Annotated in this window: 78 protein-coding genes, 1 tRNA gene and 2 pseudogenes; 33 read left to right on the top strand and 48 right to left on the bottom strand. The window is 57.6% G+C overall.

What is annotated here, in order from left to right; genetic code table 11:
- A pseudogene (locus ICA16_RS27460) lies at window positions 1-573 on the top strand (type IV secretion protein Rhs); the annotation flags it as partial.
- Window positions 570-989, top strand: a complete 420-nt coding sequence (locus ICA16_RS27455; protein ID WP_210702107.1) for a hypothetical protein — start codon at window positions 570-572, stop codon at window positions 987-989. The pseudogene ICA16_RS27460 and the gene ICA16_RS27455, both read left to right, overlap by 4 nt.
- A 122-nt stretch (window positions 990-1,111) precedes the next feature.
- Here the strand turns inward: ICA16_RS27455 and ICA16_RS27450 are convergent, their stop codons facing one another.
- Together ICA16_RS27450 and ICA16_RS27445 are read right to left on the bottom strand one after the other, a co-directional pair.
- Window positions 1,112-2,908, bottom strand: coding sequence for a bifunctional diguanylate cyclase/phosphodiesterase (locus ICA16_RS27450; RefSeq protein WP_210702106.1), 1,797 nt, complete (start codon window positions 2,906-2,908; stop codon window positions 1,112-1,114).
- A 134-nt stretch (window positions 2,909-3,042) separates the two neighbouring features.
- Window positions 3,043-5,127, bottom strand: coding sequence for a carboxy terminal-processing peptidase (locus tag ICA16_RS27445; RefSeq protein ID WP_191627742.1), 2,085 nt, complete (start codon window positions 5,125-5,127; stop codon window positions 3,043-3,045).
- 138 nt (window positions 5,128-5,265) lie between these two features.
- On the opposite strand from ICA16_RS27445, the gene ICA16_RS27440 reads away from it, so the two are divergent.
- Window positions 5,266-6,228 carry a zinc-binding dehydrogenase gene (locus ICA16_RS27440; protein ID WP_210702105.1) on the top strand — a complete coding sequence of 321 codons (963 nt, stop codon included), beginning with the start codon at window positions 5,266-5,268 and terminating at the stop codon, window positions 6,226-6,228.
- A 97-nt stretch (window positions 6,229-6,325) separates the two neighbouring features.
- Here ICA16_RS27440 and ICA16_RS27435 read toward each other — a convergent pair whose 3' ends face one another.
- The 6 genes from ICA16_RS27435 to ICA16_RS27410 all read right to left on the bottom strand — a co-directional run bounded on the left by ICA16_RS27435 (window position 6,326) and on the right by ICA16_RS27410 (window position 11,636).
- Window positions 6,326-6,979, bottom strand: coding sequence for an HAD family hydrolase (locus ICA16_RS27435; RefSeq protein ID WP_150618533.1), 654 nt, complete (start codon window positions 6,977-6,979; stop codon window positions 6,326-6,328).
- Window positions 6,980-7,013: 34 nt separating this feature from the next.
- Window positions 7,014-8,003: an ABC transporter ATP-binding protein gene (locus ICA16_RS27430; RefSeq protein WP_150601267.1), complete on the bottom strand. Its 990-nt coding sequence runs from the start codon at window positions 8,001-8,003 to the stop codon at window positions 7,014-7,016.
- On the bottom strand, window positions 8,000-8,800 hold the full coding sequence (locus ICA16_RS27425; protein WP_210702104.1) for an ABC transporter permease: 801 nt from the start codon (window positions 8,798-8,800) through the stop codon (window positions 8,000-8,002). Before ICA16_RS27425 ends, ICA16_RS27430 begins: the two co-directional genes overlap by 4 nt.
- A complete protein-coding gene (locus ICA16_RS27420; RefSeq protein ID WP_191627744.1) occupies window positions 8,787-9,623 on the bottom strand; it encodes an ABC transporter permease in 837 nt (278 codons plus the stop codon). Before ICA16_RS27420 ends, ICA16_RS27425 begins: the two co-directional genes overlap by 14 nt.
- Window positions 9,624-9,628: 5 nt before the next feature.
- The gene (locus ICA16_RS27415; RefSeq protein WP_210553645.1) at window positions 9,629-10,435 is read right to left on the bottom strand and encodes an alkaline phosphatase family protein; all 807 of its coding nucleotides are present in this window, start codon (window positions 10,433-10,435) and stop codon (window positions 9,629-9,631) included.
- A 133-nt stretch (window positions 10,436-10,568) separates the two neighbouring features.
- On the bottom strand, window positions 10,569-11,636 hold the full coding sequence (locus tag ICA16_RS27410; RefSeq protein ID WP_150601271.1) for an ABC transporter substrate-binding protein: 1,068 nt from the start codon (window positions 11,634-11,636) through the stop codon (window positions 10,569-10,571).
- Window positions 11,637-11,986: 350 nt separating this feature from the next.
- Here ICA16_RS27410 and ICA16_RS27405 point away from each other — a divergent pair, with 350 nt between their 5' ends.
- On the top strand, window positions 11,987-12,700 hold the full coding sequence (locus tag ICA16_RS27405; protein WP_047300343.1) for a UTRA domain-containing protein: 714 nt from the start codon (window positions 11,987-11,989) through the stop codon (window positions 12,698-12,700).
- Between the two features lie 567 nt (window positions 12,701-13,267).
- On the opposite strand, the gene ICA16_RS27400 is transcribed toward ICA16_RS27405, so the two are convergent.
- The 8 genes from ICA16_RS27400 to minC all read right to left on the bottom strand — a co-directional run bounded on the left by ICA16_RS27400 (window position 13,268) and on the right by minC (window position 21,492).
- The gene (locus ICA16_RS27400; protein WP_150601272.1) at window positions 13,268-14,602 is read right to left on the bottom strand and encodes an amidohydrolase; all 1,335 of its coding nucleotides are present in this window, start codon (window positions 14,600-14,602) and stop codon (window positions 13,268-13,270) included.
- Between the two features lie 66 nt (window positions 14,603-14,668).
- Window positions 14,669-16,822: a mechanosensitive ion channel domain-containing protein gene (locus ICA16_RS27395; RefSeq protein WP_210702103.1), complete on the bottom strand. Its 2,154-nt coding sequence runs from the start codon at window positions 16,820-16,822 to the stop codon at window positions 14,669-14,671.
- Window positions 16,823-16,899: 77 nt separating this feature from the next.
- On the bottom strand, window positions 16,900-17,076 hold the full coding sequence (locus ICA16_RS27390) for a hypothetical protein (RefSeq protein WP_191627743.1): 177 nt from the start codon (window positions 17,074-17,076) through the stop codon (window positions 16,900-16,902).
- A gap of 167 nt (window positions 17,077-17,243) precedes the next feature.
- The gene (locus ICA16_RS27385; RefSeq protein WP_150601274.1) at window positions 17,244-18,533 is read right to left on the bottom strand and encodes a M18 family aminopeptidase; all 1,290 of its coding nucleotides are present in this window, start codon (window positions 18,531-18,533) and stop codon (window positions 17,244-17,246) included.
- A gap of 171 nt (window positions 18,534-18,704) precedes the next feature.
- Window positions 18,705-19,340 (bottom strand): RluA family pseudouridine synthase, encoded by a 636-nt coding sequence (locus ICA16_RS27380; protein WP_016982865.1) that lies wholly within the window; start codon window positions 19,338-19,340, stop codon window positions 18,705-18,707.
- A 178-nt stretch (window positions 19,341-19,518) separates the two neighbouring features.
- Entirely contained in the window at window positions 19,519-19,773 is a 255-nt protein-coding gene (gene minE / locus ICA16_RS27375) for a cell division topological specificity factor MinE (RefSeq protein WP_003223146.1), read from the bottom strand.
- Complete coding sequence (gene minD / locus ICA16_RS27370; RefSeq protein ID WP_042558418.1) at window positions 19,773-20,585, bottom strand: septum site-determining protein MinD; 813 nt, start codon at window positions 20,583-20,585, stop codon at window positions 19,773-19,775. Before minD ends, minE begins: the two co-directional genes overlap by 1 nt.
- Window positions 20,586-20,754: 169 nt before the next feature.
- Complete coding sequence (gene minC / locus ICA16_RS27365; RefSeq protein ID WP_210702102.1) at window positions 20,755-21,492, bottom strand: septum site-determining protein MinC; 738 nt, start codon at window positions 21,490-21,492, stop codon at window positions 20,755-20,757.
- Window positions 21,493-21,609: 117 nt separating this feature from the next.
- Here minC and ICA16_RS27360 point away from each other — a divergent pair, with 117 nt between their 5' ends.
- Together ICA16_RS27360 and ICA16_RS27355 are read left to right on the top strand one after the other, a co-directional pair.
- Window positions 21,610-22,542, top strand: coding sequence for a lipid A biosynthesis lauroyl acyltransferase (locus tag ICA16_RS27360; protein ID WP_042558420.1), 933 nt, complete (start codon window positions 21,610-21,612; stop codon window positions 22,540-22,542).
- 35 nt (window positions 22,543-22,577) lie between these two features.
- Complete coding sequence (locus ICA16_RS27355; RefSeq protein ID WP_210702101.1) at window positions 22,578-23,750, top strand: patatin-like phospholipase family protein; 1,173 nt, start codon at window positions 22,578-22,580, stop codon at window positions 23,748-23,750.
- A 201-nt stretch (window positions 23,751-23,951) separates the two neighbouring features.
- On the opposite strand, the gene ICA16_RS27350 is transcribed toward ICA16_RS27355, so the two are convergent.
- From ICA16_RS27350 to puuE, 8 genes are all read right to left on the bottom strand, one after another.
- Window positions 23,952-24,737: an outer membrane protein OmpK gene (locus tag ICA16_RS27350; protein ID WP_150601278.1), complete on the bottom strand. Its 786-nt coding sequence runs from the start codon at window positions 24,735-24,737 to the stop codon at window positions 23,952-23,954.
- A 373-nt stretch (window positions 24,738-25,110) separates the two neighbouring features.
- On the bottom strand, window positions 25,111-25,896 hold the full coding sequence (locus ICA16_RS27345; RefSeq protein WP_150618539.1) for an outer membrane protein OmpK: 786 nt from the start codon (window positions 25,894-25,896) through the stop codon (window positions 25,111-25,113).
- A 160-nt stretch (window positions 25,897-26,056) separates the two neighbouring features.
- Window positions 26,057-27,415: a nucleobase:cation symporter-2 family protein gene (locus ICA16_RS27340; RefSeq protein ID WP_150618541.1), complete on the bottom strand. Its 1,359-nt coding sequence runs from the start codon at window positions 27,413-27,415 to the stop codon at window positions 26,057-26,059.
- 299 nt (window positions 27,416-27,714) lie between these two features.
- A complete protein-coding gene (locus ICA16_RS27335) occupies window positions 27,715-29,025 on the bottom strand; it encodes a urate hydroxylase PuuD (protein ID WP_210553640.1) in 1,311 nt (436 codons plus the stop codon).
- A gap of 50 nt (window positions 29,026-29,075) precedes the next feature.
- Complete coding sequence (locus ICA16_RS27330) at window positions 29,076-29,579, bottom strand: ureidoglycolate lyase (protein ID WP_034151759.1); 504 nt, start codon at window positions 29,577-29,579, stop codon at window positions 29,076-29,078.
- Window positions 29,580-29,726: 147 nt separating this feature from the next.
- Window positions 29,727-30,722 (bottom strand): allantoicase, encoded by a 996-nt coding sequence (gene alc, locus ICA16_RS27325; protein ID WP_042558426.1) that lies wholly within the window; start codon window positions 30,720-30,722, stop codon window positions 29,727-29,729.
- 89 nt (window positions 30,723-30,811) lie between these two features.
- Window positions 30,812-31,327 carry a 2-oxo-4-hydroxy-4-carboxy-5-ureidoimidazoline decarboxylase gene (gene uraD, locus ICA16_RS27320; RefSeq protein ID WP_150618543.1) on the bottom strand — a complete coding sequence of 172 codons (516 nt, stop codon included), beginning with the start codon at window positions 31,325-31,327 and terminating at the stop codon, window positions 30,812-30,814.
- Window positions 31,324-32,250 (bottom strand): allantoinase PuuE, encoded by a 927-nt coding sequence (gene puuE, locus ICA16_RS27315; RefSeq protein ID WP_150601281.1) that lies wholly within the window; start codon window positions 32,248-32,250, stop codon window positions 31,324-31,326. Before puuE ends, uraD begins: the two co-directional genes overlap by 4 nt.
- A gap of 442 nt (window positions 32,251-32,692) precedes the next feature.
- Here puuE and uraH point away from each other — a divergent pair, with 442 nt between their 5' ends.
- A complete protein-coding gene (gene uraH, locus ICA16_RS27310; RefSeq protein ID WP_008031462.1) occupies window positions 32,693-33,046 on the top strand; it encodes a hydroxyisourate hydrolase in 354 nt (117 codons plus the stop codon).
- A gap of 142 nt (window positions 33,047-33,188) precedes the next feature.
- On the opposite strand, the gene ICA16_RS27305 is transcribed toward uraH, so the two are convergent.
- From ICA16_RS27305 to ICA16_RS27265, 9 genes are all read right to left on the bottom strand, one after another.
- Window positions 33,189-36,716: a calcium-binding protein gene (locus ICA16_RS27305; RefSeq protein ID WP_210702100.1), complete on the bottom strand. Its 3,528-nt coding sequence runs from the start codon at window positions 36,714-36,716 to the stop codon at window positions 33,189-33,191.
- Between the two features lie 318 nt (window positions 36,717-37,034).
- The gene (locus ICA16_RS27300; protein ID WP_210702099.1) at window positions 37,035-38,897 is read right to left on the bottom strand and encodes a hypothetical protein; all 1,863 of its coding nucleotides are present in this window, start codon (window positions 38,895-38,897) and stop codon (window positions 37,035-37,037) included.
- Window positions 38,898-38,949: 52 nt separating this feature from the next.
- Window positions 38,950-40,644: a hypothetical protein gene (locus ICA16_RS27295; protein ID WP_210702098.1), complete on the bottom strand. Its 1,695-nt coding sequence runs from the start codon at window positions 40,642-40,644 to the stop codon at window positions 38,950-38,952.
- Between the two features lie 287 nt (window positions 40,645-40,931).
- Window positions 40,932-42,365 carry a hypothetical protein gene (locus tag ICA16_RS27290; protein ID WP_210702097.1) on the bottom strand — a complete coding sequence of 478 codons (1,434 nt, stop codon included), beginning with the start codon at window positions 42,363-42,365 and terminating at the stop codon, window positions 40,932-40,934.
- 570 nt (window positions 42,366-42,935) lie between these two features.
- Complete coding sequence (locus ICA16_RS27285; protein WP_210702096.1) at window positions 42,936-44,486, bottom strand: hypothetical protein; 1,551 nt, start codon at window positions 44,484-44,486, stop codon at window positions 42,936-42,938.
- A 241-nt stretch (window positions 44,487-44,727) separates the two neighbouring features.
- Complete coding sequence (locus ICA16_RS27280) at window positions 44,728-46,647, bottom strand: hypothetical protein (RefSeq protein ID WP_210702095.1); 1,920 nt, start codon at window positions 46,645-46,647, stop codon at window positions 44,728-44,730.
- Between the two features lie 497 nt (window positions 46,648-47,144).
- Entirely contained in the window at window positions 47,145-47,777 is a 633-nt protein-coding gene (locus ICA16_RS27275; protein ID WP_150618550.1) for a LysE family translocator, read from the bottom strand.
- An 89-nt stretch (window positions 47,778-47,866) separates the two neighbouring features.
- Complete coding sequence (locus ICA16_RS27270; RefSeq protein WP_042558436.1) at window positions 47,867-49,216, bottom strand: NCS2 family permease; 1,350 nt, start codon at window positions 49,214-49,216, stop codon at window positions 47,867-47,869.
- 317 nt (window positions 49,217-49,533) lie between these two features.
- The gene (locus tag ICA16_RS27265) at window positions 49,534-49,980 is read right to left on the bottom strand and encodes a MarR family winged helix-turn-helix transcriptional regulator (RefSeq protein ID WP_210702094.1); all 447 of its coding nucleotides are present in this window, start codon (window positions 49,978-49,980) and stop codon (window positions 49,534-49,536) included.
- A gap of 82 nt (window positions 49,981-50,062) precedes the next feature.
- Here ICA16_RS27265 and ICA16_RS27260 point away from each other — a divergent pair, with 82 nt between their 5' ends.
- Window positions 50,063-51,229 carry an aminotransferase-like domain-containing protein gene (locus tag ICA16_RS27260; protein WP_210702093.1) on the top strand — a complete coding sequence of 389 codons (1,167 nt, stop codon included), beginning with the start codon at window positions 50,063-50,065 and terminating at the stop codon, window positions 51,227-51,229.
- A 166-nt stretch (window positions 51,230-51,395) separates the two neighbouring features.
- Here the strand turns inward: ICA16_RS27260 and ICA16_RS27255 are convergent, their stop codons facing one another.
- The 5 genes from ICA16_RS27255 to ICA16_RS27235 form a co-directional block, all read right to left on the bottom strand.
- Window positions 51,396-51,767 (bottom strand): glutathione S-transferase N-terminal domain-containing protein, encoded by a 372-nt coding sequence (locus ICA16_RS27255; RefSeq protein ID WP_115148227.1) that lies wholly within the window; start codon window positions 51,765-51,767, stop codon window positions 51,396-51,398.
- 103 nt (window positions 51,768-51,870) lie between these two features.
- Complete coding sequence (folE, locus tag ICA16_RS27250; protein ID WP_003204506.1) at window positions 51,871-52,416, bottom strand: GTP cyclohydrolase I FolE; 546 nt, start codon at window positions 52,414-52,416, stop codon at window positions 51,871-51,873.
- 77 nt (window positions 52,417-52,493) lie between these two features.
- On the bottom strand, window positions 52,494-53,051 hold the full coding sequence (locus ICA16_RS27245) for a Smr/MutS family protein (protein WP_210702092.1): 558 nt from the start codon (window positions 53,049-53,051) through the stop codon (window positions 52,494-52,496).
- A gap of 73 nt (window positions 53,052-53,124) precedes the next feature.
- Complete coding sequence (locus ICA16_RS27240) at window positions 53,125-53,445, bottom strand: hypothetical protein (RefSeq protein ID WP_042558444.1); 321 nt, start codon at window positions 53,443-53,445, stop codon at window positions 53,125-53,127.
- A 130-nt stretch (window positions 53,446-53,575) separates the two neighbouring features.
- Window positions 53,576-54,166: a cysteine hydrolase family protein gene (locus ICA16_RS27235; protein ID WP_053118675.1), complete on the bottom strand. Its 591-nt coding sequence runs from the start codon at window positions 54,164-54,166 to the stop codon at window positions 53,576-53,578.
- Between the two features lie 239 nt (window positions 54,167-54,405).
- On the opposite strand from ICA16_RS27235, the gene prmB reads away from it, so the two are divergent.
- Window positions 54,406-55,314 (top strand): 50S ribosomal protein L3 N(5)-glutamine methyltransferase, encoded by a 909-nt coding sequence (gene prmB, locus ICA16_RS27230; RefSeq protein ID WP_150618555.1) that lies wholly within the window; start codon window positions 54,406-54,408, stop codon window positions 55,312-55,314.
- A gap of 83 nt (window positions 55,315-55,397) precedes the next feature.
- Here prmB and ICA16_RS27225 read toward each other — a convergent pair whose 3' ends face one another.
- Together ICA16_RS27225 and ICA16_RS27220 are read right to left on the bottom strand one after the other, a co-directional pair.
- Window positions 55,398-56,189, bottom strand: coding sequence for a hypothetical protein (locus ICA16_RS27225; RefSeq protein WP_150618556.1), 792 nt, complete (start codon window positions 56,187-56,189; stop codon window positions 55,398-55,400).
- A gap of 131 nt (window positions 56,190-56,320) precedes the next feature.
- Complete coding sequence (locus ICA16_RS27220) at window positions 56,321-57,274, bottom strand: alpha/beta hydrolase (RefSeq protein ID WP_210702091.1); 954 nt, start codon at window positions 57,272-57,274, stop codon at window positions 56,321-56,323.
- A 130-nt stretch (window positions 57,275-57,404) separates the two neighbouring features.
- On the opposite strand from ICA16_RS27220, the gene aroC reads away from it, so the two are divergent.
- The 5 genes and pseudogenes from aroC (at window position 57,405) to mtnC (ending at window position 61,626) form a co-directional block, all read left to right on the top strand.
- Complete coding sequence (aroC, locus tag ICA16_RS27215; protein WP_210553627.1) at window positions 57,405-58,496, top strand: chorismate synthase; 1,092 nt, start codon at window positions 57,405-57,407, stop codon at window positions 58,494-58,496.
- Window positions 58,497-58,530: 34 nt separating this feature from the next.
- Window positions 58,531-59,675, top strand: a pseudogene (locus ICA16_RS27210) (MFS transporter).
- Window positions 59,672-60,298: a methylthioribulose 1-phosphate dehydratase gene (locus tag ICA16_RS27205; RefSeq protein WP_150649604.1), complete on the top strand. Its 627-nt coding sequence runs from the start codon at window positions 59,672-59,674 to the stop codon at window positions 60,296-60,298. Before ICA16_RS27210 ends, ICA16_RS27205 begins: the two are co-directional and overlap by 4 nt.
- Window positions 60,299-60,392: 94 nt before the next feature.
- Window positions 60,393-60,938, top strand: a complete 546-nt coding sequence (locus tag ICA16_RS27200; protein WP_210553625.1) for a 1,2-dihydroxy-3-keto-5-methylthiopentene dioxygenase — start codon at window positions 60,393-60,395, stop codon at window positions 60,936-60,938.
- A 4-nt stretch (window positions 60,939-60,942) separates the two neighbouring features.
- Window positions 60,943-61,626, top strand: a complete 684-nt coding sequence (gene mtnC, locus ICA16_RS27195) for an acireductone synthase (RefSeq protein ID WP_150601300.1) — start codon at window positions 60,943-60,945, stop codon at window positions 61,624-61,626.
- A gap of 166 nt (window positions 61,627-61,792) precedes the next feature.
- Here mtnC and ICA16_RS27190 read toward each other — a convergent pair whose 3' ends face one another.
- Complete coding sequence (locus ICA16_RS27190; RefSeq protein ID WP_150601301.1) at window positions 61,793-62,071, bottom strand: DUF3509 domain-containing protein; 279 nt, start codon at window positions 62,069-62,071, stop codon at window positions 61,793-61,795.
- A 383-nt stretch (window positions 62,072-62,454) separates the two neighbouring features.
- On the opposite strand from ICA16_RS27190, the gene ICA16_RS27185 reads away from it, so the two are divergent.
- The 10 genes from ICA16_RS27185 (at window position 62,455) to ICA16_RS27140 (ending at window position 71,650) form a co-directional block, all read left to right on the top strand.
- A complete protein-coding gene (locus tag ICA16_RS27185) occupies window positions 62,455-64,293 on the top strand; it encodes a long-chain-acyl-CoA synthetase (protein ID WP_210702090.1) in 1,839 nt (612 codons plus the stop codon).
- Window positions 64,294-64,389: 96 nt separating this feature from the next.
- Window positions 64,390-64,908, top strand: coding sequence for an ankyrin repeat domain-containing protein (locus ICA16_RS27180; RefSeq protein WP_150618585.1), 519 nt, complete (start codon window positions 64,390-64,392; stop codon window positions 64,906-64,908).
- Between the two features lie 152 nt (window positions 64,909-65,060).
- On the top strand, window positions 65,061-65,591 hold the full coding sequence (locus ICA16_RS27175) for a hypothetical protein (RefSeq protein WP_150618584.1): 531 nt from the start codon (window positions 65,061-65,063) through the stop codon (window positions 65,589-65,591).
- 71 nt (window positions 65,592-65,662) lie between these two features.
- On the top strand, window positions 65,663-65,854 hold the full coding sequence (locus ICA16_RS27170; protein ID WP_150601305.1) for a PLDc N-terminal domain-containing protein: 192 nt from the start codon (window positions 65,663-65,665) through the stop codon (window positions 65,852-65,854).
- 218 nt (window positions 65,855-66,072) lie between these two features.
- On the top strand, window positions 66,073-66,948 hold the full coding sequence (gene speE, locus ICA16_RS27165; RefSeq protein ID WP_150601306.1) for a polyamine aminopropyltransferase: 876 nt from the start codon (window positions 66,073-66,075) through the stop codon (window positions 66,946-66,948).
- Window positions 66,949-67,152: 204 nt separating this feature from the next.
- Window positions 67,153-67,386 (top strand): hypothetical protein, encoded by a 234-nt coding sequence (locus tag ICA16_RS27160; protein WP_150601307.1) that lies wholly within the window; start codon window positions 67,153-67,155, stop codon window positions 67,384-67,386.
- 210 nt (window positions 67,387-67,596) lie between these two features.
- Entirely contained in the window at window positions 67,597-67,944 is a 348-nt protein-coding gene (locus tag ICA16_RS27155; protein ID WP_042558460.1) for a ribonuclease E inhibitor RraB, read from the top strand.
- Window positions 67,945-68,477: 533 nt separating this feature from the next.
- On the top strand, window positions 68,478-69,887 hold the full coding sequence (locus ICA16_RS27150; RefSeq protein WP_150601308.1) for a circularly permuted type 2 ATP-grasp protein: 1,410 nt from the start codon (window positions 68,478-68,480) through the stop codon (window positions 69,885-69,887).
- 12 nt (window positions 69,888-69,899) lie between these two features.
- Window positions 69,900-70,850, top strand: coding sequence for an alpha-E domain-containing protein (locus ICA16_RS27145; protein ID WP_007914063.1), 951 nt, complete (start codon window positions 69,900-69,902; stop codon window positions 70,848-70,850).
- Window positions 70,847-71,650, top strand: coding sequence for a transglutaminase family protein (locus ICA16_RS27140; RefSeq protein WP_210702089.1), 804 nt, complete (start codon window positions 70,847-70,849; stop codon window positions 71,648-71,650). Before ICA16_RS27145 ends, ICA16_RS27140 begins: the two co-directional genes overlap by 4 nt.
- 117 nt (window positions 71,651-71,767) lie before the next feature.
- Here the strand turns inward: ICA16_RS27140 and ICA16_RS27135 are convergent, their stop codons facing one another.
- Window positions 71,768-72,589: a c-type cytochrome gene (locus tag ICA16_RS27135; protein WP_210702088.1), complete on the bottom strand. Its 822-nt coding sequence runs from the start codon at window positions 72,587-72,589 to the stop codon at window positions 71,768-71,770.
- 585 nt (window positions 72,590-73,174) lie between these two features.
- On the opposite strand from ICA16_RS27135, the gene ICA16_RS27130 reads away from it, so the two are divergent.
- The 3 genes from ICA16_RS27130 to ICA16_RS27120 all read left to right on the top strand — a co-directional run bounded on the left by ICA16_RS27130 (window position 73,175) and on the right by ICA16_RS27120 (window position 77,364).
- Window positions 73,175-74,380 carry an acetyl-CoA C-acetyltransferase gene (locus ICA16_RS27130; protein ID WP_210553619.1) on the top strand — a complete coding sequence of 402 codons (1,206 nt, stop codon included), beginning with the start codon at window positions 73,175-73,177 and terminating at the stop codon, window positions 74,378-74,380.
- A 24-nt stretch (window positions 74,381-74,404) separates the two neighbouring features.
- Window positions 74,405-76,549 carry a 3-hydroxyacyl-CoA dehydrogenase NAD-binding domain-containing protein gene (locus tag ICA16_RS27125; RefSeq protein ID WP_210702087.1) on the top strand — a complete coding sequence of 715 codons (2,145 nt, stop codon included), beginning with the start codon at window positions 74,405-74,407 and terminating at the stop codon, window positions 76,547-76,549.
- 92 nt (window positions 76,550-76,641) lie between these two features.
- Entirely contained in the window at window positions 76,642-77,364 is a 723-nt protein-coding gene (locus tag ICA16_RS27120) for an amidotransferase (protein WP_150618577.1), read from the top strand.
- 105 nt (window positions 77,365-77,469) lie between these two features.
- Here the strand turns inward: ICA16_RS27120 and ICA16_RS27115 are convergent, their stop codons facing one another.
- The 3 genes from ICA16_RS27115 to ICA16_RS27105 form a co-directional block, all read right to left on the bottom strand.
- Window positions 77,470-78,441 carry a magnesium and cobalt transport protein CorA gene (locus tag ICA16_RS27115; protein WP_150601314.1) on the bottom strand — a complete coding sequence of 324 codons (972 nt, stop codon included), beginning with the start codon at window positions 78,439-78,441 and terminating at the stop codon, window positions 77,470-77,472.
- 133 nt (window positions 78,442-78,574) lie between these two features.
- A complete protein-coding gene (locus ICA16_RS27110; protein ID WP_150601315.1) occupies window positions 78,575-79,297 on the bottom strand; it encodes a 1-acylglycerol-3-phosphate O-acyltransferase in 723 nt (240 codons plus the stop codon).
- Window positions 79,298-79,512: 215 nt separating this feature from the next.
- Complete coding sequence (locus ICA16_RS27105; RefSeq protein ID WP_210702086.1) at window positions 79,513-80,202, bottom strand: crotonase/enoyl-CoA hydratase family protein; 690 nt, start codon at window positions 80,200-80,202, stop codon at window positions 79,513-79,515.
- A gap of 295 nt (window positions 80,203-80,497) precedes the next feature.
- Here ICA16_RS27105 and ICA16_RS27100 point away from each other — a divergent pair.
- The 6 genes from ICA16_RS27100 (at window position 80,498) to ICA16_RS27075 (ending at window position 82,964) form a co-directional block, all read left to right on the top strand.
- Window positions 80,498-80,587: transfer RNA gene (locus tag ICA16_RS27100), tRNA-Ser, on the top strand.
- A gap of 151 nt (window positions 80,588-80,738) precedes the next feature.
- Window positions 80,739-81,059 (top strand): YbjQ family protein, encoded by a 321-nt coding sequence (locus ICA16_RS27095; RefSeq protein ID WP_047300625.1) that lies wholly within the window; start codon window positions 80,739-80,741, stop codon window positions 81,057-81,059.
- A 163-nt stretch (window positions 81,060-81,222) separates the two neighbouring features.
- Complete coding sequence (locus tag ICA16_RS27090) at window positions 81,223-81,408, top strand: hypothetical protein (RefSeq protein WP_150601316.1); 186 nt, start codon at window positions 81,223-81,225, stop codon at window positions 81,406-81,408.
- 327 nt (window positions 81,409-81,735) lie between these two features.
- The gene (locus tag ICA16_RS27085; RefSeq protein WP_100847883.1) at window positions 81,736-82,107 is read left to right on the top strand and encodes a glycine zipper domain-containing protein; all 372 of its coding nucleotides are present in this window, start codon (window positions 81,736-81,738) and stop codon (window positions 82,105-82,107) included.
- 137 nt (window positions 82,108-82,244) lie between these two features.
- Window positions 82,245-82,670, top strand: a complete 426-nt coding sequence (locus ICA16_RS27080) for a YMGG-like glycine zipper-containing protein (protein ID WP_150601317.1) — start codon at window positions 82,245-82,247, stop codon at window positions 82,668-82,670.
- A gap of 123 nt (window positions 82,671-82,793) precedes the next feature.
- Entirely contained in the window at window positions 82,794-82,964 is a 171-nt protein-coding gene (locus ICA16_RS27075) for a hypothetical protein (RefSeq protein ID WP_210702085.1), read from the top strand.
- Between the two features lie 242 nt (window positions 82,965-83,206).
- Here the strand turns inward: ICA16_RS27075 and ICA16_RS27070 are convergent, their stop codons facing one another.
- From ICA16_RS27070 to ICA16_RS27060, 3 genes are all read right to left on the bottom strand, one after another.
- A complete protein-coding gene (locus ICA16_RS27070; RefSeq protein WP_210702084.1) occupies window positions 83,207-83,581 on the bottom strand; it encodes a hypothetical protein in 375 nt (124 codons plus the stop codon).
- 304 nt (window positions 83,582-83,885) lie between these two features.
- Window positions 83,886-84,194, bottom strand: coding sequence for a contact-dependent growth inhibition system immunity protein (locus tag ICA16_RS27065; protein ID WP_210702083.1), 309 nt, complete (start codon window positions 84,192-84,194; stop codon window positions 83,886-83,888).
- Window positions 84,191-84,625, bottom strand: a 435-nt coding sequence (locus tag ICA16_RS27060; RefSeq protein ID WP_338049967.1) for an RNase A-like domain-containing protein, incomplete at its 5' end; no start/stop codon positions are given. The genes ICA16_RS27060 and ICA16_RS27065, both read right to left, overlap by 4 nt.

The raw sequence follows: 84,625 nt of genomic DNA, 5'->3' as shown, positions 1-84,625 counted from the left end.
AGCTCCAACTGTCCGCCGTCAGCACCGCGTCGTCCGATGCGGTACGAGGCTGGTCGCGTGGTCGTCGAAGAAGGAGCGCCCCCGCTGCCAAAGATGACAGCGCAGGAGCGAAGGGCGAGGCTTGATGAGGTGGCTGAAGAGAATGCGAAGCGTCGGGTACGTGAATATGAAGAACTCTATGATATGCACACTGTAAAAAAGCACAGTTCCGAAATTCCCGATCGAGCCCTAAAACAACGAGCAATCAATGGCGCTGATCCTCACACTGGCGTCGTTCCAATACCACCTAGAGGAAACCCAAGCTCACAATTCCATAATTGGCGAATGCATTTAGGTGCATTAAACAAGGCGATGACCAGGGATAAAAATGGCTTAATTATGCATACGGGGCAGGATCAGAATGACACTCCGATAGTCAGGTTCGAATTGCCTGGTGCAGGGCGAGGCTACAAATCGAACAGGAACGATCCGCAAAATCCGATTCTGAATGAGAATATGAACTGGTTTGAGGTTAAATTTGATAAGACAAACATGCAAGAACCGTTTACAGGTTTTCCTTCGGAGAAGAAATGATGTTGAAAGATCCGTACTTAAATAAGCCTTTCAATCCAAGATTTAGCTGGCTTGTTGGAGTTTTTGATGTCTATGATCGAGAGGAGACTCGAGGTGTCGAACTCAGTGTATATAATCCGAATATTTCGGATGATAGAGAGAAGCTTATAAAGAAGTATTGTCTAAATCTGCCGTATCTATCATATAGACATAAGCTGGTTTTGTTTGAGGCTTTAGAGTCGGCGTTAGAAGATCCAAACTATAATTTTAGTAGTTTTTTTGATATTGATGAGTGCGAAACATCCAGCTGGCCTAGGGGGGAATGGTATTCGTTAAACAGCCCTCGTTGTTTTTTTGAAGAGATCTACCGCTTGGCGAAAGAGGTTTGGGGGGAAGATCTTGAGAAGGCTGCTGGTGAGGACAGATCTACATGGTGAGGACGATATTTCAATAAAAATGGGCACTGTTGATTTTGCTTGTGGAACTAGTACCAAGGTAAGCAATTAGCTGCGCCAACTTGCCCCTCGTGGGTAGCCTTGCTCCCATAGAGATCTGGTCGCTATTTAATCACGTGTCCGATTAGTTGCGGTGGATTGATGTCGGTCGCAGTGAGACTATCAATCACATGCACGCTATACCCGGGAACATTCTTCGCATGATGCTTCGCCTGCGAAGCCATCTCCGCAAGCTGACTGGCATCAAGGTGCGCGCAGGCGTCGGGTTGTAGATGCACAACACCGATGGACAGTGACAGCAACGGAAACTCCTGCCGCACTCCTTGGCGATTCGGCGCGATGAAGCAGCCAGCCTCCAGATGCTCAGGCCGATAGAAACGGCGGCATTGGCTTTGAAAGTCGTCGAGCAATTGATTGAGCCTTTTGCGCCAGTCTTCGGGGCCGAGGACTAGGAGGAAGTCGTCGCCGCCGATGTGGCCGACGAAGTCGCGGGACGGGTCGACGCGTTCGTTGAGGCATTGCGCCAGGCACAGCAGGACTTCGTCGCCGCGGCCGTAGCCGTAGATGTCGTTGAAGGGTTTGAAGCTGTCGATGTCGACGTAGCAGATGACCGACTCGCGGCCTTGCTGCAGAAGGCGGGTCAGGCATTGCTGGATCGGTACGTTGCCGGGCAGCAGGGTCAGCGGGTTGGCGTAGCGCGCCTGCTGGATCTTCAATTCGGTGATCAGTTTCAGCACGTCGATCACCCGGCCAAGGCCGAGGTAGCCGCCGTTGAAGGTGATGATGAAATCTTCTTCGATGCGTTGACGGGCGCGGCTGGTGATCAGGCGGCTGACCTGCTGCAGCGACTGGCTCATTTCTACGGCGAGGAAGTCGTCGTTCATCAATCGGCTGATCGGTTTGCGTGCGAACAGATCGGTGGCAAACGGCTTGAGCAGGGCATCCGACAGGGAGTGGCGGTGGACGATGCCGCACGGCTGGCCTTGTTCGTCGAGCACTGCCAGCGAATTGAGATTGGCTTGGCGGCGGAAGGCTTCCAGCACGGTGGCGGTGGGCGTATCGCGCCCCACGGCCGGTTGCTCGTTGAGCAGAGCGCTGAGGTCGCTGCCTTCGTCGTTCAGCGCGACGGCGCTGCTGTCGTGTTTGGGCATCAAGGCCCGGGCATCGCGGGGTGGGTGCTCTTGTGGGCGGCCGAGCAGATAACCCTGCACCAGATCGACACCCATTTCAGTTAGCACCGCCAATTCTTCCGGCAGTTCTATACCTTCGGCAATGACCTGCGCCCGTGAGGCTTTGGCGATTTGCAGGATCGACCCGACGAACTCACGCTTCAAGGCATCCTGATGAATTCCGTCGATAAAGTGCCGGTCGATTTTCACGTAATCCGGGCGCAGTTCCGACCACAGGCGCAGGCTCGAATAGCCGGCACCGAGGTCATCCAGTGCAATCGAAAACCCCATCGCCCGATAGTGATGCAGCGCAGTTTGCAGCAACTGGAAATCGTCGATCGGCGTCTGCTCGGTGAGTTCGATTACCACTTGGCTCGGCGGAATGCCGAAGTCCTGCAGCAATTGCAACGTGCGCCCCGGCTGGTGCGCGGCTTCGAGCAAGGATTCCGGCGAGACGTTAAGAAACAGCTTGCCCGGCAGTTGCTGCTCGTTGAAACGGCGGCAAGCGCTTTGGCGGCAGGCGATCTCCAGTTCGCTCAGGCGCCCGGCCTGACGCGCAACGGCGAACAAAGCGATAGGCGAATGCAGCGGGCTGTTGGACGGGCCACGGGTGAGGGCTTCGTAGCCGAGAATGCGGCGCTCGGAGAGACAGATGATCGGCTGAAACAGGCTGTGTAATCCGCTTTGAGTCAGGATCGAGCTCAAGGCACTCAGCTGTTCGGTCGTGGTCATGGCAATCTCTGGCGATAAAAAAAGGACTGGGAGCGCTCTCGATGAAGAGAGTGGCTCCCAGTCCTTTATTGCACGACAGAATGATGACTGTTTGATGACGATCCGGGGATCGTCAGCATTAAATCGCCATCACCTTACTTCTTCGCGACCTGGTTGCTCAGCTTCAGGTAGTCCAGCAGCACGCGCCCGGTTTCGCTCAGGTAAGCGTCGTCTTCTGGTTTGACCTTGTCCGGCTCGGCTGCGGCGAGAGCATCCTCGTCTTCTTTCTTCAGCTCTTTGAGCGGCTCTTCGCCCTTGGCCTTGCGACGGATGTTCTCCATCACCAGTTGCTTGGCATCGATGTCGGCATGCTGGGCACGGCGGTCGGCTTCGTTGAGGCTGACGGTTTTTTCCAGCATCAGTTTCTGCGCCAGGGCCAGCTTGTCACGGATGAACACGAACTCGGCATCCTTGGCGGTGCGCGTGTCATGTTCGGACTTGAGCTGTGCCAGGTACGGTTTGAACGGATCGGCTGCCGGTTTGATCGCCGCGCGGATGGTATCCCACGGCATGGCTTCCGGCAGGGCGCTCTCGCCGATTTCCTTGGTGTCGATCAGCGACGGGTAGTCGATGTCCGGCAGGACGCCCTGATGCTGGGTGCTCTGACCGGAAACCCGGTAGAACTTGGCTAGGGTCAGTTTCAGTTCGCCATGGTTCAGCGGCTGAATGGTCTGCACGGTGCCTTTACCGAAGGTCTGGCCGCCGATGATCAGTGCACGGTGGTAGTCCTGCATGGCGCCGGCGAAGATCTCCGAAGCCGAGGCGGACAGGCGGTTGACCAACAGTGCCATCGGACCTTTGTAGAACGCGCCCGGGTTTTCATCTTCCAGCACGTCGACACGGCCATCAGCATTACGCACCAGCACGGTCGGGCCCTTGTCGATGAACAGGCTGGTCAGCTCGGTGGCTTCCTGCAGGGAACCGCCGCCGTTGTTGCGAAGGTCGATCACCACGCCGTCGACTTTGTCTTTCTGCAGTTCGGTCAGCAGTTTCTTGACGTCACGGGTGGTGCTCTTGTAATCCGGATCACCGGCACGGAACGCCTTGAAGTCGAGGTAGAAGGCTGGAATCTCGATCACGCCGAGTTTGTAATCCTTGCCGTCCTGTTTCAGGTTCAGCACGGATTTTTTCACGGCCTGGTCTTCGAGCTTCACCGCTTCACGGGTAATCGGCACGATCTTGGTGGTCTGGTCGTTCGGTGCATTGCTGGCCGGAATCACTTCCAGGCGCACCACGGTGCCTTTCGGACCGCGGATCAGCTTGACCACTTCGTCCAGACGCCAGCCGACCACGTCGACCATCTCTTTGTTGCCTTGGGCAACACCGATGATCTTGTCGGCCGGAGCCACCATTTTGGTCTTGTCGGCCGGGCCTGCTGGCACCAGACGCACGACTTTCACCTGATCGTTGTCGCTCTGCAACACGGCGCCGATGCCCTCGAGGGACAGGCTCATGTTGATGTCGAAGTTTTCCGCGTTATCCGGCGACAGATAGTTGGTGTGCGGATCGTAGGACATGGCGAAGGTGTTGATGTACGCCTGGAAGATGTCTTCCGGACGGGTCTGATCCAGACGCGACAATTGATTCTTGTAGCGCTTGGTCAGGGTTTCCTGGATCTGCTTGGGCTCTTTGCCGGCGATCTTCATCCGCAGGACTTCGTCCTTGACGCGTTTGCGCCACAGGTCGTCGAGTTCGGCGGTGGATTTGAGCCAAGGTGCGTCCTTGCGATCAATCAGCAAGGTTTCCTTGGTGTTGAAGTCCATCTTGTCGACGCCTTTGTTCAGCTCGGCAAGGGCGAAGTCCAGACGCGATTTGACGCGATCCAGATAGCGCTTGTAGATGGTGAACCCGGCGTTGAGGTCGCCGCTTTTGAGGAAGTCGTCGAACTGGGTCTTCCACTTGTCGAATTCGGCGATGTCGCTGGCCATGAAGTAGCTGCGCGACGGATCCAGCAGCTTGAGGTAGCTGTCGTAGATGATTACCGAGCGCGCATCGTCGAGCGGCGGCTTGCTGTAGTGGTGACGCTTGAGCAACTCGACGACGTTCAGGCTGGCGATCACTTCGTCGCGATCAGGCTGTAACTTGTCCCAGCTGTTGGCTGCGAATGTATTGCCCGACACCGGCAACAGGCCGATACCGATGAAAAGTGCTAGGGCGGTGCTGGGGAGCAAATGCTTCATGCTGATTCGACGCGGGGACAATTGATAACGCATATTAGGCCGTCTTTGAAGTCGCCGGTTCTACAAGAGCCGGTCGCATAATGCAAAAAGCCCGGCGCTACAGCTTCGGGCTCAGTCCAGACTCACTATGGAGGCACTGTGAAGGCATTGCAAGGCGTGGAAGGTCAAGTGGCATGGGTTGAAGAGCCGAGTCCTACATGTGATGTAGGACAAGTTCGCATTCGCGTGGCGGCAGCGGGCCTCAATCGAGCCGATTTATTACAGAAGGCAGGGCTTTATCCTCCTCCGCCAGGTGCCAGCCAAGTACTCGGTCTTGAGTGCTCGGGGGTGATCAGCGAGGTCGGCGCAGGTTCGTCCTGGCAGGTAGGCGACAGGGTTTGCGCCTTGCTGGCCGGGGGCGGGATGGCCGAAGAGGTGGTGGTCGACGGGCGGCATGTGCTGCCGGTTCCGGAAGGTGTTTCGCTGATCGAAGCGGCGGCATTGCCTGAGGTTTACGCAACAGTCTGGCTGAATGTGTTTCAACTTGCGGCGCTCAAACCGGGTGAGAAAGTTCTCTTGCACGCCGGAGCGAGTGGAATCGGTTCAGCCGCCATTCAGCTGTGCAAGGCGTTCGGCAATCCGTGCTGGGTCAGCGTCGGTTCGGCCGAGCGATTGGCCTACTGTGAAAGTCTGGGGGCGCAGGGCGGGGTAGTGCGCACGGATGATCTGGAAAGCTTGCGCGACTTTGGCCCGTTCGACGTCATTCTCGATCCGGTCGGTGGCAATTATTCGGCGCTGAATCTCAAGCTGATGGCGCTGGATGGACGCTGGGTGTTGATCGGTCTGATGGGCGGCCGCGAGGCGAAGCTGGATCTGGCGCAAGTGTTGGCCAAGCGCGTGCAACTGCTCGGCTCGACATTGCGCAGTCGTAACGATCAGTTCAAGGCGGATCTGTTCAGTGACCTGAGCCAGCATGTGTGGCCGCTGTTTGCCGAAGGGCGGTTGAAACCGCAATTGGCAAAGGCTTTCCCGGTGAAAGATGCGGAGGCGGCGTTTGCGGAGCTGGCGAGCAATACCGTTTCGGGGAAACTGGTTTTGGTGATTGACGACAGCCTTAGCTGAAGAACGGCAAGATCAAAAGATCGCAGCCTTCGGCAGCTCCTACATTGGCAAAGTGAACGCCCTGTAGGAGCTGCCGAAGGCTGCGATCTTTTGTTTTTTACTTCCAGATGTGGATTGGCCAGCCGGCCTTTTCGGCATGCTCAAGCAACACTGGATCCGGGTTGACCACGTGCGGGAAATCCACCTTCAGTAACAACGGCAGGTCATTGCGTGAGTCGGAATAGAAACTCGCGCCCTCCAGATTTTCTTCTTCGGCATCCAGCCATTCCAGCAAACGGGTGATCTTGCCTTCGCGGTAGGTCAGGGTCCCGACGGTGTGACCGCTGTACACGCCGTGCGCGACTTCCAGTTCGATGCCGAGAATTTCGTCGATGCCCAATCGATCGGCAATCGGCCTGACCAGGTGCGTGCCCGACGCCGAGATCACCAGAATCCGGTCGCCGGCCTTGCGGTGGGCGGCGATGGTTTTGGTCGCGTCGCTGAAGATGATCGGCTCGATGAAGTCTTCCACCCACGGGCCGACCAGGTGCTCGACCTCTTCCGGCGTGCGGCCGATCAACGGCTCGAGGCTGAACTCCATGTAATCTTCCATGCGCAATTTGCCATGGCTGTAGGCATCCATCAGCTCGTTGTTCTTGCGCATGAACGACTCGGGGTCGACCCACCCCAAGCGTCCCATCTGCTCGCTCCAGAGGGTGGCGCAGTCGCCGTGAATCAGGGTTTCGTCCAGATCAAAAATTGCCAGGGCCATCAGTGCGATTCTCTCTTCAACGTCAGCAAAGTCATCAGGCTACCTCACACAGGGCCGTCGGATCGATGGAAAGCGCCAGACGCTGACCGTCGGGATGCAGATCGGCGGCCGAGCGATTGAGCACATCCACTACCAGTTCCACGCCGCGCGCTTCAACGCGATAACGGATGACGTTGCCAAGCAGGCTGTGGCTGCGTATCTGCGCGTCGAGCTCGCCGTTGAGGCTCAACTCGATGGCTTCCGGGCGAATGGCGATGCGGTGATTGATCGGGCGCTGCAACAGCTTCGATGCTTCATCGGCGTCGAGCAGGTTGTAGTTACCGATGAAGCCAGCAGCGAACACATCAACCGGCGCCGTATACAGGGTTTCAGCATCGCCACTTTGTACGATTTTTCCCTGATTCATGAGGAAAATCCGGTCAGACATAGTCAGCGCTTCTTCCTGATCGTGTGTGACGAAGATTGTGGTCAGGCCAAGTTCGCGCTGGATCTGACGAATCTGCTCGCGCAGGTGTTTGCGAATTCGCGCATCAAGCGCCGACAGTGGTTCATCCAGCAACAACAGTCGCGGGCGAGTCACCAGCGAGCGGGCCAGGGCAACGCGCTGACATTGGCCACCGGACAGTTGATGTGGATAACGGCCGGCGAAGTCGTTCAGTTCAACAAGTTTCAACACCTCGGCAACCCGTTTGTGGCTGTCGTCGGCGTTGACCTTTTGCATGCGCAGGCCGAACGCGACGTTCTGCTCCACGGTCATGTTGGGGAACAGCGCATAGCTCTGGAACACCATGCCGATGCCACGCTTCTGCGGACTGAGCGGCACGATATCGACGCCATCGAGCAGTATCTTGCCGCCATCTACCGATGTCAGGCCGGCGATACAACGCAACAGCGTGGATTTGCCGCACCCGGAAGGGCCGAGCAGGGTGACGAATTCGCCCTTGTTGATTTCGCAGTCGATATCGCTGAATACGGTAGTGCCCGCATAACTTTTCTGCAGATGTTGGACGCTGACATAGCTCATTCGCTTTTGTCCTTGTTCAAGATGTTGGCGATCCAGGTCAGGACCAGCACGAATAAGAAGTAGGAGATAACCAGCGCACTGGTGAAGTGGCCGCTGCTGTTACGCATGTTGTTCAGATAGACCTGCAGGGTTTCGTAGCGGGTGCCGACGAGGATGTTGGCAAACACGAACTCGCCGAACAGGAACGAGAACGACAGCAGCAACGCCACCATCAGACCTTTGCGCAGGTTCGGCAGTACCACCAGAACTGCCGCCTGGAAGGTGCTGGCACCGAGCAGTTGCGCGGCGTCCATCAGGTCTCGCAGGTTGATCGCTTGCAGGTTGTTGGTAATCGCCCGATACATGAACGGCAGCGCCACGGTGAAGTAGCAACCGATCAGAATCCACGGCGTGCCCACCATCGCCATCGGCCCGGAACCGTAGAGTTGCAACAGGCCCACGGACGACACCACTGGCGGTACCGCAAACGGCAGCAGGATGAGGATGTTCATCAGCGCATCGAGTTTCGGAAAGTGGTAATGCACCACGAACAATAGCGGCAGGATCAGCACCACTGACAGCACCAGCGCGCCGACACACACCAGTAGCGACTGGCCGAAGGCGTGGAGGAAGCGCGGGTCGCTCCACAACTGGAGGTACCACTTGAAGGTAAAACCGCTGGGCAGAATGGTCGCTGACCAACTGCTGGCAATCGAGTAGATCAGCGTGCCCACCAGCGGCAGCAAGAGGATGGCGAACAGCAGGTAGACCACGACGCGGTGGTAGACGCCGACCGGGCCGGATTCAACGCGAGACATGGTAGCTCCTCTTCAACAGCAGTTGATGCACGACGGTGACGATGGTCATCAGCGCGACCAGCACCACGGCCAGCGCACTGGCCAGATTCGGATCGAGCGAAATATCGCCGGACACCATCGCGGCAATGCGGATCGGCAGCACGTTGAAGTTACCTGTCGTCAGCGCATACACCGTGGCATAAGCGCCGAGGGCGTTGGCCAGCAGGATCACGAAAGTACCGAGCAGTGCCGGGGTCAGCACCGGCAGGCCGATGTGTCGCCAGAACTGCCAGCCGTTGGCGCCGAGCAGCGCTGCGGACTCGCGCCAGTCTTCGCGCAAGGCGTCGAAGGCCGGGTAGAGCAGCAGCACGCCGAGGGGAATCTGGAAGTAGGTATAGAGGATGATCAGCCCGGTTTTCGAGTACAGGTTGAAGTCCTCGATGATCCCGGCCTGTTTGAGCATGATCGTGATGCTGCCGTTGAAACCGAGCAGGATGATGAAAGCGAAAGCCAGCGGCACACCCGCAAAGTTGCTGGTCATGTTGGCGAAGGCATTCACAAAGTTGCGCAGTTTCGAGTCAACCCGGCGCAGGGAATACGCACCCAGTACGGCGATGATGATGCCGAATACGCTCGACCAGAAACTGATCTCGAGGCTGTACTGGATCGCTTGCAAATAGAATTTCGAACTGAAGATTTTCGTGAAGTTTTCAACGCCCCAACCGAACTCCTCCGATTGCAGGCTGTTGACCATTACCCAGATCAGCGGGGCAATTTCGAACACGATAAAGAATAAAGCGAAGGGCACCAGGCACAGGGCTGCCAGCCATTTGCCGCGAGTCATGGAGTTCACTTGAGCAGCTCCCGGCACACAGGTTTGTCATGGGGCACGCCGAGCAGTTCGCAGACCGTGCCGCAGATTTCGGTCTGCTTGGGGGCGGCGTCTGCGTTGAGGCTGAAGGCGTCACCGAGGACGAACAGCGGCACTTGGCGTTCTTCCGGCAGCAGGCCGTTGTGCGAGCGGTCGTTGTTCATGCCGTGGTCGGCGGTCACCAGCACCTGATAACCCGCGTCGAGCCAGCCCTGCAAATAGTCGGCGAGGATGATGTCGGCCGAGCGTGCGCTGTTGCGGTACTGCGAGCTGTCGAGGCCGTGCTTGTGCCCGGCGTCGTCGATGTTCATCGGGTGGATCAGCAGGAAATTCGGTGCGTGGCGCAGGCGCAGGTTCTCCGCATCGGCGAACAGGTGCGAATCCGGGTAGTGATCGTTCCAGTAGAAGTGCCCGTGCTGGATCGGCAGCGATGGATCGTCGGTGTGGCGGTCGCGTGCGGCCACAAATGGCGAGCGGTTGTACAGCTCGCTGACCCAGTGATAAGCCGCGGCGGCAGTTTTCAGGCCGGCGTCGCGGGCGTAGTGATAGATGCTGCGCTGATTGGACAGACGCGAGACATTGTTGTGGACGATGCCGCTGTCGATGGGCGGCACGCCGGTAAGAATGCATTCATAAAGCGGTCGGGACAGGGCCGGCAACTCGCACTCCAACTGATAGAGCGCGGCGCGTCCTGCGCCAACGTAAGCCTGCAGATGCCCCATGGCGTGGCGCGCGACTTCATGGCTGAGGCCGTCGAGCACGACAAGGATGACGTTGTGCTTCATAGGGGCGTTGACTCCGAAAACCAAACTTGAACCGATTGATGTAGGAGCTGCCGCAGGCTGCGATCATTTGATCTTGCCCTTTAAAAGCCAAATCAAAAGATCGCAGCCTGCGGCAGCTCCTACAGATGAAGGATTACTTCATCTCTACGATGACTTCTTCGTTCCACTTCTGTGGCAGGGCTTTCGAGGTCTTTTCCCAGGCATCGGCGTCCTTGATCGGGGTGACCTTTTTGTACTGCTCGTTCGGCAGCAGTTTGGCCTTCACGTCTTCCGGCAGTTGCAGGTGTTCGGCACGGATCGGACGCGCATTGCCGCGGGCGAGGTTGGTCTGGCCGGCGTCGCTGAAGATGTATTCGCGGGTCAGCTTGGCGGCGTTGGGGTTTTTCGCGTACTTGTTGATGATGGTGGTGTAGCCGGAAATCACCGAACCGTCGGACGGGATCAGCACCACGTAGTCATCCGGGTTGGCCATCTTGGCTTTGTAGCTCAGGCCGTTGAAGTCCCAGACCACGCCGACTTCGATCTCGCCTTTTTCCATGGTGGCGATGGTCGGGTTGGCCATCGACAGACGACCTTGCTTGGCGATGTCTGCGAACAGCAGCAGGGCAGGCTGGATGTTTTTCTCGTCGCCACCGTTGGCCAGTGCTGCGGCGAGAACGCCGTTGGCGGCTTGTGCGGCGGTGCTCACGTCACCGATGGAAACCTTGTATTTGCCGCCCTTGAGGTCAGCCCATTTGGTTGGCACTTCGGAACCGTGCAGCAGCTTTTTGTTGACGATGAAAGCGATGGTGCCGGTATAGGCCAGAGCCCAGTTGCCGTCCTTGTCCTTGGCCCAGTCCGGGATTTGATCCCAAGTGCTTGGCTTGTAGGGTTGCACCACGCCTTGCTTGACCGCGATCGGGCCGAAGGCAGCACCGACGTCGCCGATGTCAGCGCTGGCGTTGTCTTTTTCTGCGGCGAACTTGGCGATTTCCTGGGCCGAGCTCATGTCGGTGTCGATGTGTTTCAGGCCGTAATTCTTGGCAAGGTCTGCCCAGGTGCCTTTCCAGTTGGCCCAGTCATCGGGCATGCCGACGCTGTTGACGGCGCCTTCCGCTTTCGCAGCGGCTTCGAGGGTTTTCAGATCGGTGTCGGCTGCCATGGCGGCGGTGCACATAGCAATGGTCGAGCCTAACAGTGTTGCCAGGAAAAGCTGTTTCATTCCGAAGCTCCTTGGTCGTGTTCAACGCTGCGATTGCGGTTTGTGTTGGTCTAGGTCAGCAATACCTGAGCCAATTTAAGGGGACTGGATGACACTTTGATGTCGGTGGCCTTGCGTCAGGCCTTTTATTTGCCCGGTTTTGGCGGCTGCTCGATAAGCGTAGACCATGCCCAAAGCCCCGGAGGGCAGGGATTTGGCCGATGTATTGCAAGTCGTGAGTGCGACCGTTGAGCAGTTTTGTCATCTCTCGGTCATCTGCACTGCCTAGGCTTGCAGCACATGGAAACGGCGTGATCGTCGTGCAGTCTTGCCCCGAAACAATGCTGGTCTAGTCCAGATAGGTAACGTTGATGCGCGATGAGGCAACAAAAGCGGTGACAGCGATTGGCCAGGTGTTGCAGGAGCAACTCGACCACGGACTTTTGGCGCCCGGCAGCAAGTTGCCGGCCGAGCGCAAGCTCAGTGAGTTGTTTGGCACGACGCGGATTACTGTGCGTGAGGCGTTATTGCAATTGGAGGCGCAGGGCCAGATTTATCGTGAGGAGCGGCGGGGCTGGTTCGTTTCGCCGCCGCGTCTGGCGTACAACCTGATGCAGCGCAGCCACTTCCACGCGATGGTCAGTGCGCAGGGGCGGGTACCTTCAACCGAGGTTATTTCGGCCCGATTGCAACCGGCTTCGGCGGCGGTGTGTGCGTGGTTGCAACTGCCGGCGTTGTCGAGTGTGATTCAGATTTGTCGGTCGCGGCGGATTGATGGGCGGCTGGTGCTTTATGTTGAGCATTATTTGAATCCGCAGTTTTTTCCGGGGATTCTGGAGTTTGATTTGAATCAGTCGATTACCGAGTTGTATGCGCGGCATTACGATTTGCACTATGGGCGGGTGCGGTTCGAGATCGTGCCTACGTCGTTGTCGGTGGATGCGGCGGCGGCTTTACGGGTTTCGGTGGGGAGTCCGGGGTTGCGGATTGCTCGGGTCAATTACGATCAGCATGAGCGGTTGATTGATTGTGATCTGGAGTTTTGGCGGCATGATGCGATTCATGTTGGGGTTGATGTTGTTTGAGCGCTTTGGGTTTGAGTGAATATCTGGTGCTTCGGGTGGTGCTGATTAGGGTTCCGCCCTTACGGCGGGTCACTTTTTCCAGACGCCGAAAAAGTAACCAAAAAGGCTTGCTCCTGCGTGCGGCCCGCTCGCTGGGGCTCGGGGTTCCTTCGCTCCGGGATTGATCCGGGGGGCATCGCCTACGGTTTGCTTCGCTGCACCTCCTCTCGATGTGTTCGACTTCGTCGAACGGTCGCTGCGCTCCCACCCCCGGATCAATCCCTCCACTCAGCCTTCCGACGTCGCCCGTGGATCAAGATCAAAAGCGGTACTCGAGCTTGCGCTCATTGTGTTGAGTGGGGCGGCATGCGCCGCGAGCGGGGTGTACTCATTTTCTTGTGGGAGCTGGCTTGCCAGCGATGGCGGCCTGACAGCCGACCTGATGCTTCCGGATGTACTCAATCCAATTGTAGGAGTGAGCCTGCTCGCGATGGCACCCTTCCGAGCGACCAGTCTCTGGCAGCCTGCCCACAGTCCAAATGTGGGAGCGAGCCTGCTCGCGAAAGCGCCCCCACATTCACATCAAGCTTATTTGCCCGCTCCCGCATTGGCATACAAATAATCCGTCGCCAACGAGGCCAGTGTCCTCACCCCGACCACCAACGCCGACTCATCGACAAAGAACCCCGGATTGTGATTCGGCGCAGCCTTGCTCATGTCCTGATCCCTTGGCGTCACGCCGAGAAACACAAAAAGCCCCGGCACTTCCTTGGCAAAGAACGAGAAGTCTTCCGCGCCCCCCACCAGCGGTGCATTCACCACATCATCCTTGGCCGCCCATTTCAGTGTCGGCAGCATCTTCTCCGTCAGTGCCGGGTTGTTAATGGTCGGGTCGTATTTTTCGATGATGGTGACGTCGGCTTTCGCGCCACCGCTCTCGGCGATTTTCTCGACGGTCTGGCGTACGTCGGCGTGCAGCTTTTGGCGGATGCCATAGTCGTACGAGCGGATGGTGCCGGTCATGTCGACTGATTCGGGGATGATGTTGTAGCGCGTGCCGCCATTGATGGTGCCGATGCTGACTACCGACGGATAAGACGATATATCGGTGCGGCGGCTGACCACGGTTTGCAGGCCGACGATGGTTTGTGCACCGACGGTGATCGGGTCGATGCCGTCCCATGGGCGGCCGGCGTGGGTTTGTTTGCCGAGGATTTTGATACGCAGGTCGTCGGAGCTGGCGAGGGTGGCGCCAGGGCGGTAGGCGATCTTGCCGGCGGGGATGCCGGCCCAGACGTGCAGACCGAAGACGGCATCGGGTTTCGGCGATTTCATCACGCCTTCCTCGACCATCATTTTCGCGCCCCAAGTGTTTTTACCGTCGGGAATGAAGTCGCTTGGGCCTTCTTCGGCCGGTTGGAAGTAGAACACCACGGTGCCGGGCAGAGTGTCGCGCATGGCTGTGAGAATTTTCGCTGTGCTCAGCAGGATAGCGGTGTGGGCGTCGTGGCCGCAGGCGTGCATGACGTCGACTTCTTTGCCGAGGTAGGTGCCTTTTGCTTTGGAGGCGAACGGCAGGTCGGCGACTTCCTTGACTGGCAGGGCGTCCATGTCGGCGCGAAGAGCGACGGTCGGGCCGGGCAGGCCACCCTTGAGGATGGCGACTACGCCGGTGCGGGCGACGCCGGTTTTGACTTCCAGGCCCAGGGCTTTCAGTTGTTTGGCGACCAGTTCCGAGGTGCGTTTTTCCGTGTTGCCCAGTTCCGGGTGGGCGTGGATGTCGCGGCGGGTTTCCAGCAGTTCGGGTTCGAGCTGTCTGGCCTGTGCGGCGATCTGTTCACGGGTGCTTTCCATCGTCGCCGCACTGGCGTGGCTGGCGAACAGAGTGAGCAAAACGGCTTGGGCAATACGTGTCAGCTGCATCGGGTTTCTCCATGGTTATTGTTTTTCTGGCTTCCCTGCCTGTGACCCAAGTGTCGCTGCGAAGTGCTATTCCTTCGGCTGGCCACCACCGGCGGTGATCACTTGCACGCTCATGCGTGGGGTCGCCAGATCCAGCCCCGCCTCATCCAGGTGCCGTTTGAGCGACAAGTTGAACGCCCGCGAGACTTCCCACTGTTTGATCGGCGCAGTCTTGAACCGCGCGCGGAGGATCGCACTGCCGGACTCGAAGCTTTCCACGCCTTGAATCTCCAGTGGCGACCAGATGTTGCGACGTTGCAGGGGATCGGTGCGCATTTTCTGGCCAACGTCGCGCATCAGTTTGATCGCGTCGTCGATTTCCATGTTGTAGGGCACCGCCACGCGGAAGATCGCGTAGCCGAATTCCCGCGAGTAGTTTTTGATGCTTTTGATTTCACTGAACGGGATGGTGTGGACGATGCCGTCGATGTCACGCAGGCGCACGGTGCGGATGGTCAGGCCTTCGACGGTGCCGAGGTGGCCGCCGACGTCGACGTAGTCGTCGATGGCCAGTGAGTCTTCGATGATGATGAACAGGCCAGTGATCAAGTCCGCGACCAGTGACTGCGCACCGAAACCGATGGCCAGACCGATCACACCGGCACCGGCCAGCAGTGGCGTGACGTTCATGCCCATGTTCGCCAGGGCGACAATCAGCGCGATGATGAAAATCGTCACGAACAACACGTTGCGGATCAGCGGCATCATGGTTTGTGCGCGTGCGTTGGCCAGGCCTTTGCGTGAGCGGGTGAGGGCGTGGTGCACGGCGGTGTCGGCGAGGATCCAGATCAGCCAGGAGAAAATCAGCGTGCCGATCAGGCTGAACAGTTTGACGCTGATGTCATGGCCTTCACCTTCGGCGAAACCGATCAGCGACTGGCCCCAGACGCGCAGGCCGAGTTCGATGAATACCAGCCACACGAACAGGTGTGCGAGGGTATAGAAGAAGTTTTTCAGGCGCTCGGAATAGAGCGCGTGACGTTTCGGCCCGCGTTGCGGTTTGAGTGAGTGACGGCGGACGAGGCCGTTTATCACCATGCACAACACCAACAGCACGGTGCAGATCAGCGACTGGCGCAGCGCGGTGCTGGTGTCGCCGGCGGAGACGAAAGTGGCGAACAGCGAGATGCCGACCAACACCAGCGCCGGCACGTACCAGAAGGTGCCGAGGATTTCGATGGTATCGCTGAGGGCGCGGCGGGTCAGGCGGCGGGACAGCGGCTGGTTGCGAATCAGGTGCGCAATCGGCCGGCGAAAACGCAGGATGAACAACCCGGTCGACAGTGCAGCGAGGACATTGGCGATGGTCGCGGCGGTGTGCGCCAGATGCACGCCGAGCCCTTCGATCAGTCGCGGGTCGCTCAGGGCTTCACCGAATGCGGCGAAGCTGCCGATCAGCCACAGTGGCCGAAACGCCTGGTGGCGCAGGATGTACAACGCGCGATGGCGGTGCGGGCCGTCGAGCAGGGAAAAAGCGATGACGCAGATTGCCGAGAAGCAGGTGCCGACCACCAGCGCATAGGCCAAGAGCATCGCCAGACTTTTACCCAGCGACGATGGCAGCGCGTAGCTCATGTAAACGGTGATCACCAGGGCGATCAGCCACGGCCCGAGTTTGCGCAAAGCGAAGCGCAACATGTCGAGGGCCTTGGGGTGTTGCGGCAGTTCTTCGGTGAGGCCGAAGCGCATGCGTACGCGATGACCGAGCCAGATCAGCGCGGCGGCGAGCAGGCTCCAGACCATCAGAATAATGGCGAAGGCAAAGATGATCGGCAGCCATTCACTGGCCGGCAGTATCAGCGCCTTGAACTCATCCTTGGCCAGTTCGAACTCGTTGGACCAGCGCGTCACCGGGCTGTCGGCGCCGGAAAACTGTTTCTCGAAACTGGTCAGTGTGCCGCCAATCAGGCCGAGCACGCCTTGTTCGGGTGAGGCCTGGGCTTTTTTCGTGGCGTCGCGAAGTTTCTTCAGGTCGGTCAGCAACTGTGCGCGTTGCTTGTCGTTTTCCAGCGACTTGATGACTTCGTCGAGGGACTGGCCGAGCGGTTCCTGGGCCTCGGGCTGCGCCTTGCTGGTGTTGAGCAGGCCCGGCAGACCGACCGCGTGGGCAGGCGCCACTGGCAGCAACGTCATCAGGCAGATGAGGAAAATACAGGGCAGAGCAAACAGACGAGCAAACACTAGGCGGTCAACCTCGCAAGGGGCGGATTCGCTGAAGTGTACGAGCCCGCCGAAAGCATTGCGAGCCGGGCACGGGTTTATTCGTTGAGTTTGGCGAGGATCTTGTAAATCACGGTGGCGAGGATCGTCAGCATGCCGATCCACATCGCGAACACACCCGCGTTCTTGTCGCGGAAGTTGAAGCCGATGGCCAGCAGGATCATTCCGCACAGGATGGGAATGAGCATGGCGTGGAAAGAGGACATCGAGATCATGGTGACTGCCTTGTCGAAATGAATGATGTAAGTCTAGGCCGCTTTCGGTCACGCGGTGTTGATCTATGTAGGAGCTGCCGCAGGCTGCGATCTTTTGATCTGGTTTTTAAAGATCAAAAGATCGCAGCCTTCGGCAGCTCCTACAGGGGTACGATCGTCGCGCAGGATTACGGCAACTCGCGGCAGGCGTAGAACGCGCTCAGCACTTTGACCAGGTGCGCCAGGTCATGGCTGCCGCACAGTTCGCGGATCGAGTGCATGGCGAACGTCGGCAGGCCGATGTCGACGGTGCGCACGCCCAGGTGGCTGGCGGTGATCGGGCCGATGGTCGAGCCGCAGCCCATGTCGCTGCGCACCACGAAGCTTTGCACCGGTACTTCTTCGGCCATGCACAGATGACGGAAGAACCCGGCGGTTTCGCTGTTGGTGGCGTAGCGCTGGTTGCTGTTGACCTTGATCACCGGGCCGGCGTTGAGTTTCGGGCCGTGGTTGGCGTCGTGCTTCTCGGCGTAGTTCGGGTGCACGCCGTGGGCGTTGTCGGCCGAAACAAGCAGGGACTTCTGAATGGTGCGGACGAACTCGTCACCTTCGGGCAGCAGACGGCGCAGGGTCTGTTCGAGCATCGGGCCGTCGGCACCGCAGGCCGAGCAGGAGCCGACTTCTTCGTGGTCGTTGGCGACCAGCACGCAGGTCTCGTCGGTTTCGGCAGTGAGCAAGGCTTGCAGGCCGGCGTAGCACGACAGCAGGTTGTCGAGTCGCGCGCCGGCGATGAAGTCACCGTTCAGGCCAATGACTGCAGCACTTTGCGTGTCGTAGAAACTCAGCTCGTAATCAAGCACGACGTCGGCGTTCAGACCGTGTTCGCGAGCCAGTTGATCGGTGAGCACGGCACGGAAATCGACGCGCTCGTCACCGGCGAACTGCGCAAGAATCGGCGGCAATTCGGTCTGGGCATTGATCGCCCAGCCCATGTTGGCTTCACGGTTCAGGTGAATAGCCAGGTTGGGGATGATCGCGATGGGCGCCTTGAAGTCGATCAACTGGCTTTCGACTTTGCCGTCGCGGCGGAAGGTTACGCGGCCGGCCAGCGAGAGGTCGCGGTCGAACCACGGCGCCAGCAGCGCACCACCGTAGACTTCAACGCCCAGTTGCCAGAAGCCCTGACGTTGCAGTTCCGGTTGCGGCTTGACCCGCAGGCACGGGCTGTCGGTGTGCGCGCCAACCAGACGGATGCCACCGTGCAGCGGCGAGTTGCGGCCCATTTTGATCGCGACAATCGAGGAGTCATTGCGGGTGACGTAGTAGCGGCCGTTGGCCTCGGTGGTCCAAGGCTCGCGCTCGTCGAGGCGCACAAAACCGGCAGCCTCCAGACGTTGCACCAGGCTGGCGGTAGCGTGGAACGGGGTAGGGGAGGCCTTGAGGAAGTCGATCAGGCCTTGGTTCAGCTCTTCGCGCATAAGAAGCTCCAGACAGCAATGGGCGGGAGTTTAACGCATTGACCAGGGAATTGAATCTGAAGTGGATCCCTGTAGGAGCTGCCGAAGGCTGCGATCTTTTGATCTTGTGTTTCGTCAATCAAAAGCAAGATCAAAAGATCGCAGCCTGCGGCAGCTCCTACATGGGGTTTGTCAGAACGGGGCCGGGCACTCGAAGCGCAGGCGTTCGCCGGTTTGCGGATGGGTGAAGCTGAGCATGCTCGCGTGCAGGCACAGGCGTGGCCAGGCGGCGAGCGCTTGTTCGTGTGCGTAGAGACCGTCACCGAGCAGCGGATGACCGATCGACAGCATGTGCACGCGCAACTGGTGCGAACGGCCGGTGATCGGCGTCAGCTCGACGCGACACCAGTCGCCACAACGCTCCAGCACACGCCAGAAGGTCAGCGCATGTTTGCCAAACTCGTGATCAACCACGTGACGTGGCTTGGTTGGCGGATCGTAACGCAGCGGCAGGTCGATGCTGCCACTGTCCAGTTCCGGCTGCCCCCAGGCCAACGCGGTGTAGGCCTTTTCCGTTTCGCGGTCGTGAAACTGGCGCGACAGTTCGCGGTGAGTGTCGGCGTCACGGGCGAGCAGAATGATCCCCGAGGTTTCCCAGTCCAGACGGTGGACGATGCGTGCTTCCGGATAGCCGTTTTCCTGCAGGCGGGTAATCAGGCAGTCCTTGTTGTCGTCGGCGCGGCCGGGAACCGAGAGCAGCAGGGTCGGCTTGTTCACCACCAGTACGGCGGCGTCCTGATGGAGGATGTGGATGTTGGACAACGGCATTAAAACAGCCTCGTAACAAATGCCAACGGCGGCTCAAAACTGCTGACAACCCCTGTAGGAGCTGCCGAAGGCTGCGATCTTTTGATCTTCTTAACGACAAGATCAAAAGATCGCAGCCTTCGGCAGCTCCTACACGAGCATCAACAGTCCGAGCCGCCGTGGCGACTGCCGGATCGACTTAACGATCAGGCAGGGTGATGTTGAGTTCCAGAATCGAGCAACTGCCCTGGCTTTCCAGTGCAACATGTACGTCGTCGTTACCGATGTTGACGTACTTGCGGATCACGTCGACCAGTTCCTTCTGCAAGGCTGGCAAGTAATCCGGCGTGCTGCGCTGGCCGCGCTCATGCGCCACGATGATCTGTAGACGCTCTTTCGCTACCGAGGCGGTACTTGGCTTTTTGTTGGCACGAAAGAAGTCAAAAAGGTTCATTACCTACCTCCAAACAGGCGCTCGAAGAATCCCTTCTTCGTAACATCGAGGAAACGATGTTCTTTTTCTTTGCCCAGCAGACGATCAACGGCATCGCTGTAGGCCTGACCGGCATCGCTCTGGTCGTCGAGAATAACCGGGACACCCGAGTTGGAAGCCTTCAGGACAGCCTGGGATTCCGGGATGACACCCAGCAGGGTCACTGCCAGAATTTCCTTCACGTCTTCAACACCCAGCATTTCGCCATCACTGACGCGCTGCGGGTTGTAACGGGTCAGCAGCAGGTGTTCCTTGATCGGCTCTTCGCCTTGTTCGGCACGACGCGACTTGCTGGCCAACAGGCCGAGCATGCGGTCGGAGTCACGTACCGAGGACACTTCCGGGTTGGTCACGATGATCGCTTCGTCGGCGAAATACATCGCCAGGTGTGCACCTTTCTCGATGCCCGCCGGGGAGTCGCACACCACGAAGTCAAAGTCAGCCTTGAGTTGCATCAGGACTTTTTCCACGCCTTCGACGGTCAGCGCATCTTTGTCGCGGGTCTGACTGGCGGCCAGTACGTAGAGGTTTTCCAGGCGCTTGTCTTTGATCAGGGCCTGTTGCAGGTTGGCTTCGCCGTTGACCACGTTGACGAAGTCATACACCACGCGGCGCTCGCAACCCATGATCAGGTCAAGGTTACGCAAGCCCACGTCGAAGTCGACGATCACTGTTTTGTGGCCGCGCAGAGCGAGGCCGGTACCGATAGCGGCGCTGGTGGTGGTCTTACCCACACCACCCTTGCCGGATGTAACCACGAGAATCTTGGCCAAGGTGTTTCACCCCTAAGGAAGAAGGACTGTTTAGCCCCTGAAAAACATCTCTTGAAAACTACTGCAGTCGGACAGCCTTGGCTGGAATTTGGCTTTTGGCCTTTTTCCTACTTCGTTTGAGCCGTTTTCGCTACGTTTTAGAGATGCTTGGAAAATGCGGCAGTATCCGTTAAAGCCGAATGATGTTCAACACGTCGCCCGACAGGCTGACCTGTACGCCCGAGCCCCACATGGGGTCGCGACGCAAATCTTCGGAAACCTTGTAATGACCGGCGATGGAGATCAGTTCAGCGCTCAATTGCTGACAGAAAATCCGTGCCTTGGTGTCGCCCTTCACGCCGGCCAGCGCACGGCCACGCATCGGGCCGTATACATGGATGTTGCCATCGGCGAGAAGTTCCGCGCCCGGACTGACCGACGAAACCACAACCAGATCGCCACCCTGGGCATATATCTGTTGGCCACCACGCACTGGCGTAGTGATGACACGGGTCGGTTTGATGGTCGGCTCTGGCGGTTTTTCCGGCTTCTTTTTGACTTCGGGTTCCGGGGCTTCCAGCGGTCGCTCACGGGCGCCGGACGGCGGCAGCACCGGGATGTCGATGGCGATGGCGGCGGCGATGTCTTCGATGCGGCTGGCGCGAATCGCCAGGGTGCGCAGGCCATGTTGACGGCACACGCGCATCAGCCCCGGCAGATCGACGGCGCCTTCGCCGGGCGGCAGTTTGTCCAGCGCCAGGACCAGCGGTGCATTGCTGAAAAAATTGGGCGCCTGTGCGACTTTGGCGGCCAGTTGCCGATCAAGGCTTTCGAGGTCGTTGCGGGACAGCTCCAGCACGGTAATGGCCAGCATGCTGCCCTTCAACTGGAACACGGGATCTTGGTCTGGCGAGTGGATTTGGCTCATATCGGCATACAACGGCTTGTCACTAAAAGTGCCGAGACTTATAACGAGAACGCCCGCGAGCCGCAAGCCGGGTCGAACGATGTAGAATGCGCGGCCACTGTATTTACGGAAGCTTTAATGGATCGCCCGCGTTTTCGAAAAGCATTTCTTGCTCCACGCTTCTGGCCGCTCTGGTGCGGTCTGGGGCTTTTGTGGCTGATCGTGCAGTTGCCGTATCCGGCACTGCTGACCATCGGTCGAGTTTTGGGCGCGTTGATGTATCGCGTGGCCGGCGACCGGCGGCGCATCGCCAAACGCAATCTGGAATTGTGCTTCCCGGAAAAGTCCGCCGCCGAGCGCAAACGCCTGCTCAAGGAAAACTTTGCCTCTACCGGCATCGCCTTTTTTGAAATGGCGATGAGCTGGTGGTGGTCCCGCGAGCGCCTGGCAAAACTGGCGCACATCGAAGGCCTTGAACATTTGCAGCAGGCCCAGCGCGAAGGTAAAGGCGTGATTCTGATGGCGGCGCATTTCACCACTCTGGAAATCGGCGCGGCGCTGCTCGGCCAGCAACACACCATCGACGGCATGTATCGCGAACACAAGAATCCGTTGTTCGATTTTGTTCAGCGTCGTGGGCGCGAGCGGCACAATCTCGATTCGCTGGCGGTGGAGCGCGACGACGTGCGCGGCATGCTCAAGTTGCTGCGCTCAGGCCGGGCGATCTGGTACGCGCCGGATCAGGATTACGGCGCCAAGCAGAGCATCTTCGTGCCGCTGTTCGGCATTCAGGCCGCGACTGTGACCGCGACCAGCAAGTTTGCACGGTTGGGCAAAGCGTTGGTGGTGCCGTTCACTCAGGAGCGTCTGGCCGACGGCAGCGGTTACCGCATGGTGATCCATCCGCCGCTGGAAGGTTTCCCCGGTGAGACCGAAGAGGCCGACTGCATCCGCATCAATCAGTGGGTCGAGAGCGCGCTGCGGGCCTGCCCCGAGCAATACCTGTGGGCGCATCGCCGCTTCAAGAGCCGTCCGCCGGGCGAGCCGAAGTTGTACGCCAAACGCGGTTGATTGACCCATCCCCCTAAGCACCATGGAGTGTTGCGATGAGCCCTGCTGAACCGGTCACAGGTTTGATTCTTTCCGGCGGCGGGGCTCGGGCGGCGTATCAGGTAGGGGTGTTGGCGGCGATTGCAGAGTTGCTGCCATTGGGCGCGGACAATCCCTTTCCAGTGATCGTCGGCACCTCGGCGGGGGCGATCAACGCGGTCAGCCTGGCCAGCGGCGCCACCGATTTTCGCGCCGCCATCGAGCGCCTCACACTGTTCTGGCAGGGCTTTCGCAGCCATCGCGTGCTGCGCAGTGACTGGCCTGGCGTGATCCGTCAGGCCAGTCGGTTTGTCAGCCATAGCTTGCTCGGCATCGGTCGACAGATGCCGGTGGCGCTGCTCAACAGTTCGCCGCTGCGTGAACTGCTCAATGAAAAACTGCACCTGCCCGGCATCGCCGAATCCATCGCGCAAAAGCAATTGCGCGCCGTGGCGGTGACCGCATTCGGCTACGAATCGGGGCAGGCGGTGACGTTCTATCAGGGCGGTGGCGTGATCGATGCGTGGCTGCGTCATCGACGCATTGGCGTGCCGACGCAGTTGTCGGTGGAGCATCTGTTGGCCAGTTCGGCGATTCCGTTGCTGTTCGCCCCGGTGAAGATCGGCGAAGAGTATTTCGGCGACGGCGCGGTACGCCAATCGGCGCCGATCAGTCCGGCGCTGCACCTGGGCGCGACTCGCGTGCTGGTGGTGGGCGTCAGCGGCAACCCGCGCGGGGTTGATCCGCAGCAGCCGCTGGAACGCACCTACACCGGTCAGCAGCCGACGCTGGCGCAGATCGGCGGGCACATGCTCAACAGCACGTTCATTGACAGTCTGGAGAGTGACATCGAGTTGCTTGAGCGCTTGAACCAGTTCAGTCACCTGATGCCCGATGGCACGCCGACCCGCGCATTGGGCGTGGCGCCAGTGGAGGTGCTGGTGATTTCGCCAAGTCAGCCGATCGATGAGATCGCGGCGCGGCATCGCCAGGAGTTGCCGGCGGCGTTGCGGTTGTTCTTGCGTGGGCCGGGTGCGACAAAGACGAGTGGGGCAGGGGTGTTGAGTTATCTGCTGTTCGAAGCGGGGTATTGCAGCGAGCTGATTGATCTGGGGCGGCGCGATGCGTTGGCCAAGCGTGAGGAGTTGTGCCGGTTTCTCGGGCTATCCGAGGCGATGGTTCCGGCCTGAGATCGGTGGTGCGGCCAATCGCTGGCAAGCCAGCTCCCATAGGTTTTGTGTCAGATTCAAATTGTATGAACGACACAAATCCCTGTGGGAGCCAGCCTGCTGACGATGCTTTAAAGCAAAAGATCGCAGCCATCGGCAGCTCCTACAGAGGAATGCGGTCCCCTGTAGGAGCTGGCGAAGCCTGCGATCTTTTGATCTTTATCAGAAGTGGAACTTCACCAGGAAGTTGGTCACGCTCTGATTGGTCTTGAACGCACCGGTGTCGTCGATGCCGTACTTGTCTTTCCAGTAGTCGTACTCAATACCGACATACAACTGCTTCTCGCCATAACTCAGCGCCTTGCCCAGGTCGTATTTGACCTGTGGGTTGAAGTGCAGGTTGGCGTGGTAGTCGCCTTTGGAGTTGGAATCGTTGTCGGTCACCCAGTCCATATAGCCGTCGATCAGGATGTTCGAATTGCCCACCGGCACGGTGTAGGACCACACCGGTGTGATCTGCCAGACGTTGTCACCGGCGCGCGAGCCTTCGGTGTGACGCTGGTAGAAGTTCAGCTGGAAGTAGTCGAAGCCCGGGATGGCCAGGTCGAAACCCGGACCGATCAGGTACGACTCGGTGTCACCCTCGCCGAACTCGTAAGTCATCGCCAGCAGGACGTCTTTGATCGGGCCGAACTCGATCTTCTGGTCGAGAACCTTGCCCAGCGAGATGCGTGGCTGGAACTCGCCATAGTAGGTGTTCGGACCGTTGTTGAAGTCCTTTTCACCGTTGTAGAAGATCTTGTCGAGGAAGAAGAAGTTGTCCCCGTACTTCCACCCGTCAGCGTGTTCAAAGGTGACGGTCTGCTGGATGCGCGGGTTGACCTGGAAGTCCTTGCCGTAAAGGTAGGTCAGGCTGTTGTCCTGCCATTGCAGGAGGCCTTCGGCCATGGCCTGCCCCCCGGCCAGCAAGGATCCCGCAAGCATCAGGCTGGTGCACATACGTTTCATTCGGTTGCTCCCAAAGTAGGTGTTCCACGTTTATTTTTTTTGATCGGCGCTCTGGTGTGGCGCCTTTTTTCGTTGCTGCAAAAAGTCATCCGATCGGTCAGCTTGTTTGCTGTTAGCAAGAGCTGAGCCAAGGCTTTTCGAAAAGCAAAAAAACGCCCTTCGGCTGCTGAAAAACAGTCGATTGAGCGTGTTTTCGGGATGCCTCGGTACTGGCCGGGGCCGGGATAAGTTGGCTTTTCGGTCAGGAATTAAATCCGGGCTTTTTTTTAGACCGAATTCAAGAGGCCGCGGAGAATACTGACTCCTCGGCCAGCTCTCAAGTGCCCCGCAACAGAGCACCGACGACAGGCATGGGGCACGGTTGCGGGCCATCTCAGAAGTGCACCTTCACCAGCAGGCTGGCGGTGTTCTGATTGGTGTCGAAGTTATGGCTGTTTTCGACGCCGTATTTGTTCTTCCAGTAGCTGTATTCGGTGCCGACATACAGCTGCTTCTGACTCCAGCCCAGGGCTTTGCCCAAGTCATATTTGATCTGCGGATTGATGTGCAGGTTGGCGTGGTAGGTGCCGCGCGAGTTCTCATCGTTGTCGACCACCCAGTCCAGATAACCGTCGATCAACAGGTCGGAATTGCCTACCGGAATGCTGTAGGACCAGCCGGGCGTGATCTGCCAGACGCCATCGCCGGGGCGTGGGCCTTCGGTCTGGCGGCGGAAGATGTTCAGGGTGACGTAATTGAAGCCAGGCACTTTGAGGTCGAAGCCGGGGCCGATCAGGTAGGCCTCGCTTTCACCTTCGCCGTATTCATAGGTCATCGCCAGCAGTACATCCTTGATCGGGCCGAACTCGATTTTCTGGTCGAAGATCTTGCCGAACGAGAAGCGCGGGGTGAATTCACCATAGAACGCGTGCGGGCCTTTGTTCGCGTCTTCTTTGCCGTTGTAGAAGATCTTGTCGACGAACAGAAAGTTGTCGCCGTACTTCCACTTGTCGGCGTGCTCGAAGGTCACCGTCTGCTGGATCGACGGGTTGATCGCGAAATTCTTGCCGTACAGGTAGCTGAGGCTGTTGGTCTGCCAGAGCAATAAATCGCCGGCCATGGCCTGGGATGCGGCGAGCAGGCCGCCGCTCAATAGCAAACTCGATTGCGTGCGAATCATCTGTTGCTCCCTCTTGTTTTTATTTTTAAGGCGCAGAGCTGTCTGACCCCTGTAGGAGTGAGCCTGCTCGCGATGGCGTTGTTTCAGTCAACTGGTGTGTTGAATGTCATACCGCGATCGCGAGCAGGCTCACTGCTACAGGGGTTCTTCGGTGTTGCTGTTAATGCGAGTGCGCGTTGCAGTCGTTGATCGCCGCGCGCTCGGCGCCGCCTAGAATGTTGAACAGCAGGTTCAGCGTCAGCGCGCTGAGCGTTGCCATGGCGATGCCGCTGTGGGTGATAGGGCTCATCCACATCGGCAGGTGTGCGAAAAACTCCGGACGCACCACCGGGATCAGTCCCATGCCGATGCTCACCGCCACCAGCAACTGGTTGCGACGGTCACCGATGTCGGCTTCTTGCAGAATCTTGATCCCGGTCGCAGCGACCATGCCGAACATCGCAATCGCTGCACCGCCGAGTACCGCTGGAGGAATCGACGCCACCAGGAACGCGGCTTTGGGCAGCAGGCTCAAGACGATCAGCAAACCGCCGGCAACGATGGTGACCGAACGGCAGCGCACGCCGGTCATCTGCACCAGGCCGATGTTCTGCGCGAAGGAGGAGTGGGTGAAGGTGTTGAAGAAACCGGCGAAGAACGAGGCGCCCGCATCGCACAGCAAACCGCGACGCAACATGCGCGGGCAGACTTCCTGGCCGGTGATTTTGCCCAGCGCGAGGAACATCCCGGTGGACTCGACGAAGATGATTACCACCACCAGACACATTGAAAGGATCGGGGCGAGTTCGAACTTCGGCATGCCGAAATGCAGCGGAGTGACGAACTGAACCCACGGCGCAGCGGCCATGCCGCTGAGGTCGACCATGCCGATCGCGCCGCAAAGGACGTAACCGAAGCACATGCCGATCAGCACGGAAATGTTCACCCAGAAACCGCGCATGAAGCGGTGGACCAGCAGGATGGTGGCCAGCACCAGTGCGGCAATGGCCAGATAAATAGGTGAGCCGAATTGAGCCGCATCGGCACCGCCACCGGCCCAGTTCACGGCCACGGGGAACAGCGACAAACCGATCGAGGTGATGACGGTGCCCGTCACCAGCGGCGGGAAGAAACGTACGACCTTGGACATGAACGGCGCGATGATCATGCCGAAGAATCCGGCGGCGATTGTTGCACCGAAGATGCCTTGCAGACCGATACCGGGCATGCCGGCCATGGCGACCATGCTGCCGACAGCGGCAAAACTGGCGCCCATCATCACCGGCATGCGAATGCCCATCGGGCCGATACCGAGCGACTGCACGATGGTGGCAATACCGGCGACCAGCAGGTCGGCGTTGATCAGGAAGGCGATTTCTTCACGACTCAGGCCAGCGGCCTGTCCAATGATCAGCGGCACCGCGATGGCACCACCGTACATCAGCAGAACATGTTGCAAACCGACCAGGATCAGTTGCAAAAGGGGCAAACGCTGAATGGCGGGTGCGTCGGGGATGCGCGCTTTGGACAGCTCGGACATGCAACACCTCGGATCTTTTTATTCTTGTGATTAACAGCTGCCGGGTGGCTCACAGCTGTTTCTTTGCATCATTCGTATGTGTGGTCAGAGGAATTTTGTGGCGAGGGGGATTTATCCCCGATGGGCTACGAAGTAGCCCCAAAACCTGCAATCGCAATACATCAGGCAGATGGCAATGACAGGTTCTGCGACGGCTGCGCCGCCGATCGGGGATAAATCCCCTCGCCACAGGTAAATCCTCAAGCACAGGTAAATCCCTTCACCTCAAAAGCCTGCTGTTAAGCAGGTTTTTGTGTGGCTTAGTTGGTCTGGGCTCCCTGGGCGATCCATGCACCGATCAGGTCACGTTCCTGCTGGGTCATCTGTGTGATGTTGCCCAGTGGCATGATCTGCGTGGTGATGGCTTGCGCCTGGATACGCGCCGCGTTCTGGCGAATCTGCTCAGGAGTGTCGAGCATCACACCGGCCGGAGCTGCGCTGAACAACGGGCTGGTCGGCTTGGCCGAGTGACAAACCGTGCAACGCTCTTGAATCACGTTATGCACTTTGTCGAAGCCTGGGCCGGCGTTGGAGGCTTGCGCTGGTGCTGCAGGTTCGGCAGGTGCAGCAGGTTGCGCCGCTTCAGCCGGTTTCAAGCCACCGCCCACTGCAGTTTCCGGCAATGGCTGGTACTCGATTTTCGCTGGCGCCTTCGCCACTTCCGGTGCGGTGGACATCGGCGCAGGGCCGGTGACGTACGCCAGAGTGATCATGCCAACGGCTGCAACAGGCAAAGTCCAGGCGAACTTGTGGCTGTCGTGACGGGTGTTGAAGTAGTGACGCACCAACACCGCAAACACCGCGATCCCGGCCAGGATCAACCAGTTGTACTGGCTACCATACGTGCTCGGGAAGTGGTTGCTGATCATGATGAACAGCACCGGCAGGGTGAAGTAGTTGTTGTGACGCGAACGCAGCAAGCCTTTGGCGGGCAGCGCCGGATCCGGCGTGCGGTTCTCGGCAATCGCCGCGACCAGTGCACGTTGCGCCGGCATGATGATGCGGAACACGTTACCGACCATGATGGTGCCGATGATCGCGCCAACGTGCAGGTACGCACCGCGACCGCTGAACACCTTGCTGAAGCCATACGCCGCGCCAATGATCAGCACGAACAGGATGAAGCCGAGCAGGGCAGGGCGTTTACCCAGGGCCGAGTCGCAAAGGAAGGAGTAGACGAACCAGCCGACGAACAGAGAGCCAATGCCCAGCGCAACGCCTTCAGGGCCGGTCAGGCTGCTGCCCGGTGCCAGCAGGTACAGCGTCGGGTTGTAGTAGAAGACTACGCAAAGCAGCGCGATCCCCGACAGCCAGGTGAAGTAGGCTTCCCATTTGAACCAGTGCAGGTTATCCGGCATGGTCGGGGGAGCCAGTTTGTATTTTTCCAGGTGATAGATACCGCCACCGTGGATCGCCCACAGATCACCGGCCAGACCGGTTTTCGGGTTGACGCGGTTGAGGTTGTTCTCCAGCCAGACGAAATAGAACGACGCGCCGATCCAGGCCACGCCAGTAATCATGTGAACCCAGCGCACGCTCAGGTTCAGCCATTCCAACAGATGTGCTTCCACAGTCTTTACCTCTCGCCTGTCACTCTGTTGTCGAGTGATCAGACCTTCTCTTATTGGTGGGGGGCGAGGATCAAACGCTCATCCTCTTTGAAAAAATGCTCATCGCAGTTATTGCCTGTGCCACTGCGATCAACCACCAGGAAGTCATCCCGCTTTTCGATCGTCAGCACCGGATGGTGCCAAACGCCGCGATGGTAATTAATGCCCTGCCTGCCGTTGGTGACGAAGGCGCGGACCAAGCCTGATACAGGTTCATCGCCAACGGGCGCGACCACGATCAGAAAGGGGTTGCCGAGCAGCGGAATGAAAGCCTGGCTGCCCAGCGGATGGCGTTCCAGCATGCAAACGGTCAGCGGCATGTCCTGCGCGTCGGCGCGGAAAATGCTGATGATCGCGTTGTCCTCAGGCTGAGCGGTTTCGACCGTCGCCAGTTTATGGAAGCGCATGGTCGAACCGTTGTTGATCATGAAGTGATCGCTGCCGTCGGTTTCGATCACGTCACCGAAAGGGGCGAAGGCTTCTTTGCTCAGCGGTTCAATCGTCAGTGTGCGCATGCTGTTCTTCTTATCCGAATTCTGTGTTGTTCAACTTGTCAGTGCGTCTTGCGCGATCCCTGTAGGAGCTGGCGAAACCTGCGATCTTTTGATTTTGTTTTTAAGATCAAAAGATCGCAGCCTGCGGCAGCTCCTACAGGCTCAGCATTACTTCGCGACCTTGCCCAGTACGCGCAGGCGACTCACACCACCATCCGGGAACACGTTCAGGCGGATGTGGGTGATCGGGCCCAGAGCCTTGATCTGCTCGACGAAGGTGTGTTCGGCGTGCATTTCCAGTTTCTGGCTTGGCAGCAGATCGCGCCAGAACAGCGACTGGGTTTCGATCTGGCTGTCAGTACCGCCCTTGACGAACGCGCCCTGGATCGAGCAAGTGTCCGGGTAGTTGCCCTTGAAGTGCAGGGTGTCGACGATGATTTTTTCGATCTCGCCCGGGTGGCCCAGTGCGACGATCACCCAGTCATTGCCCGGCGTGCGACGACGTGCAGTTTCCCAGCCGTCGCCCATGTTGATGCCACGGCCCGGGTTGAGGATGTTGCTCATGCGGCCGAAGTGTTCGTCGGAGCAGGCGAGGGCGCGGCCACCGTTAAGGGCTGCTGCCAGGTCGATTTGCTCGTTGTCGCCAACGGCCGACCAGTCACGATGCGGCACACCGTACACGCGCAGACGGGCAACACCACCGTCCGGGTAGATGTTGAAACGCAGGTGGCTGAACGCTTTGTCGTTGCTGATTTCGTGGTAGTGGTGGCTGTTGCCTTGCAGCTCGACGGCCGACAGCACTTCAGTCCACTGAGTGTTTTCATCAGGCTCGCCCGACGCCAGGAAGCACGCTTCCAGAGAGGCCGATGGCGGGTAGTTGCCGGTGAAGAATGAAGTGTCGATGTCCACGCCTTTGATCGAACCCGGTACGCCCAGGCGGATCACGGCGCTGTCGAAGCCTTCGAAGCGCTTGCGGCGCGATTCCCAGCCGTCCATCCACTTGCCGTTGTCATCGAACACGCCCTCCTTCCATACGGCCGGGGTCGGTTGGAACAGACGATTGGCGTCTGCGAACCAGTCATCGGTGACCGAGATGATTTTGGTGCCCAGACGGGCATCGGCCAGGTTGACGAACTTCTCGAAAGGTACGGCGTAAGCTTTCATTCTTCTTGTCTGCCTTTAAATAAGTTGGCTGGGGATGCTTGCAAGACCCTGGGCATTCTCCGCGTTTGACATGCTCGGGTCAGGCTTCGCTAGAGGGTCAGTAAACGGAACAGGGCGATCTTGTTGATCTCCGCCAGCGCGCATTTGAATTCGGTTTCCGCTGAATTGTGAATGCGCGTTTCGAACGCCGCGAGGATCTGATGCCGGTTGCTGCCTTTTACCGCCATGATGAAGGGAAACTTGAACTTGGCTTTGTAGGCGTCGTTCAGCTCGGTGAAGCGCTGGAACTCTTCGGCCGTGCATTGGTGAATACCGGCGCCAGCCTGTTCATTGGTGCTGGCTTCGGTCAGTTCGCCCTGGACGGCGGCTTTGCCGGCCAGGTCCGGGTGAGCGTTGATCAGTGCCAGTTGACTGGTGTGATCGGCGCTCAACAGGATGTCGCTCATGCGCTGGTGCAGGGTTTCGATCTCGTCGATCGAGGCGTCTGCGCCCAGGTCGTAGGCCTTCTCGGCCACCCATGGCGAATGTTCGTAGATGTCGGCGAAGGCGTTGACGAAAGCGTCGCGGCTCAGGGTCGACGGTTGCAGGGTTTGAAAGCGGCTCATTTGGCTGCCCCTTGGTACGGGTGGGTTTCGTGCCAGTGACGTGCGATGTCGACGCGACGGCTGAACCACACCTGTTCATGACTTTTGGCGTATTCGATAAAGCGCTTGAGCGAAGCGATGCGCCCCGGGCGGCCGATCAGGCGGCAATGCAGACCGATCGAGAGCATCTTCGGCGCTTCAGCACCTTCGGCGTAGAGCACGTCGAACGCGTCCTTGAGGTATTCGAAGAAATCGTCGCCCTTGTTGAAACCCTGCACTTGCGTGAAGCGCATGTCATTGGTGTCGAGGGTGTACGGGATCACCAGGTGCGGCTTGCCGGTCGGGTTGTTCGGTTCCCAGTAGGGCAGGTCGTCGTCGTAGGTGTCGCAGTCGTAGAGGAAACCACCTTCTTCCATGACCAGACGACGAGTGTTCGGGCCGGTGCGGCCGGTGTACCAGCCCAACGGGCGCTCGCCGGTGAGTTCGGTGAGGATGCGGATGGCTTCGAGCATGTGCTCGCGTTCCTGCGCCTCGTCCATGTACTGGTAGTCGATCCAGCGATAGCCGTGGCTGCAGATCTCGTGACCTGCTTCAACCATCGCACGAATCACGTCCGGATGACGCTGGGCGGCCATGGCGACGGCGAAGATGGTCAGCGGAATATCGAATTCCTTGAACAGCTTGAGGATCCGCCAGACGCCGGTACGGCTGCCATACTCGTAAAGCGATTCCATGCTCATGTTGCGCGCGCCTTGCAGCGGCTGGGCGGCAACCATTTCAGAGAGGAAGGCTTCGGATTCTTTGTCACCGTGCAGAATGTTGCGCTCACCGCCTTCTTCGTAATTGAGCACGAAAGACAGGGCAACGCGGGCATTGCCCGGCCAGTGTGGGTGAGGAGGGTTACTGCCGTAACCGATCAGGTCGCGTGGGTAGTCAGCGCTCACTGCAGTCTTCCTTCTTGTTCATGACTTATTCAAAGTCGGGATTACGTGGCTGCCTGGCGATGAGATTGCAGGCTGGCGTCACAGCGATGGGCTGATTGTATACAACTTTAATCGCACTTTGTAAGCCTGAATTTTCGCATTTTTCACCGACTGTCATCTTTTGCTGCTATTGGCGTGAGCCTGCAAGAAACCTGCCTGACCAGTCAGTTAATGGATGTGAGGTGCAATGTTCAGGCGCTTGAGGGGCAGATTGGGAGAAAAGTCCCGGATGGCGGGGGTGAAGGAAAAAATGTCGTTTTTATTGTGTACAATTTTTTTGAAAAGTGTCTTAATCAGTCGCTCGCCGCAGCTTTTCGTGCTCCGAATCGGTGCGGTCTCCTTTTCAACTGACTTCGGGAGGCGCGAAGTCTGACTGCACTATGCAGGCAGGCGCGCAGAATCAATGGGACGTTTGACTACACACGTTTTGGACGCTGCACACGGTTGCCCGGGCAGCTCGATCAAGGTCGAGTTATACCGCGTTGAAGGTTCGCAGCTGGAATTGGTCGCCAGCGCGATCACCAACAGCGATGGCCGGGTCGATGCGCCGCTGTTGCAGGGCGATGACTACCGTACCGGGGTTTATCAGGTTCAGTTCCACGCTGGCGATTACTACCGCGCCCGTGGTGTGCAACTGCCGGAGCCGGCGTTTCTGGATGTGGTAGTGCTGCGGTTCGGCATCTCTGCCGAACAGGATCACTACCACGTTCCATTGCTGATCTCGCCTTACAGTTACTCCACGTACCGGGGCAGCTGACCCCCAAGCGGCTGCCCCCACCGGGAAGCGACTGCGCATATAGCTTCTTTGGTCTTTCGCCCGCTCACACTGCGGGCTTTTTTTATTCCTTTAAAGTCGTTATGCGCAAGTCTCCGATGTTGCCAAACGGTCTGGTCAACAATCAGTTATCAGGCAGGGTTATCTTGAACATATCTGGATTCAGATGCGAGCATTGCCCCGTTACTCTTAGCTGCGAATAGTTGATTTCACGCGTTCTGTCGCTGTCCAGAATCCACTTGCGGTTTGCCAGGCTGTACAACAGGTTACCCGCGGTGCCATCGCTCATTTGTATGTTTCGCACTTTCAACTCCTTGTTGGCAATGGGGGCAAAGTCCTCCGGCATAAACGTGCCTGATGGGTCGAGCGGTTCGAAAAACCTGGCGTCCAGACTGTTTATATAGATCCGGTCGAAAGACAAATCCACCGTGTGGATGATGCCTCGGGAGGTGATGACGAAAATCTCGTCAATGAGGTCATCGGCGCCGTATTCCGGCAAGAAAATCGTGGTACTCCCCAGGTACAACTGGTTGTTGACCAGTTCAATCCTGGAATACCAGTGCTTGGTGGTGTCCAGGAACCACGTGGAAGAGTTGTTCAGTCGCGTTTCGGCAGTGGCCATCCCTCCAGGAGTCGAAAGGCGCATGACCCGGCCAACATTAACGTGGACCAGATAGGTTCCCCCCATGCCTTCGAGATTGTCGACGGAAGTCTGTGCGCTGGATAAAGGCATATTTACGCAGGCTGAAACCTGATCCAGCTTTGGTGGTAAGGATTCGGGAAGATTAAAATTGACATCGCTTTTTATTGTTCGCGTGAGCTCCAGATTATGGAGAGTGTCTGTAAGTGCGTAAACCTGGTGTTTGAATTTTGCCTCGACGGAGGCCTCATCGAGGTGCGGCGTGAAGGATTTTCCATCTCTGAACAACAGCATGTATCCGTGAATGGACACTTTGTCTTTGGCCTTTTTCAGTGCCGCATCAAGCGTCGTTGCCGGGTAAAAGCCAGCCCCCAGTATGTGCAACAGGCATTTGTCGAAATAGAAAAGGAAGTCGCATGAGACGTCGAATTTGCCTTCTACGTTGGTCTTGCTCATTTTGAAAACTGCGTGAGCGCTGGTCATCTCGGTACTGTCGTAATCTAGAAAAATACGCGTCCCAAAATAAGCGCTCGGAGAAGCCCCTGTGAAAAGCTGGACTTTTTTGGCAATTCTCTGGATATACAAGCTGGTGTTCTGGTTAAGCGGTACGTACCAGGCGTCTAATTTTAGAAAGAAGGTGTGTTCCGGTAACCCGGGTTTGAGGATGTCGGCTTGTATGACGACGGGATTGCCTTGTTCAATTTGTTCGGGCAGGTCGGCTTTGAAGTAGCAGTCATCCTGGGTGATAAAGGTCAATTTGTTATTGATCAGGATACGCTTGCCATCGGCTTCTTTATAAACGTCGTTGATGCAGACAGTGCTGCGGTGTCGGTGGAAATCGAATGCCAATGTGAGTACGAGGCTGTTCTCCCTGATTTCCATTTTTTCAATCAGATCCGTTCTCCAGCCTAGCTGGATAAAGCTGTCGTCTACGCCATCCTCGGTAATGCAGATGTCCCCCGATCGCAGCGACACATGGTAAATATCAATGCCGGCCTCTCCAGAGGCCTGTGTCCCTCCATGGAGCAAATGAATCGAGTCATCGCCAGCACCGGCGAGGATTCTGTCGCTTCCCCTGGACTTGATGTCATTGGCTTTATCGGTACCCGTGACAATACTTACACCGTTAGTCAGTGTTTGTACGTTCTCGATACTTTCAAGCGTTGCCCTTAATGGATAACGCTGGCTACTCGAGGATCCCGGAGCTGAATCCGGGAAATGGATATTCAAAGTTCCCACAGACAGGTCGATGTCAAATCCCCGGCCTTTCTCGGAAAAAAACTGTTTGCCATCCAGAATCAACGTATCGTTGCCGGCACCACCCCTTAGCGCGGAGGGTTCATTTTTGGTAACGTATCTTGTGATCTCTTCATGGGATTCATCGAAGATGAAGACATCATCTTTTTCGCCGCCAGTGAGATCTTTTTTCCCTTCGCCGTAATAAAAATAGTTGTTTTTTTTCAGTACACCTTTGATGGTGTCTTTACCGTCGCTGATTTTCCATATGACACCTTTGTTTTCCCCAGGGGTACCCAATACCGCACCCGGTGTGGAAGCTGTGACGCCTTCACGAGCATCAATCGTATCGTCGGTACCAACGACTTCTACGGATTCGACGATTCGGCTGGTGGGTAATCCCCAGAAGTTTTTTTCGAAAACTCTTGTTCTTGGTCTGATCTCGTGTTTATAGCTCCCGTTAACAACGGCCTCCACGATGTCTTTATGCGTAACGTCGAGCATCTCTCTGGAGGCTGATTCCAGCTCTTGGGCGGTTTCGATTTTGGCTCTGGCAAGCATGTAGCGGCGACTGATTTCTATATCGATCACACCGCCGGGAAGAAAGGAAAACCAACCGGTGCGCCAACGCTCCTCAACGGTGAGTTCGATGTAGTCGTCGATATCATCCACGATCCGCACCGCGCCGTAGATTTGCGAGCCGAGAACCATGATGGCGCAGGCGGCCAATCCCAACGGGCCTGCCATCGAAAACCCGGCCATGGCGGCACTGGCGAGTATTAACGTCATGGCGGCACTGGCAATGTTCAAGCCACCGTTGACGTAGTGATCCATGGCTTGCTTGCCGTCCGTATTGCCCGCAGCGGTAAACTCCATGACTGCACTGGCAATATCAAAAGGCACCGTGAATATTGCGCCAATGAGTCCGCCTGCGCGGGCGAACCGCAATCCGGCTCTGGTTTTGGCAAAATCCCTCAAGGCACTGTTGCCGGCACTTATCATGTGCTGGCCGACTTTGGTGACGGCGACGTCAGTTACAATCGAGGCAACTTCTGTGCCGATTCCGACGCTGTTGAAGATAATTGCGGTCTCGTCATTGTTTTTTATAGCATCGTTGATACCGCGAACGCCCATGAACAGGCCGAAGAGCTGGAAGCCAACGCTTGCGCCGATCATGGTGTAGTTTTTTAAAACTCCCAGGCCTGCGCCCCCTCGTTTTTTCTGATAGGCCAGTCGCAGATCGAGGTTCTGTGTGGAGTTCAAAATGCGCGTCAGCTTTTCGTGATAACTGCCTGTTTCCACAGTTACATCGGGTTCAACCCTGATCACGGGAGGGCTCTGGCGAGAGCGCATGGTGGACATTTCGAAGAGCATTGTAGGCAGTAAATAGTCATCCCCGAATGCAGAAATCTTCATGCGTTTTTCGATTTCCGGGTAACTGAACTGGAGAGCATTTATGAAAGCGCGACTGGGTGTACGAAAATGCGTGTTGTAACCGTTTAGAGGATTGCCATTGACAGTGGCCCCCAGCGCATCCAGGCCACGGCGAGTTATTGTGTACGGACCAATCTTGAAAGGACCGTACAGATCATCAAGCATCTTCAACTGACCCGGTTTGCGCAGAAGATGAGGTGCCTTGGTGTTGGCTGACTGATCGGCGATGTCAGTGGTGAAGTCCATCGTGGTCGGCGTACGTTCGTTTTTGTGAATGCCCATGTCAGAGACTTTAATGTCGTCTTCCAGTGGGTAGTTCATTTCAGCGGACTGTGTAGACATTTAAACATCCTTGTTCATCGTCGGTGGCGCCGCGGCGCGCTGTGTTCTAGTCAAGAGGTTGCGAGCAATGCACGCTTTATGACGCGCACTAAAATAAACCCTTCTCTCGAATAAGTTTTATAAAGAGTTGTACTAAAGGTACGGTGTGTGAATGGATATTACCCAGCGTCGCTGATTCAGTTCAGCCTGGTGATAACCAAGTTGCTCTGTTCATTGTCTCTGGCGAGGAGCCCGGGGTTAACTTTTTCGGCGCTTTCATTGAATGTGATCCTTGATCATCATCAGCGTTTTCGTTCTTCGGTTGTCCGCAAGTTCTGTTCAGCCTTCACGGATTATGAAAAGGGTCGTTTGGCCCGAAGCGTCTGTTTGAACACCGCCGAGCAGATAAACAAGTCTGTTTGAATCCCGATAAGTGGCTAATGGCTGTTGTTGTGAGCCGATGGCGGTGTCAAACAGCGAGTCAGTCGACTCGCTGAGTGGCGTTGCCGATCGATGTAGTCGGCCGTTGGTGATGGGTGGTAGTTGCAACACGAATACGACATCCAGGTTTTCGCGATAGAACAGCAACGCCTCATCACTTGATGACGGGAGTGCTGGACTGACGATGTACCCGTCGGCTTGCAATACCTCACTGAACAACTTGCGCAATTGCGCGATGGTCGGCGTCGTGGCGTACTCATTCCAGAGTCGGGGGAAACGCGCGGGATCAAGCTCCAGGTGTTGCAGACTCTCGCCCGGCGACGAGGCAATCGTCCACGAGGTGGCGTGGCGGGTATCCGGTTCGGCGCTGAGGTCGGGCAACATCATTAGCGGGTCTGCGAGTTTGCCGGGTGTCGGTGGCATGAGATGCCTGGCAGCCCAGTAACGGAACGCCTGGTTCAGTGTCGCCAGACCATGGCCGGTGATGATCTCCGCAGCGTTTGCCTCATTGAACAGGGTTCGAGCGAGAGTGCTTACCGATTGATCCGACAAGTATTTGAAGGTTCTGGAGATGTATTGCGTGATGGGCATCTGGAAGGGGAATTGCGTATCGAGAACAATCCACTGGCCATTCCTGTTAATCGCCCATTTGGGCTGCAACGATGGGTTATCCCGTAGCATCTCTTCGAAGGCGTCGTATAGCGCCGGGGAAAACAGGGGGTGTTGCAGATAGACGAGTTGCGAATCGGCGTTCAGCTCCTGCGGCACCACGCGATAATAGTGCCCGTCTATTTCGATGTGTTGGCCCAGACGCGGCAGCCGTTGTTTGCCCCATTTGCGCCACAGGCCATTAGGTAGATTGCGCGCGTGCTGATCAATCGAAAGCAGGCCTTCAATCAGCGTCTGGTTGGGCGGCAGGTCCTCCATAGGTGTCGCAGGATCATGCCTGTCTTGCGCCAGGCTCTCATGGATCGGATTCTTGTGACGCCAGAGTGGCGTGTCGGGAATGCGTTCAAAGTAGATATCAGGTGAATCGGCTACCTTCGGATAAGCCTGCTGATATTCACCCTCGGCGTTCTTTCGCACCATGACCGTTCCCTTCACGGTATCGACGTAGGTTTTGCGGTGTTTGTCATAACGGATGCCGTCGGGTGTATCCAGTGCCGAAGTAAGCCGGGCTGCGTCGGCGGGCTCAAGGTAGGTCGGAAAAACGGTTGCAAGGTAATCAACCACGAGGGTTGCTGACGTGTCTTTCTCGTGTTCCTCCGTCAGCCAATCCGGGCGTTCGAAGTTCCACGTTGCCTGACGTTCTGATTTGGAAAGGAACAGGTCGGGCAGCTTTGGTGTGTTGAGGGGAATCCGATAGCGATTGTCGGGCTGGCGCCTGACATGAATATGGCCGGCATTTTCCACGTGCGCATATAAGTTGCCATCCGGGTCCGTGAACAGGCCGCTTTCCGATCCGAGGGCGCTCAGCAGGTGCGCGTTTTCGGCAGGCCAGGTAAGTGTTCGCAGCACCGAAGCCACTGTTGTCGGTTCGGAAACGGGGATCTCAGTGACCTGTAACGATGATTGGCGCAAACGGTCGTCGTAAAGCGCGTGCGAGATGTCTGCGAATGTTCGTGTGGGTTCCGGCCTTATCAATGGCGGGATATCGATATTCAGCCGACCGCCCTCAGGCACATTGGTTATGGGACGGTTGCTTATTGGGCGGGTATCCGGAAGGAAGATGCCCGGTACCAGTTTTGTAGGTTTGGCCATTAATGTATCTCGATGTCTGAATGTTTGTGGTAAGGCACCGCAGGCGTGCCGCTTAGCCTTCTCTGACGATGAACAGCGTCGGCGCCGAGGCAGAATGTTGGATGCCCCCGAGCAGATAAATGATTTCGTCCCTTGCCAGGTGGGTATTAAGTGCCTCTCTGCCCGCATCACTCAGTCGGGCCTGGAAATCTGCGCGAGTGAGTTCGAAACCGACAGCCGTGTGACGCATAACGGTGTCTGCGGTGATGGGGGGGAATTTCAAAACGAATACCGCACGGACGCCTTCACGGTGAAATATCAATGCAGCTTCGTTCAGCGGCCGTGAAGTCGAGTAGACGACGTATCCGTTGTCTTGCAGCAGCGCGCTGAACAGGTTGCGCAGGCTGGCAGGCGTGGCGGTCGTCTGGTATGCCTGCCATAGCCCGGGAAAACGTTGTGGATCAAAGTCCAGGCGTTGCAATAGATCTGGTCTGGGGGGAGGCAGGGTCAGTCTCCAGCCGGGTGTCACACTGTCGGACTGGATTGGCGTTCTGGGCAACATCACCAACGGATCGGAAAAAACATGCGGCGGTGGTTCGTAGGAGGCTCGGTTCATCCAGTGGCGAAATGTCAACGCCAGCGTCGAAAGTCCCTGGTTGTTAATACCGTCAGGCAAGCTGACGCGGTCGAATAGGGTCCTGGCAATAGCCTGCACCGAATGATCCGAGAGGGTATTGAATGTCCTCGAGACGTATTGAGTCATGGGCATTTCAAACGGTGGCTTATCCAGTACCTTCCACTGATCCACACCTTTCAAGACCCATTTCGGCTGGTGCGAAGGGGTCTCGCGCAACATCTCTTCGAACGCATCAAAGCGTTTGGGTTTGAACCCGGGATGTTGCAAGTACACAAGTCTGGTCTCGGGGCCCAGGCCCTGATCCACAATCGAATAATGCTTTCCTTGTATTTCAATTGACTCGCCCGACTCGGGTTTTGTGGTCTTTCCCCAGTTTTCCCAATGACGCGTCGACAAGTCCAACGGGCTCGGCGGTGTGGAGAGAAGGTGTTGTGCCAGCGCCTCTGCTCCGGCCTCGCTGTCGGTTTCGCTCGCAAGGCGTGCTCGCTTGCTCGGACCGGCAATGGCGTCCTCCGGGTTGATAGCAAGGTCAGCTTCCGGGTGAGTGCGCTTGGCGGTCATTTCGGCTGGGGTCAATTCACGCCATTTCTGCTTGTCTGGAAGGTATTCGACCCAATCCCCGGTGGGGCTTGCTTCTCTTGAGTTTGTCTGCCGGTAATCGTTCTGTACTTTGCGCACCATGACCATTCTGCCGTCTTCCATTTCGACGTAAGGCTTTTTGCGTTTGTCGTAGCGAATGCCCTCTGGTGAAAGGGGTTTTTGTTTCAGTTGCTCCGCCAGCACGGCATCGAGAATGAACGGGTGTTGTAGACCAAGGCTGGCTGATGCGTCGGCACCTGAAATACGCGAGGCGGTGGACACGCCTTGCGTTGACACTTGCCGTGTCGGGGACGGGCTTTGCAGGTCAGGCATCGGGCTGACGAGCGCGCTGGATTGCTGCCGGGAGGCACCTGACCAAAGACTCGCTGAAGATGTATTGAATGTCGGATCCGCACCCGTACCCTCCATACCGGGGAGAACAGGTCCCAGGTCAACGCGGCTGCCTGCCAGCGAATCCGGCGAGGGTGTTCTGGAGCTCGGCGGTACGCTGGATGAGGACGAGCCAGGAATTTTCTTCGGCGGTGTTGCCATTGCATTACTCCATTGAATTGCTTCGCGTAAGACGCGATTCCAAGGGAGTGATGTTCGCCAACCGGAGGAGGGGGCGTGCGGTATATATGTCTTGCCTGGAAAGCAAACGATTCAAACCATTTCGGTGAAGGTTTTGAAGGGGCTGTCTGGGTGTCAGGCCGTTGTGACAATCCCCGTCTTTTGGGAAAAAATTACGCCGCCACCGCGTATTGCGATGACGACGTAAGGTCTTGAACACGTGCCGGTATTTAACAACCGGAAAACGGCATGAGTAGCCAGGGGAAGGCTCAACCCTCGCGGACGATGAACGGCACTTTCTGATTTGCAGGAGTCATCTCAATGCCACCCACGAGATGAATGGTCTTTCCGTTTTGCAGCATCAGGCTCCAGTCTGTTGTGTGCGACGTGGTCGTGGACGTGTCTGCGACCCTGGATCTCAATGCAGAGAGGGCCTGCTCAGCACCGGGTTCGACCCATCGTTTAAGCGTTCCCTCGACAGGTGCTGAGGGGAGTTTCAAGACAAAAACCACGTCTAGACCTTCCCGTTTGAAGATCAACGCATCCTCGGCGAACATGCGACTGGTGCGATCTACGGTATAGCCGCTGTGTTCCAGAATATTGCTGAACACCGCGCGCACACTTGAGTCTGGCCGATTCAGCTCATTGTTGAACTGTGCATTGACACGATCGGTGTCGAAATCAATGCGATGCAACGCAACGTCAAACTGCGGCGGTAGCGCGAGATCATGGCTGTTCGAACCTGTGCTTGATCTCCTTGGCAGAGTGGGCAGCAGCAGCAAAGGATCAAAAAGTTCTGGCGGTGGCAGGTCGGGGCTGGCTCGGTGCTTCCAGTGATGAAATGTCAAAGCCAGCGTAGAAAGTCCTTCGCTGTCGATCCCGCCTGGCAGGCTGGAGCGGTCGAATACGGTCCTGGCAATGGCCTGCGCCGAATGATCCGAGAAAAGGTTGAATGCGCTCGAGACGTATTGAGTCATGGGCATTTCAAACGGTGGGTGGTTATCCCGTACCCTCCATTGCCCCTCTTGTTTCAAGGCCCATTTCGGCTGACGTGAAGGGTCAACGCGCAACATGTGTTCAAACGCATCAAAGCGTCCGGGTTTGAACTCGGGATGTTGCAAGTACACCAGGTTGGGCTCGGAGCTTCGCTCCTGAGCCACAATCGAATAGTGCTTTCCACCTATTTCGATTGACTCGTCCGACTCGGGTCTTGTGGTCTTTCCCCAGTTTTCCCACTGACGCAGCGACGAGTCCAACGCACTCGGCGGCGTGGATAGAAGACGTTGCACCAGAGCCTGTTTAGTGGCCTCGTTGGTGAGGCGTGCTCGCTTGCTCGGACCGGCAGTGGCGTCCTCCTGGTTGAAAGCAAGGTCAGCTTCCGGGTGAGGGCGCTTGGCGGTCATTTCGGCTGGGGTCAATTCACGCCATTTCTGCTTGTCTGGAAGGTATTTGACCCAATTCCCGGTGGGGCTTGCTTCCCGGGAGTTTGTCTGCCGGAGACCGTCCTGTCCTTTGTGCACCATGACCATGCTGCCGTCTTCCATTTCGACGTAACGCTTGTTGCGTTTGTCGTAACGAAAGCCCTCCGGTGAAAGGGGATATTTTTTCAGTAGCTCCGCCGGCTCGGCATCGAGAAAGAACGAGCGTTCTGTAACAGCGCTGGCTGATGCGTCGGTACCTGAAGTACGCGAGGTGGCGGACATGCCTTGCGTTGACACTTGCCGTGTCGGTGAAGGACTTTGCAGGTCAGACATAGGGCTGACGAGAGCGCTGGATTGCTGCCGGGAGGCACCTGACCAACGACTCACTGAAGATGTTGCGAGTGTCGGATCCGCACTCGCCCCCTCTATACCGGGCAGAACATGTCTGATGTCAACGCGGCTGCCTGCCAGCGGATCCGACGAGGGTGTTCTGGAACTCGGCGGTACGCTGGATGAGGACGAGCCAGGAATTTTCTTCGGCGGTATTGCCATTGCATTACTCCATTGAATTGCTTCGCGTGAAACACGGTTTCAAAGGAGTAATGTCCGGCAATGGAGGTGCGAAGGTGCGGTGTATATGTCTTGGTGTGAAATTTTTTCGCCTGTGAATCAGCAGGCCGTGCCTGGTTGCAAGATTTTCATATGTACATGACAGGAAGTAACTGCCCATTGCGGCGAACAGCTATTAATTGTCTGCCATGTATGGAGGATAGTTGGAGCAGCCTTGGAGGCTGCTCCAGCTATATTGCGTTTGGAGAGCGTGGGTAAGCGAGTAACTCCAAGAGGCCGTGGTCACAATTCTCTGATGATGAAAACAGACTGGCGACCGAATACGTCGCGGTGGGCACCACCCTGTAGCCAGACGATTTTGTTAGATGTACTGGCATCCATGAGGGCTTTATACGCAGTGCCGCCAACCCTCGCCCGCAGATCTGGGTCGGCGAGCACCGCCGCACCCGGGGCGGGGGAGCCACCCACTTCAACCGCATTACCGTTAACTTGTGCCAGCTTCAGGTAATAGACCGTGGTGCGCGTCTTTCCCAGGAACACCAGCGTCGACGAATCCAAAGTGGTGAAGGTTGCAACTTTATAGCCGGCGCGCCCGAGCACGCCCCTGACCAGCAATCTCAGGTTGGCCAATGTTGGATCTTGAAGGTAGATCGTCCAATCATCCCGGAAACGCTGCGGGTCAAACGTCAGGCGTTGCAGCGGACCGTTCACCTCGGGCGGCAACAATATCGTGGCTTTGCCGCCACTTTCTACCCGGGGCAACACGGGTAGCATGTCCATCGGTTCCGCGAACCAGGATGCAGCCTCCTGAGGCTTGAGCCGCCACTGGTCAGTCATCCGCTGCAGCTTAAGCAAGCCGGCCGATGTGATCGTGCGGGAGTAGTCGGCGCGCTCGAACAACATTCTGGCGACGGATCGTGCAGTGGAATCCGAAAATTCGCTGAACATCTCCCTGACCGATTCTGTCAGGGGCTGGGTGAATGATTTCTCGCCGACGTGAACTTTCAAAGGGCTCTCGCTACTGCGCCAGACCGGCACGGGTTGAAGGTCCGGGGCCTCGTGCAACATGCGTTCAAACGAATCGAAGTGGGTTGGCGAAAAATCCGGATGTTGCAGAAAATACACGCGAGTGGCGTCGTTCGCCTGGGTTCCCACCGGTACGATAGGGTAGTGGTGGCCGTTAAGGGCGAGTGATTCGCCGGTCTCGGGCTTGGCTTTCTTGCCCCAGGCTATCCATTCGTCTATGAACCGCCACATTTTCTGCCCGGGAATCTGCTCGACCATTCGGCCCGTCGGGATGAGGCTTTGAGGGGATCTGTGTTGATAGCTTCCGTCGGGGTGACGATGAACCATGATGGTCCCCTCGATCGTGTCGACGTAGGGACGGCTGGCCCGGTCGTAACGGACACCCTGCGCCGAGTTCTCGCTTGGTGTCAGGGTGTCTGCCAAAAATGTCGGTAGGAACTCGAGAGCCTCGGGCATTGTGACTGTGCGCGTTACGCCAGCCCCGGGCATTGCGACAGTGCGCGGTACGTCTGCATCAAGTAAACCTTGTAAAGGGAGCCAATTGGCATCCCAACGGGCTTCACCGTCGATTTTTCTGAAGGTGTACGCTACTCCTGGCGATGTCACCATCGGACTTTGGTATTCGCCATCTGCGCGGCGCACGACGCACATGTAATCTTCGCCGCCGACGAACGCGTAAATCATGCCGTCAAAAGCTTCGAACAGACCGCTGTTGCCCGACACGGGGCGCAGTTCGTGGATTTTGTCCTTTGGCCAATTAGAGGCCTTGATGGCGGCCAGTATTCGATCCTGTGGCGAATACAGCATGGGCGTTACGACCATGGCCGATTGCGAGCCAGTGCCGCTTGAAGAGGATGAAGTCGGCTGTACGACGGATGTCGAGCTGTGGCCTGGAGTAGCCCTCCCAACGTGAGTGGCTGTGATCGGATCGGTAGGTAATTCCGCACCCGCCACTGGCCGTGAGGCAGAAGAGGAGGGGGGTGTCGTGGATGCGCTGGTTTTCTTGGGTAGCTTCATGGATCTGTTCCTGAATAAAGGGGTGATGTCATCAGCGCTCTCTGATGATGAAGACCGAGTCGGGTTTCGAATCGACGTTGAGCACGCCACCCAGCAGCCAGATCAACTGGTTTTTCGCATCGGCCGCCACCACCGCGTCGTAGGCTGGCTTGCCAATGCAGGCGGGCAGCAAGGGGTCAAAAAGCTCGGTGCCGGGATAGGTATAAAGGGTGATGCCATTGCCCTCGACCGCCGCCAGTTTCAAGATGAACACATCGTCTGTTGCCAGACTGCGGAACACCAAAGTGGGTGGTTGATGCTGAGGTGTCAGCGGGAAGACGTCATAACCGGCACGCACCAGCAGACCACCGGTCAATTGCCTCAAGGCCTGGCTGGAAGGGCTTCTGAGGTAGAAATTCCAGTCTTCGGGAAAAAGCTTCGGATCAAAGTTCAGGCGATGCAACGGTGCCTCCGCCTGGGCGTTGAGCGTCAGGTAGGTCGTTCCGTTCCGTTCGATTCGCGGGGCCTCGTGCAACATGAGCATTGGGTCGCCGAGTAGCGGGACGCCAGAGGTGGCTTTGGGATTCAAGCTCCAATGGGCCAGGACCTGATGGATATTGTTGAGGCCCGTGGAAGTGATTTGCGGTGAATTATCAGCGCGCTCGAACAAGGTTTTGGCGACCGACTGCGCCGTTCCCTCGGAGAATTCGGTGAAACGCTCGGCGACGGACCGCGACAACGGTTTACGAAAAAGCTTGTGCGCCGGTGGAACTTCCATGGAGTGGTTGCTTTTCGGAAAGACGGCAACCGGCTGAAGTTCAGGCGCTTCGCGCATTACGCGCTCGAAATCATCGAAGCGGCTGATCGGAGAATTGGGGTTTTGCAAGAAGTTCATCCCCGCCAATTCATCGGGAGCTGAACCCGGCGGCAAAACCGTGTAATCAAATCCGCCAAGCTTGACCGATGGGCCAGTCGGGAGGTCGTTGTAATGTACCCACTGCATCCAGTGATAAGGACTTTCAACGGTCGTTTGGGGAAAGAGCTGCGCCGTATTCGAGGCTTCCATCGGGTCGGATGACTCGCCAGCCTGTTCCAGCCTCGGTCGTTTCACCTGGGTGGCCGCAGTGTCAGCGTCCATGTCGGGCGACTCATGGATATACAGCCGCGGACTTTCAGGAGATGGAGGCCGTTCCGGAATTCGTCGCCACAGAACGGTGCCGGAGATTCGCTCAACTAACGGACCCGATGCGACCCGCTCATTGACGTCGCTGGCCTGATAATCACCGTCGTCATTTTTGCGTATCAGCACCGTACCTTCGCCATCAATATCAGCGTAGGTTCTGCCCAGTTTATCGTGACGAATACCGTCAAGCGGGCTTGCGGGTTCCAGCAGGTTCGCCAGTTCGGGAAGTAAAAATTTGAATGGTTGTGCGCTTGTGTCCAGCGGCGTCTGTACAGGTTTCTTCACCCAGCCTGGACGTTCGATGTACCAGTAGGGTTCACCGGCGATCCTGGCAAGAATCGGCCCCGGCACCCCGGGTGCGAACGGGAAGGGAACCTGATACTCGCCCTGGCTGGTACGCTCGACTACTGTTTTGCCCAGCCCCTTTATATCGGCAATCAACGTGCCATCGGTTACGACGAATAACCCTGTGTTTCTCCCGAACGGCATCAGCTCGCCGACACGGTCTTGCGGCCACATGATCATGTTAAGCGCGGACTTGACTATCGGGGGGGTAGCCGGCCTGACCGATCCCGGAATTTCAGTCACGATAATCTCGGACTGGGGGGGATGTTGAAACGGATGCTCAGTGCTGGCGCGTCGGCCAGCATCGGGACCAGAGACATTTCCAGGTAGATCTGATACCTGGTTACGGGGGCGGTTGGCGGCGGCCGAGTTGTCTTCGGTTCTGATTAAGCTTGAGGTGCCGTCTTTGTTGGATGTATTGATTTTCTTCGTCGGCTTTAACATTAATACACTTCGAATTGATGAATTATTATTGGGCGGTAATAAGGATTAATATTTTTGCACTGAGGACGACTGGCGTATTGCAACGGTCGTGCATCAGGTTTATTGGACTCGGTAGCTGCAAAATCACCTGGGCACAGTGAAACGCGGGCCAAGGCCAGGCACTAATGGCAGTGAAAAGAGGGCGGGGAAGGCGCGGCGAAAAAACAATAGTTCAACGCCGGGATGTTGGCATGGATCTCGATAATGCGGATTTGCAGATGCTGGGCCATATAGAACTTCCTTGTTCTGGTATTGGTTGTCAGTTGTGCAGGAATATAGAGAGGGATTTTGGTTGGTGTATATCGAAGTGTTGTTACGTGGTGTTGCGGCGTACATCGAATTGAATAGAGTTACTTCATGATTCAGTTGAATTGATTTTTGTCAGCGTTTGTAACTGCTGTAGTCCGTTAAACAGTATTAACAGCAGTTACAACACCGTCGCTCAATCGTCGTCTTTCTCAGGAATGGCTGCTGAGCAAGGACGCCGCGCCTGCGCCGCCAAACAACCCGGCGCTGATCCGGTTGAACCAGCTCTGACCTTTGCCGCTGCGCAAATAACGGGCTGCACCATGGGCGCTCAGGCCGTAGGCGAGTTTGCATAGCAGATCGAGGAGGGTCCAGGTTGCAATCATTACCAGCAACTGCGGCAGAAATGCTTGCTCGGCGCTGAGGAATTGCGGCAAAAACGCGGCGAAGAAGAGGATGTCTTTCGGGTTGCTGGCACCCAATACAAACGCACGGCCGAACAGTGCGCGAAAGCGTGGCACCGGCGCCGCTTGCGGTACTTCGGCGGCCACTGATGGCTGGCGCGATTGCTGCCAGCTCTGCCAGGCGAGATAGAACAGGTACAGGGCACCGACAATTTTCAGTGCGCTGAACAGTTGCTCCGAAGCCAGGAGCAGGGCACCCAGTCCCAGCGCGGAAGCACTGAGCAAACAGATCGAGGCAATCACGCCGCCAAGAAACGCCGGGTACGAACGGCGCAAGCCGTAATTCAGACTGTTGCTGATCATCAGCAACGACAGTGGCCCCGGAATAAGGATCACCACCAGCGCAGCGCCGCTGAACAGCAGCCAGGTTTCCAGACTCATCACGTTCTCCTTTTTTAGTTGTACTCAAGAATGTGCAAAAGCCCCACCCGCAAGGGTGAGGCCGTTTTGAAGCTTGAACCGCGTGCCGCTTACAGGAAGATGAACTTGGCGAAGAAGATCGCGCAGAGCACCCACAGGCTGACGGAAATTTCCTTGAATTTGCCGGTGCCGGCTTTCAGCGCCACATAAGTGATGAAGCCCAGCGCAATACCATCGGCAACCGAAAACGTCAGCGGCATCATGATCGCGGTGACGATGGCCGGAATGGCGTCGGTGGCTTCGTCCCACTCGATGTGGGCCATGCTGCCCATCATCAGCATTGCAACGTAGATCAGTGCACCGGCGGTGGCGTAGGCGGGAATCATGCCGGCCAGCGGTGCAAAAAACATCGCCGCTATAAATAGCACACCGACGGTGACGGCGGTAAGACCAGTCCGACCACCAGCGGCCACGCCAGCGGCACTTTCCACATAACTGGTGACGGGCGGAACACCGACCACGGCGCCGAACACACTGGAAGCACTGTCGGCTTTCATGGCACGGGAGAGGTTTTCGATACGACCGTCAGCGTTCACCAGATTGGCACGCTGGGCAACGCCCATCAGAGTACCGGCGGTGTCGAACATGTGCACGAAGAGGAACGCGAGGACCACGCTGATCATGCTGACGTTGAATACGCCGGCCACATTCATCGCCATCCAGGTCGGTGCCAGGCTTGGCGGTGCCGACATGATGCCTTGATAGTGCACGAGGCCCAGGCCCCAACCGGCCAGGGTGACGGTGATGATGCTGATGAGGATCGCGCCAAATACGCGGTGGTAGCTGAGAATTGCGATCATCAGGAAGCAGACCGCGGCGAGCAGTGGGCCAGCTTCATGCAGAGAGCCCAGTTTGAGCAGAGTCGCCGGGCTATCGACGACGATGCCAGCGGTTTTCAAACCGATCAGCCCGAGAAACAAACCGACACCGGCGCCCATCGCGTGGCGCAGGCTGACCGGAATGCTGTTGAGCAGCCATTCGCGGATCCGCGAGAAGGTCAGAATCATGAACAACACACCCGAGACAAACACCGCACCGAGCGCGGTTTCCCAGTTGTAGCCCATGGTGCCGACCACGGTGTAGGTGAAAAACGCGTTGAGGCCCATGCCCGGCGCCAGACCAACCGGCCAGTTCGCGTACAGGCCCATCAACAGGCAGCCCAGTGCGGCGGCGATACAGGTGGCGACGAAGGCGGCCCCGTGGTCAATCCCGGCATCGGCCATGATGTTGGGGTTGACGAAGATGATGTAAGCCATGGTGATGAAGGTTGTCAGACCGGCAATCAGCTCGGTCTTCACCGTGGTGCCATGCAAGCTGAGTTTAAACAGGCGCTCAAGCAAGCCATTGCGTAACGGCGGCGAGAGATCCAGCGTCGATGCTTCGGATTTGCGGCTTTCCACAGCGAGTACTCCTCAAGAGTTTTATTGTTATTTCCAGGGCCGGACCCATGAGGGGTGGCAGCGGCCCTTTGAGGCATACGCGAATTTGTTGACCATGCGGTCAGGAACTCGCACGCTGTGGATTATGCTTTTGTGTACAAATAAAGCAAATATTGTTTTCTGTTTTGTTTACGAAATGTCCGTCAATAGGGATATATCGCCCTTGCTAGCCTCATCGCTGGCAAGCCAGCTCCCACAGTGTTTATTTGTGGATCCGAATTCTGTGGTCAGCTCATAACCCCGTGGGAGCTGGCTTGCCAGCGATGAGGCCAGAGCATTCAATCAAAAGTCGCCTGACTGTCCCCCAACGCCAGATTCACCGCCAACCAACCATTCACCGCCACCTCCCCAGCCTCGGCAAACACCCGCTCCAGCAATTTCACCTGTTCACGCCGCAACACCTGTTCAAACTTTGCCCCTTCCGCAGTCAACGCCAGCAGTCGCTTACGCTTATCCGTCTCTGACGCGACGCTGTCCACCAGATGCATTTCCTGCAATTGCCGCAACGGCATGTTCAGCGCCTGCTTGCTCACGCCCAGCAAGGCCAGCAACTCCTTGACGCTCAGATTCGGGTAGCGGGCGATGAAAAACACAATGCGCTGATGCACCCGTGACAAACCTCGGCGCTCGAGCATTTCGTCAGCCTTGGCGGTGAACGCCTGATAACCGAAGAAAAACGCTTCCATGGCCTGCTGCTGACTGCTGGGGTTTTTAAGGTCAATCATGTTGACGTACTCGCTCAAGCTGTCGTAATTTCAGTCAACAAGTTTGACTCATTTTTCACACGCCTTGCTACCGGTGACCTCCATGGCATTTTCCGAACGTGTTTCGCGCCTTAAAAGTTCTCTGATCCGTGAAATCCTTGCCGCAGCCCAGCGCCCGGAAGTGATGTCGTTCGCCGGCGGCCTGCCGGCAGAAGCGATGTTGCCGAAAGTCGAATGGGCCGACATGCCCCTGTCGCTCGGTCAGTACGGTATGAGCGAGGGCGAACCAGCATTGCGTGAAGCCTTGGCAGCAGAGGCGAGGGCGCTGGGGTTGGCCTGCGAGGCGAGTCAGGTGCTGGTGGTCAGCGGCTCTCAGCAAACGCTGGATCTGGCGGCAAAACTGTACATCGACAAAGGCACCGAGATTCTGCTGGAGGCGCCGACTTACCTGGCGGCATTGCAGATTTTCCAGCTGTTCGGGGCTGATTGCCTGACTGTGCAGCAGGAGGCCGACGGCCCGAACCTTGCGCAACTGCGCACACGCCTGGAACAGCATCGTCCGGCGTTCATCTACCTGATCCCGACGTTCCAGAACCCCTCTGCCGTGCGCTACAGCGAGGCTAAGCGCGCAGCCGTCGCCGCTCTGCTCGACGAATTCGGCGTGACCCTGATCGAAGACGAACCGTACCGCGAACTGACGTTCGATGGCGGCAGCGCCAAGCCGATCACCGCACGCCTGAAGAAATCCAGCTGGATCTACACCGGCACCGTGTCGAAAACCCTTCTGCCGGGTTTGCGTGTCGGCTACCTGATCGCCAGCCCGGATCTGTTCCCGCATCTGCTCAAGCTCAAGCAATCAGCGGACCTGCACACCAATCGCATCGGCCAGTGGCAGGCGTTGCAGTGGATCGGCAGCGAAAAATATCAGCAGCACTTAACTGAATTGCGCGGCTTCTATCGTGAGCGTCGCGATGGCTTTCAAGCGGCACTGCAAATGCACTTTGCCGATCTGGCCGACTGGAACGTGCCACAGGGTGGGCTGTTTTTCTGGCTGACGTTGAAACAGCCGCTGGACACGCGAACGTTGCTCAACGAAGCCTTGGCCAATGATGTGGCGTTCATGCCGGGCGAGCCGTTCTTTCCCGATCCGGACAACCATCATGGGCATTTGCGTTTGAATTTCAGCCACATCGACCCGGCGCGACTGGATGAAGGGCTGAAGCGATTGGCTGCGGTGGTGCGCCAGGCGCAGATAGAAAAAGCGGCCTGAAAAACAAATAAACCGGCTCGAGGGCCGGTTTATTTTTGTCTGGGATTTGCGGTGTCTTTACTGGCCTCATCGCTGGCAAGCCAGCTCCCACAGTGATCTGTGGCGTTCACAGAACCTGTGGGAGCTGGCTTGCCAGCGATGAGGACATCAGCAACACCACAATCCATCAGACCGCCGCAAACCGCTTATCCAGATAATCAATAATCACCTTGGACTCATACATCCAGGTCGTCTGCCCATTCTCTTCAATGCGCAGGCACGGCACCTTGATCCGGCCGCCCTGTTCCAGCAGCGTCTGGCGATCCTGCTCGTTGTTCTTCGCATCCTTCAACGCCACCGGCACGTTCAAACGACGCAGGGTGCGGCGGGTTTTTACACAGAACGGGCAGGCGTGGAACTGATACAGGGTCAGGTCTTTGGCAGCCGCATCGACTTGCGCCTGAGCAGCGGCGGGGCGCTGTTTCTTGCCCGGACGGGTGATGAAGTCGACGAAAATAACCAGTTGGCCGAGGCCGACACGAAGCGCTTTGACGAACACGTTGAAAGCCTCACGGTGCACATTGAGAAAGGCGCGCAGCTTACCCGATTTTTCACGGGCGAAAAAAAACCGGCGATCAACGCCGGTTTTTTTGTGTGACGAGTTACTTGATCAGGCTGAGGAATTCGCTGCGGGTCGCAGCGTTTTCCCGGAACTCACCGAGCATCACCGAAGTGATCATCGACGAATTCTGCTTCTCGACACCGCGCATCATCATGCACATGTGCTTGGCCTCGATCACCACGGCAACGCCCAGCGCACCGGTAACTTGCTGCACCGCGTCGGCGATCTGGCGGCTGAGGTTTTCCTGAATCTGCAGGCGACGGGCGTACATGTCGACGATCCGCGCGACTTTCGACAGGCCCAGCACTTTGCCGCTCGGGATATACGCGACGTGAGCCTTGCCGATAAACGGCAGCAGGTGGTGTTCGCACAACGAATACAACTCGATGTCCTTGACCAGCACCATTTCGCTGTTGTCGGAGCTGAACAGGGCACCGTTGGTGACCTCTTCAAGCGTCTGTTCGTAACCGCGGCAGAGGTACTGCATGGCTTTGGCGGCACGCTTTGGCGTGTCGAGCAGGCCCTCGCGGGAGACGTCCTCGCCCAATTGGCCGAGAATCGCGGTGTAATTCTGTTCCAGGGACATGAAACTACCTGTGGGGATTTTCGCAAAGGGCAAGGGTACGGTGGCGGACACGCCCCTGCAAGTTCGGTGTAACGCGATTATTCGTCGCGGCCTTCCATCATGGTGCGTTTGAGCATCACGTAAACCGCGCCGGCGCCGCCATGTCGGGCCTGGCATGAGCAGAAACCCAGCACTTGCGCGTGCTGGCGCAACCAGGTGTTGACGTGGCTTTTGATCATTGGCCGCTTGCCGTCCAGCCGCACAGCCTTGCCGTGGGTGACGCGCACGCAGCGGATTTCGAATTTGGTCGCTTCGGCGAGGAACGCCCAGAGGGTTTCCCGGGCCTTTTCCACGTTCATGCCGTGCAGGTCGAGGCTGCCTTCGAACGGGATCTGCCCGACCTTGAGCTTGCGCATCTGACTTTCCTGAACCCCGTCGCGAGCCCACATCAGCTCGTCTTCCGGGCCGACGTCGATCACGAACTGATCCGACAGACCGTCAACGGTAGCTTGGTCGGTGCGCACGGTGGCCGATTGGCGCAGCTTGGCGATCTGGGCGCGGTCAGTCTTGGGTTTGCCGGTGTCGGCGCGATCGTGCTTGATCGGCTTGACGCCGCGCAGCTCGTTTTTGAACAGGGAAAAATCGTCGTCTTGCATGTCAGCCTCCGCGAAGGGCGGCCAGTTTACCCAAGTCGAAACAAAACGGCCCGGCAAAAAGCCAGGCCGTCGATCAGTCGTGTTTTTTCATCAGGTGCGGGGACATGTTCAGTTCCCGCGATTGCCGTGCGCGACGGCGGCAGCGACGCCATAGGGCGACACCGAAATACAGAAACAGCAAACCGACCGCCAGAATAATCGCCGAGCCCATGGGCGTGGCGTTCAAGTCACCGAGCGCCGGCGGGCGTCCCAGCAGGCTGGCAGCACCGGCCATCGCCAGCAGCACGCCAAACGTCGCCAGAATGGCGGCGAATGCTGCGCCGAAGCGAAAACGCCAGTTGCTTTGGCCTTTGGGCCGCAAGCGGCGTGCGTCAAATCCATCGGATAACTTCATTCCGACCTTCCTCAATGGTATCGGCCCTTCGACCGGGAGTTGACCGGGTTGTTCCTGAGGCTATGGCATTTGCGGCAAATGAGAGGCTTTTGCGGATGAGCGGCGGCATGAGCCGCTCATCAAGCGGCGATCAGATCAGGTCTTGAGTCAAAGCGAGCGTGGCGAAGTTGTCGGCCATGATCGCCATTTCCGCCTCCTGTACGAGTTCGGCGCTGAGTACACGGCCCTTGAACGGCAAGTCACGGGTGGCGCAAGCGTCTTCAACCAGGGTACAGCGGAAACCCAGGTTCTTCGCTGCGCGCACGGTGGTGCTGACGCTGGAATGGCTCATGAAGCCGCAAACGATCAGGTCCAGCGAGCCGAGGTTTTGCAGGCGATCGAGCAATTCAGTGCCGTGAAACGCGCTCGGCAGCAGTTTGCCGATGATGGTTTCATCACCTTGCGGCTCAAGGCCGGGGATGAATTCGCCGCGTTCACCTTGCGGGTCGAACAGGCCACCGACGGTGCCGAGGTGACGCACGTGCACAATCGGCCGACCGGCTGCACGGGCTGCGGCAACCACTTGTTTGATGTTTGCGACGGCCGCGTCCATGCCGCTCAGGGCCAGCGGGCCACTGAGATATTCTTTCTGGGCATCGATGATGACCACGGTCGCATGGCTCAGTGTGGCCGCTGCGTAACCGCGACCGCTGAGTTGAAACATCGTTTTTGGAACGGACATTCTGGGGCTCCTTGGGGTGGGGCTTTTGCGGCATTGTCCTCTGGCTGAGCGGTTCTGTGAATCGCTACCATCGTAGGCACCGTCGTTATTGGCCTGCAGCCTTGTCAAGTTACACGTTCTGTTCAATAGCGGATAAGAAAAACAGAACAGTCCTACGGTCGGCCCGGTGTTTTTCCTGCGTCGTCGTAGCGCGTTTTGGCTGGTAGAATCGCCAGTCGTTTTTTCTGGAGTTCTGCCCCGTGATCACTTCCCGACTTCGTACCCTGCGCGACCATATCCGTTGGGCCGTCAGCCGCTTCCATGGGGAGGATCTGTTTTTCGGCCATGGCACCGACAATGCGTGGGACGAAGCCCGCCAGTTGGTGCTGGGGGCTCTGCACCTGCCGTGGGAAATCGCCGATAGCTATCTGGATTGCGCGCTGGAAGACGATGAGCTGGTTAATCTGCAACGCCTGCTCAAACGCCGCATCGAAGAGCGCATTCCAACGGCTTATCTGTTGGGTGAAGCGTGGTTCTGCGGCATGTCGTTCATTGTCGATGAGCGTGTGTTGATTCCGCGTTCGCCGATTGGCGAGCTGATCGAAAACCGTTTTGCGCCTTGGATCGGCGATGAACCTGCGCGAATTCTTGACCTGTGCACCGGCTCCGGTTGCATCGGTATCGCCTGCGCTTACGAGTTCCAGAACGCTGAAGTCGTGCTGGCGGACCTGTCGTTCGAAGCGCTGGAAGTGGCCAATCAGAATATCGAACGCCATGGCGTCGATGAGCGCGTGTACACCGTGCAGGGCGATGGCTTTGATGGATTGCCGGGTCAGCGTTTCGACCTGATCGTGTCGAACCCGCCTTACGTGGATGCCGAAGATTTCGCCGACATGCCGGACGAATATCAACACGAACCGGAGTTGGGTCTGGCCTGCGGTGATGACGGTCTGAACCTGGTGCGACGGATGCTCGCCGAAGCGGCGGATCATCTGACCGAGAAGGGTTTGCTGATTGTTGAAGTCGGCAATAGCCAGGTGCACGTTGATGCGCTGTACCCGGAAGTCGATTTTGCCTGGCTTGAGTTCCAGCGCGGCGGGCATGGCGTGTTCATGCTGACCGCAGAGCAGTGCCGCGATCATCAGGCGCTGTTCGCGTCACGCGTATAACCCTTTAAAAGCAAAAGATCGCAGCCTTCGGCAGGTGTACACCATCCCCGTGTAGGAGCTGCCGCAGGCTGCGATCTTTTGATCTACCGGTGTGTCGCAATCCAGATCAACAACCCCGCCTGAAACACCGCGAACGCCACCAGACACGTAATGGTGAACCGCAGCCCAGCGTCTTCGCGCTTGAACTTGCTGACCTTGTCTTCCTGCTTTTTGAGCTTCACTTCCTGCTCGGCCAGATTCTGCTCAGCCTGCTGAAGCATCTGCGCCGCTTCAAGAATTTCGACGACTTGCAGCTTTTCGCTGTTCCAGTCACCCAGCAAGTCACCGACCTGCACTTCCTTGACGCTGCCCTTCAAATGCTGCGCATCGGCGTACGCCACATCAAAACCATGCACGCGCAGGAAATGATCGCGACGCAGGCGAGTGTCCTCGTTCAGCGCGTCCTTGTTGTTCAAGTCCATGCCGTCGACGGTGTAGGTGGGCCAGCGTTTTTTCGCCCAGTTGATGCCTTGCGCAGCGACGAAACGGCCGATGCCACGGTTCAACGGTTCGATCTGCAAGCCGCTGTCCGGGCCGAAATGCACACGTTTGGTGGTGTGATTGACCCACACATCGAGCAGATTCTGTTCTTTGCGCACGCGCTGGCCAGGCAGTTTGATCGCCATGCGCATCAGGCTTTGTTCTTTGCTGTTGCGTTCGGCGTAACCGAACTCGACAAAGCGCAGCGGCCGGCCACCGGTGTTGCGGTCGGTCTGCAACGGGGCCAGGCGGAGCATCTTGTGGTGCTCGGCGTGGACATCCGCCCACGGCAGCTCGACCGCTGGCGGTGCGTCTTTTTCAGCGGTGGTGTCGGGTGAAGTCTGCGTATCAGTCATAACGGCGAGATCCTGTCCAAGCCCTGCTTGTCACCAGCTATTGCGCTGGCGACAAAGGCTTATCGGCCGTTTTCTTCAGGACTGGAGGGGGATCAGGCGGGAAAACTGCCTGAAACGCCCCCAGTTGAGGCTTAACGGGTGCGAAGTCCGTCAATAAACTCGATGATTTGCGCACCAAGCTCCGCAGCCAGCGGCAAGTTTGGATCCTTGTAGGAGGCCAATTGCCGCTTCATGTCGTTATGCACGATGCGCAGCACATGGTTCATGCCTTCGATCACCACCAGTTCGGCATCGGGTTTGGCAGCCTTGAGCAATTTCGCGTCTTCGGTACCGACCTGCATGTCGTTGCTGCCCTGGACAATCAGCGCCGGCATTGGCAATTGTGCGAATGCTTTTGCGGGATCCTGACGGAATAGCGAAATCAGATACGGCTGCACGCTCGGACGGAATATCACTTGCAGCTGCGCCGGCACATTGTCATCGACGTGACCGGCCTTGAGGCTGTCGAGCAGTTCATTGCTGCGCAACATCAAGGGCGGCGGCAGGCTGCGGGCCAGTTGTTCACGAATCACCTGATCGACCGGCCGGGCACTGCCGGACAAGGAAATCACGGCGGCCGCGTCTACCTTTGGCGCAGCGAGGGTGGCGATCAGCGCGCCTTCACTGTGACCGAGCAGAATCAGTTGACCGAAACGCGGATCCGCCTTGAGCTTTTGTCCCCACGCCACCGCGTCGGCCGCGTAGGCCTCGACTGACAGATTGCGCTCATCCGGCGTCGCCGCCAGGCTCGCAGCCACGCCGCGCTTGTCGTAACGCACGCTGGCGATGTTGTGTTTGGCCAAGACCCAGGCCAGCCGTTTGAGGCTGTCGTTGCGCCCGCCGTCAGGGTTGTTTCCGTCACGATCCGTAGGACCTGAGCCAGAAATGATCAGGACAACCGGCACAGGCTTGTCGGATTTTGGCAGCAACAGCGAGCCGAAAAGTTCGCCGCTGCCGGTGTCCAGAGACATCGGGCGCTGTAGGACAGTCGCCTGGGCAAAGCCAGTAAAGAGGGTAAGACTCAAGATCAGAACTCGCAGCATCATCACGCCATCATTCGCCAAGGTGCCGGTTGGACTCACCAGCACCACTAAGGTTCGAGGATGAACTACTGGGTTAGCCTGCGTATACTGGCGCGCATCAAGAATTCGGGTTTGATTTCACGGAGCGTCCTGCATGTCCGGCAATACCTACGGCAAGTTGTTCACTGTCACCACCGCTGGCGAAAGTCATGGTCCGGCGTTGGTCGCCATTGTCGACGGCTGCCCGCCGGGCCTGGAGATTTGTGTCGCAGACCTGCAACGCGACCTCGATCGCCGCAAGCCCGGCACCAGCCGCCACACCACCCAGCGCCAAGAGCCCGACGAAGTCGAAATCCTTTCCGGCGTGTTCGAGGGGCGCACCACCGGTTGCTCGATTGGCCTGCTGATCCGCAACACCGACCAGAAGTCCAAGGACTACTCGGCGATCAAGGATCTGTTCCGCCCGGCTCACGCCGACTACACCTATCACCACAAATACGGCGAGCGCGACTACCGTGGCGGTGGCCGCAGCTCGGCGCGCGAGACCGCGATGCGTGTGGCGGCGGGTGCGATTGCGAAGAGATTCCTCGCCACCCAGGGCATCGTCATTCGTGGCTATATGAGCCAGCTCGGCCCGATCGAAATCCCGTTCAAGACCTGGGATTCGGTTGAAGAGAACGCCTTCTTCAGCCCTGACCCGGACAAAGTCCCCGAGCTCGAAGCCTACATGGACCAGTTGCGTCGTGATCAGGATTCGGTCGGAGCGAAAATCACCGTGGTCGCCGAAGGCGTGATGCCGGGTCTGGGCGAGCCGATTTTTGATCGTCTCGACGCCGAACTGGCCCATGCGCTGATGAGCATCAACGCGGTTAAAGGCGTGGAAATCGGCGCCGGTTTCGCATGCGTTGCCCAGCGCGGCACCGAGCATCGTGATGAAATGACCCCGGAAGGTTTCCTCAGCAACAACGCTGGCGGCATTCTCGGCGGTATCTCGTCCGGTCAGCCGATCGTTGCGCATCTGGCACTCAAGCCAACCTCGAGCATCACCACGCCGGGCCGTTCGATTGATGTCGATGGCAACCCGGTCGATGTGATCACCAAGGGCCGTCACGACCCGTGCGTGGGTATCCGCGCCACGCCGATTGCCGAGGCGATGATGGCCATCGTGCTGATGGATCACCTGTTGCGTCACCGTGGGCAGAACGCCGACGTGCGCGTGAACACGCCGGTGCTGGGTCAGCTCTGATGGCAGATATCAAAGCCGCTGCGGCTTGAAGGGCGTGGCGGCGCTTCCTTACTGGCGGCTGTCCAGTTTTTATCTGTTCTATTTCGCCTTGCTCGGTTCGACGGCGCCGTTTCTGGCGCTGTACTTCGATCACCTCGGGTTCAGCGCCGCGCGCATCGGCGAACTGGTGGCAATCCCGATGTTGATGCGCTGTGTGGCGCCAAACATCTGGGGCTGGCTGGGTGATTACACCGGCAAACGTCTGGCCATCGTGCGCTTCGGCGCGGTTTGCACGTTGCTGACCTTCTCGTTGATTTTCGTCAGCAAGAGCTACGCCTGGCTGGCGATGGTCATGGCTTTGCACGCGTTCTTCTGGCACGCGGTGTTGCCGCAGTTCGAAGTCATCACACTGGCGCATTTACAGGGCCAGACCTCGCGTTACAGCCAGATCCGCCTGTGGGGCTCGATTGGTTTCATCATCACCGTGGTCGCTTTGGGGCGTCTGTTCGAATGGCTCAGTCTTGACATCTACCCAGCGGCGCTGGTGTTGATCATGGCCGGCATCGTCCTCAGCAGTTTGTGGGTGCCGAACGCGCAACCGGCGCAGGGTAACCGACCGGGCGGGGAGGGCTTTCTCAAACAATTGCGCAGCCCTGGCGTGCTCGCGTTTTACGGCTGCGTGGCGCTGATGCAAATGAGCCACGGCCCGTATACACCTTTTTGACGCTGCACCTGGAAAAACTCGGTTACACACGAGGCGTGATCGGCATGCTCTGGGCGGTCGGTGTAGTCGCTGAAGTACTGATGTTCATGGCCATGAGCCGGATTCTGGCGCGGTTCTCAGTACGCCGGGTGCTGCTGGCCAGTTTTCTGTTGGCGGCCCTGCGCTGGTTACTGCTAGGTTCGTTCGCCGAGTTTCTCTGGGTTCTGCTGTTTGCGCAGGTTCTGCATGCGGCGACTTTCGGCAGTTTTCACGCCGCTGCCATCCAGTTCGTGCAACGTAGCTTCGGTGCGCGTCAACAGGGGCAGGGCCAGGCGCTGTATGCGGCACTGGCCGGCACCGGCGGTGCGCTGGGCGCGTTGTATTCCGGCTACAGCTGGAATGCCCTCGGGGCGACATTGACCTTTAGTATTGCCAGTCTCGCGGCGCTCGCGGCTGCCGTTATCATTGCCACACGGATGCAAGAGGACAGGCCATGAGCCTTACGCGTGAACAACTCGCCCAGCAAATCGTCGACGCCGGGCGTTTCCTTTATGGTCGCGGCTGGTCACCGGCCACCAGCAGCAATTATTCGACGCGCCTGTCGGCCAGCGAAGCGTTGTTAACCGTGTCCGGCAAGCACAAGGGTCAGTTGGGACTGGACGATGTGCTTGCCACCGACCTGTCCGGTAACAGCCTGGAGCCGGGCAAAAAACCGTCCGCCGAAACCTTGCTGCACACCCAGCTCTACAGCTGGCGCCCGGAGATCGGTGCGGTGCTGCACACTCATTCGGTCAATGCCACGGTGCTGTCGCGCCTGACCCCGCAAGACTTTATCGAGTTCGAAGACTACGAACTGCAAAAAGCCTTCAGCGGCATCTCGACCCATGAATCCCGGGTGCGCGTGCCGATTTTCGACAACGATCAGGACATTGCGCGCCTCGCTGCCAAGGTGCAGCCTTGGCTCGACGCCCATCCCGATTGCGTCGGTTATCTGATTCGCGGTCACGGCCTCTACACCTGGGGTGCGCAGATGAGCGATGCACTGCGCCAGATCGAAGCCTTTGAATTCCTGTTTGAATGCGAGTTGAAAACCCGCAGCGTCATGAACCGCCAAGGCTGACTTCACCCGAAGTCGCCCATTTGCCTGATGAAATGCTGTGCCCGACCGGTCTGCAAGAACCGGACGGCAAGGCCGATACCGAGGAATTGCCCCAATGAGCAGCCTGTCCGTCTATCACGTTTCCAGCCCTGACATTCCGAACAAGGTGCTGACCCATCTCGAAGACATCGCCTCGACTCTGGCCGAGCAGGGCGTGCGCTTCGACCGCTGGCAAGCCACCGCGAAGATCCAGCCCGGCGCCACGCAGGAAGAGGTGATCAGCGCTTATAAAGAGCAGATCGACAAACTGATGACCGAGCGCGGTTACGTCACCGTCGACGTCATCAGCCTTAACAGCGACCACCCGCAAAAAGCCGAACTGCGTGCCAAGTTCCTCGAAGAACACCGCCACGGCGAAGACGAAGTCAGATTTTTCGTCGCCGGCCGTGGGCTGTTTACTCTGCACATCGACGATTACGTCTACGCCGTACTCTGCGAGAAGAATGACCTGATCTCGGTACCCGCCGGCACCAAGCACTGGTTCGACATGGGCGAGCATCCGCACTTTGTCGCGATTCGCCTGTTCAACAACCCGGACGGCTGGGTTGCCAATTTTACCGGCGAAGACATCGCCGGTCGCTTCCCGCGTCTGGAGGACTGAGCCCATGTCGATCAAAGTCATCCTCACCGACATCGAAGGCACCACCAGCGCCGTCAGTTTCGTCTTCGACGTGCTGTTTCCGTACGCGGCCAAACACCTGCCGGACTTCGTGCGCCAGAACGCAGAGCGTGCCGATGTCGCAGAGCAGCTCGACGCCGTACGTCGTGACAGCAACGAACCGCAGGCCGACGTTGAACGGGTTGTTGAAATCCTTTTGAGCTGGATTGCCGAAGACCGCAAAGCCACGCCGCTCAAAGCGTTGCAGGGCATGGTCTGGGAGCAGGGTTATCAGGCCGGGCAGTTGAAAGGGCATGTTTACCCGGATGCAGTTGAAGCACTTCAACGCTGGCACGCGGCCGGTTATCAACTGTTCGTGTATTCATCAGGTTCGATCCAGGCGCAGAAGCTGATCTTCGGCTGCTCGGAAGCGGGTGATCTGACGCCGCTGTTCAGCGGCTATTTCGACACCACATCGGGACCGAAACGTGAGACGCAGTCTTACACCAATATTCAACAGGCGATTGCTGTTGAACCTGCGCAGATTCTGTTTCTGTCGGACATCGTCGAAGAGCTCGATGCCGCTCAGTCTGCCGGTATGCAGACCTGCGGTCTGGCTCGCGAAGGCGGGGAGTTGGCGGGTCACGTAACCGTCGACAGCTTCACCGGAATCGAACCGGAAGCGTTCTGACGTCTACGCAAAACACTGAGCTGCGGCACGCTGCGATCTTTTGATCTTGTTCTTAAAAATCAAAAGATCGCAGCGTTCCGCAGCTCCTGGATAAATCTGAGCACAAAAAAACAGGCCGTGAAGCGAAAGCTCCACGGCCTGTTTTGTTTAACGAGTTCTTACGCAGTTACAGCGAGTGATAAGTCGGCAGGGCAAAACGCTGCTGGCTCTGCAGCATCGCAATCTGCGGCAACTCGCTGGCCTGTTCGGCCAGGTCACGACGAATCGCACTGATCGCCCACGACAGTTGGTCGCCGGCATGCAGTTGCTGATACGTCAGTGCACGTTTGAACACTTTGCCGTCGGCACTACGCAGCGTCAGCAAAATCCCGCCATCGGGACGCGGCGAGGTGGTGACGTCGAAGTTGGAGAACAGGGAGGTAAATTTCTCTTGAATCAGGCTCATGTTTTCAGCTCCGTATGCACTTGAATGGCAAGCATGCAAAGGAGGTTGCAGTGATTGTGCCAGCATCGGATAAAAATAAAACTGTTATAAATCAATAGCTTAAAAACAAGATGATTTTCTGTTGTCGTGCAAACTGCATGAATGGCCATCGTGCATCCTGCATTTTGCGGGATCGTTCAGGAATTAACGGAACCAATCGAGCTTTTCTGAATCATCGACATCGCCACCGCCCGGGCGGATACAAAACATTGCAAAAACCGCGTGTACAGCCCGAGAAGCGCTGACGTACTTTCAGTCTCGACCCTCGCTCGAATGCGTCGGTCGCATCAGCCCGACAATAAAAAAACATCGGCCACCACGCGAAGGTCGAACGGGGAGCTTCCATGAGTCACGCGCCAAGCGACACGATTACCTGGGGCATGATGCTCCGCAAGCTGCCGATGATTGCCAAGGCCATTCCCCGAGTGGTCAAGGGCATGAAGGTCGCCAACGTCACGGATCCGACCCAAAGCTGTGGCCTTGGCTGGACGTTCGAACAAGCGACTCTGCGCAACCCCGATGGCCCGGCGTTGTTGCAGGGAGAGGTGGCGCTGAGTTATTCACAGGTCAACCAGTGGGCCAATCGCATTGCCCACTATCTGAGCGAGCAAGGCATCGGCAAGGGCGATGTGGTCGCGGTTTTCATCGAGAATCGCCCGGAGTTGCTGGTGACGATTCTGGCACTGGCCAAGGTCGGTGCCGTCAGCGCGTTGCTCAATACTTCGCTGACCCGTGACACGCTGATTCACAGCGTGAATCTGGTGGCGCCGGTGGCTATTGTGGTCGGCGAAGAACTGCTGCCGGCGTTCGCAGCGGTGCGCGATCAGGTCTCGATCGCAGCGCAGCGCAGCTGGTTTGTCGCCGATCAGGACACCAGCAACCATCCAGGCATTGCCCCCGAAGGCTACGTCAACCTGATCAGCGCCAGTGTTGATGCTTCCAGTGAAAATCCGCCAAGCAGCCGACAAGTATTTTTCGACGACCCGTGTTTCTACATCTACACCTCCGGCACCACCGGCCTGCCCAAGGCCGGGGTGTTCAAGCATGGTCGCTGGATGCGCAGTTCGACCAGCTTCGGCATGATCGCGCTGAACATGCGCCCCGACGATGTCGTCTACTGCACCTTGCCGCTGTACCACGCCACGGGTCTGTGTGTGTGCTGGAGCTCGGCGATCAACGGCGCATCGGGTTTTGCGATACGCCGTAAATTCAGCGCCAGTCAGTTCTGGAGCGACGTGCGCCGCTATCGCGCGACCACCATTGGTTACGTCGGCGAGTTGTGCCGCTATCTGGTCGATCAACCGGCCAGCGCCGACGACAACCGTCACGGCGTGCGCAAGATGATCGGCAACGGCCTGCGCCCCGGCGCCTGGGCCGAGTTCAAGACCCGCTTTGCCGTCGAGCACATCTGCGAGCTGTACGCGGCGAGCGACGGCAATATCGGATTCACCAACATTCTCAACTTCGACAACACCATCGGTTTTTCGCTGATGGCCTGGGAGCTGGTGGCTTACGACCATGACAGCGGCCAGCCGATCCGCAGTGCTGACGGTTTCATGCGCAAGGTCGGCAAGGGCGAGCAGGGCTTGTTGCTGGCGCGGATCGACGAGAAGGCGCCACTGGACGGTTATACCGATCCGCAGAAGACCGCCAAGGTTGTGCTGCACGATGTGTTTAGCAAAGGCGATCGCTTTTTCAACACCGGCGACCTGCTGCGCAACATCGGTTTCGGTCATGCCCAGTTTGTTGATCGCCTCGGCGACACCTATCGCTGGAAGGGCGAAAATGTCTCGACCACGGAGGTCGAAAACCTGCTGCTGCAACATCCGCATATTTGCGAAGCAGTGGCGTACGGGGTGGAAATTCTCAATACCAACGGCCGCGCGGGAATGGCGGCGATTACTCCGGCTGAATCCCTGGCGACACTGGATTTCGCCGAGTTGCTGGCATTCGCCCGGCAACGTCTGCCGGCCTATGCGGTGCCGTTGTTTTTGCGGGTGAAGGTAAAAATGGAAACCACCGGCACTTTCAAATATCAGAAAACGCGCCTGAAAAATGAAGGCTTCGACCCCGGCCAGACAGGCGACGATCCGATATTCGCCTGGCTACCCGGCACGCAAACCTATGTGCAGGTGACCGATGAAGTGTTGGCTGAAATTCATCAGGGCAAATACCGCTATTGATTCTGGCTATGGGTAAATTTCAGAAAAAGGGGGTGACAGCCATCGTCGCGCTCGGGAAACTGTCCGCTTTCCGATTGACCGAAGTGGAGTTGCCCCATGTCCGACCAAAGCCGCCAGATGACCCCTGAAGAAGCTGCCGAATTCTCCGAGCAGGTTTTCAACAAGGCGCGCGACGGTGATGCGCTGATGCTCGATCGACTGGTCAGCGCCGGTTTGCCGGTGAACCTGAAAAACAGCAAGGGCGATACCTTGCTGATGCTTGCCAGCTATTACGGCCATGTCGACGCAGTGCAAGTGCTGCTTAAACACAAGGCTGATCCCGAGATGCGCAATGCCAACGGCCAGAGTCCGATTGCCGGTGCGGCGTTCAAAGGTGATCTGGCAGTGGTCAAGGCGTTGGTAGAGGCGGGCGCGGAAATCGAAGGCTCGTCCTTTGATGGCCGGACTGCACTGATGATGGCGGCGATGTTCAACCGTGTTGAGATCGTTGACTACCTGATCAGCAAGGGCGCCGACCCGAAAGCCAAGGATGCCAATGGCGTTACAGCGGTCGATGCGGCGCGGACCATGGGTGCGGTTGACACTACGGCGCAGCTGGAGAAATTGCTGGCCTGACGGGCCTCAAAAGATCGCAGCCTTCGGCAGCTCCTACACAGATCACCGGCGATGCGCGCAATCATGCAGGCGCTGCCGAAGGCTGCGATCTTTTGCTTTGTGCGCTATCCTCCGCGCCCTCAAAATCCATCTTCGCCACAGGATCCGCCCTCATGAAAGCCGCACTCGTCGAACTCATCAGCAAAATCAGCTCCGGCTGCATGGGCGAGGACGAGATCCTGAAAGTGGCGGACGAAGCTGCCCAGGCCTACGCCGATGCCGGCGCTTTTCTGGCGGCCAACCCGGACATCAACTACGACGACACTTTCCCGATCGCATTGGGCGAGTGGGTTGTGGTTGGCAGCCTGCCGGAAACCGTGTTGTTCCAGGCTGACACCTACGTCGACCTGTTCGCTCAGATCGTCGCCTCGTTCGGCCCGACCGTGGACTTCAACCTCAAGCCCAAGCAACTGGCCAAAACCGAAGCGCTGACTGCGCTCAACCGCATTCAGGTGCAGATGAGCAGCCTGAACAAGGAAAATGGCGGTTACACGCTGATGAACTTCAGCCAATTGCTCGACGACGAGCTGCAAGTGGTGCTGGTCTACGGCAACGACGTGCCACGAGTCCTCGAGTTGTGCGCGCAAGTCGGCATTGCCGCTGCGCCTTCTCTGGAAGCCTTGAAGGTCGCCGTTCACGTCTGAGCACAATAAAAGGGAACCCTGCACGCGACCGTCTATCCTAAAAGTGCATGCCACTATTCTGGAGCGACACCATGGGTTCCACGTTCAACGGTCTGATTGGCCTGATCATTCTTGCCCTCGATATCTGGGCCATCATCAATGTGCTGAAAAGCGGCGTCTCCACCGGGATGAAAATCGTCTGGGTGCTGCTGATCATCCTCCTGCCAGTGCTGGGCCTGATCATCTGGGCAATTGCCGGGCCACGGGGCAGCGTGCGGATCTGACGCACTACCCTGTAGGAGCTGTCGAAGGCTGCGATCTTTTGATGTTGTTTTTTAAAATCAGGATCAAAAGATCGCAGCGTTCGGCAGCTCCTACAGGTGCTTGTGTTCAGCCGATGAAGTGAGGTTCGACCTGTCATCTTCGGCAACGTAGAATGCGCGCCTTTCCCGGGCAATCGTCTCCACGAGCAACGCCCGTGCATTCATCGGAGCACTTGACCATGACCGTCACCAAAACCAGCGAGTACCTGGAAACCCTCTACGAAGGTTACGGCCAGCGTTTTCGCATGGAAAAACTGCTGCATGAAGTGCGCACCGAACACCAGCACCTGGTGATCTTCCAGAACCCGCGCATGGGCCGGGTGATGGCACTGGACGGCGTGATCCAGACCACCGAAGCCGATGAATTCATCTACCACGAAATGCTCACCCACGTACCGATCCTCGCCCATGGCGCCGCCAAGCGCGTGCTGATCATCGGTGGTGGTGACGGTGGCATGCTGCGGGAAGTGACCAAGCATGCGGGCGTCGAGCACATCACCATGGTCGAGATCGATGGCACCGTGGTCGAGATGTGTAAAGAGTTTCTGCCGGAGCATTCCAAGGGCGCCTACGACGATCCACGGCTGAATCTGGTGATTGATGACGGGATGCGCTTCGTCGCCACGACCACCGAGAAATTCGACGTGATCATTTCCGACTCCACCGATCCTATCGGCCCGGGCGAAGTGCTGTTCTCGGAAAACTTCTATCAGGCCTGCCATCGCTGCCTGAACGAAGGCGGCATCCTCGTGACCCAGAACGGCACGCCGTTCATGCAGATCGAAGAAGTCAAAACCACCGCCGGTCGCCTGCGCAGCCTGTTCCCGGACTGGCATTTCTATCAAGCAGCGGTGCCGACCTACATCGGCGGTTCGATGACCTTCGCCTGGGGCTCGACCAACCCGGCATACCGCAAGCTGAGCCGTGAAACCCTGCAACAGCGTTTCATCGGCAGCGGCATCGTCACCCGCTACTACAACCCGGAAATCCACATCGGCGCGTTTGCAATGCCGCAGTACGTATTGCAGGCGATCAACAAGCCAAGCAACGACTAAACATCATGGTGCGCCTGTAGGAGCTGCCGCAGGCTGCGATCTTTTGATCTTGTTTTTGAAAGTCAAAAGATCGCAGCCTGCGGCAGCTCCGACAGTAAATTTTTTATTTTCATCCTCGCGCGCTGCATTCCTTTTGAACGATCAATCCCTCTAAAAGTCGAGATAGAGGTAAGCCCATTTGCGGGTTTGATCGAGGAGGCACCGATGCAAAAGTGGAAAGTCACTTTCGTGGACGATCATGGTGAAGTTGTCGATGAGGTGTTCGAGCGTGCGGAATGCCCAAGCGATGACGAAGCCGCTCGACTGATCAAGGCGCGGCTCCTGCCCGTTGCTGCCGAACTGGATCTGAACGATCTGGAAGGGCGCACCGCCGATGCCGGCGTGAAAAACCTGAAAACCCAGAACGCCATCGAAATCCGCAGCATCACTCCAATCTGAATACTTCCTGTCACTTGAAGCACCAGGCCTTGGCAGCGGCTCTATCTTGGGGCTACTCTGCAAGCGAGATCAGCGAATGGATCGCTAAGGTCTGGTCTTGTCAGCTACATGCTTGTTTCCCGCAGCAACCACGTTGCAGTAGTACTTTGGCCAGTAAGGCCCGGGGCGGGAATACGGAAAGTCTATCCATCTATCCGAGGGGGACGATTCATGAGCACAGCCTATCAAGAAGACATCAGCAGCAATGTTCTGCGCCGCATGAAAGAAGGCGGTTTCGATTTTTCCCGATTCCATCCCATCGAGTTCTACGCGATTTTCCCGGACGAGGAGCGGGCGCGCAGGGCAGCAGGAAAATTTCGCGGTGAATCCATCAATGCCCAGGTCAGCGCGCGCGACGACGGCGCGTGGTCTCTGGAATTAAGCAAAGTGATGTACGCAACCTATGACGATATTGGCGATTTCGAGCAGGGCTTTTCTGCCGTGGTCGAGCCGTTGGGCGGCATCATCGAGGGCTGGGGCGTGAAGCAGGAGGTGCGCAGTCGCTACCGTCTGAACTGATCTCTTGAAATAAATAACTGTTCAGCAACGGCTGACCTTTGGGTCGGCCGTTTTCGTTTCTGAAAATCAAAAGATCGCAACCTTCGGCAGCGCCTACCCCAATCACCTGTAGGGGCTGCCGAAGGCTGCGATCTTTTGCTTTCAAAACGTTTCAAGCAGGCAAAAAAAAGCCACCGCAGAGGGTGGCTAAAACGGAAGACCGATAAGGAGAGGAAACCGGTCAGGGTCAAGGCTTTGCGGGCTGCGTTGGCAGTGCGGATCAGTGGGGCTGAAGAATTCTGCGTAGAAGTTTTTTCAGCGAATGCGCGGATTATCCGCAGCCAGCCGCAAGCAGTGAAATCAACTCTGACTATGCTGGTGATAGGCGATGCAGTGCGTCGCAATGAAGCGGGGGCGATCAGGTGGGGGCATTTGCCGCACAGGAATGGTGCGGTGCCTGCGACGTGAATATCCAACCAATTGATATCAAAGCGTTTATGCCGATGGCACGGGCCTTGCGAAGGCCTGTAGGTCCGGGTGACAAGGAGTACGGCATGATCCGCACCTATTTTGATGAGATGTACGATGCCGGCGGCCAGGTTCGCCCGCATTACCGGGAATTTGCCCGTTGGCTGGCCGATACGCCTGATGAGCTGCTGGCGCAACGTCGACGCGAGGCCGATCTGCTGTTCCATCGCGCCGGGATTACTTTCACGCTCTATGGGGACGAGCAGGGCACTGAGCGCCTGATTCCTTTCGACACCATTCCGCGCAGCATTCCCGCCAGCGAATGGCGGATCGTCGAGCGCGGCTGCATCCAGCGGGTCAAGGCGTTGAACATGTTCCTCGCCGACCTCTATCACGAGCAACGCATCATCAAGGCCGGGATCATTCCCGCCGAACAGGTGCTGGCCAACGAGCAGTATCAGTTGGCGATGCAGGGTCTGGATCTGCACCGCGATATCTACTCGCATATTTCTGGCGTCGATCTGGTCCGTGATGGCGACGGCACCTATTACGTGCTCGAAGACAACCTGCGCACTCCGAGCGGCGTGAGCTACATGCTCGAAGACCGCAAAATGATGATGCGTCTGTTCCCGGAACTGTTCGCCGCCCAGCGCATCGCGCCGATCGACCATTATCCGAACCTGTTGCTCGACACCCTGAAAAGCTCCAGCCCCATCGATAACCCAAGCGTGGTGGTGCTGACGCCGGGGCGCTTCAACAGTGCGTTTTTCGAGCATGCGTTTCTGGCGCGAGAGATGGGTGTTGAACTGGTGGAAGGCGCGGACCTGTTCGTGCGTGACGACAAGGTCTTCATGCGCACCACCGATGGCCCGAAAGCCGTGGACGTGATCTACCGCCGCCTCGACGATGCGTTTCTTGATCCGCTGGCGTTCAATCCGGATTCGATGCTCGGCGTGCCGGGGCTGCTGTCGTCCTACCGCTCCGGCAATGTAGTGCTGGCCAACGCGATCGGTACCGGCGTGGCGGATGACAAATCGGTCTATCCGTTTGTCACCGACATGATCCGCTTCTATCTCGATGAAGAACCGATCCTGAAAAACGTGCCGACCTGGCAATGCCGCAACCCGTCTGAACTCTCCCACGTGCTGGCCAATCTTCCAGATCTGGTGGTCAAGGAAACCCAGGGCTCCGGCGGTTACGGGATGTTGGTGGGGCCGGCGTCGACGAAGGCGGAAATTGATGCCTTTCGCGAGCGGATCAAAGCCAAACCTCACGCGTATATCGCACAACCGACGCTGTCACTGTCGACCTGCCCGACCTTTGTCGAAAACGGCATTGCGCCACGCCATATCGACTTGCGCCCGTTTGTCTTGTCGGGGCGCGAAACCCGGGTCGTACCCGGTGGTTTGACCCGTGTCGCGCTGCGTGAAGGCTCCCTGGTGGTGAATTCCTCCCAGGGCGGCGGAACCAAGGACACCTGGGTGGTCGAGGATTGAAGGAAGCTTGCCATGTTAAGTAGAACTGCCTCGGATCTGTATTGGATGTCGCGTTACCTGGAGCGGGCGGAAAACCTCGCACGGATGCTCGACATCAGTTATTCGCTGTCGCTGATGCCGCAGGACGGTCGCGGCGACGGCTTGCACGAGCTGGCGATGCCGTTGCTGATCACCGGCACGCTTGACGATTATCTGGAGCGTCACGGTGCGCTGCATGCCGAACGTCTGCTGCACTTCTTCGCCCTTGATGCGGCCAATCCGGCGAGCATCTACAGCTGCCTCGGCGCGGCGCGGGCCAGTGCTCATGCGGTGCGTGGGCGCATCACCGCCGACATGTGGGAAAACATCAACGCCACGTGGCTGGAGATTCGCGGGATCGCCGAGCAGGGTCTCAGCCGCTACGGCATGAGCCGTTTCTGCGAGTGGATCAAGGAGCGTTCGCACCTGTTTCGCGGTGCGTCCTACGGCACGATCATGCGTAACGATGCGTTTCGTTTTATTCGTCTGGGCACCTTTATCGAGCGCGCAGACAACACGTTGCGGCTGCTCGATGCGCGCTACGAAATGGCCGGTGATCAGGCCGAAGCCGTCAGCGACGGCACTGCCCACGCGTATTACCAGTGGAGTGCGTTGCTGCGAGCGTTGTCATCATTCGAGGCTTACACCGAAATCTATCGTGACGCCCCGGGTGCCCGGCATGTCGCCGAGCTGCTGCTGTTGCGTGCTGACGTACCGCGTTCGCTGCGCGCCTGTACCGAGGAGATCGACCAGATTCTCGCGCAGTTGCCGGGTGCCAACGGGCGACCGGCGCAACGCCTGGCGGCAGAAATGGACGCGCGTCTGCGCTACACCGGCATCAACGAAATTCTCGAGGAAGGCCTTCACGCCTGGCTGACCGAATTCATCCCGCTGGTGCGCCAGTTGGGTAACGCCATTCACAGTTCCTACCTGGAGGCTGCATGAGACTTTCGATTAGCCACGAGACCACCTATCACTACGAGGATCAGGTGCGGGCGAGCATCCAGTACCTGCGGCTGACCCCGCACGACAGCGAGCGTCAGCACGTGCTGAGCTGGCAGCTCGACCTGCCGCGCCCGGTGCGCGCGCAACTCGATCCGTTCGGCAACATTCTGCATGTGCTGACCATGGACGAGCCGCATGAGGCGATCATCATCGGTGCACGTGGTCAGGTTGATATCGACGAATTGCGCGAGGCCGAACACGAGAGCCAGTCGGCGCTGCCGTTTCTGCGCTTTACCCGGTTGACCGAGGCTGACGAGGCGCTAAGGGCGTTCGCGGCGAAGTCCTGCAAGCAACGCCGTGACCGAACGGCGCTCATCGATTTGATGCACGGTCTGAACCAGCACATGACGTATACGCCGGGTTCAACTGAAGTCGACACCAGCGCCATCGAGGCCTTCGCCGGACGTGCCGGGGTTTGTCAGGATCACACTCATGCGTTTCTGGCGTGCGCACGCAGTCTCGGGGTTCCCTCGCGGTATGTCTCGGGGTATCTGTACAGCGAAGATTGCGAACACCTGGCCAGTCATGCCTGGGCCGAAGCCTGGCTGGATGACGCCTGGTACAGTTTCGACGTAACGAACCAACTGGCGCGGCCGGAGCGACACCTGAAACTGGCGGTGGGCCTGGATTATCTGGACGCCTGCCCGGTACGCGGCATGCGCCGGGGCGGCGGGTGCGAGCAAATGCATGCGAAGGTGTTCGTTTCGCCGACCCCAATCATCTCAGTCCAACAACAGTAGGATTCACACAAATCCCCTGTAGGAGCTGCGGCACGCTGCGATCTTTTGATTCTGTTTTAAAGATCAAAAGATCGCAGCGTGCCGCAGCTCCTACAGGGTTTTGTGCGGAACAGTTGATCAGTGCTTAACCTTGCGCCCCACCATGTGTTTCAGATAACCCACCAACATCTGCAAATCCCCCTCCGGCAGCACATCCGCCGAAAACCCCGGCATCTTCGCCTGCGGCCACTGGCGCAAACTCTGCGGATCACGGATGTAACGCTTCAAGAAATCCGCGCCGAAATACTCGGTCGGGTTATACGGAATATTCAGATCCGGCCCAAACTGCGCATCCCCCGCGCCGTTCAAGCGATGGCAGGCCAGGCAGTTCTTCTGAAACAGCGCGAAACCTTGATTCACCGGGTCATCTGCTTTCAGCGCAGGGTCCGGCAACAGGGCAGGGAAGCGCTCAGCCACGGGTGCCATGCGCTTGATGCTGGCCACTTCAAAGGGCCATTGCTCGGGGCTGATGTTGCCGGCCTGCGGATCGGTCCACACCAGATAGAACGGCCCGGCGCTGTGCTTGCCCGCCGACAATGGTGGCCACGGATGCGCGGGGTCTTCAATCGCCAGCCAGGCTCGCGAGCCTTGGGTGTTGAGCAGCGGCGCAGCTGCCAACTCGGCGGCAAAGCCATCCAGCGCCACCGCTTGCAGATGATCCTCAGGTTTGATTCCGCCCAGCAACGCCGCCACGGGCACGGCGCGATAAGTCATGTCCTTCTTGTAGGACACGTCGTTTTTTACCGTGAGGGTTTGCACCTGAGGATGCTTGAGCAGCTCCTCGGTCTGCCAGATGCGGCTGGTTGCGCCCAACTGTAAATCCAGCTGTGCGGCAGACAAGGGCATGCTGAGCAGCAAGGCCCCAAACACAATGAGCGCTTTCAAATGATCGCCGTCCATGTCGTGGAAAGTGCGCAGATTGGCACAGCCACGCTGGCCCGGGTAGCGAGCCAGTCACATTTTACAGGGGCGATAACCAGCATCTGTCGCTCGATTCAGCCGATGACCTTGGTCAGATTCGGCAAAATCAACAACAGCGTCGTGGCGAAAAGAATGAGCCCTGCTTGACGAACTTTCGGTTGTTTGAACATGGCTTGACCGCCTTTATTGTTATTTCCTGATGCCTGCCTGCATATCCATGACGGCAAGCGATGCACTTCCTGTTAAAGAACGCCTGCCTCGGCAAAACCCGACGACCATGACGTACATGTCTTACCTTAGGGCCCGCGTCACGCTTGGCTTAGATCCATTTCATATGGACTTCCAGCTGTTAGCGATTAAAAAGGCATGAGGCGTATTGCCAGCTCCGTCGCCGCCCGCTTGCTAGACAACTCGCTGACCTGAACCGGTTCACCCGATACCCGATGACCGTCCGTCTGAGCGTGTGCGTCAACACCATTGAGCGCTGTGGTCATTGAATACTTGAGTGCGCGAGCCAAGAGTGGGAGCACAAGAATTCACTCACCGCACAGGTTCGAGGACGTCATGACCCAAGCTTTGATTTTCGATGCGTTACGCACACCGCGCGGCAAAGGCAAGGCCGATGGTGCCCTGCACAGCGTCAAACCGGTGAACCTGGTGGCCGGGTTGCTGACTGCATTGCAACAGCGCACGGCGCTGGACACCAGCCAGGTCGATGATGTGGTGCTGGGCTGCGTCACACCGATTGGCGATCAAGGCTCGGACATCGCCAAAACCGCCGTGCAAGTGGCCGATTGGGACGTCAGCGTGGCTGGCGTGCAGATCAACCGCTTCTGCGCCTCGGGTCTGGAAGCGGTGAACCTCGGCGCGATGAAAGTGCGTTCGGGGTTCGAGGATCTGGTGGTGGTCGGCGGCGTCGAGTCGATGTCACGCGTGCCGATGGGCAGCGACGGCGGCGCTTGGGCGCTCGACCCGCAAACCAATTTGCACGGCCACTTCACCCCACAAGGTGTCGGCGCCGACCTGATCGCCACCCTCGAAGGCTTCAGCCGTCAGGACGTCGATGCCTACGCGCTGCATTCACAACAGAAAGCCGCACGGGCGCGGGCCGATGGCTCGTTCAACAAGTCACTGGTGCCGGTGCAGGATCAGAACGGCATCATCCTGCTCGATCACGATGAATTCATTCGTGCCGAGTCGACCCTGGAAGGGCTTGGCAAGCTCAAGCCGAGTTTCGAAATGATCGGCCAGATGGGTTTCGACGCGACGGCGCTGCGGGTTTACAGCCATGTCGAACGGATCAATCACGTACACACCCCCGGCAACAGCTCCGGGATCGTTGATGGCGCGGCGTTGATGCTGATCGGTTCCGAAGCCAAGGGCCGGGCGCTGGGCTTGCAGCCACGGGCGCGGATTGTCGCCACGGCGGTGACCAGCACCGATCCAACCATCATGCTCACGGGCCCCGCGCCGGCCACTCGCAAGGCACTGGCCAAGGCCGGCCTGCGCGTGGAAGACATCGACCTGTTCGAGGTCAACGAAGCGTTTGCTTCGGTGGTGTTGAAGTTCATCAAGGACATGGCCGTCGATCCGGACAAGGTCAACGTCAACGGCGGTTCCATCGCCATGGGCCATCCGCTCGGCGCCACCGGATGCGCGATCCTCGGCACCTTGCTCGATGAACTGGAAACCCGGCGCCTGCGCTATGGCCTGGCGACGCTGTGCGTCGGCGGCGGCATGGGCATTGCCACCATCATCGAACGCCTCTGAGCCCCGAATTCAAGGAACCTTGTTATGAGCGAAGCCATTCGTTACGAAAAAGGTCAGGACGGCATTGTCGTCCTCACCATCGACATGCCGGGCCAGAGCGCCAATACCATGAACGCCGTGTACCGCGAGGCAATGGCCGCCTGCGTTGCCCGGCTTGTGGCTGAAAAAGAAAGCATTGCCGGCGTCATCATCACGTCGGCGAAGAAAACCTTCTTCGCCGGCGGCGACCTTAATGAGCTGATCAAGGTCGGCAAGCCTGAAGCCAAAGCCTTCTACGACATGGTGCTGACCCTCAAAGGACAATTGCGCACCCTGGAAACCCTCGGCAAACCGGTGGTCGCGGCCATCAATGGCGCGGCGCTTGGCGGTGGATGGGAAATTTGTCTGGCGTGTCATCACCGGATCGCACTGGACGATGCGTCGGTGCAACTTGGTCTGCCGGAGGTGACGCTCGGCCTGTTGCCGGGTGGCGGCGGGGTGGTGCGCATGGTGCGCATGCTCGGCATTGAGAAGGCACTGCCGTATTTGCTCGAAGGCAAAAAGGTCCGTCCGCAACAGGCGTTACAGGCCGGTTTGATCGATGAGTTGGCGGTCGATCGCGATGAGCTGCTGGCCAAGGCGCGTGCCTGGATCGCTGCCAATCCGACGGCGGTGCAACGTTGGGATGTGAAGGGTTATCAGATTCCGGGCGGCACGCCGTCGAATCCGAAAGTCGCGCAGATGTTGGCGATTGCGCCGTCGATCCTTCGCACCAAGACCCAAGGCACGTTGCCGGCGCCGGAGAAAATTCTCTGCGCGGCAGTGGAAGGCGCGCAGGTGGATTTCGACACGGCGCACTTGATTGAAACCCGTTACTTCACAGAATTGACCACCGGCCAGATCTCGAAAAACCTGATCGGCACGTTCTGGTTTCAACTCAACGAAATCAACGCAGGAGGCTCGCGGCCGCAGGGCTTTGCGCCGTTCGTTACGCGTAAGGTCGGCGTGCTCGGCGCCGGGATGATGGGCGCGGGGATCGCTTTTGTCAGCGCCTCGGCGGGTATCGAGGTGGTGCTCAAGGACATCAACCTTGCTGCTGCCGAAAAGGGCAAAGCGCATTCGGCGGCGCTGCTCGACAAGAAAGTCGCCCGTGGTCAGATGGATGTTGCGCAGCGTGAAGCTGTGCTGGCGCGGATTCATGCCAGCGAAAACGATGCTGACCTGTCCGGTTGCGATTTGATCATCGAGGCGGTTTTTGAAGATCGTGAACTCAAGGCAAGGGTCTCTGCGGCGGCGCAGAAAGTGGTCGGCGCCGACGCTGTGATTGCCTCCAACACGTCGACCTTGCCGATCACCGGGCTGGCGACGGCGGTACCGGATCAGAGCAAATTCATCGGCCTGCATTTCTTCAGCCCGGTGGAAAAAATGCCGTTGGTGGAAATCATCAAAGGCGCGCAAACCAGCGACGAAACCCTCGCTCGCGGGTTTGATTTCGTCCTGCAAATCAAGAAAACCCCGATCGTGGTCAACGACAGTCGCGGCTTCTTCACGTCGCGGGTGTTCGGCACATTCACCAATGAAGGCATCGCCATGCTTGGTGAAGGTGTGAGCGCGCCGATGATCGAGACCGAAGCGCGCAAGGCCGGGATGCCAGTCGGGCCTCTGGCGATCTCCGACGAAGTTTCCCTCAGCCTGATGAGCCATATCCGCAAGCAAACCGCCAAGGACCTACAAGCAGAAGGGAAACCGCTGATTGAACACCCGGCGTTTGCCGTGATTGACTTGCTGCTCAACGAATACAAGCGCCCGGGCAAAGCCGCAGGTGGCGGTTTCTACGAGTATCCGGCTGGCGGACAGAAACATTTGTGGCCTGAACTGAAAACGTGTTTCGAGAAAGCTGACGGGCAGATTTCTCCGAAGGATGTGCGCGACCGCTTGCTGTTTGTGCAGGCCATCGAAACCGTGCGCTGTGTGGAGGAGGGCGTGCTGACCTCGACGGCGGATGCCAACGTCGGCTCGATCTTCGGTATCGGTTTTGCGGCATGGACCGGCGGTGCGTTGCAGTACATCAACCAGTATGGAGTAAAGGATTTCGTCGCCCGCGCGCAGTATTTGGCCGAACAGTATGGCGAGCGTTTCGCACCGCCGGCGCTGCTGCTGGATAAAGCGGCAAAAGGTGAGATGTTCTAAGGGCGACGAGCATTCCGGGGCTTGCCTTGCCAGGGTGTTTCAGGGCAGGCTCTGGGGTGTTCATTATTCCCATCACGTGTCAGGTATTTTTTATGTCGCTACGCATCTGCATCCTGGAAACCGACATCCTGCGTCCAGAACTGGTCGATCAATATCAGGGTTACGGGCAGATGTTCCAGCGCCTGTTCTCGCAGCAACCGATTGCCGCCGAGTTCACGGTGTACAACGTGATGCAGGGCGAATACCCGAGCGACGACCTGACCTTCGATGCGTATCTGGTCACTGGCAGCAAAGCCGATTCTTTCGGCACCGACCCGTGGATCGAGACCCTCAGGGAATACTTGCTGACCCGCTACGAGCGTGGCGACAAGCTGCTCGGCGTGTGCTTCGGTCATCAACTGCTGGCGCTGTTGCTGGGCGGCAAGAGTGAACGTGCCACGCAAGGCTGGGGCGTCGGCACCCATAACTACAAACTGGCGGCCAAGGCGCCGTGGATGAGCCCGGTGCGTGAAGAGCTGACACTGCTGATCAGCCATCAGGATCAGGTCACCGCACTACCGGAAAACGCCACGGTCATCGCTTCCAGTGATTTCTGCCCGTTCGCGGCTTATCACATCAATGACCAAGTGCTGTGCTTCCAGGGGCATCCGGAATTCATTCACGACTACTCGCGCGCGTTGTTGGATCTGCGTCAGGAAGCCTTGGGTACACAGATTTACAGCACGGGCGTGGCCAGCCTGGAGCAAGAGCACCATGGTGCTACGGTCGCGGAATGGATGATGCGGTTTGTGGCGCACAAGCCAGCAACTGTTTAACAGCAGATCAAAAGATCGCAGCCTGCGGCAGCTCCTACATTGGGATCAGGTACACCTGTAGGAGTTGCCGAAGGCTCGGGCCGCGATCGGACGATCTTTTGGCTTTTACAACCATCCGGACTTCTTGAAACTCGCCCACAAACTCACACAACCCACCGTGATAAAACTCAGCACGCCAAAATAGCCGTAATGCCAGGTGAGCTCCGGCATGTTCTGGAAATTCATCCCGTAAATCCCCGCCACTGCCGTCGGAAACGCCAGAATCGCCGCCCATGCGGCAAACTTGCGCTGCACCACGCTCTGCCGTGACGCTTCCAGCAACACACCAATCTCGATGGTCTGGCTTGCAATGTCTGCCAGTGTCGTCAGGTCTTCCATCTGCCGTGTTACATGGATCTGCACATCGCGGAAATACGGGCGCATGTTCTTGTCGATGAACGGGAAGCTCAGTTTTTGCAGTTCCTCACTGATCTCCACCATCGGCGCCGCATAGCGGCGCAGACGCACGACATCACGGCGCAATCCGTGCAACTTCTGAATGTCGTGCTCGTTCAACGCACTGCACAGGACATTACGCTCCAGCTCATCAATCTCGGCGTGGATCGCTTCGCCCACGGGCTGATAGTTTTCGATGACAAAGTCGAGCAGCGCATAAAGTACGAAATCTTCCCCATGCTCCAGCAACAGCGGACGCGCCTCACAACGTTGGCGGACATGGGCGTAGGACGCCGAGTGGCCGTTGCGTGCGGTAATGATGTAGCCCTTGCCGGCGAAGATATGGGTTTCGATGAACTGCAGAATCCCGTGTTCACGAATGGGCGAGTAGGTGACGATAAACAAAGCGTCGCCAAAGGTTTCCAGCTTCGGTCGGCTATGTTTTTCCAGGGCATCTTCGATGGCCAATTCGTGCAGGTTGAATTGGCGCTGCAGATTGGATAGCTCCTGAGCGTCCGGCTCTTCAAGGCCGATCCACACAAAGTGACCGGGCTTTTCAGCCCAGGCCGCGCCTTCATCCAGGGAAATATTGGTGACTTTCTTACCCGCGCTGTACACCGCAGCAGCAACAACTCGACCCATGGTGGTGATTCACTTCTTCTTGGCAGATGACAGGGAAACAAGGCTTCAGCTTAGCCGTGTCGCTGCTTGAGAGTCAGTGAAATCTGCACAGTTCACCCGGCAAAAGAAAACCCGCACAGGGCGGGTTTGTTTTTCACGCGGCTTGCAGTTGCCGATCCATCGCTTCGATGCACTCGCGCATCTGCTCGCGGCACTGCTCGATGAGCATGGGCATGTCGTCCATGGTCAGCCCGGCAGTGGGAATTGCCGGCAGCGAGCGTATGAGAATTTTCCCGCTGCGCCAGCGGTTCAGACGCATGTGCTTGACGTAGCTGCTGACACATACCGGAACGATCGGTACACCGGCGGCAATTGCCATCTGGAACGCGCCTTTCTTGAACGGCAGCAGGTCTTCGCCGAGGTTGCGCGTGCCTTCGGGAAACACCCAGATCGAGGTCTTTTCGTTCTGCAACGTATTCGTGGTGGTAACCATCGACTGGCGGGCTTTCTGCGCGTTCCCACGGTCGATCAACACATTGCCGGCCAGCCAGAACAATTGCCCGAACAACGGCACCCATTTCAGGCTCTTCTTGCCGATGCACACGGTACGGCGCGGCACGACATTGCCGAACACGAACAGATCATAGTTGGACTGGTGGTTGGCGATGATCACGCAACTGTCGGGCTTGTTTATCAACCCGCTGACATCGGTCTTCACGCGCAGACGCAAAATGCACATCGCTGGCAGAGCGTAGAGGCGGGCGCACAGACGGCTGTTGTCCGGATTGAATGGACGGCACAGACCGAGGACAACTCCAAGCACGCCCGCCAGAATAAAGTGCAGGCCCATCAACAACATACGAAACACGAACAGCATTTTCAGGCCCCACCGGGACAAAAGGTGGCGCAGTGTACGGATGTGCACTGTTTTCGGCAATTGCCACTATAGAGTCCGGAGATAGCCGATGTTTAAGCGCATGTTTCCAAGCCGGTCGTCAGACGCGTCCTAGAGCAGCCACGGCATGTTCAACTCAGCGTGTAAGAAAAAGCCCGACACGAAGGTCGGGCTTTTCTTCATCGCGTGAGCCGGGTTTAACCCAGATGCTCCTGATCCTGGATGATCGCGTTATCCAGGGTTTCCAGCAGCGCCTTGCGCACCTTCAGTTTGGTGTTCTTGTGCGCGGTCATGTTGATCTTCTTCAACTGACGCGCGGCGGCGAGGGCGGCGCCTTGCAGTTCTTCGGCGGAAACCACCTTGTCGAGGAAACCGGCATCCACAGCACTTTGCGGATCGAACATTTCGCCGTTGATCACCGAACGGTGGAACGCCGTGCGACGCAGGCGATCACGGGCCAGTTCGATACCGGCGTGGTGCATGGTCATGCCGATCTGCACTTCGTTCAGGCCAATGCTGAACGGGCCATCGACACCGATGCGGTAATCGGCAGACAACAGAATGAACGCGCCTTTGGCCACGGCATGACCCGGGCAAGCAACGATCACCGGGAACGGGTGAGAAAGCAGACGACGGGCCAAAGTCGACCCCGCGGTGACCAGTGCCACGGCTTCTTTCGGGCCGGCGGTCATCACCTTCAGATCATAGCCGCCGGACAAAATGCCTGGCTGACCGGTGATGATCACGATGGCACGATCAGTCACTGCCTGATCCAGCGCCGCGTTGAACGCCGCAATCACGTCCGGGGAAATGGCATTGACCTTGCCATTGCTCAAGGTCAGGGTCGCGATACCGTCTTCGAGGTGGTAGGAAATCAACTCACTCATGACGCTATTCCTTGTAAGAAAGATGGGCAGACGTTACCCACCACCGCAGGCCAGGTAAAGCGCCGTGACTGACCCGCCGGTCACCGTTTCCCGGTGTAGCCAGCGCGGTGAGCCATTCTGCTTCTATATAGAAGGAGCGCCGTCACCGGAGATTGGCCGGTTTGCCATGGCTCGTCGGCGGGGAAAACCACTTTTTCTCTTAACCGCATGAAAATTCTGAAAAAAAGTTTGCCATCGGAAAAGCTTTCGACTACATTAGCGCGCCTCGACAGACAGAACATGTTTGAAGAGATACGGTGAAGTGTCCGAGTGGCTTAAGGAGCACGCCTGGAAAGTGTGTATACAGGAAACTGTATCGAGAGTTCGAATCTCTCCTTCACCGCCAAATTTAGTAAACACAAACCCCTGAGTTCGAAAGAAGTCAGGGGTTTTGTGGTTTCTGGTGTCTGGAATTTGCCAACGTGCGTGATCTGGTCGGCTGATTCTGGTTTGAGCATTACAATCGCGGTTTTATTGCCAGTAAAAGGACGACGTTAATGATCATCTCCACCACTCACGCCATCGAAGGCCGGCAGATCACCGCGTATCTGGACATTGTCAGTGCCGAGTCGGTGCAAGGCGTCAACGTGATCCGTGACATGTTCGCCGGTATGCGCGACTTTTTTGGGGGGCGGTCGCAAACGCTGGAGCGGGCATTGAAAGAAGCGCGGATTCAGGCCACGGACGAGATCAAGGAACGAGCGCGTGCCTTGCAGGCAGATGCGGTGGTCGGACTGGATTTCGAGATCAGCATGCCGGCGGGCAAGGGCGGCATGGTTGTGGTGTTTGTGACGGGAACAGCGGTGAAGCTGCGCTAGGCGGGCCGCCGCGGCGTTGAATTTTAGCGGGCCATTCGTCGGGTGTTGGTCGATCTGAATAACAAGTCCAGTAATGACCGGCTAGTCTCAAAATCCTGAGGGGTCGATATTTTTCAGGTGAGAGGGTTTTGCCGGTGTCGACCTGTTACGAAGGGGAGAGGGCATGACTGCACCGTATATCGAAGACGATGGCGCTGAATTTTCCTTCAACAACTGCGTACGCTGTGGACAGAGCGAGTACCAGTCGGGCTTTGGTGAAGACACGATTCAGAACGCCAAGATCAAATCCGCAGCGCCGAAAGGGCCGAAGGCGAAATTCCTTCCCAAGGTGGCGCGGGCCAGAAAATAAGCTTTCTCGACATAAACCCCGTCAATGAACGGGGTTTTTTTACGTCTGATCGGTGACTTCCGAAACGTTCTGCGAATGGTTTAAAGATCTCGGTTTTTTTTCACAAACTTTTCACGTAGTCCGGATTAAGGTGAAGCCATCCGTTAGAAAGCAAGTCTCCAGCCCGTCTCCCCAGCGGGCTTTTTTTTGCCTGTCGTAAAACCTTTTCCAGAATCGCGGTCAAATCGGCGCCAAGTGCTCGCTGCGCTTTGGTTTCGTCTGGACTTTTGCCCTTTGGCGACATTAAATCCCGACCCTTTTTGTATCTCTGTTTTTGAGGTTTTCGTCATGCGTTTAACACTCCCTGCTTTGGTTCTTGGCCTTTTCGTGGCTCAAGGTGCGATGGCTGCCGGCGACGGCACTGCGGCATTGGGCGGTGGTCTGGGCGGCGCGCTGGGTAACGTGGTCGGCCAGAAAATGGGCGGCAGCACCGGTGCCGCGATTGGCGCGGGCGTAGCAGGCGCAGCGGGCAGTGCGGTGGCGGCACGCAAGGGCAGCCGGACCAAAGCGGCCATTGGCGGCGGTGTCGGCGCGGCCGGCGGTTCGGTGATTGGCAACAGCCTCGGCGGCAGAAATGGCGCTACCATCGGTGCTGGTCTGGGTGGTGCCGCGGGCGGCGCGGTGGGCAGCAACCTGTCCAAAGGCCACAAGCGTCACTGAGAGTGATTGCGTGTCAGAAAAAGCCCGACTCGATGTCGGGCTTTTTCGTTGCTGAACGTTTTTCCCGCAAACGCCTCCAATGGGTTATAAGCCCTTGTACGGGCGGACTGTCCCGCTTCGGGAACTGTGAGGTTCAAATGCGATTGTCATTATCTGCACTGTTTTTCGGATTGCTGGTTGCTCAAGGCGCTATGGCTGCCGGCGACGGCACGGCCGCCGTCGGTGGCGGCCTGGGTGGTGCATTGGGCAACGTGGTCGGTGGACAACTCGGTGGTAGCACTGGCGCCGCAGTGGGTGCAGGTTTGGGCGGCGCTGCGGGCAGTGCTGTCGGCGCGGATAAACGCAGTCGCACCGAAGCCGCGATTGGCGGCGGCCTCGGCGCCGCTGGCGGATCAGTGATCGGCAACAGCATGGGCGGCTCGACCGGTTCGGCCATCGGTGCAGGCTTGGGTGGCGCGGCAGGTGGCGCGGTCGGCAACAACCTGGGTGACGATGGCGGTAAGTCTCATTCCGGCGGTGGCGGTCATAAACACAAGAACAAGCATAAGAACAAACATCATTAATTGATGTTTAAACAGAAACCCGGCCATGTGCCGGGTTTTTCGTTTCTGCTCACCGGACTCGGGAACGATTGGCGGCAGGGCGTTTCGAACGTCATACACTCCCCCGAATTCCCGAGGTATGCCATGACTCCCGAAACTGAAGGCAAGGAAGAAAAAGGTCCAAGTGGGCTGCCTTTCATCAACGATCCGGGGAATGAAGATCCGGGGTCGGTGATGGGTGATGCGAAGGTGCCGTTGAATGATTCGGATGATGCGCTGGATGATGAGTATGACGAGGAGGAGGATGAGCAGTGATCCGGCCTACGCTGGGACGAATGTGGTGTTGACGTGAATCTGGAATTTTCAGGGCCTGTTTTTTTCAGGCCCCTTGAGAGGTGTGAAATGAGTGATGATCTGAAGAGCGACGAGGTCGATGACACGCCGGAGTATCCGTTGCCTTCGCCTACGGATCCGCTGGGGCGGGATGATTTGCCGTTGGAGGATGAGGAGGGCGAGGAATTGGTGAAGACCGCACTAAAGATGATTGAATCTTTTCATCAGAACGACACGTCAATTCTTTCCGCTGTTATTTTCACGAATTGTTCGTTGAGGTGTGGGTAATCGTAGTGAAGCCCCTGATCCGAAAACTCAACAAATGACTTAAAGATATCTCCTTCTAAGCGGCCATGAATTTCACACGAAAAACCATTGCCGAGCATCTCGATGCGTTCTTCTTCATTCTCTATCTTTGAGATCGCTAACTCTTCGGGTAAAACCATTTCCAACTCGACTTCATAAGTTTTTCCTACGTCAACGACAAAAGGGCAGTAGCTTGCAAAACCTCTGAATGTCACATCGTTCACGCGAAGTACGATCAGATCTTCGACGTATGGGTCGATTTCAATAATATGCGCAAGGTATTTTTTAGTCATCCGCGGGATTCACTGTTTTGTCTTTTCCGTCGCCATTTATCGTTCGCCAGAATTCTTTTCCACTTTTTGCATGAAGCGTTGTAATTTTATTGTTTTGGTTTGTACCTACAAAAGCTAATTTTGCCTCTCCCTTCCGATTGTTTCCCATAAGTTGTAGATAGCCTGACCGGGTTTCCTCCTTGTGCTGGCTAATGCTTTGGAGGATGAGCATTGACTCGTCGTACGCTGGATTGAATGTGGTGTTGGCGTGAATCCGGAATTTTCAGGGCCTGTGTTTCAAGGCCCTGATAAAATGGCGAGCAACCTATTTGGTAGATAATCCTAGCTCCACCTTTTCTGCGATTTGGCGTAGCCATAATTCACCTGTTGCCCACTCGAACCAATAGCAGTAGTAACAACTTAGTTCTTTTAATAAGTATGTCCTTAAACTTGATTCGTCTTTGTTTGTCATTAGTAGGGAGTGGAGTTCGTTGCGTACCAAAAGTAGTGTTTCCTTATCAGACGTTTGCAAGAAGTCGTTGATTACCTGATCCGCAGTGTCGTGCTCTTCTCGCCAGTCTTGATGAAAGTAGGATCCGAAAAAATCGTGGGTTTCTGGAAAGTCTCGATTCATAGCTCTGGAAATCCCGTTAGCAAAAAGTATCCCAAAGGGAGTGTAGGGTCTTTTTTTAACACCAATAGTAGCTGTTGCGCCGGCTGAGGATGCGTGGCGCCGTTGAGCAGGCTGACTCCCACCGGCTGGTTGAGATTATGGGTAATAGTGGTCTTTCCCTTTTTGCTATTTAAAAAATCCTGCACCTTTTGCGCATTCACCTTCAAGGCCTCTGAAACTGCGGCCTCGGCTCGGGCGCGGTCAGAAAATGTAGAGGCTGCTGGAAGATGAGGCTCGGCTTGTAGTCTTTCGGCTAACTGAGCATCAGTTCTACCGATATGTTTGATTATCAGGTGTCCACCCTGAGCCTCATGCGTAGCCAAACCGCCACCCGGAACGATCTCACTATATGGCCCATCGGCCTGTATTGCTCCCGGACATGGAGTGCAAGC

The sequence above is a fragment of the Pseudomonas anatoliensis genome (assembly GCF_017976235.1).
GTDB classification, from domain to species: domain Bacteria; phylum Pseudomonadota; class Gammaproteobacteria; order Pseudomonadales; family Pseudomonadaceae; genus Aquipseudomonas; species Aquipseudomonas anatoliensis.
Note: the sequence above shows the minus strand (reverse complement) of the source record. Positions and strands in the feature narration are given on the sequence as shown.

Coding starts and splice junctions, on each gene's coding strand:
- ICA16_RS27455 (WP_210702107.1), top strand. CDS start 570: ATGATGTTGAAAGATCCGTACTTAAATAAGCCTTTCAATCCAAGATTT.
- ICA16_RS27450 (WP_210702106.1), bottom strand. CDS start 2,908: ATGACCACGACCGAACAGCTGAGTGCCTTGAGCTCGATCCTGACTCAA.
- ICA16_RS27445 (WP_191627742.1), bottom strand. CDS start 5,127: ATGAAGCATTTGCTCCCCAGCACCGCCCTAGCACTTTTCATCGGTATC.
- ICA16_RS27435 (WP_150618533.1), bottom strand. CDS start 6,979: ATGGCCCTGGCAATTTTTGATCTGGACGAAACCCTGATTCACGGCGAC.
- ICA16_RS27430 (WP_150601267.1), bottom strand. CDS start 8,003: ATGAGCTATGTCAGCGTCCAACATCTGCAGAAAAGTTATGCGGGCACT.
- ICA16_RS27425 (WP_210702104.1), bottom strand. CDS start 8,800: ATGTCTCGCGTTGAATCCGGCCCGGTCGGCGTCTACCACCGCGTCGTG.
- ICA16_RS27420 (WP_191627744.1), bottom strand. CDS start 9,623: ATGACTCGCGGCAAATGGCTGGCAGCCCTGTGCCTGGTGCCCTTCGCT.
- ICA16_RS27415 (WP_210553645.1), bottom strand. CDS start 10,435: ATGAAGCACAACGTCATCCTTGTCGTGCTCGACGGCCTCAGCCATGAA.
- ICA16_RS27410 (WP_150601271.1), bottom strand. CDS start 11,636: ATGAAACAGCTTTTCCTGGCAACACTGTTAGGCTCGACCATTGCTATG.
- ICA16_RS27405 (WP_047300343.1), top strand. CDS start 11,987: ATGCGCGATGAGGCAACAAAAGCGGTGACAGCGATTGGCCAGGTGTTG.
- ICA16_RS27400 (WP_150601272.1), bottom strand. CDS start 14,602: ATGCAGCTGACACGTATTGCCCAAGCCGTTTTGCTCACTCTGTTCGCC.
- ICA16_RS27390 (WP_191627743.1), bottom strand. CDS start 17,076: ATGATCTCGATGTCCTCTTTCCACGCCATGCTCATTCCCATCCTGTGC.
- ICA16_RS27385 (WP_150601274.1), bottom strand. CDS start 18,533: ATGCGCGAAGAGCTGAACCAAGGCCTGATCGACTTCCTCAAGGCCTCC.
- ICA16_RS27380 (WP_016982865.1), bottom strand. CDS start 19,340: ATGCCGTTGTCCAACATCCACATCCTCCATCAGGACGCCGCCGTACTG.
- minE (WP_003223146.1), bottom strand. CDS start 19,773: ATGAACCTTTTTGACTTCTTTCGTGCCAACAAAAAGCCAAGTACCGCC.
- minC (WP_210702102.1), bottom strand. CDS start 21,492: ATGAGCCAAATCCACTCGCCAGACCAAGATCCCGTGTTCCAGTTGAAG.
- ICA16_RS27360 (WP_042558420.1), top strand. CDS start 21,610: ATGGATCGCCCGCGTTTTCGAAAAGCATTTCTTGCTCCACGCTTCTGG.
- ICA16_RS27355 (WP_210702101.1), top strand. CDS start 22,578: ATGAGCCCTGCTGAACCGGTCACAGGTTTGATTCTTTCCGGCGGCGGG.
- ICA16_RS27350 (WP_150601278.1), bottom strand. CDS start 24,737: ATGAAACGTATGTGCACCAGCCTGATGCTTGCGGGATCCTTGCTGGCC.
- ICA16_RS27345 (WP_150618539.1), bottom strand. CDS start 25,896: ATGATTCGCACGCAATCGAGTTTGCTATTGAGCGGCGGCCTGCTCGCC.
- ICA16_RS27340 (WP_150618541.1), bottom strand. CDS start 27,415: ATGTCCGAGCTGTCCAAAGCGCGCATCCCCGACGCACCCGCCATTCAG.
- ICA16_RS27330 (WP_034151759.1), bottom strand. CDS start 29,579: ATGCGCACACTGACGATTGAACCGCTGAGCAAAGAAGCCTTCGCCCCT.
- alc (WP_042558426.1), bottom strand. CDS start 30,722: ATGAAAGCTTACGCCGTACCTTTCGAGAAGTTCGTCAACCTGGCCGAT.
- uraD (WP_150618543.1), bottom strand. CDS start 31,327: ATGAGCCGCTTTCAAACCCTGCAACCGTCGACCCTGAGCCGCGACGCT.
- uraH (WP_008031462.1), top strand. CDS start 32,693: ATGGGACGTTTGACTACACACGTTTTGGACGCTGCACACGGTTGCCCG.
- ICA16_RS27305 (WP_210702100.1), bottom strand. CDS start 36,716: ATGTCTACACAGTCCGCTGAAATGAACTACCCACTGGAAGACGACATT.
- ICA16_RS27300 (WP_210702099.1), bottom strand. CDS start 38,897: ATGGCCAAACCTACAAAACTGGTACCGGGCATCTTCCTTCCGGATACC.
- ICA16_RS27295 (WP_210702098.1), bottom strand. CDS start 40,644: ATGGCAACACCGCCGAAGAAAATTCCTGGCTCGTCCTCATCCAGCGTA.
- ICA16_RS27290 (WP_210702097.1), bottom strand. CDS start 42,365: ATGTCCGCCACCTCGCGTACTTCAGGTACCGACGCATCAGCCAGCGCT.
- ICA16_RS27285 (WP_210702096.1), bottom strand. CDS start 44,486: ATGCTGTATTCGCCACAGGATCGAATACTGGCCGCCATCAAGGCCTCT.
- ICA16_RS27280 (WP_210702095.1), bottom strand. CDS start 46,647: ATGTTAAAGCCGACGAAGAAAATCAATACATCCAACAAAGACGGCACC.
- ICA16_RS27275 (WP_150618550.1), bottom strand. CDS start 47,777: ATGAGTCTGGAAACCTGGCTGCTGTTCAGCGGCGCTGCGCTGGTGGTG.
- ICA16_RS27265 (WP_210702094.1), bottom strand. CDS start 49,980: ATGATTGACCTTAAAAACCCCAGCAGTCAGCAGCAGGCCATGGAAGCG.
- ICA16_RS27260 (WP_210702093.1), top strand. CDS start 50,063: ATGGCATTTTCCGAACGTGTTTCGCGCCTTAAAAGTTCTCTGATCCGT.
- folE (WP_003204506.1), bottom strand. CDS start 52,416: ATGTCCCTGGAACAGAATTACACCGCGATTCTCGGCCAATTGGGCGAG.
- ICA16_RS27245 (WP_210702092.1), bottom strand. CDS start 53,051: ATGCAAGACGACGATTTTTCCCTGTTCAAAAACGAGCTGCGCGGCGTC.
- ICA16_RS27240 (WP_042558444.1), bottom strand. CDS start 53,445: ATGAAGTTATCCGATGGATTTGACGCACGCCGCTTGCGGCCCAAAGGC.
- ICA16_RS27235 (WP_053118675.1), bottom strand. CDS start 54,166: ATGTCCGTTCCAAAAACGATGTTTCAACTCAGCGGTCGCGGTTACGCA.
- ICA16_RS27225 (WP_150618556.1), bottom strand. CDS start 56,189: ATGACTGATACGCAGACTTCACCCGACACCACCGCTGAAAAAGACGCA.
- ICA16_RS27220 (WP_210702091.1), bottom strand. CDS start 57,274: ATGATGCTGCGAGTTCTGATCTTGAGTCTTACCCTCTTTACTGGCTTT.
- aroC (WP_210553627.1), top strand. CDS start 57,405: ATGTCCGGCAATACCTACGGCAAGTTGTTCACTGTCACCACCGCTGGC.
- ICA16_RS27205 (WP_150649604.1), top strand. CDS start 59,672: ATGAGCCTTACGCGTGAACAACTCGCCCAGCAAATCGTCGACGCCGGG.
- ICA16_RS27200 (WP_210553625.1), top strand. CDS start 60,393: ATGAGCAGCCTGTCCGTCTATCACGTTTCCAGCCCTGACATTCCGAAC.
- mtnC (WP_150601300.1), top strand. CDS start 60,943: ATGTCGATCAAAGTCATCCTCACCGACATCGAAGGCACCACCAGCGCC.
- ICA16_RS27190 (WP_150601301.1), bottom strand. CDS start 62,071: ATGAGCCTGATTCAAGAGAAATTTACCTCCCTGTTCTCCAACTTCGAC.
- ICA16_RS27185 (WP_210702090.1), top strand. CDS start 62,455: ATGAGTCACGCGCCAAGCGACACGATTACCTGGGGCATGATGCTCCGC.
- ICA16_RS27180 (WP_150618585.1), top strand. CDS start 64,390: ATGTCCGACCAAAGCCGCCAGATGACCCCTGAAGAAGCTGCCGAATTC.
- ICA16_RS27175 (WP_150618584.1), top strand. CDS start 65,061: ATGAAAGCCGCACTCGTCGAACTCATCAGCAAAATCAGCTCCGGCTGC.
- ICA16_RS27170 (WP_150601305.1), top strand. CDS start 65,663: ATGGGTTCCACGTTCAACGGTCTGATTGGCCTGATCATTCTTGCCCTC.
- speE (WP_150601306.1), top strand. CDS start 66,073: ATGACCGTCACCAAAACCAGCGAGTACCTGGAAACCCTCTACGAAGGT.
- ICA16_RS27160 (WP_150601307.1), top strand. CDS start 67,153: ATGCAAAAGTGGAAAGTCACTTTCGTGGACGATCATGGTGAAGTTGTC.
- ICA16_RS27155 (WP_042558460.1), top strand. CDS start 67,597: ATGAGCACAGCCTATCAAGAAGACATCAGCAGCAATGTTCTGCGCCGC.
- ICA16_RS27150 (WP_150601308.1), top strand. CDS start 68,478: ATGATCCGCACCTATTTTGATGAGATGTACGATGCCGGCGGCCAGGTT.
- ICA16_RS27145 (WP_007914063.1), top strand. CDS start 69,900: ATGTTAAGTAGAACTGCCTCGGATCTGTATTGGATGTCGCGTTACCTG.
- ICA16_RS27140 (WP_210702089.1), top strand. CDS start 70,847: ATGAGACTTTCGATTAGCCACGAGACCACCTATCACTACGAGGATCAG.
- ICA16_RS27135 (WP_210702088.1), bottom strand. CDS start 72,589: ATGGACGGCGATCATTTGAAAGCGCTCATTGTGTTTGGGGCCTTGCTG.
- ICA16_RS27130 (WP_210553619.1), top strand. CDS start 73,175: ATGACCCAAGCTTTGATTTTCGATGCGTTACGCACACCGCGCGGCAAA.
- ICA16_RS27125 (WP_210702087.1), top strand. CDS start 74,405: ATGAGCGAAGCCATTCGTTACGAAAAAGGTCAGGACGGCATTGTCGTC.
- ICA16_RS27120 (WP_150618577.1), top strand. CDS start 76,642: ATGTCGCTACGCATCTGCATCCTGGAAACCGACATCCTGCGTCCAGAA.
- ICA16_RS27115 (WP_150601314.1), bottom strand. CDS start 78,441: ATGGGTCGAGTTGTTGCTGCTGCGGTGTACAGCGCGGGTAAGAAAGTC.
- ICA16_RS27110 (WP_150601315.1), bottom strand. CDS start 79,297: ATGCTGTTCGTGTTTCGTATGTTGTTGATGGGCCTGCACTTTATTCTG.
- ICA16_RS27105 (WP_210702086.1), bottom strand. CDS start 80,202: ATGAGTGAGTTGATTTCCTACCACCTCGAAGACGGTATCGCGACCCTG.
- ICA16_RS27095 (WP_047300625.1), top strand. CDS start 80,739: ATGATCATCTCCACCACTCACGCCATCGAAGGCCGGCAGATCACCGCG.
- ICA16_RS27090 (WP_150601316.1), top strand. CDS start 81,223: ATGACTGCACCGTATATCGAAGACGATGGCGCTGAATTTTCCTTCAAC.
- ICA16_RS27085 (WP_100847883.1), top strand. CDS start 81,736: ATGCGTTTAACACTCCCTGCTTTGGTTCTTGGCCTTTTCGTGGCTCAA.
- ICA16_RS27080 (WP_150601317.1), top strand. CDS start 82,245: ATGCGATTGTCATTATCTGCACTGTTTTTCGGATTGCTGGTTGCTCAA.
- ICA16_RS27075 (WP_210702085.1), top strand. CDS start 82,794: ATGACTCCCGAAACTGAAGGCAAGGAAGAAAAAGGTCCAAGTGGGCTG.
- ICA16_RS27070 (WP_210702084.1), bottom strand. CDS start 83,581: ATGACTAAAAAATACCTTGCGCATATTATTGAAATCGACCCATACGTC.
- ICA16_RS27065 (WP_210702083.1), bottom strand. CDS start 84,194: ATGAATCGAGACTTTCCAGAAACCCACGATTTTTTCGGATCCTACTTT.